97 protein-coding genes, 4 tRNA genes and 2 pseudogenes (2 of these 103 cut by a window edge) are annotated in these 115,343 nt (G+C 64.6%); 59 read left to right on the forward strand and 44 right to left on the reverse strand.

Going from position 1 to position 115,343, the window contains the following annotated elements; all coding sequences use genetic code 11:
• Both CHB96_RS10450 and CHB96_RS10455 read right to left on the reverse strand, forming a co-directional pair.
• Positions 1-867 carry the 5' portion of an LLM class flavin-dependent oxidoreductase gene (locus CHB96_RS10450; RefSeq protein WP_089245792.1) on the reverse strand. It extends 153 nt beyond the left edge of the window, so 867 of the gene's 1,020 nt are visible here — the first part of the coding sequence; the start codon lies at positions 865-867; the stop codon falls past the left edge of the window.
• Between the two features lie 79 nt (positions 868-946).
• On the reverse strand, positions 947-1,147 hold the full coding sequence (locus tag CHB96_RS10455; RefSeq protein ID WP_141136471.1) for a hypothetical protein: 201 nt from the start codon (positions 1,145-1,147) through the stop codon (positions 947-949).
• A 338-nt stretch (positions 1,148-1,485) separates the two neighbouring features.
• On the opposite strand from CHB96_RS10455, the gene CHB96_RS10460 reads away from it, so the two are divergent.
• Complete coding sequence (locus CHB96_RS10460; protein WP_089245796.1) at positions 1,486-2,286, forward strand: alpha/beta fold hydrolase; 801 nt, start codon at positions 1,486-1,488, stop codon at positions 2,284-2,286.
• Complete coding sequence (locus CHB96_RS10465; protein ID WP_089245798.1) at positions 2,283-3,470, forward strand: SpoIIE family protein phosphatase; 1,188 nt, start codon at positions 2,283-2,285, stop codon at positions 3,468-3,470. The genes CHB96_RS10460 and CHB96_RS10465 overlap by 4 nt, the downstream gene beginning before the upstream one ends.
• Here CHB96_RS10465 and CHB96_RS10470 read toward each other — a convergent pair.
• The 10 genes from CHB96_RS10470 to CHB96_RS10520 all read right to left on the reverse strand — a co-directional run bounded on the left by CHB96_RS10470 (position 3,460) and on the right by CHB96_RS10520 (position 15,937).
• On the reverse strand, positions 3,460-4,545 hold the full coding sequence (locus CHB96_RS10470) for a glycosyltransferase family 4 protein (RefSeq protein ID WP_089245800.1): 1,086 nt from the start codon (positions 4,543-4,545) through the stop codon (positions 3,460-3,462). The genes CHB96_RS10465 and CHB96_RS10470 overlap by 11 nt on opposite strands.
• Before the next feature lie 36 nt (positions 4,546-4,581).
• A complete protein-coding gene (locus tag CHB96_RS10475; RefSeq protein ID WP_089245802.1) occupies positions 4,582-5,802 on the reverse strand; it encodes a lipase family protein in 1,221 nt (406 codons plus the stop codon).
• Positions 5,789-7,078, reverse strand: coding sequence for a hypothetical protein (locus CHB96_RS10480; RefSeq protein ID WP_245865439.1), 1,290 nt, complete (start codon positions 7,076-7,078; stop codon positions 5,789-5,791). The genes CHB96_RS10475 and CHB96_RS10480 overlap by 14 nt, the downstream gene beginning before the upstream one ends.
• On the reverse strand, positions 7,065-8,174 hold the full coding sequence (locus tag CHB96_RS10485; RefSeq protein ID WP_089245804.1) for a glycosyltransferase: 1,110 nt from the start codon (positions 8,172-8,174) through the stop codon (positions 7,065-7,067). Before CHB96_RS10485 ends, CHB96_RS10480 begins: the two co-directional genes overlap by 14 nt.
• On the reverse strand, positions 8,164-9,432 hold the full coding sequence (locus tag CHB96_RS10490) for a YveK family protein (RefSeq protein WP_141136472.1): 1,269 nt from the start codon (positions 9,430-9,432) through the stop codon (positions 8,164-8,166). Before CHB96_RS10490 ends, CHB96_RS10485 begins: the two co-directional genes overlap by 11 nt.
• A gap of 261 nt (positions 9,433-9,693) precedes the next feature.
• The gene (locus CHB96_RS10500; protein ID WP_089245810.1) at positions 9,694-11,211 is read right to left on the reverse strand and encodes a flippase; all 1,518 of its coding nucleotides are present in this window, start codon (positions 11,209-11,211) and stop codon (positions 9,694-9,696) included.
• On the reverse strand, positions 11,211-12,263 hold the full coding sequence (locus tag CHB96_RS10505; protein ID WP_089245812.1) for a glycosyltransferase family 4 protein: 1,053 nt from the start codon (positions 12,261-12,263) through the stop codon (positions 11,211-11,213). The genes CHB96_RS10500 and CHB96_RS10505 overlap by 1 nt, the downstream gene beginning before the upstream one ends.
• Positions 12,173-13,549, reverse strand: a complete 1,377-nt coding sequence (locus tag CHB96_RS10510; protein WP_089245814.1) for an O-antigen ligase family protein — start codon at positions 13,547-13,549, stop codon at positions 12,173-12,175. The genes CHB96_RS10505 and CHB96_RS10510 overlap by 91 nt, the downstream gene beginning before the upstream one ends.
• Positions 13,550-13,581: 32 nt before the next feature.
• Positions 13,582-14,943 carry a sugar transferase gene (locus CHB96_RS10515; RefSeq protein ID WP_245865441.1) on the reverse strand — a complete coding sequence of 454 codons (1,362 nt, stop codon included), beginning with the start codon at positions 14,941-14,943 and terminating at the stop codon, positions 13,582-13,584.
• A gap of 286 nt (positions 14,944-15,229) precedes the next feature.
• Positions 15,230-15,937, reverse strand: coding sequence for a GAF domain-containing protein (locus CHB96_RS10520; protein ID WP_089246171.1), 708 nt, complete (start codon positions 15,935-15,937; stop codon positions 15,230-15,232).
• 100 nt (positions 15,938-16,037) lie between these two features.
• On the opposite strand from CHB96_RS10520, the gene CHB96_RS10525 reads away from it, so the two are divergent.
• Positions 16,038-17,153, forward strand: coding sequence for a glycoside hydrolase 5 family protein (locus CHB96_RS10525; RefSeq protein WP_245865443.1), 1,116 nt, complete (start codon positions 16,038-16,040; stop codon positions 17,151-17,153).
• Positions 17,154-17,216: 63 nt separating this feature from the next.
• On the opposite strand, the gene CHB96_RS10530 is transcribed toward CHB96_RS10525, so the two are convergent.
• Positions 17,217-18,677, reverse strand: a complete 1,461-nt coding sequence (locus CHB96_RS10530) for an MFS transporter (protein ID WP_089245818.1) — start codon at positions 18,675-18,677, stop codon at positions 17,217-17,219.
• Between the two features lie 170 nt (positions 18,678-18,847).
• On the opposite strand from CHB96_RS10530, the gene CHB96_RS10535 reads away from it, so the two are divergent.
• Positions 18,848-19,495, forward strand: a complete 648-nt coding sequence (locus CHB96_RS10535; protein WP_089245819.1) for a TetR/AcrR family transcriptional regulator — start codon at positions 18,848-18,850, stop codon at positions 19,493-19,495.
• A gap of 3 nt (positions 19,496-19,498) precedes the next feature.
• Here the strand turns inward: CHB96_RS10535 and CHB96_RS10540 are convergent, their stop codons facing one another.
• Positions 19,499-20,227: an SDR family NAD(P)-dependent oxidoreductase gene (locus CHB96_RS10540; protein WP_089245821.1), complete on the reverse strand. Its 729-nt coding sequence runs from the start codon at positions 20,225-20,227 to the stop codon at positions 19,499-19,501.
• Between the two features lie 60 nt (positions 20,228-20,287).
• Here CHB96_RS10540 and CHB96_RS10545 point away from each other — a divergent pair, with 60 nt between their 5' ends.
• From CHB96_RS10545 to CHB96_RS10555, 3 genes are all read left to right on the forward strand, one after another.
• Positions 20,288-20,941: a pyridoxamine 5'-phosphate oxidase family protein gene (locus CHB96_RS10545; protein ID WP_089245823.1), complete on the forward strand. Its 654-nt coding sequence runs from the start codon at positions 20,288-20,290 to the stop codon at positions 20,939-20,941.
• A gap of 63 nt (positions 20,942-21,004) precedes the next feature.
• Entirely contained in the window at positions 21,005-21,592 is a 588-nt protein-coding gene (locus tag CHB96_RS10550; protein WP_089245825.1) for a hypothetical protein, read from the forward strand.
• A gap of 33 nt (positions 21,593-21,625) precedes the next feature.
• Positions 21,626-24,502, forward strand: a complete 2,877-nt coding sequence (locus tag CHB96_RS10555; protein ID WP_089245827.1) for an AfsR/SARP family transcriptional regulator — start codon at positions 21,626-21,628, stop codon at positions 24,500-24,502.
• Here CHB96_RS10555 and CHB96_RS10560 read toward each other — a convergent pair.
• Together CHB96_RS10560 and CHB96_RS10565 are read right to left on the reverse strand one after the other, a co-directional pair.
• Positions 24,463-24,828, reverse strand: coding sequence for a hypothetical protein (locus CHB96_RS10560; RefSeq protein ID WP_089245829.1), 366 nt, complete (start codon positions 24,826-24,828; stop codon positions 24,463-24,465). The two genes, CHB96_RS10555 and CHB96_RS10560, sit on opposite strands and share 40 nt — an antisense overlap.
• Before the next feature lie 70 nt (positions 24,829-24,898).
• On the reverse strand, positions 24,899-25,546 hold the full coding sequence (locus tag CHB96_RS10565; protein WP_089245831.1) for a TetR/AcrR family transcriptional regulator: 648 nt from the start codon (positions 25,544-25,546) through the stop codon (positions 24,899-24,901).
• A 91-nt stretch (positions 25,547-25,637) separates the two neighbouring features.
• Here CHB96_RS10565 and CHB96_RS10570 point away from each other — a divergent pair, with 91 nt between their 5' ends.
• The 3 genes from CHB96_RS10570 to CHB96_RS10580 all read left to right on the forward strand — a co-directional run bounded on the left by CHB96_RS10570 (position 25,638) and on the right by CHB96_RS10580 (position 29,377).
• Entirely contained in the window at positions 25,638-26,507 is an 870-nt protein-coding gene (locus CHB96_RS10570) for an SDR family oxidoreductase (RefSeq protein WP_089245833.1), read from the forward strand.
• A 29-nt stretch (positions 26,508-26,536) separates the two neighbouring features.
• A complete protein-coding gene (locus CHB96_RS10575; protein WP_089245835.1) occupies positions 26,537-28,021 on the forward strand; it encodes a flavin-containing monooxygenase in 1,485 nt (494 codons plus the stop codon).
• Positions 28,022-28,183: 162 nt separating this feature from the next.
• The gene (locus CHB96_RS10580; protein WP_089246175.1) at positions 28,184-29,377 is read left to right on the forward strand and encodes a L,D-transpeptidase; all 1,194 of its coding nucleotides are present in this window, start codon (positions 28,184-28,186) and stop codon (positions 29,375-29,377) included.
• On the opposite strand, the gene CHB96_RS10585 is transcribed toward CHB96_RS10580, so the two are convergent.
• The 3 genes from CHB96_RS10585 to orn form a co-directional block, all read right to left on the reverse strand.
• Complete coding sequence (locus tag CHB96_RS10585; RefSeq protein WP_089245837.1) at positions 29,374-30,132, reverse strand: M23 family metallopeptidase; 759 nt, start codon at positions 30,130-30,132, stop codon at positions 29,374-29,376. The two genes, CHB96_RS10580 and CHB96_RS10585, sit on opposite strands and share 4 nt — an antisense overlap.
• Positions 30,133-30,432: 300 nt before the next feature.
• Positions 30,433-30,508 (reverse strand) — tRNA-His (locus tag CHB96_RS10590).
• Positions 30,509-30,596: 88 nt separating this feature from the next.
• Entirely contained in the window at positions 30,597-31,199 is a 603-nt protein-coding gene (gene orn / locus CHB96_RS10595; protein WP_089245839.1) for an oligoribonuclease, read from the reverse strand.
• A gap of 83 nt (positions 31,200-31,282) precedes the next feature.
• Between orn and CHB96_RS10600 the strand changes: the two genes are divergently transcribed.
• Positions 31,283-33,004 carry a helicase HerA-like domain-containing protein gene (locus tag CHB96_RS10600; RefSeq protein ID WP_089245841.1) on the forward strand — a complete coding sequence of 574 codons (1,722 nt, stop codon included), beginning with the start codon at positions 31,283-31,285 and terminating at the stop codon, positions 33,002-33,004.
• 51 nt (positions 33,005-33,055) lie between these two features.
• Here the strand turns inward: CHB96_RS10600 and CHB96_RS10605 are convergent, their stop codons facing one another.
• Positions 33,056-33,559, reverse strand: a complete 504-nt coding sequence (locus CHB96_RS10605) for a DUF3558 domain-containing protein (protein ID WP_089245843.1) — start codon at positions 33,557-33,559, stop codon at positions 33,056-33,058.
• A gap of 114 nt (positions 33,560-33,673) precedes the next feature.
• Here CHB96_RS10605 and CHB96_RS10610 point away from each other — a divergent pair, with 114 nt between their 5' ends.
• Entirely contained in the window at positions 33,674-34,249 is a 576-nt protein-coding gene (locus CHB96_RS10610; RefSeq protein ID WP_089246177.1) for a hypothetical protein, read from the forward strand.
• Between the two features lie 56 nt (positions 34,250-34,305).
• On the opposite strand, the gene cmrA is transcribed toward CHB96_RS10610, so the two are convergent.
• The 3 genes from cmrA to CHB96_RS10625 are packed head-to-tail and all read right to left on the reverse strand — an operon-like array spanning position 34,306 to position 37,694.
• Entirely contained in the window at positions 34,306-35,109 is an 804-nt protein-coding gene (gene cmrA, locus CHB96_RS10615) for a mycolate reductase (RefSeq protein WP_089245845.1), read from the reverse strand.
• Positions 35,110-35,133: 24 nt separating this feature from the next.
• Positions 35,134-37,170 carry an NADPH-dependent 2,4-dienoyl-CoA reductase gene (locus tag CHB96_RS10620; RefSeq protein ID WP_245865445.1) on the reverse strand — a complete coding sequence of 679 codons (2,037 nt, stop codon included), beginning with the start codon at positions 37,168-37,170 and terminating at the stop codon, positions 35,134-35,136.
• Positions 37,167-37,694 (reverse strand): PadR family transcriptional regulator, encoded by a 528-nt coding sequence (locus CHB96_RS10625; protein WP_089245849.1) that lies wholly within the window; start codon positions 37,692-37,694, stop codon positions 37,167-37,169. The genes CHB96_RS10620 and CHB96_RS10625 overlap by 4 nt, the downstream gene beginning before the upstream one ends.
• A 117-nt stretch (positions 37,695-37,811) precedes the next feature.
• On the opposite strand from CHB96_RS10625, the gene CHB96_RS10630 reads away from it, so the two are divergent.
• The gene (locus CHB96_RS10630) at positions 37,812-39,131 is read left to right on the forward strand and encodes an MFS transporter (protein WP_089245851.1); all 1,320 of its coding nucleotides are present in this window, start codon (positions 37,812-37,814) and stop codon (positions 39,129-39,131) included.
• On the opposite strand, the pseudogene CHB96_RS10635 reads toward CHB96_RS10630, so the two are convergent.
• Both CHB96_RS10635 and CHB96_RS10640 read right to left on the reverse strand, forming a co-directional pair.
• Positions 39,128-39,957: pseudogene (locus tag CHB96_RS10635) on the reverse strand (alpha/beta fold hydrolase). The gene CHB96_RS10630 and the pseudogene CHB96_RS10635 sit on opposite strands and share 4 nt — an antisense overlap.
• On the reverse strand, positions 39,954-40,595 hold the full coding sequence (locus CHB96_RS10640; protein ID WP_089246178.1) for a TetR family transcriptional regulator: 642 nt from the start codon (positions 40,593-40,595) through the stop codon (positions 39,954-39,956). Before CHB96_RS10640 ends, CHB96_RS10635 begins: the two are co-directional and overlap by 4 nt.
• 210 nt (positions 40,596-40,805) lie before the next feature.
• Between CHB96_RS10640 and CHB96_RS10645 the strand changes: the two genes are divergently transcribed.
• The 4 genes from CHB96_RS10645 (at position 40,806) to CHB96_RS10660 (ending at position 44,720) form a co-directional block, all read left to right on the forward strand.
• Complete coding sequence (locus tag CHB96_RS10645; protein ID WP_089245853.1) at positions 40,806-41,918, forward strand: ferredoxin reductase; 1,113 nt, start codon at positions 40,806-40,808, stop codon at positions 41,916-41,918.
• A gap of 40 nt (positions 41,919-41,958) precedes the next feature.
• Positions 41,959-43,143, forward strand: a complete 1,185-nt coding sequence (locus CHB96_RS10650) for a fatty acid desaturase family protein (RefSeq protein ID WP_089245855.1) — start codon at positions 41,959-41,961, stop codon at positions 43,141-43,143.
• Positions 43,144-43,190: 47 nt separating this feature from the next.
• On the forward strand, positions 43,191-43,436 hold the full coding sequence (locus tag CHB96_RS10655) for a hypothetical protein (protein WP_089245857.1): 246 nt from the start codon (positions 43,191-43,193) through the stop codon (positions 43,434-43,436).
• Positions 43,437-43,598: 162 nt separating this feature from the next.
• A complete protein-coding gene (locus CHB96_RS10660; protein ID WP_176444241.1) occupies positions 43,599-44,720 on the forward strand; it encodes a PucR family transcriptional regulator in 1,122 nt (373 codons plus the stop codon).
• A gap of 13 nt (positions 44,721-44,733) precedes the next feature.
• On the opposite strand, the gene CHB96_RS10665 is transcribed toward CHB96_RS10660, so the two are convergent.
• Entirely contained in the window at positions 44,734-45,375 is a 642-nt protein-coding gene (locus CHB96_RS10665) for a YdcF family protein (RefSeq protein WP_089245861.1), read from the reverse strand.
• A 272-nt stretch (positions 45,376-45,647) separates the two neighbouring features.
• Between CHB96_RS10665 and CHB96_RS10670 the strand changes: the two genes are divergently transcribed.
• The 3 genes from CHB96_RS10670 (at position 45,648) to CHB96_RS10680 (ending at position 49,043) form a co-directional block, all read left to right on the forward strand.
• A tRNA-Arg gene (locus CHB96_RS10670) sits at positions 45,648-45,723 on the forward strand.
• 81 nt (positions 45,724-45,804) lie between these two features.
• Complete coding sequence (locus CHB96_RS10675; RefSeq protein WP_089245863.1) at positions 45,805-46,941, forward strand: XdhC family protein; 1,137 nt, start codon at positions 45,805-45,807, stop codon at positions 46,939-46,941.
• A gap of 71 nt (positions 46,942-47,012) precedes the next feature.
• Positions 47,013-49,043 carry a bifunctional copper resistance protein CopD/cytochrome c oxidase assembly protein gene (locus CHB96_RS10680; RefSeq protein WP_089245865.1) on the forward strand — a complete coding sequence of 677 codons (2,031 nt, stop codon included), beginning with the start codon at positions 47,013-47,015 and terminating at the stop codon, positions 49,041-49,043.
• 2 nt (positions 49,044-49,045) lie between these two features.
• Here the strand turns inward: CHB96_RS10680 and CHB96_RS10685 are convergent, their stop codons facing one another.
• Complete coding sequence (locus tag CHB96_RS10685; RefSeq protein ID WP_089246180.1) at positions 49,046-49,471, reverse strand: MarR family winged helix-turn-helix transcriptional regulator; 426 nt, start codon at positions 49,469-49,471, stop codon at positions 49,046-49,048.
• Between the two features lie 178 nt (positions 49,472-49,649).
• Between CHB96_RS10685 and CHB96_RS10690 the strand changes: the two genes are divergently transcribed.
• From CHB96_RS10690 to CHB96_RS10720, 7 genes are all read left to right on the forward strand, one after another.
• The gene (locus tag CHB96_RS10690; RefSeq protein WP_281254417.1) at positions 49,650-51,374 is read left to right on the forward strand and encodes an ABC transporter ATP-binding protein; all 1,725 of its coding nucleotides are present in this window, start codon (positions 49,650-49,652) and stop codon (positions 51,372-51,374) included.
• A 40-nt stretch (positions 51,375-51,414) separates the two neighbouring features.
• Entirely contained in the window at positions 51,415-52,035 is a 621-nt protein-coding gene (locus tag CHB96_RS10695) for an IMPACT family protein (protein WP_089245867.1), read from the forward strand.
• A gap of 199 nt (positions 52,036-52,234) precedes the next feature.
• Positions 52,235-52,723 (forward strand): single-stranded DNA-binding protein, encoded by a 489-nt coding sequence (gene ssb, locus CHB96_RS10700; protein ID WP_089245869.1) that lies wholly within the window; start codon positions 52,235-52,237, stop codon positions 52,721-52,723.
• A 122-nt stretch (positions 52,724-52,845) separates the two neighbouring features.
• Positions 52,846-54,525: an energy-dependent translational throttle protein EttA gene (gene ettA, locus CHB96_RS10705; protein WP_089246183.1), complete on the forward strand. Its 1,680-nt coding sequence runs from the start codon at positions 52,846-52,848 to the stop codon at positions 54,523-54,525.
• Between the two features lie 172 nt (positions 54,526-54,697).
• Complete coding sequence (locus tag CHB96_RS10710; RefSeq protein ID WP_089245871.1) at positions 54,698-59,506, forward strand: NAD-glutamate dehydrogenase; 4,809 nt, start codon at positions 54,698-54,700, stop codon at positions 59,504-59,506.
• 39 nt (positions 59,507-59,545) lie between these two features.
• Entirely contained in the window at positions 59,546-60,010 is a 465-nt protein-coding gene (locus CHB96_RS10715) for an acyl-CoA thioesterase (protein WP_089245873.1), read from the forward strand.
• Complete coding sequence (locus CHB96_RS10720; protein WP_089245875.1) at positions 60,003-60,689, forward strand: DUF8010 domain-containing protein; 687 nt, start codon at positions 60,003-60,005, stop codon at positions 60,687-60,689. The genes CHB96_RS10715 and CHB96_RS10720 overlap by 8 nt, the downstream gene beginning before the upstream one ends.
• On the opposite strand, the gene CHB96_RS10725 is transcribed toward CHB96_RS10720, so the two are convergent.
• The 4 genes from CHB96_RS10725 to CHB96_RS10740 are packed head-to-tail and all read right to left on the reverse strand — an operon-like array spanning position 60,662 to position 64,655.
• Positions 60,662-61,588: a DMT family transporter gene (locus CHB96_RS10725; RefSeq protein ID WP_089245876.1), complete on the reverse strand. Its 927-nt coding sequence runs from the start codon at positions 61,586-61,588 to the stop codon at positions 60,662-60,664. The two genes, CHB96_RS10720 and CHB96_RS10725, sit on opposite strands and share 28 nt — an antisense overlap.
• Positions 61,576-63,189, reverse strand: coding sequence for a glycoside hydrolase family 13 protein (locus CHB96_RS10730; protein ID WP_089245878.1), 1,614 nt, complete (start codon positions 63,187-63,189; stop codon positions 61,576-61,578). Before CHB96_RS10730 ends, CHB96_RS10725 begins: the two co-directional genes overlap by 13 nt.
• Before the next feature lie 44 nt (positions 63,190-63,233).
• Positions 63,234-63,629, reverse strand: a complete 396-nt coding sequence (locus CHB96_RS10735; RefSeq protein WP_089245880.1) for a globin — start codon at positions 63,627-63,629, stop codon at positions 63,234-63,236.
• 51 nt (positions 63,630-63,680) lie between these two features.
• Positions 63,681-64,655: a mechanosensitive ion channel family protein gene (locus CHB96_RS10740; protein ID WP_245865449.1), complete on the reverse strand. Its 975-nt coding sequence runs from the start codon at positions 64,653-64,655 to the stop codon at positions 63,681-63,683.
• 192 nt (positions 64,656-64,847) lie between these two features.
• Here CHB96_RS10740 and CHB96_RS10745 point away from each other — a divergent pair, with 192 nt between their 5' ends.
• From CHB96_RS10745 to CHB96_RS10755, 3 genes are read left to right on the forward strand one after another with little or no spacing between them, the layout of a single operon-like run.
• Positions 64,848-65,546 carry an HNH endonuclease gene (locus CHB96_RS10745; protein ID WP_245865451.1) on the forward strand — a complete coding sequence of 233 codons (699 nt, stop codon included), beginning with the start codon at positions 64,848-64,850 and terminating at the stop codon, positions 65,544-65,546.
• 50 nt (positions 65,547-65,596) lie between these two features.
• Positions 65,597-65,848: an aa3-type cytochrome oxidase subunit CtaJ gene (ctaJ, locus tag CHB96_RS10750; RefSeq protein WP_089245882.1), complete on the forward strand. Its 252-nt coding sequence runs from the start codon at positions 65,597-65,599 to the stop codon at positions 65,846-65,848.
• On the forward strand, positions 65,835-66,311 hold the full coding sequence (locus tag CHB96_RS10755) for a DUF5130 family protein (RefSeq protein WP_089245884.1): 477 nt from the start codon (positions 65,835-65,837) through the stop codon (positions 66,309-66,311). Before ctaJ ends, CHB96_RS10755 begins: the two co-directional genes overlap by 14 nt.
• A 60-nt stretch (positions 66,312-66,371) precedes the next feature.
• Here CHB96_RS10755 and pepN read toward each other — a convergent pair whose 3' ends face one another.
• Complete coding sequence (pepN, locus tag CHB96_RS10760; protein ID WP_089245886.1) at positions 66,372-68,945, reverse strand: aminopeptidase N; 2,574 nt, start codon at positions 68,943-68,945, stop codon at positions 66,372-66,374.
• A 152-nt stretch (positions 68,946-69,097) separates the two neighbouring features.
• Between pepN and CHB96_RS10765 the strand changes: the two genes are divergently transcribed.
• Positions 69,098-69,721: a mycothiol-dependent nitroreductase Rv2466c family protein gene (locus CHB96_RS10765; RefSeq protein ID WP_089245888.1), complete on the forward strand. Its 624-nt coding sequence runs from the start codon at positions 69,098-69,100 to the stop codon at positions 69,719-69,721.
• A 61-nt stretch (positions 69,722-69,782) separates the two neighbouring features.
• Here CHB96_RS10765 and CHB96_RS10770 read toward each other — a convergent pair whose 3' ends face one another.
• On the reverse strand, positions 69,783-70,460 hold the full coding sequence (locus CHB96_RS10770; protein WP_245865452.1) for a DUF429 domain-containing protein: 678 nt from the start codon (positions 70,458-70,460) through the stop codon (positions 69,783-69,785).
• Positions 70,461-70,476: 16 nt separating this feature from the next.
• On the opposite strand from CHB96_RS10770, the gene CHB96_RS10775 reads away from it, so the two are divergent.
• A complete protein-coding gene (locus CHB96_RS10775; RefSeq protein WP_089245892.1) occupies positions 70,477-70,956 on the forward strand; it encodes a ribose-5-phosphate isomerase in 480 nt (159 codons plus the stop codon).
• Between the two features lie 3 nt (positions 70,957-70,959).
• A complete protein-coding gene (locus CHB96_RS10780) occupies positions 70,960-71,757 on the forward strand; it encodes an Fpg/Nei family DNA glycosylase (RefSeq protein ID WP_089245894.1) in 798 nt (265 codons plus the stop codon).
• On the opposite strand, the gene CHB96_RS10785 is transcribed toward CHB96_RS10780, so the two are convergent.
• Entirely contained in the window at positions 71,754-72,545 is a 792-nt protein-coding gene (locus CHB96_RS10785; RefSeq protein ID WP_089245896.1) for a hypothetical protein, read from the reverse strand. The genes CHB96_RS10780 and CHB96_RS10785 overlap by 4 nt on opposite strands.
• Before the next feature lie 131 nt (positions 72,546-72,676).
• Between CHB96_RS10785 and CHB96_RS10790 the strand changes: the two genes are divergently transcribed.
• Entirely contained in the window at positions 72,677-73,429 is a 753-nt protein-coding gene (locus CHB96_RS10790; protein ID WP_089245898.1) for a maleylpyruvate isomerase N-terminal domain-containing protein, read from the forward strand.
• A 64-nt stretch (positions 73,430-73,493) separates the two neighbouring features.
• On the opposite strand, the gene CHB96_RS10795 is transcribed toward CHB96_RS10790, so the two are convergent.
• Positions 73,494-73,564: transfer RNA gene (locus CHB96_RS10795), tRNA-Gly, on the reverse strand.
• Positions 73,565-73,767: 203 nt separating this feature from the next.
• On the opposite strand from CHB96_RS10795, the gene CHB96_RS10800 reads away from it, so the two are divergent.
• The 5 genes from CHB96_RS10800 to clpX all read left to right on the forward strand — a co-directional run bounded on the left by CHB96_RS10800 (position 73,768) and on the right by clpX (position 78,417).
• Positions 73,768-73,841: transfer RNA gene (locus tag CHB96_RS10800), tRNA-Pro, on the forward strand.
• A gap of 113 nt (positions 73,842-73,954) precedes the next feature.
• On the forward strand, positions 73,955-75,331 hold the full coding sequence (gene tig, locus CHB96_RS10805) for a trigger factor (RefSeq protein WP_089245900.1): 1,377 nt from the start codon (positions 73,955-73,957) through the stop codon (positions 75,329-75,331).
• Positions 75,332-75,412: 81 nt separating this feature from the next.
• Complete coding sequence (locus CHB96_RS10810) at positions 75,413-76,063, forward strand: ATP-dependent Clp protease proteolytic subunit (protein ID WP_089245902.1); 651 nt, start codon at positions 75,413-75,415, stop codon at positions 76,061-76,063.
• 45 nt (positions 76,064-76,108) lie between these two features.
• Positions 76,109-76,750 carry an ATP-dependent Clp protease proteolytic subunit gene (locus CHB96_RS10815; protein ID WP_068423770.1) on the forward strand — a complete coding sequence of 214 codons (642 nt, stop codon included), beginning with the start codon at positions 76,109-76,111 and terminating at the stop codon, positions 76,748-76,750.
• A gap of 389 nt (positions 76,751-77,139) precedes the next feature.
• On the forward strand, positions 77,140-78,417 hold the full coding sequence (clpX, locus tag CHB96_RS10825; protein WP_089245906.1) for an ATP-dependent Clp protease ATP-binding subunit ClpX: 1,278 nt from the start codon (positions 77,140-77,142) through the stop codon (positions 78,415-78,417).
• Positions 78,418-78,489: 72 nt separating this feature from the next.
• Here the strand turns inward: clpX and fdhD are convergent, their stop codons facing one another.
• Entirely contained in the window at positions 78,490-79,314 is an 825-nt protein-coding gene (gene fdhD, locus CHB96_RS10830) for a formate dehydrogenase accessory sulfurtransferase FdhD (protein WP_089245908.1), read from the reverse strand.
• Between the two features lie 51 nt (positions 79,315-79,365).
• The gene (gene malQ, locus CHB96_RS10835; protein WP_089245910.1) at positions 79,366-81,498 is read right to left on the reverse strand and encodes a 4-alpha-glucanotransferase; all 2,133 of its coding nucleotides are present in this window, start codon (positions 81,496-81,498) and stop codon (positions 79,366-79,368) included.
• 344 nt (positions 81,499-81,842) lie between these two features.
• On the opposite strand from malQ, the gene CHB96_RS10840 reads away from it, so the two are divergent.
• The 13 genes from CHB96_RS10840 to CHB96_RS10900 all read left to right on the forward strand — a co-directional run bounded on the left by CHB96_RS10840 (position 81,843) and on the right by CHB96_RS10900 (position 99,577).
• Complete coding sequence (locus CHB96_RS10840) at positions 81,843-82,265, forward strand: ATP-binding protein (RefSeq protein WP_089245912.1); 423 nt, start codon at positions 81,843-81,845, stop codon at positions 82,263-82,265.
• Complete coding sequence (locus CHB96_RS10845; RefSeq protein ID WP_089245914.1) at positions 82,265-83,050, forward strand: SigB/SigF/SigG family RNA polymerase sigma factor; 786 nt, start codon at positions 82,265-82,267, stop codon at positions 83,048-83,050. The genes CHB96_RS10840 and CHB96_RS10845 overlap by 1 nt, the downstream gene beginning before the upstream one ends.
• A 66-nt stretch (positions 83,051-83,116) precedes the next feature.
• Entirely contained in the window at positions 83,117-85,117 is a 2,001-nt protein-coding gene (locus CHB96_RS10850; RefSeq protein WP_089245916.1) for a S9 family peptidase, read from the forward strand.
• A gap of 41 nt (positions 85,118-85,158) precedes the next feature.
• The gene (locus tag CHB96_RS10855) at positions 85,159-87,828 is read left to right on the forward strand and encodes a valine--tRNA ligase (RefSeq protein ID WP_089245918.1); all 2,670 of its coding nucleotides are present in this window, start codon (positions 85,159-85,161) and stop codon (positions 87,826-87,828) included.
• Positions 87,828-89,267 carry a bifunctional tetrahydrofolate synthase/dihydrofolate synthase gene (gene folC / locus CHB96_RS10860; RefSeq protein ID WP_089245920.1) on the forward strand — a complete coding sequence of 480 codons (1,440 nt, stop codon included), beginning with the start codon at positions 87,828-87,830 and terminating at the stop codon, positions 89,265-89,267. The genes CHB96_RS10855 and folC overlap by 1 nt, the downstream gene beginning before the upstream one ends.
• Positions 89,264-89,671 carry a DUF4233 domain-containing protein gene (locus CHB96_RS10865; RefSeq protein ID WP_089245922.1) on the forward strand — a complete coding sequence of 136 codons (408 nt, stop codon included), beginning with the start codon at positions 89,264-89,266 and terminating at the stop codon, positions 89,669-89,671. The genes folC and CHB96_RS10865 overlap by 4 nt, the downstream gene beginning before the upstream one ends.
• Before the next feature lie 39 nt (positions 89,672-89,710).
• Entirely contained in the window at positions 89,711-90,124 is a 414-nt protein-coding gene (ndk, locus tag CHB96_RS10870) for a nucleoside-diphosphate kinase (RefSeq protein ID WP_089245924.1), read from the forward strand.
• A 508-nt stretch (positions 90,125-90,632) separates the two neighbouring features.
• On the forward strand, positions 90,633-94,124 hold the full coding sequence (locus tag CHB96_RS10875) for a translation initiation factor IF-2 N-terminal domain-containing protein (RefSeq protein WP_089245926.1): 3,492 nt from the start codon (positions 90,633-90,635) through the stop codon (positions 94,122-94,124).
• Between the two features lie 235 nt (positions 94,125-94,359).
• Complete coding sequence (gene rplU / locus CHB96_RS10880; RefSeq protein ID WP_075839359.1) at positions 94,360-94,671, forward strand: 50S ribosomal protein L21; 312 nt, start codon at positions 94,360-94,362, stop codon at positions 94,669-94,671.
• A 67-nt stretch (positions 94,672-94,738) separates the two neighbouring features.
• Positions 94,739-95,002, forward strand: a complete 264-nt coding sequence (gene rpmA / locus CHB96_RS10885; protein ID WP_072802495.1) for a 50S ribosomal protein L27 — start codon at positions 94,739-94,741, stop codon at positions 95,000-95,002.
• A gap of 165 nt (positions 95,003-95,167) precedes the next feature.
• Complete coding sequence (gene obgE, locus CHB96_RS10890) at positions 95,168-96,616, forward strand: GTPase ObgE (protein ID WP_089245928.1); 1,449 nt, start codon at positions 95,168-95,170, stop codon at positions 96,614-96,616.
• Positions 96,617-96,622: 6 nt separating this feature from the next.
• Positions 96,623-97,753 (forward strand): glutamate 5-kinase, encoded by a 1,131-nt coding sequence (proB, locus tag CHB96_RS10895; protein WP_089245930.1) that lies wholly within the window; start codon positions 96,623-96,625, stop codon positions 97,751-97,753.
• A 105-nt stretch (positions 97,754-97,858) separates the two neighbouring features.
• Entirely contained in the window at positions 97,859-99,577 is a 1,719-nt protein-coding gene (locus tag CHB96_RS10900) for an MFS transporter (protein ID WP_176444242.1), read from the forward strand.
• Between the two features lie 3 nt (positions 99,578-99,580).
• Here the strand turns inward: CHB96_RS10900 and CHB96_RS10905 are convergent, their stop codons facing one another.
• The 5 genes and pseudogenes from CHB96_RS10905 to CHB96_RS10920 form a co-directional block, all read right to left on the reverse strand.
• Positions 99,581-100,414: a Sir2 family NAD-dependent protein deacetylase gene (locus tag CHB96_RS10905; protein ID WP_089246189.1), complete on the reverse strand. Its 834-nt coding sequence runs from the start codon at positions 100,412-100,414 to the stop codon at positions 99,581-99,583.
• A 148-nt stretch (positions 100,415-100,562) separates the two neighbouring features.
• Complete coding sequence (locus CHB96_RS10910) at positions 100,563-100,961, reverse strand: ectoine synthase (protein WP_089245934.1); 399 nt, start codon at positions 100,959-100,961, stop codon at positions 100,563-100,565.
• A gap of 48 nt (positions 100,962-101,009) precedes the next feature.
• Positions 101,010-102,284: a diaminobutyrate--2-oxoglutarate transaminase gene (ectB, locus tag CHB96_RS10915; protein WP_245865483.1), complete on the reverse strand. Its 1,275-nt coding sequence runs from the start codon at positions 102,282-102,284 to the stop codon at positions 101,010-101,012.
• Positions 102,285-102,332: 48 nt separating this feature from the next.
• Positions 102,333-102,833, reverse strand: a pseudogene (gene ectA, locus CHB96_RS30100) (diaminobutyrate acetyltransferase); the annotation flags it as partial.
• Positions 102,834-103,050: 217 nt separating this feature from the next.
• Entirely contained in the window at positions 103,051-105,156 is a 2,106-nt protein-coding gene (locus CHB96_RS10920; RefSeq protein ID WP_089245938.1) for a RecQ family ATP-dependent DNA helicase, read from the reverse strand.
• 66 nt (positions 105,157-105,222) lie between these two features.
• Between CHB96_RS10920 and crcB (CHB96_RS10925) the strand changes: the two genes are divergently transcribed.
• Together crcB (CHB96_RS10925) and crcB (CHB96_RS10930) are read left to right on the forward strand one after the other, a co-directional pair.
• A complete protein-coding gene (gene crcB / locus CHB96_RS10925; protein WP_245865456.1) occupies positions 105,223-105,654 on the forward strand; it encodes a fluoride efflux transporter CrcB in 432 nt (143 codons plus the stop codon).
• Positions 105,651-106,013, forward strand: coding sequence for a fluoride efflux transporter CrcB (gene crcB / locus CHB96_RS10930; RefSeq protein ID WP_089245940.1), 363 nt, complete (start codon positions 105,651-105,653; stop codon positions 106,011-106,013). Before crcB (CHB96_RS10925) ends, crcB (CHB96_RS10930) begins: the two co-directional genes overlap by 4 nt.
• Positions 106,014-106,017: 4 nt before the next feature.
• Here crcB (CHB96_RS10930) and CHB96_RS10935 read toward each other — a convergent pair whose 3' ends face one another.
• Together CHB96_RS10935 and CHB96_RS10940 are read right to left on the reverse strand one after the other, a co-directional pair.
• Entirely contained in the window at positions 106,018-106,902 is an 885-nt protein-coding gene (locus CHB96_RS10935; RefSeq protein ID WP_089245942.1) for a LysR family transcriptional regulator, read from the reverse strand.
• Positions 106,899-107,759: a ribokinase gene (locus CHB96_RS10940; protein ID WP_089245944.1), complete on the reverse strand. Its 861-nt coding sequence runs from the start codon at positions 107,757-107,759 to the stop codon at positions 106,899-106,901. Before CHB96_RS10940 ends, CHB96_RS10935 begins: the two co-directional genes overlap by 4 nt.
• A 449-nt stretch (positions 107,760-108,208) precedes the next feature.
• On the opposite strand from CHB96_RS10940, the gene CHB96_RS10945 reads away from it, so the two are divergent.
• The 5 genes from CHB96_RS10945 to CHB96_RS10965 all read left to right on the forward strand — a co-directional run.
• Positions 108,209-109,471 carry an aspartate aminotransferase family protein gene (locus CHB96_RS10945; protein ID WP_089245946.1) on the forward strand — a complete coding sequence of 421 codons (1,263 nt, stop codon included), beginning with the start codon at positions 108,209-108,211 and terminating at the stop codon, positions 109,469-109,471.
• Entirely contained in the window at positions 109,468-112,377 is a 2,910-nt protein-coding gene (locus CHB96_RS10950; RefSeq protein ID WP_089245948.1) for an FAD-binding and (Fe-S)-binding domain-containing protein, read from the forward strand. Before CHB96_RS10945 ends, CHB96_RS10950 begins: the two co-directional genes overlap by 4 nt.
• Positions 112,374-113,837, forward strand: a complete 1,464-nt coding sequence (locus CHB96_RS10955) for an NAD-dependent succinate-semialdehyde dehydrogenase (protein ID WP_089245950.1) — start codon at positions 112,374-112,376, stop codon at positions 113,835-113,837. The genes CHB96_RS10950 and CHB96_RS10955 overlap by 4 nt, the downstream gene beginning before the upstream one ends.
• A gap of 14 nt (positions 113,838-113,851) precedes the next feature.
• Positions 113,852-114,547, forward strand: a complete 696-nt coding sequence (locus CHB96_RS10960; protein ID WP_245865458.1) for a GntR family transcriptional regulator — start codon at positions 113,852-113,854, stop codon at positions 114,545-114,547.
• A gap of 272 nt (positions 114,548-114,819) precedes the next feature.
• A protein-coding gene (locus tag CHB96_RS10965) for a M24 family metallopeptidase (protein WP_281254418.1) crosses the window boundary here: on the forward strand, positions 114,820-115,343 show its beginning. It continues 673 nt past the right edge of the window; only the first 524 of its 1,197 coding nucleotides appear in the window; its start codon is at positions 114,820-114,822; its stop codon lies beyond the right edge, outside the window.

Consider the following 115,343-nt stretch of genomic DNA (forward strand, 5'->3'; position numbering starts at 1 on the left):
CGGCTCACCTGCGTACGTCTTGCCGAAGCGTGCCTTGCCGCCGTCGAGGTAGCCGACCTGGTCACCTCCGCCGCCTTCGCGACCGAAGTAGGCGCGGTCGACGTCGTTCACGATCGGGAAGATGCTCCGGCTGACCGATACGCGTGGTTCGAACGTGTGCTGTGCGTCGGCCCACCGCTTACGGAAGCGCTCGATCTGTTCTGCCTGCAGTTGGTGGAACGGCACACCGGTGTCTTCGCTCAGCAGCGTCGAACTCATCAGGTTCATGCCCTGGTCGGCGGCCCATTCCGCAGTCTGCCGCGTACCTGCGCCCCACCAGATGCGTTCACGCAGGCCTGGGGAGTGTGGTTCGAGACGTAGCAGGCCAGGCGGGTTGGGAAACATCGGCCGCGGGTTCGGGGTCGCGAAACCTTCCCCGCCCAGTAGATCGAGGAACGTGCGTGTGTGCTCACGGGCCATCTCGGCGTGGTCCGAACCCTCGGCCGGGATCTGTCCGAAGTAGCGGTACCCGTCGATGACCTGCTCGGGCGATCCTCGGCTGATGCCGAGCTGCAGCCTCGAGCCGGAGATGAGGTCCGCGGATCCCGCGTCTTCCACCATGTACTGCGGATTCTCGTAACGCATGTCGATGACGCCGGTGCCGATCTCGATGGTGCTCGTCCTGGCCCCGACTGCACCCAGTAGCGGGAACGGCGACGACAGCTGGTTGGCGAAGTGGTGCACCCGGAAGTAGGCGCCATCGGCTCCGACCTCCTCGGCGGCGACCGCCAGATCGATCGATTGCAGCAGTACGTCCGATGCCGATCGAGTCCGAGACCCCGGGGACGCCGACCAATGTCCGAACGACAGGAATCCGATGTTCTTCATGGCACGGTTCAACCTTCAACCGTAGTCGGCTATTCCCCCTTCTCCTCCCACGCATATGCATGTGCGTGGGAGGTGGAGCTCAAGTGGGGAGAACGAGCAGGAGGAAGCCTGCACCTGCCACCATGCCTGCCGACCCGATGGCGATCGCGATCGCGACGTCGGCGCGCTCGGGTGCGTCGTCGGCGCGGGTCGGTGCCCGTGAGGACCAGACCGCTCCGGCGACTGCGGCTGCGCCGAGAACGATCCCGAGCCCGAATGCCCAGAACGTCACGATCGACATCGCGCCGACCATGACCGACCAGTCGACTGCTTCTCTGCGTGATCTGGATCTGCGATTTCTCCTGTGGCGAAACATCTTTCGTCATTCCTCATGTGAGAACACAGGAACTACTTCTCGCTATCGGATGCTGATCCCCATGGCCACCCCCGTCGCCTCCGCGAGCGTGGTGTGTGGTCGGTCCTGCCGATACGACGCTCGACTGGTTCCTTCATTGTCGTACTCGGGCCGACACGTGTCAGTGGCTTCGACATACCGACAGGAACTTTTTCGCCTCGGGTGACTGCGCGAACGGGCAGGTGATGGTCACCCGGTCTTCTGTGAGGTGAGAGACTTTGCAGATGAACGTGCGAGTCAAGAACAACGTGACGACAGTCGGGGTCGACGGTGGCCCGACGGTCATGCTCGCACACGGGTTCGGTTGTGATCAGAATCTGTGGCGTTCGGTCACCGATCTGCTCGCACCCCACTGCAGAGTCGTACTGTTCGACCACGTCGGAGCTGGAAAGTCGGACTTCTCGCAGTGGACGGAGGAGCGATATTCGTCGCTCGAGTCGTTCGCCGACGACGTGGTGGACATCGTCCGTGAACTCGATCTGCGCAATGTCGTGTACGTCGGTCACTCGGTCGCGTCGATGATCGGTGTGCTCGCCGCCGTCGGTCGTCCGGATCTGTTCGACAAGCTTGTCCTCGTGACTCCTTCTCCGCGCTACATCGACGACGGCGACTATCGAGGCGGATTCACCGAAGCCGACATCGATGAGCTGCTCGAATCCATGGACAGCAACTACCTCGGGTGGTCCCGCGCGATGGCGCCGACGATCATGGGCAACCCCGAGCGTCCTGAACTCGGCGAAGAACTGTCGGACAGCTTCTGTCGTACCGATCCGGCATGTGCGCGGGCGTTCGCACGGGCGACTTTTCTGTCCGACAACCGGGCCGACCTCGGACGCGTCACCACGCCTACGCTGATCATCGAATGTGCATACGACTCTCTCGCTCCCCGTGAGGTCGGTCGCTTCGTGAACGACAGCATCCGCGGGAGCGCTCTGGTGACGCTCGATGCCCATGGTCACTGCCCTCACGTCAGTGACCCGGAGGCGACGGCAGCGGCCATTCTCTCCTTCGTCGGTGATGCATGAAGCAACTCGACCCTGCGCTCCAGGACACCGTCGAAGACCTGTACGACAACGCTCCGTGTGGGTACCTCGCCACCTGGCCCGACGGAAAGATCGCAGGCGTCAACGCGACACTTCTCGCGTGGCTCGAGTGCACACGGGAACAGCTGGTCGGCAAGCAGTTCACCGACCTGCTGACCGCAGGCGGGCGGATTCATTACGAAACACACTTCGCGCCCTTGCTGTTCTCCACGGGCGAAATGGACAGTGTCGCATTGGACTTCGTCGCTCCGGGCGGCAGCAGGTTGCCCGTGTTCGTCACTGCCAACGTCAGGCGTGATCCCGACGGCACAGCGACACTCGTTCGAATCACCGCTATCGATGCGCGAGAGCGACGGGCCTACGAGCGTGAACTGGTGGACGAGCGCCGTCGCGCCGAGCGCGAACACACTCGCGCCCAACTGCTCGTGAGTACGTTGCAACGTTCGTTGCTACCGCCGAAACTGTTGCCGCCGCCCGGTCTCGACGCCGACGCCTACTATCACACGGCATCCTCGGACGACGTCGGTGGCGACTTCTACGACATGTTTCCGCTGTCGGACGACCGGTGGGGATTCTTCCTCGGCGACGTGTGCGGAAAGGGCTCCGAAGCCGCCGTCGTGACATCGTTGACGCGATACACGCTGCGCGCCGCAGCGGTCTACGACCAGAACCCGATTGCAGTGCTGCACAACCTGGATGCCGTTCTCAATCAGGAATTCGATCCACAGGACGCCCGGTTCTGCACCGTGGTGTTCGGTATTCTGTCGCGACGCGACGGCGGTTTCGACGTCGAATTGGCCAGCGGTGGGCACCCTCCGGCCCTGTTGTCGAAAGCGGATGGCACGGCTCGGTACGTGGAGACGCCGGGCGGTCAGCTCGTCGGGATTCTGCCCAACGCCCGGTTCGTGTCCACCGAGCTTCGGCTCGAACCCGGCGACACGTTCGTGCTCTACACGGACGGACTCACCGAGGCCAGGACCGGACAAGGACGGCAACGGTTCGACGACCACGGGGAGCTGCTCGAGTTCGCGAGTCGCCGTTCACCGACCACGCCCACCGACATCGTGGGAGCCCTGCGTGAGCTGATGGAGGGTTTCGAGGCCGGACTCGAGGACGACGCAGCGGTGATGGCGTTCGGCATGCCGGCCGAGTCCTCTACTCCGTAAGGCGTTTGAGCAACTGCGGCAACGTGACGCCGATGTCGTGTTCGGCTTCGACGCGACGACGCGCGGTCTCACCGAGTTGCCGACGCGCATCCGAGTCGGCCAGCACGGCCTCGATCGCCGACGCCAGTGCTGCCGCGTCGCCGGGCTCGACGAGAACGCCTGCGCCGCCGGTCAGGAACTCGGTGGTGCCGCCGTGATCGGTTCCGATGACCGGCAGACCATGCGACATGGCCTCCAGCACCGACAACGGACCGGCCTCGGGAGACGTACTCGCCGAGATCGAGACATCCCAACGCCGCAGCGCAGCGTCGATGTCGGTGTGGCCCAAGAAGTCGACACGTCCGGCCAGATCCGGTTGTGCCGCACGATCTTTCAACTGCTGGACGTAGTCGGCGTCCCCGGGGAAGCTGCCGCCTGCCAGCTCGACTCGAATTCCGGGCAACGACGCGACTGCGTCGAGCAGCACGGTGTGCCCCTTCCACGGCGTGAGAAGTGCGACCATGCCGAGGACGGGTGGATCGTGGAGTTCGCCGCCGAACTGCTCGACCGGCCATCGAACTCCGTTGTGTGACACGACGGTCGGTACTCCGGCGGCTCGCAACGGCACGGCGGTCGCTTCGGACACCGAGACGGCGACGCGAATCGCGGGCCGACTGAGCGCGACGACCGCCTTCTGTTTCGTGCTCGTCATCGTGTCGTGGACGAGCCATGACACGCCTCGTTCGGGTCGCGCCACCCGTGCAACCGGAAGGGCGAACAGCGAATTCACGACGGTCGAAGTTCCGGGCGCGGTCGCGATCGACCGCAGCTTTCGGCCTGTGGAAAGCCATCGCCCGATGAGACGAGCCGCAGCGACCCCGCGCGAGAGCCCGCGTTCACCGCCGAGACCGAGCTCCGGAATCGGTACGTGTCGAACACTGTCGGGCAGCGACTCGGACAGGCGCCCGCACGGGCAGGCGACGACCGTTCGATATCCGGCTCGTTCGGCTTCGTCGACGAGGTTCAACAAGACCTTCTCGGCCCCGGAGACCTGGCCGGTGTGTGCGATGAACAGGATCGTCCCAGCATCGGTCATGTTCTCAATCCATTTCGTGTCGTAGTGTCCGACTGCCTAGGAACCGCACGTGTTCGGTGGGGGAGTACCGGCGAATCGTCCGTCGACCCAGGACGATGTCGCAGGCCCGATGTTCAGGATTCCGTGACCTTGACCGGGTGCGACGACGAGATCGATGACATCGCCTGCGGCACAGCCCTGTCGGACGGCGTCCTGAGTCCACGCCGGTGCGATGAGTTCGTCCTGATCTCCGTAGGCAATCAGCATCGGTTGCTGCGCACGGGTTCTCGGAACACTGTAGCCCGACAACCATTCGCGTAGCTTGTCCGCGGCCTCGGGGCTCGACGGTTCGTAGTCCGACGCCGGCGTGCTCTCGGCTATGTCGGCCTGCAACTGCGCTTTTTCGCCGATGCACGTCGTGAAGGTATCCACGCGTGCGGCGAGTGTCCCGTGCAAGTAGTCGTCGAGATCGAGTTCGGGGTGCGCGACCTGTACGCCCCGAAGCAGGGAAGGTAACGCGGTGATCTGCGATGGGGTCAGAGTGCCGCCCACCATGGCATCCACGAACGGCTCCAGATCGGTTGCAGGCGAGACGCTGATGGAACCGAGCAGGTTCAGCCCCTGACCGTAGTCTCCGGACAGTTCGTTGGCGGACCAGACCGCTTGGCCTCCCTGAGACACGCCGTATCCGAGCCACGTGTCGGACGTGTTCGGTTCTACCTCGCGGGCCGCCCGGACTGCGTCGATCACGTTGAACCCTGCGGTGACGGGTTCCAGATACGGATGAGGCCCTTGTGTTCCCAGACCTTGGTAGTCGGTCATCGCCACGACGTAGCCGTTGGCGAGGAACGGAATGACCGTCGGAAGGTTGCCGAGAAGTCCGATGTGTGTGGACGGTGCACACCGGCTGGACGACCCGGTCGTGGCATGGCCGATCGACACGATCGGCCAACCACCCGCGGGCGGATCCCCTCGAGGAACGAACACCAGGCCGGTGACCTCGGTGGCGGAATTGTCGATGCCGGACGTGGACTGATACCGCACAGCGACGGTCCGCTGTGTCACGGACTCCAGTGCCGGATAGCCGTGGAACTCCGTCGGGTCTGCAAGGAGGGTGCCAGGAGGTTGCGTCGTAACGGGCGTCGTGTCGGCTGAATCTCTATCAGCGCCGGACGAGCACGCCGCCGCGATCAGCAGCAGGACGAGCACCGGTGCCAGCCGGCGCAGAGGTGCGCGGCTGGTGACCGGGGCCGCAGCCCCGGTCTCAGGCCCGGACATCTCGCAGAAGGGACAGAGGGTCCGCGCACAGGTTCTCGAGCGCGGATTCGACGACCTTCGAATCGATCATCCTGTCGCAGAACGACGCTGTGTAGGTTCGTCCACCCGCGACCTCGGCGATCAACATCGTCATTCCGTCGGGGCCGTCCGGCTCGAGCGATGCCGCGATCTGTGGCGGCCTGCCGTCGTCGGCCCACTGCAGGTGATCGAACATCCGTAGCTTCCCGAGATCGCTCACCGCCAGTCGCACACGGTCGGGAACGTCGATCACGGCGTTGCCGGCGGGCGCGTCGCCACGCGATCGCCAGGACAACAGCTTGTCCTTGATCTCGGACATTCCGAGAATGGCTACCGGCCAACCGGAGTCGATCACTTGCTTCATCGTGGCCGCGATGGCGACGGGAGTGGAATTCCTCGGCAGGTGCAACGGAATTCCGACGGCGAAATTGCCGTGCGACGCGAGATGTTCCGGACCGAGATAGCGGCGTGAGTTGAACAGAATCATCACCTGCTCGGACAACGGTACGTTCTGGGCCTCCAGGGCGGCACGCCACAACGCCACCGAGATCGACGCCGACGTTGCACCGACGGCGTTCGTGGAAGCCCACTCGCGGAGTTCCGATACTCGGCCCGGATCCATGTATGCGGACCGGCTCACCTTGGCCGATTCCCAGTTCTCGATCGTGCGTGTGGACACCCCGTCGGTGGACGGCGAACTCTTGTGTTCCTTGCGCAGGCGCCAGAAGTCCCGCAGCGCAGCAGGCTTGGCCGAATAATGACGACGAAGTGCGGTCCACGTCGATCCGTCGGGAAGACCTGTGGCGAGACCACGGGCGCGCGCGTCGTCCACGTCGCTCGAGAACGCGGCCATCAACATCAAGCCCATTTGGCCGTCGCCGATGCCGTGCGACAGATCCACCGCGAGATAGTCGCCGCAGACGACGACCTCGAGAGCCTTCTTGGGGCCCGGTCGGTTTCTGATGTCGGTGAGCAGCGCGCCCAGGTCGGTGGTGTCGAGGTCGGGGAGCGCGATGACAGTGCTTTCGTCCTCGCCGGTTCGATAGTCCCAGTCGCGACTGTCTTCGTGGGGTTCGAGCGCCAAACGTGGTGTGTCCGAGGACCTCTCCGCTGCATTCATCACGTCGCGAGCGATCCGGGGATCGAGTCCGGTGGTCGGCCCGGTCAAAGCGATGATCCGCGCGTCGGCAAAGACACGGTCCATCGCGGTGGAACGGTAGCGAGCGCGAGCGCCGCCCGATGCGTCAGCGGGCGGCATCGACGACCTCCTGCATCCGGTCGCGGAAATTGGCACGCGAGAAGCCTTCCGCCCACGTGCGGATCTCGGTTCGGTCGAACTCGCCGGGAGAGAACGAGCGCATCGCCTCGGCGAATCCAGCGACGATGGCGTCGTCGGAGCCGGGCGCCACATGGATGCCGGTCTTGCCGGGCAGCACGGTGTCGATGGCGCCGCCCTCACCCAGCGCTATGACCGGCGTGCCGGTAGCCATCGATTCGACGGGGACGATGCCGAAGTCCTCGATGCCGGGCATGAGTAGAGCTCGTGTCTTGCGGTGCAACTCCAGAAGTTTCTCGTGCGAGACGCGCCCGAGGAACGTCGTTTTCGGTCCGGCCAGTTCGCGGCACTGGCTCATGGCCCGGCCGTCACCGGCGACGACGAGGGGCACGTTCGCTTCCGCTGCGGCGCGGACGGCGATGTCGGGCCGCTTGTACGGAACGAGCCTGCCCGCGAGCAGAAAGAAGTCCTCGCGCTCGACGGAGGTGTCGGGAGTGAATCCCTCGGTGTCGACCGGAGGGTGGACGACCAGCGCATCGTCTCGGCCCCACCAATTCGAGATACGTTCTGCGACCGCAGTGGAATTCGCGACGACAGTGTTCAGCCGCGGGGCAGCAGACGTCTCGCACTTTCGGGCGACGGCGGACAGGGCGGTCAGAATCGCAGCGCCTGCCTTGCCTCCGCCCTCACCTGCGCGGAGCTCCGGATCCCATGCCCACCGTGCGGGGCTGTGGACATATGCCACGACAGGCGCCTGGGTAGCGAACACCGTCTGCGTTGCGAACGCGTGATGGCTGACCACCACGGCGGAATAGTCGTCGAGCTTCAGGCGCCGAAATGCGACCGGCATGAGCGGCAGCACCGGAGCGTACGAGCGTTGGCCGAGCGCGTTGTAGATGTTGTTGAGAAAGGTGGTGTGCGGGGGAGACGTCAGGCCCGGGGGAATGCCCTCGGCGCGGGCGATCGGGGCGAACACATCTGCATTCGGCCAGTGGATCGCCATTTGCCCCATGACGTGCTCCGACCCGGCGATCTCGGTGAATCGCTCGTGTACGAGTGCGATCTTGTCAGTTGGCACCGGATTCCACCTCCGCGTTCTGTTTCGGTGTCGTCTTGTCGGGCTTGGTCTTTCGATTCTTGGGCTGAAGCACCAGGAACGACGAGATCCCGAATTCGTGAATCTGTTTCAGCGTGCGGCCCGCCGCCTTACGGTCTCGTCCTGCCTTGGACAGCAGAACCGCGACCGTATCGATGTCGGCGACGTCCACTGCACGCCACCATTCGTCGGTGAGGCCCATGGTGATCACCACCGGACGCCCCTGGGCGGCCTCGGCCGCATATCCGTGCGTCGGCCGGTAGACTGCCTCGTCGCCGACCAGGACCACCACCACCGAGTCTCGCTTGCTGGCGGCGTGACGCGCATTACTTGCAGGCGCGGAACTCTCGCGGTGCAGGGCGTCGATTCTCGCGGCGAGAACGGGCGGTAGATCGCCCGTCACCGCGGCGTCGAAGGCAGCCCCGTTCTTCTTGGCCACGCGCCGTGCCCACGACCGGTTGGGTGCCGAACCGAATCGGCCACGCAACAGAACGATCAGTTCGGCAGCGATGATCCAGGCGGCCAAAGCGGCGACGAGAGCCTCGGACATCGGCTTGGGGGACACCGGCGCAGTGTTCTGTTCAGGACTCGACAGTACGACGAGTTGATCGCCGCCACCGCTCTGAAGCTGCGAAAGCTGTTGCTGCAGTTCGGTCAATTCCGACTGTGCGGTGCTCCGATTCGGGTCGTCGGCTGCGAGGGCGTCGACCCGCGCCTCGGCTGCAGCGATCGATGCCTGAGCCTGCTCGACACTTCCTTGCGTGTCACGCGCGTAGTTGGCGTTTGCTGCCTGCGCCACCGTCGTCACCATCGATTGGGCGAGGGCCAACGCGGTGTCCGCGGAATCGGCTGTCACCGTGTACGTCAGCAGCGCAGGTGACGTGCCGGGCACGAGTTCGACGTTCGCGCTCAACTGGGCTGCGTCCATGTCCGTGTCCACCTCGGACAGAACACGATTCAACACATCGGTGTCGGTCGACAGTTCGGTGAACGGCGCTCGCATCTGCTCGATGAACGCATCACCCGGGATCAGCGTCTGTGCGGGTTTGATCTCCGTCACGATCGACGCCGAGTATTGCTTCTCGGTCAATTCGCTACGGACATAGAACACTGCCGCCCCGACGATCAACGCGATGACGAATGCGGGCAGCAGTGCGCGCCCGAGTTCTCGCATGTGCCCGGCCAAATCGATAGGCGGGGGAACGTCACCGCGATGCACGGCATCGTCTACGGGCGCCAAGAGAAGCTCCTAAGGTCGCAGATACGAGCGTTGGCGAGCGTTACCCGCTCGGGGACACTGTCAATCCCGATGATAACCGAGGTGCCCGTTCGATCACCGATCTCGGCGTCGACCGCACCGTCCTTCGAGTGTCCCCGCGAAACATCAAGCGGTCCAGTAATACTGGTCCGAACATGCCGAGAACTTGTTTCGAGAACGGCGACGGTCGATCCGGCCGTTTCGGGCGTCGTGGCGATCATGCCATTTCCCTTTCCGTTGGGCTCATCGGCGAGCATGTCGGCCCTTGTTTGCGGAAGGAAGGGGAGACTCGATCGCGCCGACGGCGACGAGGGCGAACACGATGGCCCCGACAAGGGCAGCGGAGAGGACGGAGATGGGCAACCAGATTGCGGAGAATTGCTGGACGGCAACGTAAGCGACACCTGACACCGCCGCACAGGCAATCGCAACCGCGGCGACGGAACGGACCGGCAGCACCGACGACATCGGCATGCTGCGCTCGATGACGATCCACAGCAACACCAGCGTCACCCCGATCGTGACTACCGTGGAAATAGCTGCCCCGTTGTACGACATTCGCGGAATCAGAACCAGATTGAGACCTACGTTGATAGCGAGTCCCAGAAGCGCGACCACCGGATAGTGACGCTGCATTCCCGCCGAAGCAAGCACGAAGATTCCGAGCATCACCAGGGACATGAGTGCTGCTCCCAGCACCAGCAACCGTGCCGCATGCGCGCCCTCGACGAATCGGTCACCGTAGAGCAGTTGGATCAACGGCTCGGCCGACGGCCAGAAGCCCGCAACCGCCATCGCGCCGAACACGATGAACAGCGTTGCCGCCGAGCGAGATCTCTCCCGAAACGTCGTGAGGTCGTCCGGCCACGATGCGATCAACAACGTGCTGACGGGTGCGACCGCAGCGAGTGTGAAGGTGTCGATCATGTCCGAGAACTTGTAGCCGATCGAGTAAAGGCCGACCGCGTCGAAGTTGTCGAGCAAACTCAACATCAAGACGTCGATCTTCAACATCGCGATGGTGAGCGCGAAACCGATGGCGAGTGGCACTGCCTCCTTGAGATACGGTCCCCACCGCCGTATTTCGATGTGCCTGGACGGTCTGAGTCCGACGGACCGACTCCGGATTCCGAAGCCCTTCGTCACGAGCTTGAAGATCTCGTTGGCGACGGCAGGCAGCACGAACCACAGCAATGTCGGTGCGAACACGGCTGCCAGCACCGTCAACGCGAGTTGCAGTACCTGGCCCACGCTTTCGGCGACTGCGACGAGCAACAATCGGTGTCGTGCTTGGAACAGCACGGACAGCGCGTGACTCGGAGTCGCGAAGACGACGACGAGTCCACCTACGGCAGTGGCGAGTACGACCTCCGACGGATAGCCGAGTACCAGCACGTACGCGATCGCGAGTAGGTACCCGACAAGGCCCAACACGAAGCGCAGTGCGAGGAACGACGACGCAGTACGGGCGATCTCCTCGACGTCGTCGTCGATGAGCCTGGCCAGCACGACGCGCCCGACGCCCAGGTCGGTGACGACCGACATCAGGCCGAGAAGTGCGAAGACGAAGCTGAATTGGCCCCACTCGTCCGGACTCAGAGTGCGCGCGATGACCACGCTGCCGATCCACCCGAGTGCAGCGACGACGACTCGGCTCATGAGCACAGCAGCAGTGGCGCGAGCCGCTGCTTTGGGGTCCGCCGCGATCGCGCGGTAGTCCGGCGGCGTCTCCATGCCGTCCGGGGTCGTACTCTCGGTCATCAGGTCACCCCGGCGTCCCGGTACGCCCGAGCGGTCTTCTCGGCGGTCCGCCGCCAGCTCATCTCCTGTGCGGCAGTAGTCGCGGCCGCGGTCAATTCGTCGCGGGCCGCGTCGTCGAACACCAGAGGTCGAAGTGCGTCGGCCCAGTCGGACTCGTCCTCGGACTTCAGCAGAACAGCACCGTTTCCGACGACGTCGGGCAGCGCACCGACAGCGCTGGCGACGACGGCGCCACCGCAGGCCATGGCCTCGACGGGCGGCAAGCCGTATCCCTCGTAGCGCGACGCGTACGCGGTGACCGTCGCAGCAGCGTACAGCCCGGGCAAGTCCTCGGCGTCGACGTACCCGAGACCGATCGCCGACGTCGGCTTGTCGGGGCCGGTGGAGCCCGCGCCCGCGAGAAGGCATGGGACGCCGACTTTCTCCGCGGCGTCGGCGACGAGCTGGACATTCTTGCGAGGCTCTACAGTCCCGACCTGCAGGACGAACTTGTCGGGGAGCGAGTACTTCGCTCGCACCTTGTCGACCACATCGTCCTGCGGAGGGCGAGCCCACGCTGCAGGTGCCAGTTCGGTCACCACGGCGTCGCGTCCACTGACGGCCTTGATTCGATCTGCGGTGAACTGGGACACCGCGAGCAGCAGGTCGGCTCGGCGAAGAGTGTGGCGCACGAGCCGTTGCTCACCGAGCGCCCGGAACCGGCTGGACGCGGACGGCATGTCGATCACCGAAAGGTCGTGGACCGTTGCAACGGTGAACGCGCGAGTCACCAGGGGCAGATCGACGTCGAGGCCGTGGACGACGTCGGCAGACCCGACGGGCAACGCACCGAGAAGCGCGCGGACGGCTCCGTCGGCCACGCGTCGGGGAATGGGTGACACCTCGGAAGGGAGCTCGCCGACGGCGTCCTTCTGCACCACGGCGGCCAGATCGCCGCCCGAGAGCTGCGACGGCAGTTCGTTCAGGAGCTCGCGGATGTAGGTCTGTACTCCGCTTCCGCCGGGTCGAAGCGCGAGCGCCCCGTAGACGTATCGTGTTGCGCGGCTGCGCATCCCACCACCCCTAACAGTAGCCAGAAATAAACGTCGATCGGAAAGATCTCGAAATACGTGGAAACCAGGCTTGCGAACATCGCGGCGACGACGGAGGCGCCGACGCCCAGTGCGAGCGCGCCGTCGCGTCCCGGCATGGACCGCGACAATCGGGTGCACCACATCAGGACGGTCACCAGGAGCGCGACGACGATCCACAGTCCGATGGGCCCCAATTCGAGGACGGACTTCACGTAATAGTTGTCGGGCTGATAGTTGGTGGACAGCCCGTCTTCGGTCGTGAAGGCGGCACCCGAGGCCGTCGAAATGCGGTCCGCGGCAGATCCGCTCGATCCGAGGCCGGTTCCGAGAGGATGGACGAGGATGCTCGCGATGATGTTGTTCCACCCGTCGCCGCGTTGTCCGAGACTCCGGGAGGAGAAGAAGACCTCGGTGATCTTCGGGACGAACGGTACGACCGCGGCCACGGCGGCCGCGGCGAGAGCGAGAGGCGCTGCGAGGAAACGGAACCGGATGGCGATGAGGTAGATCACGCCGACGACCAGGCCGAGAATGGCGCCGCGGACGATCGAGCTCGACATCGCAACGACCATCATCGGAGAGGCGCAGAGGAACAACAGGTTTCGACGTCGTCGGGGCTCGGCCAACGCGACGGCACCGCCGACGAGCAGCGCCAGCATGACGTACAGGCCGAACGGGAACGGGAGATTGAACGTGCTGAACGTGCGCAACAGTCCGCCCGACGTACGCACCTGGGTGCCGTACTCGTATCCCAGAGAGACGAGAGCGGCCGGGCCTGCGATCAATTGCGCGATACCGACGACCGACGTGAAGATGCCCATGCCCATCAGGACGCTCACGAGATTGTCTCGATCCTCGGCGTCGAACGGCGCAAGCCACATGATGCCGATCAGAGTGATGTAGAAGAACGTCACCTTGATCGCGAAGATTCCGACGACACCGAAGGTCGCGAACGCCGACACCACTCCCATTCCGACGAACAACGCGACTGCGGGCCACCACGGCATGAACAGGGCAGGTCGTCGTGAGATCCGGGAGTCGCCGCGCCGCAGCCACGCGCAGCCGAGCGTGAACAGGACGAGACCTTCCTTCCAGCCCGACACGAACCCCGAAACAGGAAGCAACACCAGCAGGCCGTTCAGCGGGACTCCCGCTGCCAGCAGAAGTACTCCTCGCTGGGGCCGGTAGAAGATCGCCCTGGCCACCGCGAAGCCCACCGCCACGACGATCACGGCGGCGAATGCCACACCGACGAAGGTGATCACGAAGTACCCGGTGAATCTGGGCTACCCATGAATCAGTCCTCGGCCCGCTTCAGAACTGCGAGCACGGTGAGGAACAGAATCTTGAGATCGAGCCAGACGGACCAGTTCTCGATGTAGTAGTTGTCCCATTCGGCGCGATCGGCGATCGATGTCTGTCCGCGAAGGCCGTGCACCTGCGCCCACCCGGTGACGCCTGCCTTGACGCGGTGACGCTCGCCGTAGCGGCGAATCTGCATCTCGAACAGGTCCACGTAGACCGGGCGTTCGGGGCGAGGCCCGACGAGGCTCATGTCGCCCTTCAGGACGTTCAGCAGCTGTGGCAGCTCGTCGAGAGACGTCTGACGCATGATCTTGCCGATCTTGGTCCGTCGATCCACACCCTCCACACCGCCGGGAGCAGCACCCTCGGTGCGGACGAATTCCGCGTCGGACGCCCGGGGAGGACGCATCGAACGAAACTTGAGGCAGTCGAACGGAATTCCGTCGCGGCCGATGCGCTCCTGCGCGAAGAAGATCGGACCGGGAGAGCTCAACCGTACGAGCAGCATCAGCAGCAGGAAGACGGGGGAGAGGAGTAGCAGCCCGAACGCGGTCAGGGTTCGATCCAGTGCGCCTTTGAGAAGGAATTGCCATCCCTTGGGGTCGACGTGCGGCATGACCATCAGCGGAAGGCCGCCGATGTGTTCGACGCGTGTCTTGTTGCCGACCGTGTCGAACAGGCGAGGAACGACCCACACCCGCATACCCAACTTGTGGGCGGTCCGCGTGGCTGCCACGAGCTGTTCGTGTTGCACGGCCGAGAAGGCGATGATGACCTCTTCGGCTCCCGTGCTACGCGCGATCTTCTCGAACTCGCTCGGTGTTCCGAGGTACGGGACGTCGATGAAATCGGATGCTGTGGGGTCGACAGGAGCCACAGGAGGAACGTCGACCAGGCCGACGGGCTCGAGACCGTATTCGGGGAACTGACGCATCCGTGCGACCAGCTGATGCCCGATGGGGCCTCCGCCGATGATCAGAGTCGGTGCAGCGGAGTGGTACTTGCTTCTGAGGCGACGCTGGATCAGAACACGGACCAGACGGCCCGCCGCGATGAACACGGCCGCGCAGATCCAGATTCGGACCATGACGGGGCTCGGTCGATATTCGGTGCCCGCGACCAACATGATCGTCAGCACGCCCAGAACGGCGAAGGCCACCGACGTCTCGACCGGCCCGACCTCGTCGAGGAAATTGCGACGGAGGCTTCGGCGGTACAACGACCTCGCGCCCAGGATCGCTATGACGATCGGGACGAAAAGCCATGGAATCCAACCGAGTTCGGTGAGGCTGCCGGCGCGCCACAGCACCCCGACGCCGACCGCGAGGACTGCCGTCAGTACGTCGACCGCCACCGTGACGATCGTATGTAGCGGATCGACTCGGAGGCGATCGGCCAGACCACGTTGTTTGATCTGCGGGTCGCGACGAGCGGTTTCGGAGGTAGGCGCTGGTGATGCAAGCGTATTCGACACTGGTCAAACTCCCGTTCGGGACCGAAAGCGAGTTCCAAGCACAGCTGAAGACTATCCCAGCCAGGCTTTACGAAAACGTCTTTGCCTTATCGATCTTGTTACGGAAAAACGGCTGTTTTCCGGTTTTACCACCGAATTACGGGGCGATAGTTTCAATTGCAAAGGTTCAGCCGAAGATTCGCTCACGAACGATCCAGGCGAGATCCTGAAGTATTTGTTGGTGGCCGACGGTCCATTCCCGGGGTTGCTCGTCCCAGACGCACAACGTGCCGACAGCGTGGCCCTGGTCGTCTTTCAGCGGGACGCCCATGTACGAGACGGCGAGCTTGTTCAACACTGCCGGGTGATCTTTCAGCAACTCGTGGACTCGTGCGTCCTCGACGACGAGAAGTTGGCCCCCGTCGATCGTGTACTGGCAGATGGAGTCGTTCACCGGGAGTTCGCGCGCTTCTTCGAGTTCGACGGGAAGGCCGACTGCGCTCTTGTAGAACTGACGCCTGTTGTCGATGAGCGACACTGCAGCAGACGGTACCTGGAGTGCGTCGACCACCATAGCGACGAGCCGGTCGTAGCTGTCTTCCTTCGGGGAGTCCAACAATCCGGTCCGTTCGACGGCTGCGAGACGGTCGGGGTCGTCCAGTGCCCGCTCGATCGACGACGACTCCTCGGCCGCGGCAGTCGGTTCGATCTGAGCGGCCTTGAGATGCCGCAGCAACTGCCCGAGTTCCGAGTCGTCCCGGTCCGTCAGCTCTTGCACGAGGCGGGTGACGACTGCGCGTCGTACATAACCGTCGACGGACTCTCCTGCTTTTTCGGCTTGCTGTCCGAGTATCGCGTCGAGCCGATCGTCGAACTCTGGAACTCCGATAGTCATTTCGCCGATGTTAGTGCAGACCGGTGAATACTCCGCTTTCATTCGACGTGTAAGTTCGAAAGATTGTTTTTTCGCGCGATATTGCTGCTAGCATCTTCCGGTGCTTCAGCGTGTACAGCTGAGCGGAACTCCCAAGCTGTTCACGCTCACCACTCTCGTCCTGTTAATTCTCTCGATGTTCGTGTCGCCGTCGGTGGCGCAGGCCGCACCGATGTCCGGCGGGAAGTGTTCCGGCATGTCGAGCGCACCTCGCATAGGAGTGTCTCCCGGTGCGTCGATCGGTGCTGCCTCCGACACGGACCTCGACCGTGAGCTCACCGCGATGAGCAACGCGGGGGTATTCGGAGTCCGCGTCGACATCGATTGGTCCGCAATCGAATCGGTTCGAGGACGGTTCAACTGGTCGAATACCGACCGGATTCTTTCTGCCGTCGTCGCACATGGTTTGTGCCCGCTCGGCATCATCGCCTACACACCGCAATGGGCGAGGGTCGCCGGAGCATTGACCGACTCGCATTCGCGTCCGGCGAATCCGGATGCGTTCGCAGCATTCGCGTCGACCGTCGTGCAGCGGTACCGCGACTACATGAATCTGTGGGAAGTCTGGAACGAGCCGAACATCGTGGGCTTCTTCAAACCGAAGCCGGACCCCACGGCGTATTCGATTCTGTTGCGCGCGACCTATCGAGCGATCAAGGCGGCCCAGCCGGAATCGACCGTACTGTCGGGTGGACTCGCGCCTGCCGAGAGCAACGGCACCAACATCGGACCCAAGGCGTTTCTACAGGCGATGTACGACGTCGGCGGAAATCAGTACTTCGACGCGTTCAACATCCACCCGTACACGTACCCGTATCTGCCGAACGATCCCAGCACTGCGAGTTGGAGTACCGCACAGGCGATGTGGCCGATGCGCGACATCATGGTCGCGGGCGGCGACAGTGCCAAGCAGATCTGGCTGACCGAGTTCGGGGCGCCGACAGGCACGGCGGCGAACGCCGTGACCGAGCAGGTTCAATCGGACACGATCGGAATCGTCATGGATGCGGTGCTCGGCAACTCGTGGATGGGGCCGGCGTTCGTGTACAGCTCGCGTGACGCCGGAACCAACACCGCCGATCCGGAGCAGAACTTCGGCCTGCTGCGTCGTGACTTCACGCCGAAGCTCGCTTACAACAGAGTCGCGGGATTCACGGCCGCACATCCGGCCGCGTAACGCACCCGGCCACGCACATGCATATGCATGTGCGTGGCCGGTGGGGTGGGATGGGGCGGGGTGCTAGTGACGCACGGGCACTTCGGATTCGACCTGAGCGACGACTGCAGACCGAGTCTTCTCGAAGCGCGGCAGGAACGCGGCGACGACGAGCGCGATGATCGCCGCTGCGGCTGCGACGCCCATCGTGACGCGGAAACCGCCCTGTGACGGAACTTCTGTCGATCCGAGCGTGACCGTCATCTGCGCCAGGATCACACCGGCGACGGCGCTGGCACTCGAGGTTCCGAGGGAGCGCATCAACGTGTTCAGGCTGTTCGCGGCTGCGGTCTCCGATGCGGGCACGGCGCCCATGATGAGGGCAGGCATTGCGCCGTACGCCAATCCGATTCCCGCGCCGATGATGCACGAAATCAACACGAGCTCCCAGATCGCGCTCATCGTCACGACGCCGAACAAGTAGCCGATCGCGACGACGATCGCGCCGATCATGAGTGTCACCTTCGGCCCCTTCGTCGTCGTGATGCGGGACGACAGCGGTGCCACGAGCATCATGACGATGCCGGACGGTGCCATGACAAGACCCGTGACGAGCATCGACTTGCCGAGCCCGAATCCCGTTGCCGCGGGAAGCTGCAGAACCTGCGGGAAGACGAGCGTCATCGCGAACATCGCGAATCCGAAGACCACCGACGCGACGTTCGTCAGCAGTACCTGACGGCGCGCCGACACTCGGAGATCGACGAGGGGCTGGGACGAACGCAGTTCCCACCAACCCCAGAAGGCAAGCGAGACAGCCGACACGGCGAACAGGACGATCGTGGTCGTGCTCGTCCAACCCCAGCTCGATCCCTTCGAGATCGCGAGCAGCAGTGCGACGAGTGTGATGGACAACGTCGCGGCACCGACACCGTCGAACGAGCCTCCGGTGCGGACGGTGGATTCCGGAACTGCCCAGACGACGAGCCCGGTCACGACGACACCCAAGGCGGCCGACACCCAGAACAGAAAGTGCCAGTCGGCGTACTCGGCGATCAACGCCGCGGCCGGCAGGCCGAGCGCGCCGCCCACTCCGAGGGATGCGCCCATGGTTGCCGTCGCGCCTGCGAGGCGTTCCCTGGGCAGGACGTCGCGCATGATGCTGATGCCGAGCGGGATCACACCCGCCGCGAGTCCCTGCAGTGCACGCCCGATGATGAGCGGAACGAGCGATTCACTCAGTGCGCCGATGATCGAGCCGGCGATCATGAGGCCGAGGCTGACGAGCAGCAGCAGTCTCTTGCCGAACATGTCGCCCAGGCGTCCCATGACCGGAACGGCCACCGCGCCTGCAAGCAGCGTCGCCGTGATCGCCCATGCGGTGTCTGCGGACGATGCATCGAGTAGTGCGGGGAGCTGGGGGATCAGCGGAATGATCAGTGTCTGCATGAGCGAGACGACGATTCCGGTGAAGGCCAGAACCGCGACCACGGCGCCGGTACGCGTCGGCTCGACGCGTGCGGATTCGGGCACGGATACGGACATAGGGAGGAGCCTTTCAGGGCGCTGTCGATCGAAGTAAAGCAGTTGACTGAAATAATCTAAGTCAAGTGATTGACTTCGTCAAAGCGATTCTGTTCACTGTGGCTGTTATGTCCGATTCGGCCCCTTGGGTTGTGCAGGGACGCGAAACGAGTTGTGAAAGGCTGGATGTCATGACGAGCGGTGGAGCGAGGTCGACGCGCACTGCCGAGACCCGAGACGCGATCCTGACGGTCGCCGAACGGCTCTACGCCGAAAGAGGTCTCCATGCCGTGTCGAATCGGCAGGTGAGTGAAGCGGCAGGGCAAGGCAACAACGCCGCCGTCGGCTACCACTTCGGAACCAAGGCCGACCTCGTGCGCGCCATCGTCGTGAAGCACTCCGCCGAGATCGAAGAGGCCAGGATTCGGATGGTCGGTCTCGTGGGGGAGGCCGACGACCTCCGCGATTGGGTGACGTGTCTCATCAGGCCGTACACCGATCACCTGGACGAACTCGGTTCGCCCAGTTGGTACGGCCGCTTCACGGTTCAGGTCGTCGCCGATCCGGCTCTGCGTTCGGTTGCGTACGAGCACGCCGGGGGATCGGACTCGCTGCGTACGACACTCGCCGGTCTCAGCCGCTGTCTGCCGGACCTGCCACTGGACGTCCGTCGGGCGCGCGGCGCCATGGCGCGCAATCTGCTGATGAACGTGTGTGCCGAGAGGGAAGCGGACTTCGCGGAGCAGCACCCCGAGCGGCCGGCGAGTTGGCAGGACTGCGGCACGGATCTGATCGACGCGACGGTCGGGCTGTGGCAGGCGCCGGTCACGCGCCGATAGTGCCTACTGCCCGCCTGCGATCCTCACGGTTGTGCCCGACGCGTACGACGCGTCGTCGGACAGCAGCCACGACACCGCGCCCGCGATTTCCTCGGGCCGTCCCGCGCGTTTCATCGGCACGATCTCGGCTACCTTCGCCGGCCTCTGCGGATCCCGGTGGAAGTCGGTCCAGATGGTGCCGGGTGCAACCGCGTTGACACGAATGTTCCTCTCCGCCAACTCTTTCGCGAGTCCGACGGTGAGCGCTTCGACTCCGGCCTTGGATGCCGCATAGTGCACGTACATGTTCGGACTGCCGAGAGTTGCTGCGGCCGAAGAGATGTTGACGATAGACCCGTGTCTCGAGTCCGTCATCGGCTCGATCGCGTATTTGATGGACGCCAGCACTCCGACGAGATTCAGATCGATGTCCGCCCGGATGGAATCGAGATCGTTGTCGACGAGGCTGCCGACGGCCGACGCCGCACCCGCATTCGTGACGAGCCCTGTCAGAGAACCGAATTCACGCACCTGTCGATACATCTCGACGACCGAAAACTCGTCCGTCGTGTCCGTTCTCACGACGAGTGCGCGACGGCCGAGGCGGGCAACGTCGTCGGCGACCTCCTGCGCAGCGTCGCGTGCATTCAGATAGGTGACGACGACGTCGTGGCCGTCGGCGGCAAGTCTCCTGCAGATCGCGGCGCCGATTCCTCGACTGCCTCCGGTGACGACTGTGAGCGGGGTGGCCATACGGGTGACTCTGCCAGAAACTCCGGTGACGATGTCCGGCACGGTTGTTAGAGTCGACTGGTGGCATGGGACGAGATTCGAGACGCAGACGAACTGACCCGGATGTTCGGCACCCCTAGCTACCGGGCGGCCAACAAGGATCGATCGGCCTTGCATCCCTTGGATATTCGATGGCTCTCCGAGTCGCCGTTCTGTCTCATCGGCACCGCAGATGCCGACGGTCGATGCGACGTCTCCCCCAAAGGCGACCCGGCGGGGCAGCTCGCGCGGGTGTTGGATTCGACCACCATCGCCATCGCGGAGCGCCCAGGCAACAAGCGTATGGACGGCTATCGGAACGTGCTGGCCAACCCGTTCGTGGGGATCAACTTCTTCATTCCCGGGCGTGGGGACACGTTGCGCGTCAACGGCCGCGCACGGCTGATCAAGGATGCACCGTTCTTCGAGGACATGACCGTCAAGGGGCATCGTCCTATCCTGTGCCTGGTCGTCGACGTCGAGCAGATCTTCTTCCACTGCGCCAAGGCCTTCATGCGATCGAAGCTGTGGGAGCCGGATACGTGGGATCCGGCAGTCATGCCTACCGTCTCGGAGATCACCAAGGCCGTCATGCCGGATTCGCCCGAGTCGTTGGCCGAGCTCGAGAAGTACTACGGCGCCTCCTACGAGAAGCAGCTCTACCAGCCGCAGGAGGTTCCAGCGGACTCCCAGTGAGTTCCCAGTAGCAGCGCCCATCGTGTGAGCAGAAACCTTCCACTCACACGAGGAGTCAAAACCATGGCACTGATCGAGAACTCATCGCCCACCGCAGGCACTGTCGTTCCGACGGCGGCCCGATCCACCGGAATCCTGCTGGCGACTGCGACGACGGCGTGGGCCGTCGGGATGGCGCTCATCGGAGGCCACGAGGGATTCGGCTGGCAATCGGTCGTCGGGGGCGCCACCGCCGTCGCGTTCCAGATCGCGATCATCCGGTTGCTTCTGTTGCAGTTCCGCACGCACGCGATGGGCGACGGCCGCGTGGCCAGGGGCTTCTACATCGCGCAGTTCGTGTTCATGGCAGGCGCGCTCGTCTCGTCGACGCTGGACGCCTTCTGGCTATTGCACGGCACTGCGGTGTGGATGGCGTTCGACCTGTTCTGGCCCCTGTCGATGCTGGGCATGGTGGGTATCGGAATCCGGATCGCGATCGCGGGCCGGTGGACCGGGATCGTTCGGTGGTGGACGCTGTGGGCTCAGTCCTGGTTCGTCGCGACCATCCCGCTCGTGCTGATCGTGCGTGACGCCGGACAGATCGTCGGGTCCGCGCACCTGATCCTGGGCTACGCGATCCTCGGCGTCCTGTTGGCGATTCGCCAACGGTAAGACGAAACGTCGGCGGCACTTTATGATCCATCGGTGTCGACCGATCAGCCCACACCGAGCGCTCGCGTCGAGCTGCGGGTTCTCGGCCCGATCGAGGCTTTTCTGGACGGCCGGCCCATCGCTCTCGGTGGGCCGGTTCCTCGTGCGATCGTCGCCCGGCTCGCGATCGCGAACGGCCGCATGGTCACCGACGACGCACTGATCGACGACCTGTGGGGCGATGCGCCACCTCGGACCGCGTCGCTGACGTTGCAGGGCTACATCTCGACGCTACGCAAAGCGTTCGAACCGAATCGAGGAACGAGCAAGCCGACCGTGCTCGTCCGACGCGGACCCGGTTATGCCCTCGTCCTTCCCGCCGACGGGCTCGATTCGACGCGGTTCCTCCAGCTCGCGGAGGCCGGCAGGCACGCACTCGTCGCGCAGGACTATCCCGCCGCCGACCACGTTCTCGGCGACGCTCTCGATCTGTGGCGCGGGCCAGCCCACGCGGACTGCGCAGACAGGCCGTTCGCCGAGGCTGAGATCAGGCATCTCGAAGACCGTCGCATCGGTGTGTTCGAGGATCGGATGGACGCGGCAATCACGTTGGGAGAGAACGTGTCCTCCGCAGCCGCCCTGGAGGCGCACACCCGTGAGCACCCGCTGCGGGAGCGGGCCTGGGAATTGCTGGCGCTCGCGTTGTACCGCGCAGGTCGACAGGGCGATGCGCTGACGGCGCTGAGGACCGCGCGCGAGAATCTGGCCGATCAGCTCGGTGCGGATCCGAGGCCGAGTCTGAGCGCGCTGCACGAGAAGATCCTGCGTCAGGACCCCTCGCTCGACGCCCACACCGCGCAGGTGCAGGACGCGCGCCCCCCGGCGCGGCACAGCCTGGTTCCGATTCCGCTGACGCCGCTCGTGGGCAGGCAGGACCAGTTGCACGCCGTCGAACAGGCGGGTGCGACCAACAGGCTCGTCACCCTCACCGGGCCGGGAGGGATGGGCAAGACGCGGCTCGCCCTCGAGGTGGCGCGTCGTCGTCAGGATTCCGATGGGCCGTGGTTCGTCGAATTGGCGGACGTTCGCGACGGCGGATTGCTGGTCGACGCGATCGCCACGGCACTCGGGGTGACGGTGTCCGGCGGTGCCGCATCACTCGTCGCGATTCTGCGCGACCGGCAGACACTTCTCGTTCTCGACAACTGCGAACAGGTGCTGGGTCCGGTCGCCGACTTCGTGTCGTCGGTGCTGGCATCCTGCCCTGGAGTGTCGATCCTGGCAACGTCGCGAGAAGCTCTCGGCGCGCACGGTGAATACGTCTACGACACCCCGTCCATGTCCTCGGGCGCGACGGGGGAGGCGGTCCGCCTGTTCGTCGATCGAGCGTCGCCGCAGTTGGGTGGCTGGGACCCGGGTGCAGAGGACTTGGAACTACTCGAGAAGCTGTGCCGAGCACTCGACGGAATGCCGCTCGCCATCGAACTTGCTGCGGCGCAATGTCGTACGCTCTCGGTCCGGCAGTTGGTCGACAACCTCGACGATCGATTCTCCGTGCTGCGGGGTGGGCCGAGGACCAATCTGCGGCATTCGACCATGCTGGCCGCAGTGGAATGGTCGTATTCCAGTCTTCAGCCGTCGGAAAGCGCGTTGTTCCTGGATCTGGCCGTCTTCGACGGCGGATTCGACCTCGACGCCGCGCGCGAGGTCACCGGCCACCGCGGGATCATCGGCGACCTCGGTGCGCTGATCGACAAATCGCTGGTGAAGTCGTCGGGTGGTGATCCGCGGCGATACCGGATGCTCGAAACTCTCCGGAGTTACGCTGCGCTGCACCGTGATCCGGCTCGATCGGCGGAGCTGCGAGCTCGCCACACCGAGTGGGTCGTCGCCATGGCAGAGGACGCCTACTTCGGATTGCGCGGTCCGGACTGTCCGCGCTGGATGGAGCGCCTCGATCACGACATGCCGAACGTGCGTTCGGCGCTCGAATATCTGGACAACACATCCGAAACGTATCTACGCATCGTGGGCAGCCTGTACTGGTACTGGTATCGCCGCGGCCACGTGGCAGAAGGGCTTCGGTACCTCGAGCCGGCCATGAAGGCCAAGGACATAGGCATCGGGGTGCTCGTGCGCGCAGTGGCGGGCTTGACCATCACCCGGTATCTGGCCGGCGACATCTCGGGTCTGCTCGAATCCTTCGGCAGGCTGGCCGAATTGGAACCTCGGACGCACTCGGACGAGCTCGCGCGGTCCGACGCCTTGGTGTCGCTCGCGTTCTTCGAGGCAGGATCCGGATTGACGGACCAAGCCGTCGCGCATGCCGACGAAGCGCTCGCACTGTCGGACGTCATCGATGCCCCGTACACGAAGGCAGAGGCCCTGATGTCCGCAGGCACAGCGTTTCTGCGCAGCGGTGATCTGAGTCGGGCCGAGCAGCTTCTGGCCTCGTCCGCAGCCGTGGCCGAGGAGTGCGGATATCAGTGGTGCCTGGCGTCCGCGCTGTGGATTCACGCCAAAGTGGATCTCGCGCAGCAGCGTTGGGGTGGACCGGCCGAACGCAAGCTGGCTCGCATGATCGATGCATGCGACGACGTGTCCGATACGTCGTCGTGGATGGTCGGTCTCGCGACGCTGGCGTACGCATTGTTCCGCAGGAACGAGATCGATTCGGCGACACAGCTGTTGGGTGTGGTGGACCGTCAGGTCGAGATGATCGGGTACGTGCCGTCGGCGATGGATCCCATCGACATCGGGCGGTACGACCGGGAGATCCGCGCAGCCGTCGACGACGAGACTCTTCGACGGAACATCGATATCGGTCGGCGATTGACGCGCGGTGAGGTGCGGGAACTCGTGCATGTCGCAGTCCCGCCGTCGTCGAACGGTCACCTCAGAGACGACACGAACATGACCTCCCAGCCCTGATCGCTGTCGAAGGGCCCGAACACGGCAGGCAACGATGTCCGACGGACGGACGCGGACACGGCGTCGGGAAGATCGGTCAGATCCGAGTCGCCGAACACCGCGCATGTGAGCGCGGACGACAGGCTGTAGGCGTCGGCGGCGGTGCAGACGAACACTGGAAAAGTGATGTCGGCGCCTGCGCCGTCGCGAGCAGCCGACTCGGCACGCACGTGCAGCCATTCGAGAAACATCTCGGCGTCGTCGCGGTCGCAGAACTGGACTCGTGCCGACCTGATGCGGGTGCCGGTCAGCGGGGCCGAGTACTCGGAGAGGGTCGGAGCGCTCATGAGGGGTACGTCCTTCGTCGATGGGAACTGGACGAAAGAGTGCACCCAGCCACTTGGAAACGACTTGGAACTACTCGAGCCGACCGAACGCGACCGCACCCAGAATCGTGTGTGCTCCGGCGATGACACCGTCGAGTGACTCGGTGTCGGGTGCGAGCACCCACTGCTGCGTCATCATCAGGACCGCCCCGACCAACCCGACAGCCAATGTTCGACGGTTCGGCCCGGACAAGCCGTGCGCCGTGCCGACCGACGCCGCAAGTGCGAGAACCGCGTCGACGAACAACGACGTCGTCTCCCGGTACAGAGCGTCGACCTCCGCCGACACGCCCAGGACTTCGAGGAGCACGATTCGCGCGGATCGTGGATCGGCTGCCACGCTGCGGAAGAAGTTCGACAAGGCAGCCTGGAGCACTTCTTCCGCCGTCGGATCATGTTCTGCTGCAGGGACTTCGATGCTGTTCAGCATCGTCGCCGTCGCGCGTCGGTAGACGGCGACGAGCAGGTCCTCGCTGCTGTCGAACGACTCGTAGAAGTAACGCTTGGTCAACCCGGCGCTTGCGCAGACACGGTCGATCGATGCCGAGCGGTAACCACTCGTGCCGAAGATGTCCACGGCAGCGTCGAGAAGCTTCTCGCGTCGGTCCTCACGGCGCTGGTCGGACGACGACCCACGGTACGGACGGCCGGGAACAGGTCGGGTGTCGGAAGTGCTCACCCCCCGATCTTGACACCCATCCGTATCAGATGGAAAGTGACACGTAGCAGTTCCCAAAATGGGGGGAACGGAACATGGAGGTGGACTTCTCATGGCCGCACTCTCGAACAAGGTCGTGTTCATCACCGGCGCAGCGCGAGGAATCGGGGCCGAGACCGCCCGATCGCTCGCCGCGCGGGGCAGCAAACTGGTCCTCACCGATGTCGACGAAGAACCACTCCGCGAACTGGCAGCCGAGCTCGGTGACAGCGTGGCACTTGCCGTCGTCGCCGACGTTCGCGATCTGGGGGCCATGCAGGCGGCCGTCGACGCAGGCGTCGAGAAGTTCGGGGGACTGGACCTGGTTCTCGCGAACGCGGGGATCGCGAGCTACGGATCCGTACTTCAGGTCGACCCCGAAATCTTCGACCGCGTCCTCGACATCAACTTGCGGGGCGTGTTCAACACCGCACGTGCCACACTGCCGTCGCTGATCGAACGCAAGGGCTACATCCTCATCGTCTCCTCGCTGGCCGCATACGCCGCGTGCCCGGGTCTGGCCGCGTACAACGCCAGCAAGGCGGGGGTCGAACAATTCGCCAACGCGTTGCGTCTCGAGGTCACCTATCGCGGTGTCGGCGTCGGATCGGCGCACATGGCGTGGATCGACACCCCGCTCGTGCGAGACGCGAAAGCGGACCTCGGTGCGTTCGGTGAGATGCTCGGTCTCATGCCCGGTCCCTTCGGGCACACCATGACCGTCGACAAGTGCGTCGACGCGTTCGTCGACGGCCTCGAGAAGCGGAAGCGCAAGGTCTACGTGCCGCGCTGGGTCGGGGCTGCCGGATTGTTCAGGGGAGTACTGCAATCGGCCGTCGGCGACCGCGCTCTGCTGAAGCACGTGCCGAGGCTTCTACCGAAAATGGACGCAGAAGTCGCGGCGCTCGGGCGGTCGACCAGCAAGCGCAACGTCACGCGATAATTCATTCCCCCTCACGCGAAAGTGCCTCGATGACAACCACTTCTCCTTCCGAATCCTCGCAGGACGTGGCCGCCGAGACGGTCGACGTACTGATCGTCGGCGCCGGGCTGTCCGGTATCGGAGCCGCGCACCATCTGCAGTCGAAGGTGCCGGGAAAGACGTACACCATTCTCGAGAGTCGTGGCGCGATCGGCGGCACGTGGGATCTGTTCCGCTACCCGGGAATTCGGTCGGACTCGGACATGTACACCCTCGGGTACAACTTCCGCCCGTGGACCGGGGACAAGTCGATCGCCGACGGCAAGGACATCCGCGAATACATCGAGAACACTGCCCGCGACGGCGGCATCGACGAGAACATCAGATTCCACCACCGAGTGGTGAAGGCATCGTGGTCGACGAAAGACTCGCGGTGGACGATCGTCGCACTCCGATCCGACACCGGAGAAACCGTCACGTTCCACGCGTCGTTCCTGATGTGCTGCAGCGGATATTACGACTACACGAAGGGATTCACACCGGAGTTCGACGGCATCGACGACTTCGGCGGTACCGTCGTGCATCCGCAGTTGTGGCCGGAGGATCTCGACTACGCAGGCAAGAAGGTCGTCGTCATCGGAAGCGGTGCCACCGCGATCACGTTGGCGCCCAACCTCGCTCGTGAGGCCGACCATGTCACGCTGTTGCAGCGGTCGCCCAGCTACATCATGTCGTTGCCGTCGAAGGATCCGATCGCGCTCGCGCTGCGGAAGTACCTGCCGGCGAAAGCTGCCTACGGGGTCACTCGTCTGAAGAACGCAGTGACCGCCATCGGTCTGTACGTGCTGTGCCAGCGCTACCCGAAGTTCATGAAGAAGCAGATTCGCAAGCTGCAGGAGAAGTGGCTTCCCGAGGGGTACGACCTCGACACCCACTTCACGCCCAAGTACAACCCGTGGGATCAGCGACTGTGCCTCGTTCCCGACAACGATCTCTTCCGGTGCATCCGCAAGGGCGAGGTCGAACTCGTGACCGATCACATCGACAGGTTCGATGCCGACGGTATCCGGTTGCAGTCCGGAGGCCACCTCGACGCGGACATCGTCATCACTGCGACCGGGCTGAATCTCGTCGCGTTCGGCCACGTCGATCTCGAAGTCGACGGCCGAACCGTCGACCTCACCGAGACCATGGCGTACAAGGGCATGATGCTGACCGACGTCCCGAACTTCGCGTTCGTCGTCGGCTACACGAATGCGTCGTGGACGTTGAAAGCGGACCTGGTCTGCGACTACGTGTGCAGGTTGCTCCAGCACATGGACGCCGGCGGACATCGCGAGGTGCGCCTGACGCGGGACCCGTCGATCGGGGAAGAACCGTTCCTCGACTTCGCCGCCGGCTATGTGCTGCGGTCCGTCGACTCGTTCCCGAAGCAGGGATCCAAGGCGCCGTGGCGACTGCGCATGAACTACTTCAGAGATCTGCCGGTGTTGCGGTACGGATCCGTCGTCGACGACAACATGAGCTTTCGCTAGCTTTGTGACGTAACACGAACCGCGAACATGCCGATTGGTATTCGAACGTTACGAACGCGAACGGCATTTCGGGTGGAGACCCACGGATTCGCCTGGCAATATGCTCCCGGAATGTCCGATTCGGTACGTGCGTAATCGGTTGGTGCGGAAGTGGAGCAGTTCATGAAGGTCTGGCGCGGAACGGTACTGGGCGCTGTCGCGGCGCTCGCTGGGGTGGTCGTCCTGTCGGCATGTGGAACGACGACGACGTCGACCGAGGCGGTTGCCCCGATCGATTCGAATCCCATCGCGGAGCTCATGAAGCCCAAGGTGACCTCGACGGTCGCCGACGGTGCCGTCGGGTTCTCGCCGGCGGATCCGGTGACCGTCACCGTCAGCGACGGCAAACTTGCGAACGTCACGATGCTCAATCCCGAGGGGAAGGCCGTCTCGGGCGCGATGGCGCCGGACGGACTGTCCTGGACCAACACCGAGCCGCTCGGATACAACCGCGAATACCGCGTACAGGCCGACGCGTACGGACTCGGGGGAGCGTCGAGCACCGTCACGAGCTTCACCACCAGCCAGCCCGGCAACTTCACCAAGCCCTACCTGCTGCCGTCGGAGGGTGCCGTCGTCGGAATCGGTCAGCCGGTCGCGGTGCAGTTCGACGAGACGATCACCGACAAGATCGCCGCACAGAACGCCATCCAGGTGACGACGACGCCACCCGTCGAAGGTGCCTTCTATTGGGTCAACGACCGTGAGGTCCGCTGGCGGCCGCAGAACTACTGGGCGTCGGGCACGCGCGTCGACGTCGCGGTCAACGTGTACGGCCGCGATCTCGGTGACGGCATCTACGGCCAGGAGAACGCCACGGCGTCGTTCACCATCGGTGACGCCGTGGTCGCGACGGCGGACGACAACACCAAGCAGGTCACGTTCAACGTCAACGGCCAGGACGTCATCACGATGCCGACGTCGATGGGCAAGGACAGCACGCCGACCGACAACGGGGTCTACATCATCGGTGATCGGTTCGACCACCTGGTTATGGACTCGTCGACGTACGGCGTGCCGGTGAACTCCGCTGCCGGGTATCGCACCCCGGTCGACTGGGCGGTGCGCATGTCCTACAGCGGCATCTTCTTCCACTCCGCGCCGTGGTCGGTCGGGCAGCAGGGATACTCGAACGCGAGCCACGGCTGCTTGAACCTGAGCCCCAGCAACGCGAAGTGGGTCTACGACAACACCAAGCGCGGTGACATCGTCGTCGTCAAGAACACCCTCGGTGGAACGCTGTCCGGCGTCGACGGCCTCGGCGACTGGAACATCCCGTGGGATCAGTGGAAGGCCGGCAACGCCACCAGCGTCTAGTCGGAGTCGCCCTTCTGATACCTGGCGGGATCGATGCCGAGCGTCTTCAAGTACGCGACGGGTTCGATGCTCGACCCGTTGTTGCGGACCTCGAAGTGCAGGTGCGGTCCCGTCGAGTTGCCGGTGCTGCCGACGCTGCCGATCTGGTCACCGGGTTCGACGGTGTCACCGACGCTGACGTTCACCTTCGACTGATGCCCGTAGTACGTGACCGTGTTGCCGCTCTTGATGCGCACGAGGTTGCCGTAGCCGTCGCCTGCGTCTCCGGCTTGCTCGACGGTCCCGCCCGTCACCGCGTAGATCGGTGTGCCCGACGGCGCTGCCAGATCGACTCCCTGGTGATACTGGGCTCCGTTGCCGGTCGGGTTGTTACGGCCGCCGTAACCCGAACTGATCTCGTAGCTGCGCGCCGGGAGCGGCAGGATGGATCCACCCAGTCCGACGGACGGGGGAGCGGCTTTCACCTCGGGTTCGGATTCCAACTCGTCGGCGCTGGTGTCGCCCTCGGGGGCAGGTCCGAAGTCCGAATCGAGAATGACGGCGGCGACCTCGTTGATGAGAACACCCGTCGCGTCCAGGACCGCCGAGAGAATCGCTGCACGCTGTTGGGCGTCGGGCTGCGGGATCGGTATCTCGGGTAGTTCGATGGTCGGCTGCGCTGCCGCGACGGTCGGATTGATCAGACCCGTCGTACCGAGGCACAGCGCTGCCGACAACACCGAACCTGCAATCACCTTGTGAACTCGTCGAGCCACGTGTCGTACCTCCTGGTCTCTGCCCGACTGCTTCGATGGGCTTCGAACTGCTGGTGACGCGTTTTGGGGCACGACAAATCAGAACTGCGTGATCACAGCTTCAACATTGGTACTTTTCTTCCCCAAAAGTGCCATCAGTAACCGTACGTCACATGAACCACATAGGAAACTCGAAAGTTGAATTACAGCAACGTAATTCACGTATTCGCTCGTGTGTGCGAACGAGTAGCCGCCGAGGCGGGGCGTACTCGGGACACAAAAAAACCGGCCTCCGTGTGGAGACCGGCTTTCCTGTAACGATGGGGTGAGTGACGGGACTCGAACCCGCGACACCCAGGATCACAACCTGGTGCTCTACCAGCTGAACTACACCCACCATAGCTACGTCGAACAGCACCCTCGCGGGCTCTGCATCAGCAGCGGAGACAATACTAGCGGGTCGATTCGCAGGTTCCTAATCGCCCCTACGACTGTGTGTCGAGACCCTCGACGATAGCTGCGATTTCGCTGGTGGACGGGCCTGGCTGGGGTACGAAAACCGTCTGGCGGTAGTACTTCAGCTCCTTGATCGACTCCTTGATGTCGGCCAGAGCCCGGTGAGCGAGCCCCTTCGTCGGCTGACCGAAGTAGATCCGGGGATACCACCGACGCGACAGCTCCTTGATGGAACTGACGTCGATCATCCGGTAGTGCAGGTAGGTGTCGAGTTCGACCATGTCGCGCGCGATGAAACCGCGATCGGTCGCGATGGAGTTGCCGGCGAGCGGCACCGTCGCAGCCACCGGTACGTGCTCGCGGATGTACTCCAGTACCTGCTTCTGTGCCTCCTCGATCGTTACCGTCGAGGCGCGTACCTCTTCGGTGAGACCCGATTTGGCATGCATCTTCTTGACGACGTCGGGCATACCCGCCAGCGCCTCGTCGTCGGCATGGATGACGATGTCCACACCCTCACCGAGAATTTCCAGCTCGCTGTCGGTGACGAGCGCCGCGATCTCGATGAGTTTGTCCTTCGACAGATCCAGGCCGGTCATTTCGCAATCGATCCACACAAGTTTGTCCTGCACTCCAGACACACTAGTGCGAGAAGAACTCGCACTATGGTTTGCGGTGGTGATCAACAGTGGCCACGGGTAGGAGGAGCGCGAACATGTCGGTGGATCCGAATCAGCCGAGCAGTGCCGAGACGTCGACGCCGGCGGAGCGGGCCAAGGCCGCAAAGGCTGCGGCGGTCGAGGCCGCGAGGATTGCCCAGGAGGCTGCAGCCGCGGCAGAGGCAGCCGAGAAGGAGGCGCTGGCAGCCGAACAGGAGGGCTCCACCTCGCAGAACGACGTCGCATCGTCCATCGCCGCTGGCTATGCCACATCCGGCGCTGCACTCGAACTCGGAACGGTCATGGTCGACGGGGTCGTGGACCCGTCGTCGCGCATCCGTATTCCGTTGGCCACGCTGAACCGCCACGGTCTCGTCGCCGGGGCGACGGGTACCGGTAAGACGAAAACGTTGCAAGGCATCGCCGAGCAGTTGTCGGCGGCGGGCGTTCCCGTCGTCATGGCCGACATCAAGGGTGACCTGTCGGGGCTGTCGGCGGCCGGGGCGGACAACGACAAGATCCGCGCGCGAGCCGTCGAGTGCGGTGAGCCCGAATGGCAACCCAGCAGCTACCCGGTCGAGTTCCTGTCGCTCGGCACCGACGGGATCGGTGTGCCTGTTCGGGCGACCATCACCGCCTTCGGCCCAATTCTGCTGAGTAAGGTGTTGCAGCTCAACAAGACTCAAGAATCGACACTTGGCCTGATTTTCCACTGGGCGGACAAGCAGGGCCTGGCGTTGCTGGATCTCAAGGATCTGCGTTCCGTCATCACCCACCTGACGTCCGACGAGGGCAAGGCCGATCTCAAGGGAATCGGGGGAGTTTCGGCAGCCACGGCAGGGGTGATCCTTCGGGCGCTGGTGAACCTCGAAGCCGACGGTGGCGACACGTTCTTCGGTGAACCCGAGCTCGAAACCGAGGACCTCCTGCGCGTCGGAACGGACGGCAAAGGCGTCGTCACCTTGTTCGAGCTCGGCACGCAGGCTGCGCGGCCGGTGATGTTCTCGACGTTCCTGATGTGGGTGTTGGCGGACCTGTTCCAGACGCTTCCCGAAGTGGGAGACATCGACAAGCCGAAGCTCGTTTTCATCTTCGACGAGGCGCATCTACTGTTCGCCGACGCGTCGAAGGCATTCCTCGAGCAGGTCGAGCAGACGGTCAAACTGATCCGATCGAAGGGCGTCGGCGTCATCTTCTGCACGCAGTTGCCCGCCGACGTTCCCAACGAGGTGCTGTCGCAACTCGGCGCACGCGTTCAGCATGCGCTGCGCGCATTCACGCCCGACGACCAGAAGGCGTTGAACAAGACGGTGCGTACGTATCCCAAGACCGACGCGTACGACCTGGAGAAGGCTCTGACGTCACTGGGGACGGGCGAAGCGATCGTCACGGTTCTGTCCGAGAAGGGTGCCCCGACGCCGGTGGCGTGGACCAGGATTCGGCCACCGCGCTCGCTGATGGACACCATCGGCGGCGACGCGATCACCGCGGCCGCGTCGTCGAGCGCGTTGAATGCTAAGTACCGCGAGACGATCGACCGCGAGTCGGCTTACGAGAAGCTCACGGCTCGGGTCGTGGACGTTCCAGCGCCTACGGAGACGTTCGATCTGCCACCACTTCCCGCGGATCTCCCGCCACTTCCTCCCGAGGGACCTTCGGCCGCGGAGCGGATCATGGACAACCCGGCCGTCAAGAGTTTCCTGCGATCGGCGGCTTCCGCTGCGGGACGGGAGATCTCGCGCAGCATCTTCGGGACGGGGCGTCGGCGGAGGCGGTGAACCACGTGCACGAAAATACATAGCCCGCTATGTATTTTCGTGCACATGCGGTCATGAGCGGGAGTAGCCCGCCAGAACATCGGTCATCGCGAGACGCAGAGCTTCCTCTGTGCCGATGGCGGCTTGCCCGGTCTTGTAGTTCAACGACAGGGTCAGATCGTCGAAGTAGGCGATCAACCGACCCGAGGTTCCGGCGATCGAGTAGACGTTGACCGGCACGCCGGCGACATCGACCATCTCGTCGTGTGGGTCGGCTTCCGTCTGTCCGCTGACCCACAGCGTCAGATTCGGTTTCGTGTACGTATTGCCGCCGTCCCACTCGCATCCACCGTTCGGCTGCGGCAGTTCGAAGGGCTCGACGTCGGCGAGTTCCAATTGCTGCAGGACTGAATCCGAGACGACGGAACACGGATCCACGTCCGCTGCATCTCCGCTCGGCGTGTTCGGCTCGACTTCCTCGCCGTTCACTGTGTAGGTGACCTCCTGCTGGCTGCAGCTGCCGACGAGCAGGGCAGCGGTTGCGAGAGCAGGAAGGGCGAACTGGCGAAGACGCATGTAGGCGATCCTTTCGGGCGAAATGTCCGTTCAGCGTAGAGCTGCGGTTCGTCCGTCCGGAACCGGTAGAACTACTCATATCGGGCAACCACCGGGAGATGAAGGATGGTCTGCATGAAAACGAAACCATGGCTCACAGTGCCTGTGGCAGTTGCGTTCCTCATCGGATGCAGTTCGGGCTCGGCGACGGCGGAGAGGTCGTTCGGATTCCCGGACTCGGCAGGGGGCCTGCTCACGAGGCAGGCGCAGACCGAGCGATTCGGTCGAGAGGACGACACCGTCGAACAGCGTGAACTGACGGTAGCGCAGTTGAGTGCCGCTTATGACGGTGCTGTTGCTGCGTCGCAGGCCTACGCCGACGATTCGTTGAGGGTGTTGGTGACCGCCTACGCGGTCAACGCATCCAGTCCCAAGCTGTGGAGTCCCCAGGCGAACGAGAAGATCGCCGAGCGACTGAGGCTTGCTGCCCCACCCGAACGCGTCGAGCGCTCGGGGGACGCGGAATGCGTCGTCGAGTCGCGCTCGTTCGTGCCCGACAGCACCGGCCCGACGCGCCCCGACGAGCGGGTGCTTCGGTGCCAGGGTGTGCGCGACGGTGTGACCGTCCTGATTCCCGAGATTGCGCCCAGCGTCGACGCCGACACGGCGTTACGCGTCGTCGCCGATTCGTTGGATCATTTCCGCCCGTAGGGGCTACGCCCATGTGCACGAAAATACATAGCCCGCTATGTATTTTCGTGCACATGTCAGTTGCCGAGCTTCTTGTAGAAACTCCCGATGATCGGCGCAGAAATCGCCCGCGGACTGTACTGACCCGCGACGGACATCCCCTTGCTGATCAAACCCGGTACGACGCGCATCTTGTTCTTCGCCAGCGAATTCAGCGACAGTTTCGCGGTGTAGGCGCTGTCGATCCACAGGAAGTCGGGCACGAGCTTGTCGACGATCGACGCGTCGGCGGGATCGGGAGTCTCGGTGCGGACCGGGCCGGGTGCGAGAAGCGTGACGTTGACGCCGCTGCCCTTCAATTCGTCACGCAGCGACTCGGAGAACGTGTTGGCGAACGCCTTGGTCGCGGCGTACGTGGCGTTGTTCGGGATCGCCATGTTGCCGGCCGCCGAACCGACGATCAGGATTCCGCCGCTGCCGCGCTCGACCATGCCGGGCAGTACTGCGAGCGTCAGGTCGTGGACCGTGACGGCATTGAGTTCCACCTGGTCACGCTCGTACGACGGATCGAGATCGGCGACCGGCCCGAACGTCGCGATACCCGCGTTGTTGCACAGGATGCTGATCTCACGGGTCGCGAGTTCGTCGGTGAACGGTTTCCGCGCGTCCCTGTCGGACAGATCCACGACCCGCACCTCGACGGTCACGCCGTGATCCGTCCGCAGTGTCGCGGCCAGCTTCTCGAGGAGGTCGCCGCGTCGAGCAACGATGATCAACGAGTGGCCACGGGCAGCCAGTTCGGTCGCCAACGCCTCTCCGATTCCGGAGGAGGCGCCGGTCACGACGGCGCGGGCTTCGGGTGCAGGGCTCGGCAGACTCACGGTCAGTCAGGGTAATGGATGAGCTCAGATACGTGCCGCGAGGCGCGTGCCCTGCTCGATCGCGCGTTTGGCGTCGAGCTCCGCCGCCAGATCGGCACCACCGATGACGTGCGTCGTCACGCCTGCGATCTCGAGTTCGTCGGCGATGTCGCGCACCGACTCCTGGCCTGCGCAGACCACGATCGTGTCGACCGCGAGTACGCGCGGCCGTTCGTGCTTCTCGCCGAACGAGATGTGCAGGCCGTCGTCGTCGATGCGTTCGTAGTTCACTCCGGAGAGTTCGTGAACGCCCTTCGCCTTCAACGCTGCGCGATGCACCCAGCCGGTGGTCTTCGCGAGGCCGGACCCGATGCGGCCCTTCTTGCGCTGCAACAGATAGACCTCGCGCGGCGACGCCGCAGGCACAGGCGTCGTCAACGCGCCTGGGGCAGCTTCCGGTTCGGTAACACCCCACTCCTGCTTCCATTCCTTCAGATCCAGTGTGGGAGAGCTGTCCGTCGTCAGGAACTCGGAGATGTCGACGCCGATACCGCCTGCGCCGATGACAGCGACAGAATCGCCGACGGGTTTGCCGTCCTCGACCACCTCGGCATACGACAGCACCGACGGATGGTCGATCCCGGGAATCGACGGAATGCGCGGCACGACGCCGGTTGCGACGATGATCTCGTCGAACTCGCCTGCGAGTAGTTCCGCAGCCTCGACGCGGCGACCGAGATGGACCGTGACGTCGGCGTCGTGCAGCGCGGTGGTGAAGTACCGGATGGTCTCGGAGAACTCCTCCTTGCCTGGAATGCGTTGTGCGATACCGAATTGCCCGCCGAGGCTCGGCCGTGCCTCGAACAGGCTGACGGCGTGCCCGCGTCGCGCACACTCGAGAGCAGCCGACAGACCTGCCGGGCCACCACCGACCACGGCTACCTTCTTCGTGATCCTCGCGGGAGTCAACTTCAGTTCGATCTCGCGTCCCGCCCTCGGGTTCACGAGGCAGGACACCGTCTTGTGCACGAACGCGTGATCGAGACACGCCTGGTTGCACGCGATGCAGGTGTTGATCGCGTCGGCGTCGTCCGCTTCGGCTTTACGGACCCAGAACGGGTCGGCCAGCATCGGTCGGGCCATCGAAATCAGCTGTGCGTCACCGCGAGCGAGGATGTTCTCTGCGATGTCGGGCATGTTGATGCGGTTCGAGGCTGCGACGGGGATGTCGACGTGTTTGTCGAGCTTGCCGGTGATGTCGGCGAACGCGCCACGTGGCACCGACGTCACGATCGTCGGGACTCGCGATTCGTGCCATCCGATGTCGGTGTTGATGACGTCGACGCCGACCTTCTCCAATTCCTGTGCCAGAGTAACTATCTCGCTCCAGCTCTGGCCGCCTTCGACGAGGTCTGCCATCGACAAGCGAAAGATCACGAGAAAGTTCGGGCCCACGGCTGCGCGGATCTCGCGGGAGATCTCGACGGCGATGCGTCGGCGATTCTCGGGGCTGCCGCCCCATTCGTCACGTCGACGGTTGGTGCGCTCCGAGAGGAACTGATTGATGAAATAGCCCTCACCGCCCATGATTTCGACACCGTCGTACCCGGCGGACTGGGCAAGCGACGCGCACCGCACGAAATTCCTTATCTGCCAACGAACCCCGCGTGACGTCAGCCTGCGCGGGCGAAACGGGTTGATAGGAGCCTTGATCGACGACGCCGAGACGCTGAACGGCTGGTACGAATACCGTCCAGCATGCAGAATCTGGAGAGCGATCTTGCCGCCTTCGCGGTGGACGGCGTCGGTGACTCGACGATGCCGACGTGCCTCGAATCGATTGGTGAGCTTGGCGCCGAACGGGAGCAACCATCCGGTCCGATTCGGTGCATACCCGCCTGTCACGATGAGGGAGACCCCGCCGCGCGCACGCTCGGCGAAATACTCTGCCAAGCGGCCGATGTCGCGCGCGCGATCCTCCAATCCGGTGTGAATCGAACCCATGATCACTCGGTTCTTCAACGTCGTCGTGCCGACATTCAACGGAGACAACAGATTCGGGTACCGCGTTGCCCCGTTCACAGCTTCTCCAGCACCTCGTCGCACCATCCTGTGAACCCCTCCTCGACTCGTATGCCACCCCGCAGCACCAGGTACTGATGTAGTGCGGGCCCCTTCACGTTCTCCGGCGACGGGAAGTCGCGCTTCTCGATCAGTCGATACGTCTCCAGGCGCTCGGCATGCACCGCGCGGTGGCGTCGTACCTCGGTTTTCAGTGCTTCGACGTCGCCCAGTGCAGCGCCTCGGATCTTCACGGCGAGCTCGTCTCGGAGTCGGTTCGGGTCGGTCGGCTGGGCGATCCACCGATTCAGCTCCGCGCGGCCTGCGTCGGCGACGGCGTAGACCTTCTTGTCGGGTCGTCCGTCCTGGGGGACCGTGGTGCCGACGACCCAGCCGGCCGCATCCATACGCGTCAACACCCGATAGATCTGCTGGTGAGTTGCGCTCCAGAAGAAGCCGATGGACTTGTCGAATCTGTGCGCAAGCTCGTACCCCGAGCCGGACTGCTCGGAGAGGGACACCAGAATCGCATGCTCGAGGGCCACGGGATCGACTATGTCTGCAACGAGGTGAGTATGCAACCAGGTGCACAGCAGTGAAATCCACCCACGTGATACCTGAGTGCGACGACGGGGGAGACGCACTGGCCTAGGCTTCGGGGCATGAGTGCACAGGCGGACGCCGTCGTCGGCGTCGCGACCACCCGCAAACAGGTATTCGCCTGGGGGATATGGGATTGGGGATCGGCGGCATTCAACGCGGTGATCCTGACGTTCGTGTTCTCCGTCTACCTGACCGATGCCGTCGGGGACGACCTTCCCGGTTCTATTTCGGCGACGTCCTGGTTCAGCTGGGCGATCGGACTGGCAGGCGTCGTGATCGCCGTTCTCGCACCGATTTCTGGGCAACGATTCGATGCGCGTGGCAAGCGCAAGCGGTCGCTGGGAATTCTCACGGGCCTGACCGTCGTGAGCATGGCGGGTCTGTTCTTCGTCCAGGACGACTACCACTACCTGTGGCTCGGTCTCGTGCTGCTCGCTGCTGGCTCGATTCTCTTCGAACTCGCCAGCGTTCCGTACAACTCGATGCTTCGGCAGGTCTCCACGCCGGAGAACATCGGCCGCGTCTCCGGATTCGGCTGGTCGATGGGCTATTTCGGCGGCATCGTTCTGTTGCTCGTCTGCTACTTCGGGTTCATCACCGGCGACGGTGACACCCGTGGACTGTTCGGACTGACCACCGACGGCGGCCTCAACATTCGACTCGTCGCTCTCCTCGCTGCGGTGTGGTTCGCGGTATCGGCGATTCCGTTGTTTCTCGCCGTGCCGGAGATGCCCGCCACCGGTGCCGATCCGGGTGCCGCCAAAGCCGGAATGATCGAGTCGTACAAGGTGCTCTTCCGCGACCTGCGAGACCTGTGGACGGCGGACCGTCGCAGCGTCTATTTCCTGGCAGCGAGTGCCCTGTTTCGCGACGGTTTGGCCGGCGTCTTCACGTTCGGCGCCGTCCTCGCGGTCAGTGTGTACGGCATCGGCACGGCCGACGTGCTGCTGTTCGGTGTTGCTGCCAACGTCGTCGCCGGACTGGGTGCGGTCACCGCGGGCCGGTTCGACGACAGGACCGGGCCGAAGGCAGTGATCGCGTTCTCGCTCGCATCGATGATCGTCGCGGGCGTCGTGTTGCTGTTCGTGTCCGGGCCCGTCCTGTTCTGGATCTTCGGTCTGATCCTGTGCCTGTTCGTCGGGCCGGCGCAGTCGTCGTCGCGCACGTTCCTGGCACGCCTGGCTCCGCCGGGACGCGAGGGCCAATTCTTCGGTCTGTACGCGACGACCGGTCGTGCCGTGTCGTTCCTCGCACCCACGATGTTCGGGTTGTTCGTCTGGATGTTCGACGCGGACCGCGCAGGCATCGGCGGCCTTCTCGTCGTGCTCGTCGTCGGCTTGGCCGCCCTGATGGCCGTGAAGTCGCCGGACCGGGTCTAGACGGGGCGGACGCGGGCGAGTATTTCGTCGGCGAGGCGCGCCGACGCCTCCTCCGGGATCCAATGAGACACGCCGTCGAGCTCGACGAAGGAGTAAGGGGCGTCGACGAATTCGTGGCATCGCTCGGCCGCGGCGCGTCCGATGGCCGAGTCCTGATTGCTCCAGACGAACGTCGTCGGCACACGGACCGGCTCGAGCTTGCCGCTCGCACTCGTCATCGCTCGATACCAGTTGAGGGCCGCCGTCAACGCGCCAGGCTGCTGGAGATGTTCCACGTAGCGGTCGTCGGGACTGCTGTCGGAGAACATCGCCCTCAATCGCGCGGCGTCGTTCTCGAGCAGTACGTGCTCGGCTTTCCCTTCCTCACGAAGCAGACCGATGTAGCTGGACCGCTCCTGCTGGTCGGCGTCCTCGCGTAGTGCCCATCCGAATGCCGCAGTATGTGGCACCGACACGGCGGTCAAGGTGCGCACACGATCCGGGTGCTGCGCCGCCAGCTGCCACGCGACGGCCGCGCCCCAGTCGTGGCCGACGACGTGCGCCGACGTGAGGTCGAACGCGTCGAGCACCCGAGGACGTCTCCGACGAGCTCGTCCGACGCGTAGGCATCGACCCCGTCTGGACGGGCGCCGGGTGAATACCCGCGCTGGTCCGGCGCGATGGTCCGCAGTCTCGCGGCGGTGAGGTGGGGTACGACGGCGTCCCAGCATGCGGAAGTCTGTGGAAATCCGTGCAACAGGACGGTCGGAATCCCGTCGGACGGGCCCGCGACGAGCACATCGAACTCGAGCTCGCCGAGGGTCACGGTCGTAGCGGTCGACGTCATGAACGATCCTCTCGGCTGGGTCCTGGCTTCCAGGCTCCCATGCCGAGCACGATGAGGCGTACCTGCTGCTCGGTTCTGAGGAGAAGATCTTGTTCGTTCCTGCTACCGGGTCTGTCGATCTCCAGTAGACCTTCGGCGGCGGTCAGCATCGTCGAGACGATCAGGTCTGCCGCCATCTCCAGGTCGTCGACATTCCATGTCTCGAGACCCGGCATACGGGACAGGTCGATCGTCAGTTCGCTGACGAACATGCGAAGTTCGGTCGCGAAAGCTCTGCGTACCTCGGTGACGCCGCCGTAGCGCTCGCGGGCCAGGAACCGGAACTGCTCCTCGTGACTGCGAACCTGCCGGACGAGGATGCGCAGCGACTCCGACGCGTTCTTGACGGTGGGGTCTTTCCGTGCGTCACGCAACATCTGTCGGAGCATGTGCATCGAGTCCTCGACCAGCGCGACACCGAGGTCTTCCATCGACGCGAAATGCCGATAGAAGGCGGTCGGCACGAGGCCCGCGGATCGGCTGACTTCGCGGAGGCTCACGCTCGCGAAGGACCGATCTCGAAGCAGGTCGAGTGTGCCGTCGATCAGCGCTTGGCGCGTGCGTTCCTTCCGCTCGGCTCTCGTCCCCGGTTCCGTCACGGAAGTGAGTTTATGACTGTCCACCCCTCGGGCACCTCGTTCCTCGTCGAGCCGTTGGATTCGAATGTGACCCAGGGCACCTGCAGGGCCCTCTGTTGCCGACGCCACTCGACCGTTGACAGTGCCCGGTGACTGTCTGGCACACTCGACTCCAGTGCACAGACGTACACTGAAAAAGTTGCTCGGTGTCGACCGAGATCGGGAGGCGAGATGACGCTCCAGCAGAAGTCGCGACGGTCCAGGTTCTTCGGAAAGTTCTCGGCGTTGTCGCTGTTCGAAGCCATGGCGACCCCGCACGAGCTCGACCGATACCTCGAACTCGTCGACCCGATGACGACCGTGCGTGATCTACGTGCCGAGGTCGTCGACGTACACCGATCCACCGACGACACCGTCACTCTGACGCTGCGCCCGACGTGGCAGTGGAAGGGTTTCGAGGCGGGGCAGTTCGTTCAGGTCGGGGTCGTCGTCGACGGTGTGCGACACACCCGGTGCTACTCGCCCGCATGTTCGCAGTATCGATCCGACGGGCACATCGAGATCACCGTCAAGGCGCATCCCGACGGCGTCGTCTCGGGATATCTACATCGTGAAGCCCGTCCCGGCCTGGTCGTCGGTCTGTCGCAGGCGGAGGGCGCTTTCCGTGTCCCGACGCCTCGGCCCGAACGCCTTCTGCTTCTCAGTGGCGGCAGTGGCATCACGCCCGTTCTGTCGATGCTGAGGTCGCTGCTGGACGAGGGGTGCGGCAGCGACATCACGTTCGTTCACTACGCTCGTACCGAGCGCGATGTCCCGTATCGGCGCGAACTCGACGACATAGCAAGAACTTTCGACACAGTTCGAAAAGTCTATGTCTACACCGAACAGGACTCCGGCGGTGATCTGCACGGACACTTCGGTCGCGAGCACCTGGACGCCGTCGCGCCGTGGTTCGCCGACGCGCAGACGTTCCTGTGCGGTCCGCCCGGGTTGACGAAGGCGGTGACGGACACGTACGACGGCCTCGGCCTTGCCGACCGCGTCCACGTCGAGGAATTCGCAGCGCCGGCGGTGGCGGTCACCGACGATGCGGACGGGCAGCTGACGTTCTCGGAAAGTAAAGTGGTGGCGGAGAATTCGGGCCGCACTCTGCTGGAGCAGGCCGAGGATGCGGGGCTGTCCCCGGCCTATGGATGCCGAATGGGCATCTGCTTCACCTGCACGTCGGTGAAGACGTCCGGATGCACGAAGAACGTCAAGACGGGCGAGGTCGACGTGGAGCCGGACAAGGAGATTCAACTCTGTGTGTCGGTACCCGTCGGCGATGTCGCTCTCGACATCTGAAAAGCCGAGTCATACAAGATCCGGAACGGAGAACGAAAGAATGTTCGGAATATCTTTTCCCACACTGTCTTTCCCACTGTTCGGCGGTACTCGCGCCGAGACGCCCGAGGAGCTTGCCCCGACGGTGCTGTCGTACGAGAAGGTCCAGGAGCTCGGCCGAGAACTGGACGAGCTTCGCGCGCGTACCGTGGCCAAACTGGGCGACGAGGACCGAGAGTACATCTACAACATCGTCAAGACGCAGCGCGGATTCGAGATCGCCGGTCGCGCAATGATGTACGTGCCGTTCATTCCACCTGTTTGGCTCGCGGGCGTCGGCGCACTCGGTGTTTCGAAGATCCTCGACAACATGGAAATCGGCCACAACGTGATGCACGGTCAATACGACTGGATGCGTGAGCCCGGCTTCAATTCGCGTGTGTTCGAATGGGATACGGTGTGCCCGGCCGATCAGTGGAAGCATTCGCACAACTACATGCACCACACCTTCACCAATATCGTCGGCAAGGATCGCGATATCGGATACGGCATTCTGCGGATGGACGAAGGTCAGAAGTGGAATCCGTACTACCTCGGAAACCCGGCATACGCATTCCTGCTGATGGTGTTCTTCGAGTGGGGCGTCATGCTGCACGACCTGGAAGCGGAGAACGTTATCCAGGGCAAACGAAAGTGGCACGACGTCAAGCCGCTACTGAAGGGCATGTGGCGCAAGGCAGGACGGCAGGTATTGAAAGACTACGTCGTATTTCCTGCGCTGTCCGGGCCGTTCTTCGTGACGACCTTGGTCGGAAACGTCGGCGCCAACCTGATTCGTAATCTGTGGACTTACTCGATCATCTTCTGCGGTCATTTCCCGACGGGGGTGCAGACGTTCACCGAGGAGGAGACGGAGAACGAGTCGAGCGGCGAATGGTACGTCCGTCAGATGCTGGGATCGGCGAACATCGAGGGAAGCCCGCTGTTCCACATCATGTCCGGCAACCTGTCGCACCAGATCGAGCACCATTTGTTCCCCGACCTGCCGGCGCACCGCTATCCGGAGATCGCGCCCGAGGTGCGCGCGCTGTGTGAGAAGTACGATCTGCCGTACAACACCGGCGGCTTCTGGCGGCAGATCGGGACGGTGTGGGGCAAGATCTTCAAGCTTGCGCTACCTGACTCGCTGACCGGTTCCAAGCCGCACGTCGGTGTTATCGTCGAGCGCAAGAAAGTTGCGGCCTAGCCAGGCCGACGCCGGCATCGACAGACCTATGTAGGGGAGACGAATCGGTGGTAGGCAAATTCGAACGCAACAAGGACACGGTTCAAGAATTGACGGAATCGGCCGCCAATCACGTCGGGAAGATCGCCGTCATCATCGCGGGAGCGGTGCGTGACGTGACCCGCGAGATCGGCGATTGGATCTCCGACGGCATCGAGATGCGCGAGGCCGCCCGCAAAGCGCGCGACGACGCCTCGCTCGGCACCGTGATCAACGGTGAATTCGAGAATCGTGGAGACGCCGAGAATCGCTGAGCGCTCGATTCGGTGAGCCACCCGGCAGACGTCGGGTGGTTTGCCATGTGCTGGAAACAAACCTAGAGAATGTTTGAATGCGCAATCGCATACTCGGAGACCGAATTGTGCGATACGGTGTTCCCGACGCTGAGGTGCACCGTCGAGAAAGGGTGGTCCGACATGCTGGTGAACGTTCAACCGCGAACTTCCGACAACACCGTTCGACCCGAGGACGAATTCCGGGCCCGATGCCGGGCGCTTGCCCTGACTGCGTCGGCCTCCGGTCGCATTCCGAACCAGGCCGACCTCGACGAGCTCACCCGTGCCTCGCGCGCTCTTGCCCGCAGGGGTGTTCCGCTCCGTTCTCTGCTGCACACGATGCATGTCGCGGCAGCGCAGGTGCTACGAGAGAAGGCGTCGAGCGGCGACGCAGGAGTCGTCGACGGCGCCGTGCTCATGGTCAGCGTCCTCGAGGCCGTCGGAACGGCAGTGTCGAGCGTCTATCTCGACAGCTACGGCCCGGGCGCAGGCGATCGTGAGCGAGCTCGGGAATTGACCGAGTCCATGCTGACAGGTGACGGCGAGTGCCGTCGTTTGGCGGATCGGGCGGGCGTCGTGATCGCAGCCGAATACGACGTCGTGTCCCTGTCTTTCGATGTACCGGCCTTCGACGAAGGTTCGGGCGGGCAGGGTGTGATCGACCGAATCGAGGACGAAGTCGTGCGCTCGGACATCGAGGGCATGTTGATATCGCTGAACGGGCGCGGGGGCGTGGTTCTGCGCCCCGTCGGCGCGCTCGGATCCGTCGAATCTCTCGTCGGCCGCATCGAGCACCTGCTCGGACGTGATGTGCTCGCGACCACGGCATCGGCTGCGGTGGACGACATTCCGAATGCTGCGACGCACTGCCGAGAACTCGTCGCTTTGGCCCGCGGCTTGAATTTTCGGCCAGGCGTATATCGCACCGCCGACATGGCACTCGAATTCCAACTCACCAGGCCGGGCCCGGGTCGAGCGAGGCTACGCTCCCTGATCGAACCCCTTGGCGGATCACCCGAACTCGTCCACACGCTGCAGACGTTCATCTCCACCGAAGCCAATCGGCGCGTCAGCGCGAAAGCTCTTTTCGTGCACCCCAATACGGTCGACTATCGCCTCAAGCGCATCGAGACGCTCACCGGTGTCGATCCGCTGAGCCCGGTCGGCCTGATGGCGTTGCACGCTGCACTCGTCGTCGATGCGTTGTCCCGCACAGAGGGCGACGCCCCGCCTCCAGGCGACGAAGTGGCCGAAGCGTCCTGACCCGCCTGCCCTGTCAGCCGGCGGAGATCACGCCGCTGACAGGCAGTCTGCCGCCGACGGCATTGCGGAAGTCCACCAACGCGCGCTCCACATGGTTCGGGCTGGAGACGACGACGATTCCCGACGTCCGACGACCGGCCAGCAGCGCCACCGTGTTGGCCGCATTCTCGACGGTCGACCGCGAACGGCCTTCCTCGGTGATGCGCTCTGCGGGAACCCCGTTGTCCACCAACCAGTTACGCATCGCACGTGCTTCGGTGACGCCGGACCGTGGGACCCCTCCGCTCGTCACGATGGGCGCGAACGGATAGCGGTTCGCCAGTGTGAGTGCGGCATTGAGCCGATCGACGAGAAGTGGGCGCATCGAACCGTCGTCGTACAGCCCTGCCCCGAGGACCACGATCGTCGTACCCCTCTGATCGATGTCCAGCATCAACGGCGCCTGCCGGGTCAAGAACTCGAACTGGGTACACCGGACGATCGCCTGTAGATCCAGCGACCTGCATCCGCCGACCGTCGAGACGACACTGTTCACCACGGTGATCGGAGTGATGTCGGCGGATGCCGTCGAGGGCACCGATGCGAGAGCGACTGCAACTGCTGCCGCCGCGAGAACTGAAGTCGCGCGCCCGCGTCCCCGCCCACGCAAATGCATAAGCGTTTGCGTGGATCGTGATGACTCCGCCGTTTTCGGACGTGATTTCCCCGCCATTCAACGCACCCCCCGGCATCGATGAATCGATTCCGAACCACTGTGGCAGCAGGGGTCGACCCGTAGCGGCAGAAACGGATTGTGACTGCTTACAAGATCGAATCGCCGAGCTGTGACGACGTCCAATGGCAGCGCGCCCCGGGGCTGCGAGTCGCGTCGAACCGAACGGGTACACTCATCAACCGTTGTTCGGGCGAGAGGAATACCCGAACTCCGCCTCCGTAGCTCAGGGGATAGAGCAAGGGCCTTCTAATCCCTTGGTCGCAGGTTCGAATCCTGCCGGGGGCACCACATTCTGTTTCGACCCCGCTCGCGTCGGGCATCAATACCGGGATTCGATGCTTCGACATGATTCCTCCGAAAGGGTGGCCGATGCGGGACGTCCTCGACGAGTTGGTCGCAATCTGGCGCAGTGGCGGCACCGCGGGCCTCGGCACCGTGGTGCGGACGTTCGACAGCGCGCCACGTCCCGCCGGGGCGTCGATGGTCGTCGCCCCCGACGGTTCCGTGGCCGGATCGGTGTCCGGAGGATGCGTCGAGGGTGCCGTGTACGAGTCGGCGACAACGGCGAGCGACACCGGTGTCTCGACACTCGAGCGCTACGGAGTGAGCGACGACGACGCGTTCGCAGTGGGTCTGACGTGTGGGGGAGTGCTCGACATCTTCGTCGAACCCGTCTCTCGCGCAACGTTTCCCGAGCTCGAATCCGTGGCCGACGCGATAGCGGAAGATCGCCCGATTGCCGTCGCCACCGTCGTTCGGCATGCGGACCCGTCGAGAGTCGGTCGGCACGTCGTCGTCGGCGAACTCGCCGCCGAAGGCTCGCTCGGATCCGATCGCACCGACAGCGCCGTCGTCGACGACGCACGGGGGTTGCTCGCGTCGGGCAGATCGGCCGTGCTGACCTACGGCCTGGACGGTGAACGACTCGGAGACGGCATGGACGTCTTCGTCGCAAGTTACGCACCCCGGCCTCGCATGCTGGTCTTCGGGGCGATCGACTTCGCCGCGGCCGTGGCCGAACAGGGCGCGTTCCTCGGCTACCGCGTCACCGTGTGCGACGCCCGCGAGGTGTTCGCGACGACGGCTCGGTTCCCGTCGGCCGAGGACGTCGTCGTCGACTGGCCGCACCGATACCTCGGCGAACAGATATCGAAGGGGACGGTCGACCAACGAACTGTCGTGTGTGTGCTGACCCACGACCCGAAGTTCGACATTCCACTCCTCGCGCTCGCATTGCGGCATCCGGGATTCGCGTTCGTCGGGGCCATGGGATCGCGTCGAACGCACGAGGATCGGGTGTCTCGGCTGAAGGGAGAAGGATTGACCGACGGCGAACTGTCGCGTCTGTCCAGCCCCATCGGTCTGGATCTCGGAGCCCGCACCCCGCAGGAGACCGCAGTGTCGATCGCTGCGGAGATCGTCGCGCGCCGCTGGGGCGGGTCGGGCGAGCCCCTCGCCGCGGGGCGAGGACGTATCCACCACGATTCCGTGGCGCACGACACATGAACTACGACGGCGTGTAGCAGTTCCGGGCGCTGGCTATCGGCGCACTTCAGAGACGTCCTACTCTGGACGGCATGGCAGCACCCGAAGTAGCCCCGATCGAACCGTCACCGACGGCGAAACACTCGTCGTCGACGTCCGTGTTCGCCACGGCCGGGGCCATTGCTGCAGTCGTCGCCGCACTCGTCGTCACGTTGTCCGCGTCCGACGCGCTCGTCCTCCTCGGCATCCCGGATCCGGGGCCCGCCACGATCTACGGGCTTCCCGCAGTGCGTGCCGCAGGCGAGATCGCCGCCTCGATCGCCATCGGTTCGTTCCTTCTCGCGGCGTTTCTCGTACCTCCGCAGAAGAACGGCGTGCTCGACGTCGGGGGATACAGGGCAGTGAGGACCGGATCGGTCGCCGCGATCGTGTGGGCAGCGTGTGCACTCGTGCTCGTTCCGTTGACTCTGTCGGACACATCCGGCCAGCCGTTCCTGGTCGCGCTGCAGCCCAGCAACCTCTGCGTCGCGCTCGATCAGGTGGAAATCGCCAGCGCGTGGCGATGGACAGCAATCCTCGCCGTCGTGCTCGCGATCGTCTCGAGGGCGGTGCTGCGGTGGTCGTGGACACCGCTGCTGCTCGTATTCGCGCTCGGCACGCTGATGCCGATCGCCGTGACCGGGCATTCCTCGTCGGGCGGGTCGCACGACGTCGCGACGAACAGCTTGATCCTTCACCTGATCGCGGCGACGCTGTGGGCCGGTGGCCTGTTTGCGCTGCTCGCGCATGCCCGTCGCGCGGGTGCCTACACCGACGTCGCTGCACGTCGGTTCTCTGCTGTGGCGACTGTGTGCTTCGTCGTCATGGGCGTCAGCGGTGTCATCAACGCGCTCGTCAGGGTGTCCGCCTCGGACCTCTTCACGACGACGTACGGCAGACTCGTGCTCGGCAAGATCGTCGCGCTCGTCGTGCTCGGAGTCTTCGGGTGGATTCAACGTCGTCGATCGTTGCCCGCGCTCGTCGCCGACCATCGGTCGCGCGGTGCACTGGTTCGGTTCGCGGGTGGGGAAGTGCTGATCTTCGCTGCGACGATCGGACTCGCCGTCGGGTTGGGACGGACACCACCGCCGTCGGACGTCGACCCGAACCTGTCGCTGACGGAAGCGGCGCTCGGTTACGACCTGAACGGTCCGCCCACGTTCGCGCGGCTCGCACTCGACTGGCGTTTCGATCTGATCTTCGGCACGGCATCCATCGTGCTCGCCGCGGTCTACCTCCTCGGAGTGCGCAGGCTTCGGCGACGCGGTGACACGTGGCCGATGGGCCGCACGGTCGCGTTCCTGCTCGGGTGTCTGACGATGCTGATCGGCACGTCGTCGGGCGTCGGCAAGTATTCGCCCGCTGTGTTCAGTGTGCACATGGGCGGCCACATGGCGTTGTCGATGCTCGCTCCTGTGCTGCTCGCTCTCGGCGGCGGGTTGACGCTGGCACTTCGAGCGCTTCCCGCTGCAGGAAAAGACGGTGTCCCCGGACCTCGCGAGTGGATTCTGCAGGCGCTGCACAGCCCCGTGTCGCGATTTCTGACGCACCCGATCGTCGCTGCTGTGCTCTTCGTCGGTGGTTTCTACGCGTTGTACCTCGGCGGGATCTTCGGCGCCATCCTCGACAACCACTCCGCGCATCTGCTGATGAACGCGCACTTCATTCTCAGCGGCTATCTCTTCTACTGGGTCGTGATCGGCGTCGATCCGTCGCCGCGCCGCGTCGAACCCATCACGAAGCTGGCGATGGTATTCGGATCGCTGCCGTTCCACGCATTCTTCGGCGTCGCGTTGATGAGCATGAACACCGTCATGGGCGGGTGGTACTACCGAACGCTCGGCCTGGACTGGAACGCCGATCTGCTCGGCGATCAGAAGCTGGGCGGCGGTATCGCCTGGGCGACGGGCGAGATCCCACTCGTTCTCGTCATGCTCGCGCTGCTGATCCAGTGGTCACGCAGTGACGACCGAAACGCCAAGCGGTCCGACCGCGCCGCAGAACGCGATCACGACGCCGACCTCGCCGCGCACAATGCGATGTTCGCCGAGTTGGCCAGGCGGGACCGCGAAGCAGGTCGCTGACGTCACCAGGATGCGGTGACCTTCGCCAGGATCCGGGTGAGTTCGGTGCGCTCGGCGGAGTCCAGGTCGTCGAACACCTCGGTCGCGACGCTGCGACGTGCGTCGTCGATCGCTTCGAGCCGCGTTCGCCCGGTGTCGGTGAGCGCAACGAGGATTGCGCGTCGATCAGCTGGATCCGCCTCGCGCACGACCAGATGCGCTGCTTCCAGTGAATCGACGATGTCGGTCGCCGAACGCGCGACGATGCGCAGACGGTCCGCGAGTGCACGTAGGCGTACGGGCTCGCCCTCCCGCGCCAGCACGTGCAGGGCTCGGCTCTGCGACGGGTTCAGGCCGAACGGCTCCAGTGCACTCATGTGTGTGTGGCGAATACGCCGCGCGACGGCCATGAACGAGTCTGCGAGGTTCGGTGTGTCCTCCGTGTGCATGGCGCACAGCATACCCATCCATTGCTTGTAACCTCATAATGAGGTAACCTCTGCAATATGTCGTTCTACCATCCTGGAGGTCTACTTGGTAAGCCCACGAATACAGTCGAAAACCGCCGCGCCTGACGCAGCCCCCGTCGGCCGAGTTCTCTCCCTGTTCCATCCCTACCGTTTTCGTATCGCGGTCGTGTCCGCGATCATCGTCTTCAGCGCGATCGTCGCGCTTGCCTCGCCGCTTCTACTTCGCGAACTGCTCGATCACGCAATCCCCGATCGCGACGTCACACTCGTCACGCTGATCGCTGCGGGCATGATCGCAGTCGCGGTCGTCACCAATGTGCTGGGCGTCGTGCAGACCTGGATGTCCAACGGCGTCGGGCAGAAGCTCATGCACGACCTGCGCGTCGCGGTCTACGGCCACCTGCAGAAGCAATCACTCGGATTCTTCGCGAGGACCCGGACCGGCGAGGTGCAGTCGCGAATCGCCAACGACATCGGTGGCATGCAGTCCGTCGTCACGAACACCGCCACGTCGATCGCGCAGAATGTCACGACGGTCGTTGCCACGGTCGTCGCATTGTTCCTGCTGGACTGGCGTCTCGCCCTGTTCTCGCTCATGATCCTTCCGGTCTTCGTGCGCATCGCGCGCCGAATCGGGCAGGAACGCCGAAAGATCTCGGGTCGACGCCAGAAGCTGTTGAGCGAGTTGACCGTTCAAATCGAGGAATCGCTCTCGGTCAGCGGGATCCTGCTCGGCAAGACCACCGGGTCCGGCACTGCTCTGACCGAACAATTCGCGGCCAAGTCCGACAAGGTCGCCGAGGTCGAATTGTCCGCGATGATGGCGGGCAAGTGGCGGATGGCCAGCATGCAGATCAGCTTCGCGGTCATGCCGGCACTGGTGTACTGGTTCGCCGGCGTCACCATCGGCCACGGCAGCACCCTGACCGTCGGCACACTCGTCGCGTTCACGACGCTGCAGACTCAGCTGTTCCGGCCGACGATGCAGCTGCTGAGCACAGGCGTCGACGTCCAGAGCTCGCTCGCTCTGTTCGGACGTGTCTTCGAGTACCTCGATCTGCCGATCGACATCGAGGAGCCTCGGGTGCCGAAATCGTTGGATCGGAACGCAGTTCATGGTGACGTGAGGTTCGATCACGTCGGTTTCACCTACGCCGGATCGAGCGCCGCGACGCTCGTCGACATCGATCTCGACGTGCCTGCCGGTTCCACGCTCGCATTGGTGGGGGCCACGGGATCGGGCAAGACGACGCTCGGCTATCTCGCTGCGCGCCTGCACGATCCGACGTCGGGAACCATCACGGTCGACGGCGTGGATCTCCGCGACCTGAGCACGAACACCGTCGCGGATCTGGTCGGCGTCGTGTCGCAGGAAACCTACCTGTTCCACGCCACGATCCGCGAGAATCTTCGCTTCGCCAAACCCGATGCGACGGACGAGGACATCGAACAGGCGGCGAAGATCGCTCAGATCCACGAGTTCATCGTCGGACTGGACGACGGGTACGACACGCTCGTCGGCGAACGCGGCTACCGATTCTCCGGAGGAGAGAAGCAACGCCTGTCGATTGCACGCACCGTCCTGCGGAACCCGCAGATCCTGATTCTCGACGAGGCGACGAGTGCGCTGGACAACTCGACGGAGCGCGCCCTGCAAGACGCACTCGAGCGATTGATGAAGGGCCGCACGACGATTCTGATTGCACATCGACTGTCGACGGTCCGCGCAGCAGACCGAATCGCGGTACTCGATCACGGGCGGGTGCTCGAGTCGGGAACGCATTCCGAATTGGTGGCAGCCCGCGGGCGGTATTTCGAACTCGCACGATCGTCGGATTCCGTATCCGTTGCCGACGAATTCGAGGACGAGAAGGCCGCGTAGAGTTTTCGAGAGTTCGGGCCCCGACGTGAACGGAGTTGCTGTGGTGCGCACGGTGGCGTCGACGGTGCGTGCCGAGTTGGAGATCAAGAAGTCGCGCTTCATCGCAGTGGTCGCCCGGGCCGCTTCCGAAGACGAAGCCCGCGCCGTGATCGCGTCGGAGAAGAGCGCGGAACCTGCTGCGCGCCATCATTGTTCCGCGTTCGTCTACGGCGACATCCAGAGAGTCGAACGGTCGAGCGACGACGGCGAACCGAGCGGAACCGCGGGCACACCGATGCTCGACGTTCTGCGAGGGCACGATCTGACCAACGTGGTAGCCGTCGTGACGCGGTATTTCGGCGGGACCAAGCTCGGCACGGGCGGACTGACGCGCGCCTACGGGGGCGCCGTCGCGCAGGCATTGCAGGGGAGTCCGCTTCTGTATCGACATCGCCGGACACTCGTGCGCGTCGAGCTACCCCACCCCGACGCCGGCCGAATCGAGTCCGAACTGCGACGACGGGACATCGGAGTCGTCTCGATCGACTACGGCGAGGCCGTCGTTCTGACTCTGTCGGTCGCTCGTCCCGATGACCTCGACACGACCCTTGCGGACCTCACCGCGGGCGCGATCGGTGCGGAACGACTCGGCGACACGTACGTCGAGTCCGCTGCCCCATAACATCGGCGACCGACGTCGCGGTTCGGACACGAGCGTCGGCAGACTCCTTCATCCACAGCGAACGCCCCATCCACAGGTTCGTTCATCGGCCCAGTTCGGCTGCCGTGTACCGCCGCCTTCCTGAGGCACAGTCCTCCTATCGGCCCGGCACCGCCGACCGAGACGACAAGAATCCGATATCCGATGGGGGACGAGAAAGATGTACGAGGCACAGTGCGCGGTGGTGGGGACCGTCATCACCAATCCGATCAAGAGACAGACACCGAGTGGTGAACCGGTGCTCAGCTTCCGTATGGCCAGCAATGCCAGGCGGCAGGACCGCAACACCGGGGAGTGGACCGACGGCGGCACCTTGTTCCTGACCGTGACGTGCTGGCGGCGACTGGTCACCGGGGTGGGAGCGTCGCTCATGAAAGGCGACCCGGTGGTTGCCTATGGACAGCTACGAACCAACGAGTACACGACGCGCGAGGGTGTCGAACGAGCCGATCTGGAGATGACGGCCAGCGCCGTCGGACCGGATCTCGCGCGCTGTGTCCTCGATATCGACCGCCGCCGATCGGCACCGGCCAAGCAGACCGAGCCCGAGGACGAGATCGTCGGGGACCAGTCCGACGACTACGACGAACAGCAGGAGACGGACGCCGAGTACGAGGACACAGACGCCGTGGTCGCCGCGGCGGTCTGACGGCCTGACCGGGCATGCGTGCAGTCCGTTGTCGACACGCATGCCCGGGACGACCGACCGGCCCGGTGAACGGAAATCGGTCGATGGTGTTCGACGGCGCTCGCACCGATAAGCTGGCGCACATGGCGGAATTCATCTACACCATGAAGAAGGTGCGCAAGGCGCACGGCGACAAGGTCATCCTCGACGACGTCACGATGAGCTTCTACCCGGGAGCCAAGATCGGTGTCGTCGGACCGAACGGCGCCGGTAAGTCCAGCATCCTCAAGATCATGGCCGGTATCGATCAGCCCGGTAACGGCGAGGCCTTCCTCGCGCCCGGTGCTTCGGTCGGCATCCTCATGCAGGAACCGGAACTCGACGACGCCAAGACTGTCCGCGAGAACGTCGAAGACGGTCTCGGCGAGACGATGGTGCAGCTCAAGCGCTACAACGAAATCGCCGAGCTCATGGCCACCGACTACTCCGACGAGCTCATGCAAGAGATGGGCGAGCTGCAGGAGAAGCTCGACCACGCCGATGCGTGGGAGATCGATTCCCAGCTCGAACAGGCGATGGACGCGCTGCGCTGCCCGCCGCCGGAGTCGCCCGTCACCAATCTTTCCGGTGGTGAGAAGCGACGTGTCGCGTTGTGTCGGCTGCTTCTGAGCAAGCCCGACCTGCTGCTGCTCGACGAGCCCACCAACCACCTCGACGCCGAATCCGTGCTGTGGCTCGAACAGCACCTGGCCGCGTACCCCGGTGCGATCCTCGCCGTCACCCACGACCGGTACTTCCTCGATCACGTCGCGCAGTGGATCGCCGAGGTCGACCGCGGACACCTGTACCCGTACGAGGGCAACTACTCCACGTACCTGGAGAAGAAGGCAGAACGCCTCGAGGTCGCGGGCAAGAAGGATCAGAAGCTGCAGAAGCGCCTCAAGGACGAGCTCGCTTGGGTCCGCTCCGGCGCCAAGGCTCGTCAGGCGAAGAGCAAGTCGCGTCTGGCCCGCTACGACGAGATGGTCGCCGAGGCGGAGAAGACCAGGAAGCTCGACTTCGACGAGATCCAGATCCCCAACCCGCCGCGTCTCGGTGACGTCGTTGTCGAGGTCAAGAACCTCGACAAGGGCTTCGACGGCCGCGTGTTGATCAAGGATCTGTCGTTCACGTTGCCGCGTAACGGCATCGTCGGTGTCATCGGCCCCAACGGTGTGGGTAAGACGACGTTGTTCAAGACGATCGTCGGTCTGGAGGAACCGGACGGCGGCGAGGTCAAGATCGGTCAGACGGTCCAGCTGAGCTACGTCGACCAGAACCGGTCCGGCATCGATCCGAAGAAGACGGTGTGGGAGACGGTGTCCGACGGCCTCGACTTCATCACCGTCGGAACCTCCGAGTTCCCGTCGCGCGCGTACATCAGCTCGTTCGGGTTCAAGGGCCACGATCAGCAGAAGCCGTCGGGCGTGCTGTCCGGTGGTGAGCGCAACCGACTGAACCTCGCGATGACGCTCAAGCAGGGCGGAAACCTGATCCTGCTCGACGAGCCGACCAACGACCTCGACGTCGAAACTCTCGGTTCTCTCGAGAACGCACTCGAAGAGTTCCCCGGTTGCGCCGTGGTCATCTCCCACGACCGCTGGTTCCTCGACCGGACCTGCACGCACATCCTGGCCTGGGAAGGCGGCTTCGGCGACAACGAAGCGGCCTGGTACTGGTACGAGGGCAACTTCGAGGGCTACGAGGCGAACAAGATCGAGCGCCTTGGTCCCGACGCGGCTCGCCCGCACCGCGTCACGCACCGCAAGCTGACCAGGGACTGACGTCTCCCCACTCCACGCACGTGCATATGCATGTGCGTGGAGTGGAGTGTTGTGCGTCGACGCCGCCTGGGAGTGTGCGCGTACCCCATGAGCGAGGTCGATCCCCGATAGGGTCGTGTGCGAGGCGACAACGAGGTCGCTGGGGATTCCTGTCGAGGGAGTGGTTCAACACATGCCGAATTCGGCTGGCACGAAGGACACCGACCGAGCGATCGACCTGCCCGAGAAGTTGGTGACCACGCTGCCTGATGTGCAGGCGGCGTACTTCGCACACGTCGACACCGACGACCTGGCAACGGCGGTCGTCCAGCCCGCGCACTCGATGCTCGGGAGCCATCTCCGACTGGCGGCGCGCCGAGCCGTCGGGACTGCCAACGTCGAGGTGCATCGCCCCGAAGGCGGGGAGGTCGGCCTGGCCCTTCGTATCGTCACCGACGACATGCCGCTGCTGGTGGAATCGGTGATGTCCCAGTTGTCGCGGCTGGGTGTCGACGTCGTCGAGATCGTGCATCCGATTCTGTCGGTGACCCGCGACGACGACGGAAATCTGCTGACGGTTGCGCCCGGTAACGGCACCGTCGTCGAGGGAACGCTGCGTGAGTCCTGGATGCACGTGCAGTTGAACCCGTCGACCGACGACGACACACTCGACGGTCTCGACACAGCGATCGCCGGGGTGCTGTCCGATGTTCGCGAGGTCGTCGAGGACACCGGCGAGATGCGCGACGCGCAGAGTTCCGTGGCGAACGCACTCGACACCGTTGCCGACGGCACGAACCGATCCGACGCCGACGAGTTGCGCGATGCCGCCGATCTGCTTCGATGGCTCGCCGACGGCCACTACACGTTGCTCGGCTATCGCAACTACAGCGCGGAGCAGACGCGTGGACTCGGAGTGCTCCGCCGCGACAACGCGCTCGGGTCGGACTCGACATCCGCGTCAGGACGCGGCGAATTGTTGACTCTCGCACAGGGTTCGAGGCCCGCGACCGTTCATCGTGCGGTGTACCCGTACTTCGTGACGGTGTTCGATCGCGCGACACCCGAGCTGGGCGAGCATCGATTCGTCGGTGTGTTCACCGTGACGGCGTTGCACGAGAACGTGCTCGACATCCCGGTGATCGAGCGCCGCGTGCGGTCGGTGATCGACCGGGCCGGGTACGACCTCGGGTCGTTCTCCGGGCAGGCCATGCTCGAAGTGCTGCAGTCCATGCCCCGGTCGGAGTTGTTCGCGAACAGCGAGGATGCGCTGTTCGACACGGCGACTGCCGTCATGGCGATCGGCAGGCGTCGTCGGGTGAAGGTGTTCCTGCGCGAGGACGCGGACGGTGCGTTCGTGTCCGCGCTGGTCTATCTCCCACGCGACCGATACACGACGCGTGTGCGCCTGGCAGTGCAGGACTGCCTGTTGCGCGAGCTCGGTGGCTCGAGTATCGACTACACCGCCCGCGTCACCGAGTCGGATCTCGCGCTTCTGCATGTGACGGTGCGTCGTACGTCCGGTGATTCGACGCGAGCCGACCTGTCCGCGCACAACGTCGCCCACATCGAATCGCTGCTGACGAAGACCATACGGACCTGGGAAGATGCGCTCGCGGAAGCAGTGTCCCGCAACAAGTCTGCCGACCCGCTGATGGCGGCGAAGTACGCCGAAGCGCTGCCCGAGGCGTACAAGCAGGACTTCGGCCCCGACCGAGCAGTGTCGGACATCGCTCGGCTGGGCGCGCTGGCCGACGGGGCAATCGACATGCAGTTGTATCGGGACGAGGATTCCGAGGTGGGCAGCTGGCGGTTCAGCCTGTACATCGGTGGCCGCGGCGTCTCGTTGAGCCAGGTGTTGCCGATCCTGCAGAGCCTCGGCGTCGAGGTCGACGACGAGCGTCCGTACCCGGTCGTTCGTCCGGATGGAATGCAGTGCTGGATATACGATTTCGGCGTCTCCGCGTCGCGTGAGATGTTGTCCGCCGCGATCGACGGTGATCTGGATTCGGAACTGCACGGTGCGGGGGACGCGGATCGCGAGAGCCGTGTGCAGATTCGGTTCACCGATGCCTTCAGCGCGGTGTGGGCCGGCCGCGCCGAGGCCGATCGGTTCAACGAACTGGTCATGCGGGCCGGATTGACGTGGCGTCAGGCAGTGATCCTGCGGGCGTACGCAAAGTACCTGCGGCAGGCCAACTTTCCGTACAGCCAGTTCAACATCGAAGGCGTCCTGCTCTCGCATCCGAGAACGGCCCGCCTGTTGGTGGCGCTGTTCGAGTCGCAGTTCGACCCGGACGCCGACGAGCGCCGCACCGACGAACTCGAAGCCGAGCTGCGCGCACTGATCGATCAGGTCATCAGTCTGGACGCGGACCGTATCCTCCGCTCGATCTTCGAGCTGATACGCGCCACGCTGCGGACCAACTTCTACGTCGTCGACGCATCCGGGCGATCGCGCGAGTTCTTGTCGCTCAAGTTCGATCCGCAGGACATCGTCGAATTGCCCAAGCCGCGACCGAAATTCGAGATCTTCGTCTACGCTCCTCGGGTCGAGGGAGTGCACCTGCGGTTCGGTGCAGTGGCCCGTGGTGGGCTGCGGTGGTCGGATCGGCGCGAGGACTTCCGAACCGAGATTCTCGGTCTGGCCAAGGCCCAGATGGTCAAGAACGCCGTCATCGTGCCGGTCGGTGCCAAGGGCGGATTCGTCGTCAAGCGCCCACCGGCACCGTCCGGCGATGCTGCCACCGACCGCAAGGCAACCGCCGAGGAAGGCCAGGCGTGCTACCGCCTGTTCATCGCCGGATTGCTCGATGTGACCGACAATCTCGATCGCGCAACCGGATCCGTCGTTCCGCCGGAGCGTGTCGTTCGCCGTGACGGTGACGACACCTACCTCGTCGTCGCCGCCGACAAGGGCACCGCGACGTTCTCCGATCTCGCCAACGGTGTCGCGGCCGAGTACGATTTCTGGCTCGGCGACGCGTTCGCCTCGGGTGGCTCCGCGGGGTACGACCACAAGGCCATGGGTATTACCGCCAAGGGTGCGTGGGAGAGCGTCAAGCGACACTTCCGTGAGATCGGAATCGACACTCAGTCACAGGATTTCACCGTGGTCGGTGTCGGTGACATGAGCGGCGACGTGTTCGGCAACGGCATGCGCCTCAGTCGGCACATCGGACTGGTCGCTGCCTTCGACCACCGCCATGTCTTCCTCGATCCGAATCCCGACCGGGCGGCGTCGTTCGCCGAGCGGGAGCGACTGTTCGCACTGCCCAGATCGTCGTGGGCGGACTACGACACGTCGTCGATCTCCGACGGCGGAGGTGTGTACGAGCGGACGGTCAAGTCGATCCCGATCAGCGGGCCGGTCCGAGAGGCACTCGGACTCGACGACGAAGTGACTGCGCTGTCGCCGCCTGAATTGATGCGGGCGATCCTGACCGCACCGGCAGACCTGTTGTGGAACGGTGGAATCGGGACGTACATCAAGGCGTCGACCGAGTCGAATGCCGACGTCGGAGACAAGTCGAACGACGCAATCCGCGTGAACGGCAACGAGTTACGCGTCACCGTCGTCGGTGAAGGCGGAAACCTCGGTGCCACCGCGCTCGGACGCATCGAATACGACCAGGCAGGCGGCCGAATCAACACCGACGCGGTGGACAACTCGGCCGGTGTCGATTGCTCCGACCACGAAGTCAACATCAAGATTCTGCTCGAATCGGCCATTGCCGAGGACAGACTGGCCCGCGAGGATCGTGACGACCTTCTGGCCTCGATGACCGACGAGGTGGGCCGACTCGTCCTGTGGGACAACATCATGCAGAACGAGTTGCTGGGAACCTCGCGTGCCGACGCGCCTGCGCTGCTGTCGGTGCATCGACGTGTCATCGAGGACCTGGAAGCACGCCGTGGGCTGGACCGCGAGCTCGAAGCGTTGCCGTCCGAGGCCGACATTCGCCGTCGAAAGCAGGACGGCAGGGGACTGACGTCGCCCGAGCTCGCGACGCTCATGGCTCACGTCAAGCTGGGGTTGGAAAACGATCTGCTGACAAGCGAACTCGTCGACAGTGACGTGTTCGCGTCGAAGCTTCCGAAGTACTTTCCCGCACCTCTCCGCGAACCGTACGCCGGCGAGATCACGTCGCACCCGCTCCGTCGCCAACTGGTGGCGACGATGCTGACCAACGAGACGGTCGACCGCGGCGGAATCACGTTCGTGTATCGCCTCGCCGAGGACGCGGGCGCGTCGGGAACCGATGCGGTGCGTGCGTTCGCCGCTGCCACAGCGATTTTCGATCTCGAGAAGCTGTGGCAGGAGATTCGCACCGCGCCGATCGATACCGCGTGCTCGGATCAGCTGTTGCTCGAATCGCGGCGTGTGCTCGACCGGGTGGGTCGATGGTTGCTGTCCAACCGGCCGCAACCTCTCGCCGTCGGCGCGGAGATCAGCCGATACGCAGGCACGGTCGCGAAGCTCGGTGATTCGGTCGGCCGGTGGATCGACGGGCATCGGGCCCGCGAGTTGGCAGGCAGGGTCGACGAGGCCGTGCAGGGTGGTGCTCCGAAAGATCTGGCGGTCAAGGTGTATCGACTGCTGGACGTCTACTGCCTGCTCGACATCGCCGACGTCGCAGACATCACCGAACACGAACCAGAGGATGTCGCCGAGCTCTATTTCGCGCTCGATGCGCACATCGGAATCAACTGGTTGCTGACGTCGGTTTCCGGGCTGGCGCGCGGGAATCGCTGGCATTCGTTGGCGCGCTTGGCCCTTCGCGACGATCTGTATTCCTCGCTGCGCGCGATCACCAAGGAGGTTCTGCTCGGCGGCGAACCGCACGAGAGCGCGGCGGAGAAGATCGCGGAATGGGAATCGACCAACTCGTCGCGGCTGACCAGGGCACGCACCGCTCTCGGTGAGATCGCCGACGCGGGCACGCTCGATCTGGCGACGCTGTCGGTGGCGGCGCGTCAGGTCCGCAGTATGGTGCCCTGATCAAGTGTCGACCGGAACTACAGCGAAGGACGTTCTCGAGTGAGTGTGCCCGACGGCCATCTGTCCGAGGAACTGCAGCCGAGTGAGCGAATCGGCTTCCACACCACCGTCGAAGTGCGGTGGTCGGACATGGATGTCTACCAACACATCAACCATGCGCGCATGGTGACGTTGCTCGAGGAGGCACGCATTCCGTGGCTGCTGGTCGACGGCAAACCGACCGCGAATCTGCGGCACGGTGCGGTGATCGCAGATCTGCACGTGAAGTATCGCGGGCAGCTCCGTCACGAGGACGGCCCGCTCGACGTGTTCATGTGGGTCGACAAGGTCAGGGCAGTCGACTTCGTCGTCGGGTACGAGGTGCGGGCGAGGGGCGCCTCGCTCGACACCCCGGCGGCGATCGTCGCGTCGACCCAGATCGCGGCGTTCGACATCGATTCGCAGCGGCTACGGCGGTTGACCGGACCGGAGCGCGAATACCTGGAGAGCTGGCGACGTGTTTGAGCGGACCCTGACCGTGCCCGACGCGGTCGAACGCGAGAATCTGACGGCGTTTCTCGCGAAGGCCGTGCGGCTCGACGAGGCGGCGGTGGTACGGCTCCGTATGCGCGGTGACGGGCGGCTGTCGGTGTGGGCGACAACAGGTTTCGATGCGCTCGCCGTTCGGGTCGTCGACGGGGCGATCGTGCCCGACGACACATCCGCTGCCGCCGATCAACTGCTCCAGGCGCTGGAGTCGGCGACGTCGGGGCACGTGGACCCGGGCTTCTCGATGGATTCGGCGTGGCGGGGTGCGCTGCCGCCGGATCACGGCTTCGAGCACGTCGACGACGTGCCCGCACGTGTGCTGATCGATCTCGCCCAGCGGGGTGCCGCGTTGGCGAAGGAACACGGGAGCAGTCACGGCCCGCCGGTGTCGTTGCTGGATCAAGAGGTGCTGCACGTCGACGGCCCGGCCGGTGACGTGTCCATTGCCATGCGCACCGTATTCGCGCTCACCGCAATGGGTTTCGTCCCCGCCACCGGGCAGGACTCGATGACCGCCGACATCGACCTCGCACGAATCGCCTCGGACGAACGGGTGCGTGTGCGTGCGACGGCGGTGTGGTTACGCCTCGACGCGAGATTCGGATCGGTGTTCTGTCGACGCGGAAATCAGTTGTCGCTCAGCGTCGAACGCTGAGACCGTCGACGCACGTCGAGCGCGAGCAGAACGAGAGCGGAAGCCACGACGGCCATGCCGACCCCAGCGAGAACCGTCGGAGATTCTCCGAGCACGACGATGCCGAGCAGCGCGGCGACGACGGGTTCCGCCAGGGTCAGCGTGGCCACGGTCGCGGGCGGCAAGGCACTCAATCCGATGCCGAACAGCAGGTAGGCGACGACGGTCGGAATTAGTGCGAGATACAGGATCACGAGAAGTCCCGACGCCGAGTCCAACCCGCCGGGCCAGCGCACGATCAGCACGGGCAGCAGAACGACGGCGCCGACGGCGAACATCTGGGCCATCGCGGCCTCCGGGCGGGTGCCACTGTTGATGATTCTGGACCCGGCGACGGTGTACAGGGCATAGCCGAAGCCTGCGCACAGTGCTGCCGCGGCGCCGAGCGAGACGTCCGAGGCGGTCTCGGAATCCGATCCCGAGACCAACAGCAGCATGCCGAGAACTGCCAGGCCCGTCGACGCGAACCAGATCGGTCCTGGGCGTGCGCGATCGACGCTCCACTGCAGCATGCCCGTGAACGCAGGACCCGATCCGAGCGCGATCATCGTGCCGGCAGCGACGCCCGCCATTTGAACGCCGGAGAAGAATCCGACCTGATAGACGGCGACGCCGAATCCGCCCAGCAGGAGGCGTCGTACCCCGGCGGCCGAGGAGGATCCGAGACCGCCGCGTAGCCACGCCAGCGGAACCAGGACGAGACTGGCGAGCGCGACGCGTGCGCTTCCGACGGCCAACGGGTCGAGATCGACACCGGCCCAGGACGAGCCGAGGGCCTGAGCGGTTCCGGTGGTACCGAAGAGCGCAGCTGCAGCGAGGACCGCGGCCAGGCCCGCGGCCGCGGCGCTCAGACGAGCCACGCCGCCGCGTCGGCAGGCAGTTGCCCGTCGACAAGGGGCGCACTGGCCATCAGCAGCTCGCCCGGCGGCAACGGAATGGGTACGTCGGTCGCGTTGAGAGCGCAGATCAGGCCGCCGCGTCGTCGGAAGGCAAGGCATCCGGGAGGGCTTCCGTACCAATCGACTTCGGTTCCGGAGAACTCCGGGCGCAGCGCACGCAATTCGATCGCAGCGCGGTACAGGCTCAGCATCGAGTCGACGTCCTCGAGTTGCGCTTCGACGGTCCGCGACGCCCACTCCGGTGGCATCGGGAGCCACGTTCGCGTCGAGCTGCTGAAGCCGAACGGCGGTTCGGTGCCTTCCCACGGAACCGGGACGCGGCAGCCGTCGCGTCCGCGTTCGGCGTGTCCGGATCGCTCCCAGACGGGGTCCTGCAGAACGTCGTCGGGCAGATCGACGTTCGGTAGGCCGAGTTCGGCGCCGTTGTACACGAACACCGTTCCGGGAAGCGCCAATTCGAGCAGGATCATCGCGCGGGCACGCTGAGTACCGCGGTCACCGCCTCCGTACCGGGTGACCTCACGAGCGATGTCGTGGTTCGACAGAGCCCACGTGGGAGTGCCGTCGACCCTCTCGACCGCGTCGAGCGAGTTCGTCACGGCGTCGCGGATCGCGGCGGCATCGAAATCGGCCTCGGCCAGACGGAAATTGAAGCCGAGGTGCAGTTCGTCGGGGCGGATGTAGTCGCCGAACCGGGCGTTGTCCTGTACCCAGATCTCACCGATCGTGGTCGTGCCCGGGTACTCGTCCATGACCTTGCGGATGCCGCGATGGATCTCGTGCACCGCATCGTTGTCGAACCGGGGATCGTCGTCGTCGTTCTTCATCAGCGCGTTGCCCTCGAGGTTCATGTCGAGCAACTCGGCGGGCTTGGCCATGCCGTGGGCTACATCGATGCGGAACCCGTCGATGCCGCGATCGAGCCAGAACCGCAACGTCGTCGTCAGATCCTCGACGACCTCCGCATTGTCCCAATTCAGATCCGGCTGTTCCTGGGCGAAGATGTGCAAGTACCACTGGCCCGGCGAACCGTCGGCGGAATCGACGCGTGTCCATGCGGGCCCGCCGAAGATGGACGGCCAGTTGTTCGGGGGCTGCGAGCCGTCGGGACCGGACCCGTCGCGGAAGATGTAGCGCGCCCGTTCCGGACTGCCGGGCGCCGACGCGAGTGCCGCGGCGAACCACGGGTGCTGATCGCTGGTGTGGTTGGGCACGAGGTCCATCGTGACTTTGATGTCACGGCCGTGGGCCTCCTCGATCAGCGCGTCCATGACGTCGAGATCGCCGAACAGCGGGTCGATCGCACGTGGATCGGATACGTCGTATCCGTGATCGGCCATCGGGGATTTCATGACCGGGCTGAGCCAGATCGCGTCGACGCCGAGCAGTTCCAGGTAGCCCAATCGGTCGCGTACGCCGCCGAGATCGCCGACCCCGTCACCGTTCGAATCGGAGAAGGATCGCGGATAGATCTGGTAGAAGATCGCGTCCTTCCACCAGGTGGTGTCCAGCGCTTGTTCCTTCGGGTCGGTCACGACTGCCAAGTCTGCCAAATACGACATTCACCCTCGACGCAGGGACCGGCCGAGGCGACGCGTCGTCTCATTCAGAATGCCGAGTTGACCATCGAATTCGCGGCCATCTCCATGTAGTCGACCAACTGGGCACGGTGCGCGTCGTCCAACACCGAGTCGTCGATCGATGCGATCGCGGTGTGCATGCACCGCAGCCATGCATCGCGCTCGATCGGTCCGATTCGGAACGGCGAATGTCTCATCCGCAGACGCGGGTGTCCACGCTCGTCCGAGTACGTGCGCGGACCACCCCAATACTGCTCGAGGAACATGCGCATGCGACGTTCGGCTGGGCCGAGGTCCTCTTCGGGGTACAGCGGACGGACGACCTCGTCCTTCGCCACTTCCTCGTAGAACTTCGCGGTCAGCTTGTGGAAGGTGTCGCCGCCGCCGACCGCGTCGTAGAACGTCTGCTGCGGTTCGGTCATGGCGTGATGCTCTCCGTCTTCGGTTGGACTGTGTGCGAGATTCAAGTATCCCTACTTGGACAGGTCCGGGACGAATCCGCCCGCTCGACCTTCGGGGTAGGGGGCTCTGATACCGGCGTTCTCGAATGCCTGCAGTATCTCGCGGTGCATGCGGCGCTGCACCGCCCACTGGCGACCGGGCCTCGTCTCGACGGTAATGCGAATGGTCACGGTGTCAGCGCTCACCGCGTTGACACCCAGCATCTCGGGCGAGCCGAGCAGGTCACCTTCGAAGTCACCCGACTGGACGACATCGAGGGCAGCCTTCTCGGCGACCTCGCACGCCTCGTCGATGTTCGCGGTGTGCGCGACAGGCAGGTCGAGCACGGCGACCGCGAAGCCCTGACTCATGTTGCCCACTCGGAGAACCTCTCCGTTGCGGCAGTACCACACGGTGCCGTTGACGTCGCGGACCGTCGTCACGCGGAGGCCGACACTCTCGACGGTGCCGATGGCCTCGCCCAGGTCGACGACGTCGCCGACGCCGTACTGGTCCTCGAGGAGCATGAATATGCCGGACAGGAAGTCACGGACGAGATTCTGCGCACCGAAACCGAGGGCTACTCCGACGATGCCCGCGGACGCGATGAACGGGGCAACGTTGACTCCGACGACATCGAGCACGGACAGAACGAACCAGGTCAGGATCACGACGGACACGCCGGACTTCATGACCGACCCGATGGTCTTGGCACGTTGTTTGCGTCGCTCGGACAGGATCGATCCCTGTAGCGACGTCGGGGCTCGTTCGCGCAGTGGTCGAAGCAGAAGTGGTGGTTTGGTCGAATCGCTCGAGTTACGTCGGGTGAAGCGATCGATGAGCTTGTGCAGCACCAGACGCAGAACGATCGCGAGCGCCAGATATCCGGCGACTTGCAAAGGCCTGTCCACCAGCCAGTCTCGACCGGTTTCCGTCAATTCGAATGCTCGCGAGTCCAGGGACGATGCGATGGCGTGCAGGCGTGGATTCGGATCGATAACAGACACCTGGAGAGTCTACGGACGTCGACAGATCTCGCCACCGAGGTCTGCAGCCGCCCACTCGTTCGCCCGAAGTTCACCGATCCGCAACGGACTCAGAAGCAAAAAGGGGTGTGCGCGCAGGTCGGATTCGTGTTCCACTGTTCCTCGTGTTCCGCGCAAGCCATGCGCGGGCGCCGACGTCCTGGGAGAACGCCCATGAAGAAGAAGCAACATCACCGACAACTTCTGCCCACTGATGCCCACGAAACCGCAGACCAGCGGCTACGGACATCAGGGGCGAATGCACTGCACGTAGTCCATCCCGACGGCTCTGCCGGACATTCCTCAGCAGCGAAGCCTGCAGGAGCGATCAGTTCGGCGGAGGACGTCGTACCCGCCTGGGTCAAACGGCGGGTCCTTCTTCTCAACGCCACGTTCGAACCCCTCACCGCTCTGCCGATGCGCCGAGCCGTGGTGCTCCTGGTGTGCAACAAGGCCGACGTCATCCACGACGATCCCGGCGGCCCGTTCATCCGCTCGGCGGACTTCTCCGTGCAGGTTCCGTCCGTCATTCGCTTGAGAACGTTCGTTCGGGTCCCGTATCGCGCCCGCGTCCCGATGACCCGCGCGGCTCTCATGCATCGCGATCGCTTCCGGTGCGCATACTGCGGATCGAAAGCGGAGACGGTCGACCACGTGATTCCGCGCAGTCGTGGGGGAGAGCACTCGTGGGAGAACTGCGTCGCATGCTGCGCTCCGTGCAACCATCGCAAAGCGGACAAAATGCTCAGTGAGCTGGGGTGGACCCTACGGGCGCAACTCGTCCCGCCCAAGGGACCGCACTGGCGTCTGCTCGCGAGCACCAAGGAACTGGACCCGTCCTGGCTCGCGTATCTGGGCGAAGGCGCAGCCTGACGGCTACCCGGCGTCGCTCCGCCACGAAAAATGGACTAACGTCACACCCTGTGAGCATTCTCGAGACCTTGCTGATATTCGGCGTGATCCCGATCGCGATCGTCGGGATCATCGGTGCGTTGTCCTACGTTGCCGACAGGCAGCCGGGATTGGACGTCACGCCGTACCGACTGACCGACAAGTGGACGCGTGGCCCTGTGCTGTGGAGCGCGACGGACGAGGTGACGCCGCACGGTGGCGGCCATTCCTCGCACGCGTCGGCAGCCGATTCGATCGGAGGATCTGCAAGTGGCAAGTGGTGAACTGACGAAGACCCACGTCGACGAGAGCGAGCTGCCGTACGGCGCTGCGTTGACCGCGAGCGGTCGCGTGTCTGCTGTCCACGAGTTCGGCAAGCCGAGCCCGGATCATCTGCCGTTCGCGACGCAGGACCTCGTCGCGCTCGACGACGCTCTCGCCGAGGCGACGCGCGCGACGCAGATCCGGTTCAACGTCTACGTCGGTGACCTCGGAGCCGACACGGCCGCAGGCGCGGATGCGGTGTTCCCTGGTACACCCGACGCCGTCCGTTCCGTGCTCGTCGCGGTTGACCCCGACAACAAGGCCATCGAGATCCGGACGGGTCGGCGCGTGTCCAACCGTGCGACGGATCGCGTCGCGCAGCTCGGTGTCACGGCAGCGGTCGGACCGTTCCGTGACGGCAACCTGATCGACGGACTGGTCAGCTCGGTCCGCGTCATGGCTGCTGCCATCGTCAGCCCGTAACAGCATCGCTCCAACGACAGCGCCCCCGGAACTTTCCGGGGCGCTGTCGTCGTATCGGGGTCAGCTCGCGTCGAACTGACGTGCCTTCAGCGAGCGGACGATTCCTGCGCGTCCCTCGACCACCAGACGCCGCAGCGCGGGCGGCAGATCTCCGTCCAGGAATCGGTCCGCTGCTGCCACGGACTCGTCGCTGATCGACCACGACGGATACAGCCCGACGACGACCGTTTGCGCAACCTCGCTCGACCGACGCGCCCACACGCCCGAAATCGCCTCGAAGTAACGGTCGACGAACGGCTCGAGCAGTGCGGACTGGCCCGGTCCGGCGAATCCGCCGATGATCGAGCGTGCCGTGATGTTGGGGACCGAGTCGTCGTCGACGACCGTCGCCCATGCCTGGTTCTTCACGTCCGCATCCGGCCGGGCTGCCCGCGCCGCGGCAGCAGAGCGCGCACCCGCAGCGGTGTTGTCGCGATCGGCCTCCGCGTCGATGATCGGCGACGCCGAACCGTCGGAGTCGATCGCTCCCGCGCCTGCCAGTGCACCGACGATCCGCCAGCGCAGATCGGTGTCGACGTCCAAGCCGCCCAGGTCCTGGCCGGCGACGTCGCCGTCGAGCAGTCCCTTCAGAACGCCGACGTGACGCTCGGACAGCACCGAACCGGTCAGTGAGTTGACGAACGCCAACTGATGATCGGATCCGGCGTCTGCGCCCCGCGCCAGGTCCAGCAGCGTATCCGCGAACTCCGGCTGCCCTGTGCTCGTCGCCCACTGCGGCTCTGCGTAACTGTTGATCGCCGTCTGCGCCTGCAGCAGCAACCGCTGTACGACGCCCACCTCGGTCTCCGATGCGATGCCCCGCTGCACGAGCGCGACGAAGTCGCGGGCCTTCATCTCGGCCTGCCGAGTCATCTCCCACGCTGCCGACCACGCCAGAGTGCGGGGGAGCGGGTCGACGATGTCGCCGATGCGGGCGATCAGCGTGTCGAGCGACTCCGGATCGAGACGCACCGAGCAGTACGTCAGATCGTCGTCGTTGACGAGAACCAGCTTGCCGCGCGCGACGCCGACCAGCTCGGCGACGTCCGTGCTCTCGGCAGCGTCGAGGTCGAGTTCGACACGCTTCGTGCGGACGAGCCTGCCGCCTTCGTCGTCGTAGATTCCGACGGCGATGCGGTGCACGCGTCGCTCACCGGCACCCGGAGCTGCGCCGCTCTGCTTCACCGCGAACCGCGTGAAGTTGCCACTGGAGTCCACGTCGAAATCGGGGCTCAGAGTGTTGAGGCCGGTGGTGCGGAGCCATTGATCACCCCAGTCGGAGAGGTCGCGGCCGGACGACTTCTCCAATGCGGAGAGTAGATCCGAGAAGGTTGCGTTGCCGAAGGCGTGGTCGACGAAGTAACTGCGTAGGCCGGCGAGGAAGTCGTCCTTGCCGACGTAGGCGACGAGCTGCTTGAGGACGCTCGCGCCCTTCGCGTACGTGATGCCGTCGAAGTTGACCTCGACGGCCGCGAGATCGGGGATGTCCGCGGCGATCGGGTGCGTCGACGGCAGTTGATCCTGGCGGTACGCCCACGACTTCTCGACGTTCGCGAACGTCGTCCATGCATTGGTGTATTCGGTGGCCTCGGCCTGGCAGAGCACCGACGCGAACGTCGCGAAGGACTCGTTGAGCCACAGGTCGTCCCACCACGTCATCGTGACGAGGTCGCCGAACCACATGTGCGCCATTTCGTGCAGCACCGTCTCGGCGCGGCGCTCGTAGGAGTATCGCGTCACCTTGGACCGGAAGACGTAGTCCTCGAGGAACGTGACCGCTCCCGCGTTCTCCATGGCGCCCGCGTTGAACTCCGGAACGAACAGCTGGTCGTACTTGCCGAAGGCGTACGGGGTGCCGAAGTTGGCGTGGTAGAAGCCGAAGCCCTGCTTCGTCTCGGTGAACAGCCGCTCGGCGTCCATGTGTTCCGCCAGTGACGCGCGGCAATAGATGCCCAGCGGGATCGTGCCGTGGTCGTCGGTGTACGAGTCGGTCCACTCGGCGTACGGGCCCGCGATCAGCGCAACGAGGTACGTGCTCATCAGCGGAGTCGTGTCGAAGACGTGCTCACCCGCGGCAGGCTCGGCGGCGTGCGCCGAGTTGGAGATGATCTTCCAGCTCTCGGGAGCGGTGACCTTCAGGTCGAACGTCGCCTTCAGATCCGGCTGATCGAAGCACGCGAACATCCGCTTGGCATCGGCGGTTTCGAACTGCGTGTACAGGTACACCGAACCGTCCGACGGATCGACGAACCGATGGAGACCTTCACCGGTGTGTGAATACGCACACTCGGCGACGACGACCACTTCGTTCTGCTCGGCCAGATCGTTGAGCGCGATGCCGGTTTCCTCGTCGTACGACGAGATGTCGAGATCCGATCCGTTGAGAGTGGCGGATCGGACGCTGTCGGCGACGATGTCGACGACGCTCGATGCGCCGGGCGTCGCGCTGAAGGCGATGGTCGTCGTCGACAGGAACGTCTTTTCGCTGGGGTTGCCGGAACCGTCGGTGAGATCCAGAACTATCGAATAGGTGGGATTGCCGAGCACGGTCGATCGTGTCGCGGCTTGATCGCGAGTCAGATTGGGAGCAACCACTTAAGTCATGCACCTTCTCGAGTAGGGAAACGATGGATGCCACCATCCCATCACGTTCGGGTTCCGGCATGCTGGTCAAGGGAGGGCATGGAATGGTTCGGCGCCATCCGGAGTTGGCTTGTCCGGAAGGCTACGAACCTTGGACGAAGGAGATGGACGTGACCGACAGTGCACAGAAGGACACCGCAGATTTCTGGTTCGACCCGCTGTGCCCCTGGTGCTGGATCACCTCGCGCTGGATTCTCGAGGTCGAGAAGGTGCGCGACATCGACGTGAACTTCCACGTCATGTCGCTCGCAGTGTTGAACGAGGGCCGGGATCTGCCCGAGCAGTACTCGGAGCTGATGACGAAGGCATGGGGACCGGTGCGCGTCGCGATCGCTGCGTCGAAGGCCAAGGGCGACGAGATTCTCTCTCCGCTCTACACCGCGCTGGGCACCCGGATCCACAACGAAGGCAACAAGAATTTCCCCGAGGTCATCGAGCAGTCGCTCGCCGAGCTCGGACTTCCGGCGGAACTCGCGAAGGCAGCCGAGAGCACCGAGTACGACGAGGCGCTCCGCACGAGCCACCACGCGGGCATGGACAAGGTCGGCGACGACGTCGGCACACCCACCATCCACGTCAACGGTGTCGCGTTCTTCGGGCCGGTTCTCTCTCGCATCCCGCGCGGCGAAGAGGCAGGAAAGCTGTGGGACGCGTCGGTGATCTTCGCGTCGTACCCGCACTTCTTCGAGCTGAAGCGCACGCGTCACGAGGATCCTGAGTTCGACTAGGCGCCTTCGGCGCACGTGCACGAAAATACATAGCCCGCTATGTATTTTCGTGCACATGGGGCTATACGACGATGCGATCTGCCGCGTCCGTGGTTCCGAACATCCGGTGCTCGCCCCTGCTGAATCGCCACGCCGACCATGCGGCCGCCGCCGCATCCAACGCGTCGTCGACGACGGGTCCGACCGGTAACTCCGCGAGCCCGGCCGCCAGATCGCGTGGATCCAACCACGAACCGAGCGCCGCGAGCCTCTGCCCGGCCCCTCGGGCCGTCTTCTTCGATGCGAACTCCGTCGAGGGCGCCATCATCCGGAACGCGCATTCGGGATGTACTTCGACGACGCGCTCGGGATCGAAGCGCACCGACTGCCACGACCGCACCCCGGCCATCAGATACCACGTCTGTTTGCTGATCGCCTTGCCGGTGACCGACCGCGAGATCGCGCACGCGTCCTCGTACGAGTCGGCGTCCAGAACTGCTCGCACCGGGGTGTGGAAGATCGACGAGCGCGCCGGTCCGAGAAACGACTTCGCTTCGGATTCACTTGTGCGATAGCCGTGTTCGGGCATCGACAATGGCATGTCGACGCCGACGGCCGAACAGTCCTCGGTGCTGCGCACCACCTCGTCGACGTCGTGGGCGACGCTCCATCGGATGTGCGAGCCGTCGTACCTCGCCACCACCCATTCGCCCTTCGCGCCGTCGACGCCGGCGACCGCATTTCCAGCGCTCACATCCACCTGTCAGACTCTAGGCATGCGCGTATACCTGGGTGCAGACCACGCTGGTCTCGAGTTCAAGAATCAGATCATCGAACACCTCACGAAGTCCGGGCACGAGCCCGTCGACTGCGGTGCATTCGACTACGACCCCGTCGACGACTACCCGGCCTTCTGCATCGACGCGGCACGTCGCGTCGTGGCGGACCCGGGCAGCCGTGGCCTGGTGCTCGGTGGTTCCGGCAACGGCGAGCAGATCGCCGCGAACAAGGTGCCCGGTGCTCGCTGCGCGCTGGCGTGGAGCGTCGAGACCGCGAAGCTCGCGCGTGAGCACAACGATGCTCAGCTGATCGGCATCGGCGGACGTATGCACACGCTGCCCGAGGCGCTCGCGATCGTCGACGCATTCCTCGGTACCCCGTTCTCCGGTGAAGAGCGCCACCAGCGCCGCATCGACATCCTGTCGGAGTACGAGCGTTCGGGCGAGGCGCCCGAGGTACCGGGAAAGCCTGCCTGATCAGTGCCGGAAGGCCATACCCTGCACCGCCTCGCGCGGTTGCATCAACGACGGTTCGGCGGGGCACCGGTCGAGGTGAGCAGCCCTCAGGGGCGCTTCACCTCCGGTGCCGCGCTGGTCGACGGGCTCGTACTCGAGAAGGCCGAAGCCTGGGGCAAGCACCTGCTGCACCGCTACGAGTCGGATCTGATCGTCCACATCCATCTCGGTCTGTACGGCAAGTTCACCGAACAGGCTGTGCCGCTGGATGATCCGGTCGGCGCGGTTCGCCTGCGGATGGTGGGCGACGAGTACGGCACCGACCTGCGCGGGCCGACGGCGTGCGAAATCTATACGGAGCAACAGGTCGACGCGCTGAAAGCGCGGCTCGGGCCGGACCCGATCAGGAAAGACGCCGACCCGGAGCGGGCCTGGGCTCGAATCACGAAGTCCCGCACGCCCATCGGAACGCTACTGATGGATCAGCAGGTCTTGGCAGGAGTCGGAAACGTCTATCGGGCCGAGGTCCTCTTTCGTCACGAGATCAATCCGATGCGGCCGGGAAAGGACGTCGACCGCGCCGAGTGGGACGCGCTGTGGTTCGACCTCGTCGAGCTGATGAACATCGGTGTGCGACGCGGAAGGATCATCACCATCCGTCCCGAGGACGATCACGGTGAAGCAGGCTACGCACCGAAACGGCCCCGCACCTACGTCTATCGCAGGGCGGGGCGTCCGTGTCGAATCTGTGGCACCGAGATCCTGCATTCGGTGATGCAGGCGCGAAACCTGTTCTGGTGTCCTGTGTGTCAGGCGACCTAGAAGCCGAAATCACCGCCACCGAAGTCTCCGCCGCCTCCGAAGTCGCCACCGCCGAAGTCTCCGCCGCTGTCTCCGAAGTCGCCGCCGCCGTCGCCGTAGTCGCCACCTGCGTCGCCGAAGTCTCCGCCGCCTTCCGAGCCGTCACCGGCTCCGCTTGCGAATTCCTGTTCGCCGTATCCGACGCCCGCCATCCCGGAGAACATCGCCGAGAACAGGAACATCGAGCCGACGCCCCACGCGCCTGCGACGAGCGCGGGCTTCCACCACGGCTCGGAGTACCAACCCGCGGGGACCGGCCGGCCTGCGACCTTGCCGCCGGGGTAGTAGTTGGGGGTGCGCTCGGACGGGTTGGGTGACGCCTCGACTTGCCTGCCCTCGAAGTCCACCTTGCGGTCCTCGGTGACCTGGCCCGCGGACTTCTGTCCGTCGATGCCCTGGATTTCGGGACCGGGGTCCATGCCCATGGCGAGCCGGGCAGCGCGGATGTAGTACAGCCCTTCGAGTGCGGTCTGCTTCGCGAGCCGAGCCTGTTCGACGGTCTTCGCCTGATCGATCTGCGAGCCGGCGGCGATGTTGCGTTCCGACGCGTCGGCCAGCGCTTGCTTCGACGCGGTGTCGGTGCCGACGAGATTGTAGATCTGACCGCCGAGACGTTCGATCGACTGCCGTGCGTCCGCCTTCGCGTCGTCCAGCGTGCTCGCCGTCCTGGCTGCGGAGTTCTTCTGGCTGCGTACGACCAGAAAGACGACAGCAGCGACGACGATGACGACGAGTAACAATGCTTCCACGTGTATGACCCCTTCCGGGGATTCTTCCGGGGGCGGGTGACGACGCGGCCCCGTCGGACAAATCGGACACTTTCCACGATACGCGGCGCATCCGGGCGCGAACCCGATGCGGCAAGGGCAGGATCGTAGCCATGACACCCGATCAGCAAGTGGAACTTCTGGCGGTCGAATGCGGCCGCATGGGATCGCTCTCGTTGGACGAAGCCAGCACTCCCGTGCCGTCCATGCCGGACTGGACCATCGAGAAACTGGTCAGGCACGTGACCTTCGTCCACCGAATGGCTCGCGCGGCACTCGATGTACCGGCAGTCGACGGTATGGCGAAAGTCATTGCAGCAGTGGAGAAGCCGGAACGTGGGCCTGCCGTCCTCGACGACTATGCCGAGTCGGCCGCCGCGATGCTCGACGCATATCGTCGCGTGGATCTGCAGACTCCGGTGGCCACGTGGGCGGGGGAGGGGACGGCCGACTACTGGATCCGTCGTCAGTTGCACGAGGTGACCGTCCATCGTTTCGACGCACAGGATGCGGTTCACGCACGCGGCGGATCGGAGTCCGACGACGCCGACCCGGCCGGTGCCGCCGACGGCGTCGCGGAGTGGGCCGAGGCGTTCCTGACGCGTGTGCCCCTGGATCGACTGCCCGACTTGAAGGGTCGGACCGTGCATCTGCACACCGACGACGGAACCGACATGGAACTGTTCCTCGATTTCACCGGTGAGGCTGTCGTCGTGACGCGTGAGCACCGCAAAGGGGACGTCGCGCTTCGAGGATCGGCGCAGGATCTGTTGCTGACCGTGTGGCGGCGACGGCCGTTCGACACCCTCGTCGTCGTCGGCGACGCGGCGGTCGGGCGGGCGCTGTACGACGGTGTGCGGATCTGACGGTGAGAAGAGGGACATGAAAAAGGCCCGGCCCCCGCAGTGCGGGGGCCGGGCCTTTTCGGTGAGCCGATGACGAGAATCGAACTCGCGTAGCCTGTTTGGAAGACAGGGGCTCTACCATTGAGCTACATCGGCGTGCGAGCGACTCGATGGGATCGCCATCTCCGTCGCTTGCGATTCGAAACTCTACATAATCCTGCTTCGAGATTACAAACCGCCTGCATGTAGAGTCTGCGGAGACGGAAGCGGTGGCCCTGTGTCGGGCACCGGTGGTGTCTGCTGTTGAATGGTGCCTGTAGGTTGAACGATGTCGGCACGAGTTCGGTGTTGCAGTACGACGGGGTGTGGCGCAGCTTGGTAGCGCATCCGCTTTGGGAGCGGAGGGTCGCAGGTTCAATTCCTGTCACCCCGACAAGATGAGGTCGGACCCGATCAGGGTCCGACCGGTATCCACGGACACGGCTCGTCGAGTATGGGCGGGCCCAGGCCGACCGCAAGGCAAGACCACCAGAAGGAGCATGTCCCGTGAAGAGCACCGTCGAGCAGCTCAGCCCGACGCGAGTCCGTATCAACGTTGAGGTGCCCTTCGAGGAGCTCAAGCCTGATTTCGACCGCGCTTACAAGGCACTCGCGCAGCAGATCCGCCTGCCGGGATTCCGTCCGGGCAAGGCCCCGGCGAAGCTTCTCGAGGCGCGTGTCGGCCGTGGCGCCGTGTTGGAGCAGGTCGTCAACGACGCTCTCCCGGCTCGTTACTCGGAGGCCGTGAGCTCGGAGCAGATCAAGGTCATCGGCCAGCCCGAGATCGAGATCACAAAGATCGAGGACGGCGAGGAGCTCACGTTCACCGCCGAGGTCGACGTTCGCCCTGAGATCGCGCTGCCGGACTACTCGACCATCAGCGTCACGGTCGATCCCCTCGAGATCACCGACGAAGCAGTCGACGAGCAGCTGCAGTCGCTGCGTCAGCGTTTCGGCACCCTGACCGGTGTCGAGCGTCCCGTCCAGAGCGGCGACTTCGTGTCGATCGACCTGTCGGCCACCGTCGACGGTGAGGCCGTCGAAGAGGCAACCGCCAACGGTCTGTCGCACGAGGTCGGATCGGGCCAGCTGATCGAGGGCCTCGACGACGCCATCGTCGGCGTCTCGGTCGACGAGTCCAAGGACTTCACCTCGACACTCGTCGCAGGCGACTACGCAGGCAAGGAAGCAGTCGTCACCGTCAAGGTCGTCTCGGTCAAGGAGCGCGAGCTTCCCGAGGCCGACGACGAGTTCGCACAGCTCGCCAGCGAGTTCGACACCCTCGACGAGCTCCTCGCCGACCTGAAGACGCGCGTCGAGCGTGTGAAGAAGGTCGAGCAGGCAGGCCAGATCCGCGACAAGGTGCTCGAGACGCTTCTCGAGACCGTCGAGATCCCCGCGCCCGAGGCTGTCGTCAAGGCCGAGGTCGATTCGCAGCTCCACGAGGCCATCCACGGTCTCGACCACGACGAGGCGAAGCTCGCCGAGCTGCTGGAGTCGCAGGGCTCGAGCCGTGAGGAATTCGACAAGGACGTCAAGGAGACCGCCGAGAAGTCGGTGCGTACCCAGCTCCTGCTCGACGCCATCGCCGAGGCCGAGAAGACCGAGGTCGGTCAGGACGAGCTCACCGAGCGGATCATCTTCCAGGCGCAGCGCTACGGCATCTCGCCGGAGGAGTTCATCCAGCAGGTGCAGCAGGCCAACCAGCTCGGTGCAGTCTTCGCCGACGTGCGTCGTGGCAAGGCGCTCGCGACCATCGTCGATCGCGTCAAGGTGACCGACACTGCCGGCGCAGACGTCGACACTTCCGAGCTCTTCGGTAGCCCGGCCGAAGCAGAAGAGCCTGCAGCAGGCGATTCTGCCGAGGGTGAACAAGAGAAGTAACGCTCACAGCGAACGACGGCGGTTCCGGGACTCCGGGGCCGCCGTCTTTCGTTAGTGTCTGTATCAGGAACCAACGATCGTATGGAAAAGGCAGGTACCGTGACTGTTCAGAATCCGGCGGCTTCGCACCAGCAGAGTCCCGTCATGACTTCGGCCGCCTCCGGCTTGAATCTCAGCGACTCCGTGTACGAGCGTCTGCTTCGCGAGCGCATCATCTTCCTCGGTACTCAGGTCGACGATGACATCGCCAACAAGCTGTGCGCACAGATTCTCCTTCTTTCCGCCGAGGATCCCACTCGCGACATCTCGCTCTACATCAACTCGCCCGGTGGTTCGGTCACCGCGGGCATGGCCATCTTCGACACGATGGAATTCGCCGAGTGCGACGTCGCGACCTACGGTATGGGTCTCGCCGCGTCGATGGGGCAGTTCCTGTTGTCGGCAGGCGCGAAGGGCAAGCGCTACGCACTCCCGCACGCGCGCATCATGATGCACCAGCCGTCGGCGGGTATCGGCGGTAGCGCCAGCGACATCGCCATCATGGCCGAGCAGTTCGCGCACACCAAGCGTGAGATGGCCGAGCTCATCGCTCAGCACACGGGTCAGACCGTCGAGCAGATCACCGAGGACTCCGATCGTGACCGGTGGTTCACGGCCGCAGCGGCGAAGGAATACGGCTTCGTGGACCACGTCGTCTCGCGCGCACGTCAGGCAGGCGGCATCGGCGAGTAGATCGCCCTCGCTCCGTCCCTCGAAACCCCACTTCTTGGAGAAACGATGACAAACTTGTTCGACCCCAATCAGATGCCGTCCTCGCGGTACATCCTGCCGTCCTTCGTCGAGCACTCCAGCTACGGCGTCAAGGAGTCCAACCCGTACAACAAGCTGTTCGAGGAGCGCATCATCTTCCTCGGTGTCCAGGTCGACGACGCGTCGGCCAACGACATCATGGCGCAGCTGCTCGTGCTCGAGGGTCTCGATCCCGACCGCGACATCACGATGTACATCAATTCACCGGGTGGATCGTTCACGTCGCTGATGGCGATCTACGACACGATGCAGTACGTCCGCGCGGACGTCGCAACGGTCTGCCTCGGCCAGGCAGCGTCGGCAGCGGCTGTTCTGCTGGCGGCAGGAACGCCCGGCAAGCGTGCGGCATTGCCGAACGCTCGTGTGCTGATCCACCAGCCCGCCAGCGGCGGAATCCAGGGTCAGGTCTCCGACCTCGAGATCCAGGCAGCCGAGATCGAGCGCATGCGTCGCTTGATGGAGACGACGCTCGGACGCCACACCGGCAAGGATCCCGACGTCATCCGCAAGGACACCGATCGCGACAAGATTCTGACCGCCGAGCAGGCGAAAGAGTACGGAATCATCGACACCGTGTTCGACTACCGCAAATTGTCGGCACAGAAGTAGTACCGAGCAGGTATCTTCGCAGGACCGTTGCCGGTGCCGGGTGGACCAGCTTTCGATTCACCCGGCACCGCGACATCGTAGGAACGCGCCGGCCTGCTGTCGCGCGAGGCTCCGACGTAACACTCGGGGGGCGCTCGATCGATGGTCGGGGTGGCAGTGCAGAGGTATGTCGGTCGATCCGAGGACTCGAGAAGAATCGGTCGGCGAATCACCGGAAACAACTCGCCCATGTTCGACGAACACGGGTACGGTCGCATCAGGGCTCGAAAGCTATGGCTGGTCATGTCATCGCTCGAACGCTGTGGATCGAGAAGTTGCTCACGGCCTGACGAGGCATCCGTAGTGGTGCTCGTCGGCCGAACGCGGACAAGGAAGTAGGAACCTCGACAATGGCACGCATCGGTGACGGTGGCGATCTGCTGAAATGCTCTTTCTGCGGCAAGAGCCAGAAGCAGGTGAAGAAACTCATTGCAGGACCAGGTGTGTACATCTGCGATGAGTGCATCGACCTGTGCAACGAGATCATCGAGGAGGAGCTCGCGGAGTCGAGCGAGGTCAAGCTCGACGACCTGCCGAAGCCCTCCGAGATCCGTGATTTCCTCGAGAACTACGTGATCGGACAGGACACCGCCAAGCGCACGCTGGCCGTGGCCGTCTACAACCACTACAAGCGCATCCAGGCCGGCGACAAGGCACGGGATACCCGTGGCGAAAGCGTCGAACTGGCCAAGTCCAACATTCTGATGCTCGGCCCGACCGGGTGCGGTAAGACGTATCTCGCGCAGACGCTGGCCAAGATGCTCAACGTCCCGTTCGCGATCGCCGACGCCACTGCGCTCACCGAGGCGGGGTACGTGGGTGAGGACGTCGAGAACATTCTGTTGAAGCTGATCCAGGCAGCGGATTACGACGTCAAGCGCGCCGAGACCGGCATCATCTACATCGACGAGGTCGACAAGATCGCCCGCAAGAGCGAGAACCCGTCGATCACGCGTGACGTGTCCGGTGAGGGAGTCCAGCAGGCGCTGCTGAAGATTCTCGAGGGGACGCAGGCGAGTGTTCCACCGCAGGGCGGCCGTAAGCACCCGCACCAGGAGTTCATCCAGATCGACACGACCAACGTGCTGTTCATCGTCGCGGGTGCGTTCGCGGGCCTCGAGAAGATCGTGTCCGATCGTGTCGGCAAGCGCGGACTCGGTTTCGGTGCAGAGGTGCGGTCCAAGGCGGAGATCGACACGCAGGACCACTTCGCCGAGGTCATGCCCGAGGACCTGATCAAGTTCGGTCTGATTCCGGAGTTCATCGGGCGCCTTCCCGTCGTCGCTTCGGTGACCAACCTGGACAAGGAATCGTTGGTCACCATCCTGTCCGAGCCGAAGAATGCTCTGGTCAAGCAGTACAGCCGCTTGTTCGAGATGGACAACGTCGAGCTCGAATTCACCAAGGACGCGTTGGAAGCGATCGCCGATCAGGCCATCCTGCGCGGCACGGGCGCGCGTGGTCTGCGTGCCATCCTCGAAGAGGTCCTCAATCCGGTGATGTTCGACATCCCGAGTCGCGACGACGTCGCCAAGGTCGTCGTCACGTCGGAGACCGTCAACGACAACGTCCTCCCGACGATCGTTCCGCGCAAGCCGGAACGTGAGCGTCGAGACAAGTCGGCGTAGCACCTCCAGCAACACAACGAGACCCGGTCGTCGAACGTCGACGGCCGGGTCTGCTTGTCTGTGACAGGCGAATCAGCGTTCGATGCGGTCGACGTGCGAGTACAGATTCATGTTGTCGCCGCGCAGGAATCCGACGACGGTCAGTCCCGACTCCTCGGCCAGATCCACCGCGAGCGACGACGGCGCAGACACCGCCGCGAGTATGGGAATGCCTGCCATCACGGCTTTCTGCGCGAGTTCGAACGACGCGCGCCCACTGACCATCAGCACGGTTCCTTGCAGCGGCACGTGGCCTTCGCCGACTGCCCAGCCGATGACCTTGTCGACGGCATTGTGGCGACCCACGTCCTCGCGGAGGACGCGCATGCGGCCGTCACGATCGAACAGCGCAGCGGCGTGCAAGCCACCCGTCGAATCGAAGACCTTCTGTGATTCACGCAGCGTGTCCGGCATCGTCGACAGCACGGACGCCTTGACACGTACGTCGTCCGAGGCGGGGGAGTGGACGGACTTCAGCTTCACCGCGTCGAGCGAGGCTTTTCCGCACACCCCGCACGACGACGTCGTGTAGAAGTTTCGTTCGACGCCCGGCTGCGGAGGCGCCACCCCGTCGGCGAGAGTGATGTCGAGGACGTTGTAGGTGTTCTGGCCCTCGTCGTCCACTCCGTCGCAGTAGCGGGCGATCGCGACGTCGTCGCGCCCGGTCACGACACCTTCCGTCAGCAGGAATCCGTGTGCCAGTTCGACATCGTGGCCCGGAGTGCGCATGGTGACGGCCAGCGCGGTACCGCCGACCCGTATCTCCAAGGGCTCTTCGACGACGAGGGTGTCGGGACGGCTGGTCTCGTGCATCCCGCGAATGCGCACTACCGGCCGTCGCGTCGTGATTCGTCCCATGGTTCGAGTATGCCGCTCCGCGGTGAGTGCGTGCGTAGTCGGTGCCGACGCCTACTGGCTGCGCAGTGCCTTCACGAGCGACACCAACCGCGGATGGTCGACGAGATCGTCGACCCAGACCGCCTTCTTATTGTCGTCGGCAAGCGGGACTTTCCAGTTCTCGTACTGGGTTTCGTCGGTTCCCGGCTGATTCTGGATGCGGTTCTCACCGACCGCGTCGACGAGCGCGATACCCAGCAGCACCGACGGGCTGCGTTGGATCAAGCGGTGCAATGCCTCGACGGTCTCTTGCTCCGACGCGTCGTCGGGCAACAGATCCCGCGCGCGGGCCAGATCGAGGACGGCTTCGCGAGCGGCGGTGTCCTTGGCGATCTCCTCGTCGAGGTCACGTTCGAGCAGTCCGAGCCTCGACCGGAGCGCGATGTGTTCACCGCGGAGGTACCCCGCCGTCGGGGGAAGGTCGTGCGTCGTCACCGATGTCAGGCACAGGCGTCGGTAGTTCTCCGGTGGGATCGGTGTCTCGCCGTCGTTCTCGAACCACAGGATCGACGTGCCGAACAGCCCACGTCCGCCGAGATACTCCTGGACAACTGGTTCGAAGACGCCCAGATCCTCGCCGACGACGACCGCACCGGCGCGTTCCGCCTCGAGGACGAGAATTCCGATGAGTGCCTCGTGGTCGTACGTGACGTACGCGCCGTCCGCTGCCGACGTCGATCCTTCGGGAATCCACCAGAGTCGAAACAGACCAAGGATGTGGTCGACGCGCACGCCACCCGCATGCCGCAGCACGGTGCGCAGCATGTCTCGGTACGGTGTGTACCCCAGCTCACGTAGCCGATCGGGATTCCACGGGGGCTGGTTCCAGTTCTGTCCCTGCTGGTTGAAGTTGTCCGGAGGCGCGCCGACGGTGACGCCCGAGACCAGCGCATCGCCGAGAGTCCATGCGTCGGCGCCGTGACGATGCACACCGACGGCCAGATCGTGGACGACCCCGATGTCCATGCCCGAATCGAGTGCGACGCGTTGCGCACGGGCGAGTTGGTCGTCGCATATCCATTGCAGCCACTTGTGGAAGTGGATGCGCTCGGCGAGCTGCTCGCGCTGGGCCGTCGCATAGTCGGTTCGTGGGTGCGCGGCGTGATCACGCCAGACGGCACTGTCGGGTCCGTGCTTCTCGGCGATCGCACACCACAGCGCGAAGTCGTCGAGCCCGGAACCCTCACGGGTGCAGAACGCGTCGAACTCTGCCTGCCGCGCCGCGGACCGCTCCACTCTGTGAATGCGTTTCAGTGCGCTCAGTTTGGCGCGGAACGTCGGGTCCCGATCGATACGGCGAGTTCCCTTGTCTGCCTTGATGAATCCCGCGGCGGATCGTCGGATCTTGGCGAACTTGTCAGGCGGCAGATACGAGGTCTCCTCGATGTCCTCGACGCGAATGTACATGGGATCGAAGAATCTTCGCGTCGTCGGCAGGTACGGCGACGCCTCCACCGGCGGGTTCGGTCGGCCCGCGTGCAACGGATTGACGAGCACGTAGTCGAAGCCGTGGACTCGGCCGGCGATCGATGTGAGGTCCGTCAGGTCGGCATAGTCGCCGACTCCCCACGACCGGTTCGATCGGAGTGAATACAGCTGTGTCAGAAGGCCGTTCCGCTGGCGGTCGGTGACCGAGTCGTTCGCCGTCGAACGCTGTGGCGTCACGGCGACCGGGCACTGCGACGTCGTGACCTCTCCGCGTCCGTGATCGCTCGACGCAGTCAGTGTGTGCCAGCCGATCGGAGCATGGGCGGGAATCTCGAATGTCGCTCGGCCGACGAGCGTCCCGTCGACCTCTCGTGGATCGATCCACACGTCGAGTTGCTCCAGGTCGAGTCGGACGCCGGATTCGGTGACGAGATGCACCGATAGCGGATCGCCATGGGGCACATGGACTTCGACGGTAGATGCGGTTCCTGCGACGGTCACGATCACCGGCGGCAACATCCTGCGCCACGGTGCGGTGTCGAGATCGGCAAGCGACTGCTCGACGGCGTCGCCGTCGTCGGCTGCGATACCGCGCGCCTCGAGAATCCTTCGAAGAGTGGCGTCGGACACGGAGTGTTCGACCTTGTCCCATCCTTGATACGACGCCCCGACGCCGCATCGACGGGCCAGTTCGCGCAGCTGCTCGGTGTAGTCCACACAGCGATCGTGCCAGCACCGGCGCCTGCCGTCACCTCGTACATCGGGGACGCGCCGGGGCCCTCGAATTCGTTACCGAATCGGGTCGGTCCGCCGGTTTCGGCGGGACTACGCTGGGGAACCAGCGTCCGCGTACCTGCCCCGGGTAACGGTCGCGGATGTCCCCGTCCAAGCCTCCCCCCGGTTCGGACGGGGACGTTTTTCTCCAACCCCCAGCCGCGGGTCCGCGGTTCCTCCATCCGCGCGGGATTGAACTGCGATCGCCTGGGTATCCTGGGTCCGGCCGCAACAGGGATGTTCGGCCATATGCACTTATGTGACACGCGAGACGATAGGGAGTGCGGATGACTGGCGTCGGCAGGATCGAAGAGCTGGAACGAAATTCCGGCGCGCCGGTCGAATTGCGGGTGATCGCCGACGCCGCTCAGCTTCCCGTCGTTCGCGCCGTTGCCGAAACGTTGGCCGTGCTGGCCGATTTCACACTCGACGACATCGCCGACATCAAGCTCGTCGTCGACGAGGTGTGTTCCGAACTGATCGCCGGTGCTGTGAACGGGGCAGAGTTGTCTTGTTCGTTCGTGGTGAGCGACGGTGGTATACGAATCGCGACGACATCGACGGTCGAACGCGACAAGTTGCCGAAGCAGGACAGCTTCGGGTGGCACGTTCTGCAGACGCTCACCGATTCCATTGCGCTGACCGGGCAGGACGTCGACGCCGGTCACGTCGTCGCCGTCGACGTCGTCAAGCGGAGGAGCACCCTCTAGTGCCTGCGCCGTACGAGAAGACTGCGCGGCGACAGTCGGACGATTACAAGGAAGTCGTACCCCTCATCCAGGAAATGCAGGCGCTCGACGAAGGCTCGCCGCAGCGTCAGGTCCTGAGGGATCGCATCATCACTCGGTGCTTGCCGCTGGCCGAGCACATCGCCCGACGCTTCGGTGGTCGCGGCGAGGCGCACGAGGATCTGCTGCAGGTGGCTCGTCTCGGGTTGGTCAACGCCGTCGACCGTTTCGACATCGAACGAGGTTCGGACTTCGTGTCGTTCGCGGTGCCGACCATCATGGGCGAAGCGCGACGGTACTTCCGCGATGCCGGGTGGTCGGTGCGTGTGCCGCGTCGTATGAAAGAACTCAACTCGATGATCTCCGGCGCGGTCGGCACGCTGTCGCAGAAGCTCGGCCGTGCTCCGACTGCGAGTGAGATCGCTGCGGAGTTGGGCATCGACGTGAAGGAAGCGTCCCAGGCTCTGTTGGCGCGCAGCGCGTATCAAACGGTGTCGGTCGATTCGGTCGTCAGCGACGATCGTCTTCCGTTGATGGACACTCTCGGCGACAACGACCCGGAACTGGAGAAGATGGAGAGTTACCTCACCGTCCGCCCGGCTCTGGAGAAGTTGCCCGAACGCGAGCGTCAGATCGTGATTCTGCGCTTCTTCGGGTCGATGACTCAGACGCAGATCGCGGAACGCATGGGTATCTCCCAGATGCATGTGTCTCGAATTCTGGCTCGAACACTGACGCAACTGCGTGAGGAGCTGGGTCCCAGCTGATGTCGGTGTGGCGTCGTAGGATCGATTCGGCCGAACACCGTCGAGATCCTTCAGGAGCGCCCACCAGTGTCAGGACCGGAATCAGCTCGACCCGGCGGAATTTTCGACGACCTGTCCCGGTACATCGGTGCGCCACGAGCGACCGATCTTGCGGTGGCCGATGACGGCGGACGCGTCGTAGTCGCGATCTCCGAACTCGACTCGGACAAGGCGTCCTATGTGGGTGCACTGTGGGAGGTCGATCCGTCCGGTCGGAGCGAGGCCCGTCGGCTGACGTTCGGTGAGACCGGGGCGAGTGGCCCGGTCTTCGACCCGTCGGGAGATCTGTATTTTCTGCGGCACGTGTCCAAGGACGAGAAGTCGTCGGCGATCTGGTCGCTGCCTGCGCTCGGCGGTGAGGCGCGGATCGTTGCCCGACGCGCCGCAGGATTCGCGGGCGTCCGTACCGCTGCGGGGCGCATCGTGGCGTCGTCGCACGTGTTTCCGTCGGCTACCACCGACGACGAGGACGAGCGGTTGCGCACCCTCCGCAAGGACGGCAAGGTCGACGCGATCCTGCATTCCGGCTATCCCGTCAGGTACTGGGATCACGACCTGGGACCTGCGACCCCGCATCTGTTCGCCGGTACGGCCGACGGCGACATGCGGCGCGTCACCGTGAACGCGGGAGGAGCGCTGCAGGAGGCGTCGTACGACGTCAGCCCGGACGGCACCTTCGTCGTCTCGACGTGGACCGTCCCCGGCGCGTTGGCCGTGTCGCGCACCGTTCTCGTCCGCATCGACGTGGAGTCGGGGGAGCGCACCGTGATCGTCGACGACGTCGACGCGGACTTCGGTTCGCCCGCGATCTCTCCTGACGGATCGAGCGTCGCGTTCGTTCGCGAGTCGGTGACGACCCCCGAAGAAGCGCCGCGAATGACGTTGCAGCAGTACATGTTCGATGACGCGGTGGTGTCGGACCTCGCGCCGGGATGGGATCGGTGGCCGAGAGAACCCGTATGGCTTCGCGACGGCAGCGGCGTCGTCGTCGTTGCCGACGACGACGGGCGCGCACCGATCTTCGTCGTGCGTGACGGGTCGGCCACGAAGCTCACCGCAACCGACTCGGCTTACACCCATGTGCAGACAGCGTCGGACGGGTCGGTGTTCGCGCTGGAGGCCTCGTACGATCGGCCGCCACATCCGGTACGCATCGACCTGTCGAGCGGCGACATTCGCCGGCTGCACCTCGCCGAGCCCCTGCCGGAGTTGCCGGGAAGGCTGACCGAGATCGAGACCCGCACCGAGGACGGCACCCGAGTGCGCGCGTGGCTCGCGCTGCCCGAGGATGCGTCGGACACCAACCGGGCGCCTCTGTTGCTATGGGTACACGGTGGACCGCTCGGATCGTGGAACACCTGGTCATGGCGATGGAACCCGTGGCTCATGGTCGCCAGGGGATACGCGGTGTTGCTGCCCGACCCGGCGCTGTCCACCGGCTACGGGCAGGACTTCGTTCAGCGCGGGTGGGGCCGATGGGGCAAGGAACCGTTCACCGACCTGATGGCCGTGACCGACGCCGCAGAACGACGACCCGACATCGATGCGTCGAGAACTGCCGCGATGGGCGGCTCGTTCGGCGGCTACATGGCCAACTGGATAGCCGGCCACACCGATCGATTCCGCGCGATCGTCACCCACGCGAGCCTGTGGGCTCTCGATCAGTTCGGGCCCACGACCGACGCGTCGTACTACTGGCAACGCGAAATGTCGCCCGAGATGGCCTTCGAGAATTCTCCGCATCTGTTCGTCGCCGACATCTCGACTCCGATGCTCGTCGTTCACGGCGACAAGGACTACCGAGTCCCCATCGGCGAGGGTCTGCGGCTCTGGTACGAGCTGCTCAGCGAATCGGGGCTGCCCGCCGACGACGAGGGCAGGACCGATCACCGGCTGCTGTACTTCCCGTCGGAGAACCACTGGGTTCTCTCGCCCCAGCACGCCAAGATCTGGTACGAGGTGGTGTTCGCGTTCCTGGCCGAGCACGTGCTGGGAGAGACCGTGGAGTTACCGGAGACCCTGGGCTAGGGGCTGTCGGTCCGGAATGGGCGGACCACTAGAATCGACCGGTGACCAGTTCAGCCTCAGAGCGCCCCGAGACCTCCGCCGACCAGCTGCCTAAAAGTTGGGACCCGAGTGAGGTGGAGGCGGAGCTGTATCAGGGCTGGGTCGATGCCGGTTACTTCGCCGCCGATCCGTCCAGCGGGAAGCCGCCGTACTCGATAGTGCTGCCGCCGCCGAACGTCACCGGCAGTCTGCACATGGGCCACGCCCTCGACCACACCCTGATGGACGCGCTGAGTCGCCGCAAGCGCATGCTCGGCTTCGAGGTGCTGTGGCTGCCGGGCATGGACCACGCAGGTATTGCGACGCAAACCGTCGTCGAGAAGCAGCTCGCTGCGGACGGGAAGACGAAGGAAGACTTCGGCCGCGAGCTCTTCATCGACAAGGTGTGGGACTGGAAGCGCGAATCCGGCGGCACGATCGGTGGCCAGATGCGCCGCATCGGCGACGGCGTCGACTGGAGTCGCGAGCGATTCACGATGGACGACGGGCTGTCCCGTGCCGTCCAGACGATCTTCAAGCGCATGTACGACGACGGTCTCATCTACCGTGCCGAGCGTCTCGTCAACTGGTCCCCGGTGCTGCAGACGGCGATCTCGGACATCGAGGTCAAGTTCGAGGACGTCGAGGGTGAGCTCGTCTCGCTTCGCTACGGTTCGCTGAACGACGACGAACCGCACGTGATCGTCGCGACGACGCGTGTCGAGACGATGCTCGGTGACACCGCCGTCGCCGTCCACCCGGACGACGAGCGCTACAAGGCCCTGATCGGAACGACGCTGGAGCATCCGTTCACCGGTCGGCAGATCCCGATCATCGCCGACGACTACGTCGACCCCGAGTTCGGTACCGGCGCAGTGAAGATCACGCCTGCCCACGACCCCAACGACTTCGAGATGGGCCTGCGTCACGATCTGCCGATGCCGACCATCATGGACAAGGCCGGCCGAATCGCCGACACCGGAACGGAATTCGACGGTCTCGACCGCTTCGAGGCCCGGGTCAAGGTGCGCGAGGCTCTGGCAGCACAGGGACGCGTCGTCGCCGAGAAGCGTCCGTACCTGCACAGCGTCGGGCACTCGGAGCGCAGTGGTGAGTCCATCGAGCCGCGTCTGTCGCTGCAATGGTGGGTCAAGGTCGACGGCCTCGCGAAAGCGGCCGGTGACGCAGTGCGTAACGGCGACACCGTGATTCACCCGGCCAGCCAGGAACCTCGCTGGTTCGCTTGGATCGACAACATGCACGACTGGTGCATCTCGCGTCAGCTGTGGTGGGGGCACCGCATCCCGATCTGGTACGGCCCCGACGGCGAGACCGTGTGCCTCGGTCCCGACGAGACGGCGCCCGAAGGCTGGGAGCAGGACCCCGACGTCCTCGACACGTGGTTCTCGTCCGGCCTGTGGCCGTTCTCGACGATGGGCTGGCCCGACGCGACCGAGGATCTCGCGAAGTTCTACCCAACATCCGTGCTGGTCACGGGCTACGACATCCTGTTCTTCTGGGTTGCCCGCATGATGATGTTCGGCACCTACGTCTCGGCCGACGAATCGGTGACAGCAGGTGAGAGCGGCGGCAAGGTCCCGTTCGAGGACATCTTCCTGCACGGTCTCGTGCGAGATCAGTTCGGCAAGAAGATGTCCAAGTCGCGCGGCAACGGCATCGACCCACTCGACTGGGTCGACCGTTTCGGCGCGGATGCGTTGCGGTTCACGCTCGCACGCGGTGCCAACCCGGGCGCGGACCTGTCCGTCGGCGAGGATCATGCGCAGTCGTCGCGGAACTTCGCCAACAAGCTGTTCAACGCAACGAAGTTCGCACTGATGAACGGCGCTGCGCCCGCGGCACTTCCGGATCGGGCCGAACTGACCGACGCGGACCGTTGGATTCTCGACCGGCTCGATCAGGTTCGCGCAGAGGTGGATACGGCCTTCGAGCGCTACGAGTTCAGCAAGGCATGCGAGGCGCTGTACCACTTCGCGTGGGACGAGGTGTGCGACTGGTACCTCGAGATCGCGAAGGTGCAATTCTCGGACGACGGCCACGCCGAATCGACCCGCGGCGTTCTCGGCAACGTTCTCGATGCTCTTCTGCGACTGCTGCATCCGGTCATCCCGTTCGTCACCGATACCTTGTGGAAGGTGCTGACGGGCGGCGAGTCCGTCGTCGTCGCATCGTGGCCAGAGGCTTCGAACGTCGAGTTGGATGTGCTTGCTGCACAACGTGTCTCCGACATGCAGAAGCTCATCACCGAGGTGCGACGATTCCGTAGCGACCAGGGGCTCAAGCCGTCGCAGAAGGTGGCCGCGAAGCTCGTCGGCATCGACGAAGCCGATCTCGTGGCTCAGGTCGCCGCGACGCGTGCGCTGGCCAAGCTCACCGAACCCGAGTCCGATTTCACTGCGACCGCCTCGGTCGAGGTGCGCCTGTCGAAGGCAACGGTCACGGTCGAACTCGACACGTCGGGAACCGTCGACCTCGTCGCCGAACGCGCGCGGCTGGTCAAGGATCTCGCCGCGGCCGAGAAGGAACTGGCCCAGACCACGGGCAAACTCGGCAACGAGGCTTTCCTGGCCAAGGCGCCCGACGCCGTCGTCGACAAGATTCGCAGTCGTCAGCAGATCGCCACCGAGGAGATCACGCGCATACAAGCACGTCTCGAAGCGATGGGTCAGTAGTGAACGAATTCGATTCGCCCACAAGCGCGTCCAAGCCTGGAGAGCCGAGCCCGGTCGACCTGGCCGAGTTGGCGCTCGTCGAAGCCGAACTCGACAAGCGTTGGCCCGAAACGAAGATCGAGCCGAGCACGGCCAGGATCGCCGCGCTGATGGACCTGCTCGGATCGCCGCAGAAGGCGTACCCGTCGATTCACGTTGCCGGGACCAACGGCAAGACGTCGGTGACGCGCATGATCGACGCGTTGCTCACCCACTTCCACCGTCGCACGGGACGGACGACGAGCCCCCATCTACAACTCGCGACCGAGCGAATCAGCATCGACGGCAAGCCGATCTCGCCGCGTCTGTACGTCGACACGTACAACGAGATCGCTCCGTTCGTGGAGATGATCGACGCGCAGTCGGAGGCCGCGGGCGGGCCTCGAATGAGCAAGTTCGAGGTGACGACGGCCATGGCCTTCGCCGCGTTCGCCGAGGCTCCCGTCGAGGTCGGAGTGATCGAGGTCGGTCTCGGCGGCAAATGGGACGCGACCAATGTCGTCGACGGCGAAGTCGCCGTGATCACGCCGATCGACATCGACCACGTCGAGTACCTCGGTAGCGATCTCGCCGGGATCGCCCGCGAGAAAGCTGGAATCATCAAGAAGGCGCCGGAACGGCTCGTGCCGCGCGACACCGTCGTGGTCGTCGCGGAGCAGAAGCCGGAAGTGGCCGACGTGCTTCTCCGTGCCGCCGTCGAGGCGGATGCAGCAGTTGCTCGGCAGGGCAGCGAATTTCGCGTTCTCGGTCGACGCGTCGCCGTGGGCGGACAGCAGCTGGAACTGCAAGGGCTGGGCGGTGTCTACACAGACATCTTCCTGCCGTTGCACGGAGAACATCAGGCGCACAACGCATCTCTCGCGCTTGCCGCCGTCGAGGCGTTCTTCGGCGCAGGTGCGGATCGGCAGCTCGACGAAGAGATCGTGCGTGCGGCATTTGCGTCGATCGTCAATCCCGGTCGGCTCGAACGAGTTCGCAATGCGCCGACGGTGTTTCTCGATGCCGCGCACAACCCGCACGGAGCTCGGGCGCTCGTCGCTGCCCTGTCCGCAGAGTTCGACTTCCGCAAGTTGGTCGGTGTCGTCAGTGTGATGGGGGACAAGGACGTCGATCAGATGCTGACCGTCCTCGAGCCTGTGTTCGACGAAATCGTCGTGACGCACAACGGTTCACCGAGGGCTATGGACGTCGAGGATCTGGCCAACATCGCCGTTGCGAAGTTCGGTGACGAACGCGTCGTCGTCGCACCGACGTTGCCTGACGCCCTGGAAACCGCGATCGGGCTGGCCGAAGAGGTGGCCGATCCGGGTGAAAGTGTCTCCGGTGCAGGTGTCGTCGTGACCGGCTCGGTCGTGACCGCTGGCGCGGCCAGGACATTGTTCGGAAAGGAACCGATATGAGCGACGACGGCAGCACCGAGCGATCCGGGTTCAAACCGCCGGCCAACGACCCGTGGAAAGGATTCCGCGGCGTCTGTTCGGGAACGTTGATCCTCGAAGCCATCGTGGTCCTGTTGGCGTTGCCCGTCGTCTCGACGGTCGGCGGTGGGCTCACCGTGTTCTCGACGCTGTACATCGTCGTACTGGCGATCCTGTTGATCCTCGCCCCTGGGGTGCAGGGGCGTCCTCAGGCGATGCAGATCAACCTCGTTCTCCAAGCTCTGGTGTTGGCCGGGGTGTTCATTCACCTGTCCATCGGCATCGTCGGCCTCATCTTCGGTGCCGTCTGGGTGTACCTGATCTATCTCCGTCGGGACATCACCCGTCGGATCGAGCGGGGCATGCTCTACGGACAGCGGGACTGACCGACCAGGTCGCGGTCGCGTCCACTACTGTCAACTGTCGTGACCGATCGCACCCTTGTACTGATCAAGCCCGACGGAGTTGCCCGCCGCTATGTGGGGGAGATTCTCGGCCGCGTGGAGAAGAAGGGACTGAGCATCGCAGCACTGGAGCTCAAGTCCGTTTCGCTCGAACTGGCGACCGCCCACTACGCCGAACACGAAGGCAAGCCGTTCTTCCCGGGACTGCTCGACTTCATCACGTCCGGTCCCGTGGTTGCCGCGGTGCTCGAAGGCCCGCGTGCCATCGCAGCATTCCGGCAGATCGCCGGCGGTACCGACCCGGTCGAGAAGGCGGTTCCTGGCACCATTCGTGGTGACCTCGCGCTGGACGGACAGCAGAACCTCGTGCACGGTTCGGACTCGGTCGAGTCGGCCGAACGCGAGATCAAGCTGTGGTTTCCCGAGCTGTCCTGACCGTCTCCGACGCCCGATCGAATCTCCGAGTCTCGTCCCGCCCGCCACGCCGCCGATGCAGTGATGATCGGTGGCGTGGCGGGTTCACTTAATACGGTGTGGGATACTCGTGATGGTTGCTTTCACAACACAGGCTTCATGAAGAATCGATCTACACCGCACGACAAGCTTTTCGCTCGACCCGGGGGCGGCGCACCAGTGGCGTTCTCGCGACAGCAACCGAATGACACCTGGGGTTCGATGCCCGTCATCGCTGCAGGACGCGTGAGCTTTCTTCTCACGTCGACTGCATGCTTGATGATCCGGCGCTCGGGCTCACAGGCGCCAGAGCCAGCCAGGCCCCGCGCCCGGCGCACCGATCACCACCGGTGACAGCGCACCAGACGCGGAGCGAGACCAATATCCGACGCCACGCCCGGCGCCGGTACACAAGGATTGCCCCCGCGTGGCCGCGTCACACCCACCAGAACGTCGAGGTGGACGCGCCCGGGGGCCCGAGGAGATTCAAGTGGCCGATCAAGCCCCGCCCGAAGATGTACAGGATTCGAACTCGGGAAGTGCAGCAGGTGACGATCCGTCGTCGGCCACTGAAACCCCGACCTTCCCCGACCGGCTGCGCGTTCACGCGCTGGCCAAGATCATCGGTGTCACCAGCAAGCAGGTGCTCGCCAAGCTCGGTGAACTCGGTATAGAGGCCAGGAGCGCGCAGTCGAGTCTCGGACGCGACGTCGCGACGACGGTGCATGCCGCCTTCACCGCTCCCGAGTCGGCACCCGAGCAGCCTTCCGCCGCCGATCCCATCGTCGCGGGACCGAACGTCACCGAACCGCTCGTCGACGGCCCCGCCGAGCCCGCGCAGCCCGAGGCTCCTGCCCCGGAGACGCAGTCCGCAGACGAGCCCAAGCCCGTAGATGTCGAGCCTGTAGTCGCCGAGCCTGTCGACGTCGAGCCTGTTGTCGCCGAGCCGACCCCGGCAGTCGAGCCGCCTGCCGAGGAATCCGCAGTCGACGAGTCTGCCGACGTGGTGTACGGCGCTGCAACCAAGCCTGAATCGACACCTGCGCGCCCGCAGTTCGGAACGCCGCTGTTCCTGCAGCCCGAGGTCGCCGCCGAGACGCCGCCCAAGCGTCGTCGAAGCCGTAAGGCAGCGGGCCCTGCCGAGGAGTCCGCACCGGTTGCGGACGCAGAAACCACCGCCCCGGAGACCAAGCCCGGCGCCTCGACCACCGAGGTCGAGACCGAACCCGCCGACGTCACTGCCGGCGTCGACACAGCTAGCGTCGACACAGCCGGCGCCGACACCGCGAGCGCGGATACTGCAGAGTCCGACACCAGCGACCAGAGCGACGACGGCGACGAGCAGTCGCAGCCGCGTCGTCGGCGTCGTGGACGTCGCGGTCGCGGTCGCGGTCGTGGCGAGCAGGGTGGTGACAACACCGGAGACGATTCCGACGACGAGTCGTCCAGTGAGGACGACAAGGCCGAGTCCGGCAAGTCGTCGGAAGACAAGGACACTTCGGACAAGACCGACGACGCGCAGACCACCGAGTCGGACGAGGCAGACAGCGAGGACAAGCCCTCGGGGGAGCGTCGTACGCGCCGTCGTCGTTCGCGGTCCGGGGACAAGGACGACACCGCCGAACAGGACAACGAGGCCGACTCGGACGGTGACAGTGAAGAGTCCTCTGCCGATGACGCATCGTCCGAGGACGACGACGAATCGGCCGACGGTTCGAGTCGTCGCCGCCGTCGTAGGCGTCGTCGCCGCAGTTCAGGGGAGTCGTCCGAGCCGGCATCCGCCGACGACGACCCGCCGAACACCGTCGTCCACGAACGCGAGCCTCGAAACAAGTCGCGCAGCAAGGACGAGGTCCAGGGCATCACCGGTTCGACCCGGCTCGAGGCCAAGCGCCAGCGCCGCCGTGACGGCCGTGACGCAGGCCGTCGCAGGCCCCCGATTCTGACGGAGTCGGAGTTCCTGGCCCGCCGTGAGTCGGTCGATCGTGTCATGGTCGTGCGGGAAAAGTCGTTCCCCGACCACGGCATCACCACTCAGGTCGCCGTCCTCGAAGACGGTGTCCTGGTGGAGCACTTCGTGACCAGCAGCGCCTCGGCGTCGATGGTCGGCAACGTCTACCTCGGCCGCGTTCAGAACGTGCTGCCGAGCATGGAGGCCGCCTTCATCGACATCGGTCGCGGCCGTAACGGTGTTCTGTATGCAGGTGAGGTCAACTGGGATGCAGCAGGTCTCGGCGGAAACTCGCGAAAGATCGAGCAGGCCCTCAAGCCGGGCGATCAGGTGCTCGTCCAGGTCAGCAAGGACCCGGTCGGCCACAAGGGCGCACGCCTGACGACACAGTTGTCGTTGGCGGGGCGCTACCTGGTCTATGTGCCGGGTGGTAGCTCCACCGGCATCAGCCGCAAGCTCCCCGACACCGAACGTAAGCGGCTCAAGGAAATCCTCCGCGAGATCGTGCCCGCCGAGGCCGGAGTCATCATTCGCACGGCCGCCGAAGGCGTCAGCGAAGAAGAGTTGGCGCGTGACGTCGCACGCCTGCAGGCGCAGTGGGCCAGCATCGAAGAGGCATCGGCAAAGGCGGAGTCCAGCAAGGGGAGCCAGCCGCAGACTCTGTACGAAGAGCCTGATCTGCTGGTCAAGGTCATTCGCGATCTCTTCAACGAGGACTTCGTCAAGCTCGTGATCGAGGGCGACAAGGCGTGGCAGACCACGTCGTCGTACATCGAGACGGTCGCAGCCGACATGCTGCCGAAGCTTCACAGGCATGTCGCCGAGCCCGGCCAGCCCGACGTCTTCGAAGCTCATCGGATCGACGAACAACTCGCCAAGGCGCTCGACCGCAAGGTGTGGCTGCCGTCCGGCGGCACGCTCGTGATCGACCGCACCGAGGCGATGACCGTCGTCGACGTCAACACCGGGAAGTTCACCGGTGCAGGCGGCAATCTCGAGGAGACGGTGACCAGGAACAACCTGGAGGCCGCCGAAGAAGTCGTCCGCCAGATGCGTCTGCGCGACATCGGCGGCATGATCGTCGTCGACTTCATCGACATGGTGCTCGAATCGAACCGCGACCTGGTGCTTCGTCGACTCACCGAGGCGCTCGGACGTGACCGAACGCGTCACCAGGTGTCCGAGGTGACGTCACTCGGCCTCGTGCAGATGACACGCAAGAAGCTCGGCACCGGGCTGGTCGAGGCATTCTCGACGACGTGTGAACACTGCCAGGGCCGTGGCATCGTCGTGCATCCCTTCCCGGTCGAAGCCAAGGTCGAGAACGACTCGCGATCGAACTCCTCACGCGGCGAGTCCGGTTCGCAACGTAAGCGTCGTGGCCGGGACAAGTCCGACAACCAGAACCAGAACGCGCCCGAACCGCAGCCCGAGCAGCACGCCGTCGATCCGTCGGTGAAGCGGGCGCACCCGGTCGCCCTGGCGATGGCGGCTCATCACGACGAGGTCGTCGCCGACGTGACGCCTGCGGATGTCGTCGACAAGTCCGAGGATGCGTCGGGCACCACGACCGAAGTGATCGATGCGACCGACGTGGCCGCGGCACAGGGCGAATCGGTGGAGGTGGTCTCGAAGGCGTCCCACGACGCCCCGTCCGAGCCGGACGTCGCCGCGGCACCTGTCGTCGAAGACCAGGCAGCCGAGGAAGAACCGAAGCGTGAAGTTCCGGTCGCCGACGCTGTAGCGGCTGTGGACGAACCGGCTGCAGAGCCGGTGGTGAAGGCGCGACGGGGTAGGAGAGTGGCCCGCAAGGCTGCGGCTCCGACGACGGAAGCGCCCGATGCCGGAACGGTATTCGTGATTCCGGCCACGCACGTGGAACCGGATGCGTCGGCTTCGCAGCCCGTCGAGACGCCGCAGTCGGTACCGGATACAGCGTCGATCGCCGATTCGGCAGCCGATCTGCCCGTTCGGAAGCCTCGTCGTCGCAGGGCTGCGGCTCGGCCCGCGGGTCCTCCCGTCGACGCATAGCACGATGGCAGACGGGCGGTTTGACCATGACCGCCCGTCTGCCGTAACCTTGATAAGTCGCTCCTGGTGACACTGTTCTGCTGTGCCTTGGTTCGAGTTCTTCGGAGCCGACGAGGCCGTGCGGACGTCATCCTGGGGAGCAGAAACAAGCTAGACCAGTCAAAGCAAGATCAGACCAGTCGTGTTGCCCTGCGGTAGCGCGAGCAAGTTCGAAGAAGCAAGGGGTAGCCCTCCGATGGCAACGTACGCGATCGTCAAGACCGGCGGAAAGCAGTACAAGGTCGCTGTTGGTGACCTCGTCAAGGTCGAGAAGATCGAGGGAGCGCCCGGCACTGCTGTCTCGCTTGCTCCGGTCCTCGTCGTAGACGGATCCGACCTGACCACCGACGCCGACAAGCTGGCGAAAATCTCGGTCACCGGTGAGGTCGTCGAGCACACCAAGGGCCCGAAGATCCGCATCCACAAGTTCAAGAACAAGACCGGCTACCACAAGCGTCAGGGACACAGGCAGAAGCTGACCGTCCTCAAGGTCACCGGTATCAAGTAACCAGTTCTTTCACAGCCGGTTTCGCGTTCGGAGCTGGCGGCTTTCTTACCCGAGGAGGGTTTGCAACATGGCACATAAGAAGGGTGCATCCAGCTCCCGTAACGGTCGCGATTCGAATGCACAGCGCCTCGGCGTGAAGCGTTTCGGCGGCCAGACGGTCAGCGCAGGCGAGATCCTGGTTCGTCAGCGCGGCACGCACTTCCACCCCGGCGTCAACGTCGGCCGTGGCGGCGACGACACGCTGTTCGCTCTGTCCGCAGGCGCAGTGGAGTTCGGCGCCAAGCGTGGACGCAAGACCGTGAACATCGTTCCGGTCGCAGTCGAGGCCTAAGTCTCCGCTGCATCATCTGCGTCGGTCGTTCTCGAAGAGAGAAGTTCCGACGCGCCCAGCTCGACGACAAGGGCGGACCAGGGTCTTGACACCCGGTCCGCCCTTATCGTGTTTGTGGAGGGCGAATAATTCGGTCCGAGGACCGAGGAAGGATCGAGGGCAGCTATGTCGCGATTCATCGACCGCGTGGTGTTGCACGTCACTGCGGGTAAAGGCGGCAACGGCTGCGCTTCCGTCCATCGAGAGAAGTTCAAGCCGTTGGGTGGTCCCGACGGCGGCAACGGTGGTCGCGGTGGCGACGTCGTCTTCGTCGTCGACCGGAGCGTGCACACGTTGCTCGACTTCCACTTCCATTCGCATGCCAAGGCCACCAACGGAACTCAGGGCATGGGCGCCAACCGGCAGGGGTCGGACGGCGAAGACCTGATTCTGAAGGTTCCCGATGGCACCGTCGTGCTCGACAAAGACGGTCGCATTCTCGCCGACATGGTCGGTGAGGGAACGCGTTTCGACGCAGCAAGCGGTGGCCGCGGCGGTCTCGGCAATGCAGCTCTGTCCTCGAAGGCCCGCAAGGCCCCGGGTTTTGCGCTCCTCGGCGAGGAAGGTATCGAACGCGACCTCGTCCTCGAACTGAAGTCGGTCGCCGACGTCGGACTGGTCGGATTCCCGTCGGCGGGCAAGTCGTCGCTCGTGTCGGTGCTGTCCGCAGCCAAGCCGAAGATCGCCGACTACCCTTTCACGACCCTCGTGCCGAACCTCGGTGTCGTGTCCAGCGGTGAGACGACCTACACCGTTGCCGATGTTCCCGGGCTGATTCCGGGTGCGAGCGACGGCAGGGGTCTCGGCCTGGAATTCCTGCGGCACCTCGAGCGGTGTGCTGTGCTCGCGCACGTCGTCGACTGCGCCACCCTCGATCCCGGTCGCGACCCGATCTCCGACGTCGACGCGCTCGAGGCGGAACTCGCCGCGTACAAGCCGGCTCTGTCCGGTGACGCGAGTCTGGGAGATCTCGCGGATCGCCCACGCATCGTCGTGCTGAACAAGGCTGACGTTCCGGAAGCCGCCGAACTCGCCGAGATGGTCACACCGGAGTTCGAGGCTCGGGGTTGGCCCGTGTTCACCATCTCGGCGGTCAGCCGAGAAGGGTTGAAGCCGTTGATGTTCGCCCTCGGAAAGATGGTCGAGGACTACCGCGTCGCGCATCCGCCCGCGGAGCCGCGTCGTCCCGTCATTCGGCCGGTCGCCCGTAACGAGGAGGGCTTCCAGGTCGTCAAGGATCCCGATGTGCCCGGTGGCTTCATCGTTCTGGGCACGCGCCCCGAGCGGTGGGTCGCGCAGACGCAGTTCAGCAACGACGAAGCCGTCGGCTACCTCGCCGACCGCCTGGCCCGCCTCGGCGTCGAAGATGCACTCATCAAGATGGGCGCCGAGCCCGGTGCTTCGGTCACGATCGCCGATGTCTCGTTCGACTGGGAGCCGCAGACTCCGGCAGGCGTCGAGGTCACCCGCACGGGCCGCGGCACCGATGCACGACTGGACCAGGTCGAGCGCATCGGCGCCGACGAGCGCAAGCATGCACGTCGAGTCCGACGCGGACTCGACACCGAAGAGTGAGGAAACGTGGCGGCTGAATTCGAGTCCGATGTGGTCGTCTCCGAAACCAGGACGAGCGTCGCCGACGCCAAGCGAATCGTCGTCAAGATCGGTTCCTCGGCGCTGACGTCGCTCGTCGGCGGTCTCGACACGGACCGTCTCGACCGACTTGCCGACGCCGTCGAGGCGCGGATGCGCGGTGGCACGGACGTCGTCGTGGTGTCGTCGGGAGCGATCGGCGCGGGTATCGCACCGCTCGGATTGACCAAGCGCCCACAGGATCTCGCGACGAAGCAGGCTGCCGCGAGCGTCGGGCAGCTGGCGCTCGCTCACGCGTGGGGCACGTCGTTCGCGCGGTACGGGCGAACCGTCGGGCAGGTGTTGCTGACGGCCGAGGACATCGCGCGGCGCACCAATCACCGCAACGCGCAACGGACGCTCGATCGTCTTCGCTCGTTGGGGGCTGTGGCCATCGTCAACGAGAACGACACGGTCGCGACGGCCGAGATCCGGTTCGGCGACAACGACCGACTGGCTGCTCTCGTCGCGCACCTCGTCGGTGCGGACGCGCTGGTTCTGCTGTCCGACGTCCCAGGTCTGTACGACGGTGATCCGCGCAAAGGCCACGCGACGCTCATCCCCGAGGTCGCGAGTCCGGAGGATCTCGACGGTGTCGTCGCAGGGTCCGGAGGTGCGCTCGGTACGGGCGGTATGGCCTCCAAGCTGTCCGCTGCGCGCCTGGCCGCCGACGCCGGTGTTCCCGTGTTGCTCGCGGCTGCGAGCGATGCGGACGCAGCACTCACGACGGCGCGCGTCGGAACGGCGTTCGCGGCGCGTCCGACGCGATTGTCCGCGCGGAGGTTCTGGGTGCGGCATGCGGCCGACGTCGCGGGCGACCTACACCTCGACACAGGTGCGGTGCGTGCCGTCGTCGACAAGCGTCGTTCGTTGCTGTCGGCGGGCATCACCGGACTGTCGGGCCAGTTCTACGGAGGCGACGTCGTCTCGCTGCGTGGCCCGGACGGGCAGCTCGTCGCCCGTGGAGTAGTCGCGTACGACGCGTCCGAGCTGACCGGAATGCTCGGCAAGTCCAGCGGTGAGTTGACGCCGGAGCTGCAGCGTCCCGTCGTTCACGCCGACGACCTGGTACCCGCCTGAGCCCGTCATAACGGACAAAGCGGTCCGTTGTTGCTCACGGTGTTGCGGCCGCTCGGCTTTCGCAGTTCGATGGACATCTGTGCATCGAGGGCGGGAGCGGACGACATGGCTCGTACGGGAACGGATCGAGACGTACCGAACACCGAGACGCGCGACGACGCGGTGTTCCGACGTCGGTGGCTGATTCTCGCGGTGATGGTCATCTGCCTGTTGGTCGTCATTCTCGACAACACGATCCTGAACGTGGCGCTCAAGACCATCCAGGCCGATCTCGACGCGTCGCAGAGCGCAATGCAATGGGCGGTGGACAGCTACGCCGTCGTGTTCGCCGGGTTGCTGATCCTGTGGGGTGTCACCGGTGACCGGATCGGGCGCAAACGAACCCTGATCATCGGAATGGTGGCGTTCGGCGTCACGTCGGCGTTGTGCTCCACGGCGGATTCGTCGACCGAACTGATCGTCTATCGCGCCCTCATGGGTATCGGAGCGGCGGCCGTTCAGCCGCAGACGCTGTCGATCATCCAGAACGTCTTCGAACCGGACGAGCGACCCAAGGCGATCGGGATCTGGGCGGCCGCGTCGGGCATCGCAATTGCGTTGGGGCCCATCACCGGTGGTGCGCTGCTCGAATTCTTCTGGTGGGGATCGGTGTTCTTGGTCAACGTTCCGATCGTCATCGTCGGCGTCGCGCTGATCTTCCTGCTCGTGCCGGAATCCAAGGATCCGAATCCCGGCAAGATCGACCCGTTCGGTGTCGTGCTGTCCATCGTTGCGCTCGTGGTGTTGGTGTTCGGAATCATCGAGGGCGGCAACACGAACGACTGGCTGCAGTGGCGATCGCTCGGTGCGATAGTGCTCGGTCTGCTGCTGCTCACGCTGTTCGTCGTGTTGGAAAAGCGCAGTGCGCACCCGACGATCGACGTCACGCTGTTCAAGAACCGGCAGTTCTCGGCGGGCACCATTTCGATTGCGCTGGTGTTCTTTTCGCTGATGGGTGCGACGTTCTATCTCGCGTACTATCTGCAGGCAGTCCGCGGCTACACTCCGCTCGCGGCCGGTGTCGCGCTCATCGCCGTGGCAGCGGGCGTCATGATCTCGGCGAGCCAGGCGGCGAGGTTGTCCGAACGCTTCGGTGCGCGGTACGTCGCCGGCAGTGGGCTGACTCTGTTCGCGCTCGCGATGCTGTCCTACGCGTTGGTGGGGGAGACGACACCGCAATGGATCGTCGAGGCTCAGATGTTCGTGCTCGGTTCGGGTATGGGCTTGACCATGACGCCCGCGACGAACGCGATCATGGGCGCGGTTCCGCGAGAGAAGGCGGGTGCAGGCTCGGCCGTCAACAACACCGTCCGTCAGGTGGCCGGTGCGCTCGGTGTGGCGATCCTGGGATCGCTGTTGGCCGTTGCATTCCGTGGTGACCTCGGCCCGGACACTCCGGCCACGCTCGCGGCGACTCTCGATCAGCCCGCTGCGGTCGTCTCGCAGCTACCTGCCGACGCCCAGGTGACTCCGCTCGTCACATCCGATGCAAGCGAATCCATCGGCGGTGCACTGGAATTCGCGGGGAGCGCTGCGTCTGCGCTACAGACGCGAGGCATGCTACCGCAGGCGGCGCAGGTGCCCGAGAACGTGCGCGCGGAACAGAAGCAGACGGCGGAAGCAGAGATCACCACCTTCGTGGCGGAGTCGAAATCGGCGTTCGTTCACGGCATGCACGTCGCGTCGATCGCTGCGGCTGCCAGTGCGTTCCTCGGAGCCGTCGCGGCCTTCACGTTGCTTCCCGGTCGAATCGAGATCGACGACGACACCGCGCCTGCGGTCTGATCGTCAGGTCGGGAGTGCGTCGACCAGCGCTGCCAGCGTCTCCGAGCATCCGGCGTGTGAGGTGACGTGTGCGAACTCGTCACCTCGGGTGGCCCCACGATTGACGATGACGATGGGAATGCCCGCCTTGGCGGCGCGTCGAACGAACCGCAGCCCGGACATGACTGTCAGTGACGAACCGAGCACGAGGAGAGCCTCGCTGTGGTCTACCAGGTCGAACGCCTCGGCCACCCGCGGCTTGGGCACGCTCTCGCCGAAGTACACGATGTCGGGCTTCAGAACGCCACCGCAGTACGCGCAGTCGACCATCCGGAAGTGTGCGGTGCTGGTGATGACGGCGTCCGCGTCGGGGGCGATCTCGACGCCCTCCGCCGGTGCGACACTCTCCAGAAAGCCTGGATTGAGCTCGTCGAGACGCTTCGCCAGCGTGAACCGAGACTCGAGACGCTCGCAGGCCAGGCATCGGACCCGGGCGTAGACCCCGTGCAGATCCACGACGCGGCGGCTGCCTGCCTTGGTGTGCAGCATGTCGACGTTCTGTGTGATGACGCCGGACACGATGCCTCGACGCTCCAGTTCCGCCAGACTGCGATGGCCGGCATTCGGGCGCGCCGCGTCCATGTGGCGCCACCCCACGTGGTTACGGGCCCAGTAATGGCGTCGGAACTCGTCGTCGCCGACGAACTGCTGATAGGTCATCGGATTGCGCGGAGGGGAGTCCGGTCCGCGGTAGTCGGGGATGCCCGAGTCGGTCGACATTCCGGCGCCGGTGACAACGGCGACCGATTTACCGGAGAGCGCCTCGACGACCTGATCGAGCCGCGCGTCGGAGACGATGCCCGATGTTCCAGAAGTCGACACGACATCCAGGGTAGCGCTCACGCCCGACACCGTGATCCGACCTGCACACAGACCTGCGCCCCGCTCGACCGATGCCTTGTCAGGCGTTGGACGGTCGAGCGGGGCGCAGGTGTGGTGGAACTGATCAGGCAGGTACCTCGACGAGGGGGTACACACCGTTCTCGTCGTGAGTCTCGTTGCCGACTACAGGGGGATTGAACACACACAACATGCGCATCTGAGTGCGTGGCTCGACCGTGTGACGCTCGTTGCCGTTGAGGAGGTACATCGAACCCGGTCCGAGTTCGTACGTCTCACCGGTCTCGCGGTCGGTCAACGTGCCTTCACCCTCGATGAGCCATACGGCCTCGACGTGGTTGGCGTAGTGGAAGTTGTTCACCGTGCCGGCCTTGATGGTGGTCTCGTGGAACGAGAATCCGACCCGATCGCCGCCGAGGATGATTCGCTTGCTGCGCCACTGCCCGTCTTCGCTCTGGATGTCGCGATCGGTGCCGGTGATTTCTTCGGTGGAACGAACGATCATGAGTGATCTCCCTTCAGCTGATGAGGTCTACGACGTACGAAAAGTGGCTCAGGAGCACACTTTTGCGGTCGCACCTTCGATGATGTCGAGTCCGCGGTCCAGCTCTTCGATGGTGGTGGTCAGCGGCGGAAGCAGCTTGACGACCTCGTCGGACGGTCCGGCGGTCTCGACGAGCAAGCCCTCGTCGTAGCAGAGCTGCGCGACCTTGCCTGCCATCTCCGGCTCGTCGAACGCCAGAGCCTGGACCATTCCTCGGCCTCGCGTGGACACGCCGTCGAACTTGGCGCACAGTTTGATGAACCGGTCCTGGATGTGCTCACCCTTGGCGAGAACTTCCTTTTCGAACGTGTCGTCGGACCAGTAGGTGTCGATAGCAGCCTTGGACGTGACGAACGACGGGTTGAATCCGCGGAACGTTCCGTTGTGCTCACCGGGTGCCCACACGTCGAGTTCGGGCTTGAACAGAGTCAGAGCCATCGGCATTCCGTATCCGCCGATCGACTTCGACAGCGTCACGATGTCCGGCGTGATTCCAGCCTCCTCGAAGGAGAAGAACTGGCCGGTGCGTCCGCAGCCCATCTGCACGTCGTCGACGATCAGCAGGATGTCGCGGCGCGAGCACAGGTCGGCCAAGGCGCGCAACCACTCCGGGCGTGCGACATTGATGCCGCCCTCACCCTGGATGGTCTCGACGATGACGGCCGCCGGACGATTGAAACCACTGCCCGAGTCGTCGAGCACGCGCTCGAACCACTGGAAGTCCTCGGTGACACCGCCGAAGTAGTTGTCGTACGGCATAGGGGTGGTGTGTACCAACGGGATTCCGGCGCCAGCTCGCTTCATCGAGTTGCCGGTGACCGACAACGCGCCGAGTGTCATGCCGTGGAAAGCATTGGTGAAGTTGATGATCGACTCGCGGCCCGTCACCTTACGAGCAAGCTTGAGAGCCGCCTCGACGGTGTTGGCGCCTGTGGGGCCGGGGAACTGAACCTTGTAGTCCAGGCCGCGCGGATCGAGGATGTTCTTCTTGAACGACTCGAGGAACTCACGCTTCGCGACGGTCGACATGTCGAGTCCGTGGGTGATTCCGTCGTTCTGGATGTAGTCGACCAAGGCACCCTTGAGGATGTCGTTGTTGTGGCCGTAGTTCAATGCGCCTGCGCCACCGAAGAAGTCGAGGTACTCACGGCCGTTCTCGTCCACGAGGGTCGAGTTCTTCGCGGTCGCGAACACGGCCGGCCACTGGCGGCTGTAGCTGCGGACTGCGGACTCGACGGTCTCGAAGACGTCGGGCTTCTCTGTGGTGGTCTGCTTCTCGGTCATGTTCTGCTTGTTCCTTTCGTTTGTGCGCACTGCGGCAGGGCCTACTGTGTAGAGCTCTTCTGCCTCGTGGCTATCAGGGAAATCGTTGGGCGCGAACAAATCTGATTTTTCGATATCGGTCCCACGCGTACGAGCGAGGGCTGTGAACAGCGCGATCGACGCTTCGTTGTCGGGGCTGATCGTGGTTTCCAGATGCGTGATGCCCTGCGGCGTCAGGCGATCCAGCAATTCGTTCAGCATTCGACCTGCCAGGCCCTTGCCCCGCTGATCGGCATCGACTGCCACCTGCCACACGAAAAACGTTGTGGGGGAGTCCTGCCGGATGTAGCCGGTGACGAAACCTACTGCGCGACCGTCGACATCGGATACCACCGAGGTGGCTGCAAAGTCTCTGCACCACAGGACGTATGCGTAGCTCGAGTTGAGGTCGAGCACCCTTGAATCTCTTGCGATCTCCCAGAGCCGGACTCCGTCGGAAACCTTTGGACTACGAAACTTCACTGCGTCCGGCGCAGTGACTGGGGTTGTTCTCAGCTGTGCGGGCTTCATAGGAAATACAAACGTAACAAGGTGCCCTTGGCTTTTCACGTACCTGCCGAAATTGCTGCTCGAAACACCTGCCTTCGCGCAGGTGAAGCAGCAATTGTGATGCTGGTCACAATCATTGTTTGTGGGGTAACGGCGACGGGATTCGAAAACGATGTTTGAAATTCGATTTTTCGGTTTCGACAGTGTGGTCTTACTTTTTCTCGACGAATTGCCGCGATCACTTCGGGGTGGCGAGAGCGAACGGAAGAACTGCGTCAGCGCCCGCGCGTCGGAGGGCCACCGAGGCGCAGGTGAACGTCCATCCCGTGTCGGTGCGTAGATCCATCAGCAGAACAGGGCCGTCGGTACCGCCGAGGTCCGGCACATCCCACGAGTCGACCAGGCCCGCCACCCTGAACGCGGAGTTGGCGGCCGAGACCGGTGGATGATCCGGGCGAGGCGCCACGATGCCCAGGTCGTCGAGCCGGCCGATACGGGCGAGTTCGCCGGACACCGAGCGAATCAGCTGAGGGTGGGTCTCGGACTCCAGTGCGATGATCGACGTGGGCCTCGTCTTCCAGTCCCATGATGCGAGCACGCTGATACAGCCGTCGAGCAGGGCCTTCGGGGCCGGTCCGTCGGGCCCGTCGAGCAGTTGACGCAACCGGCTGCCCCAGCCGAGATCGGTCAGTCGCCCCAGTACACGGCCGGTCTCGGGGCCGTCGGTGATCTTTCCCGACAGCGACACGCCGAGCTTCTTCATCCCGCTCGGCCACTGTTTACGTGCAGGCAGGTCGAGGCCGGGCCGGTCCAGGCGCGTTCGCGCGGACTCGACGGCCGCATCGTCGACCTGTGTGGAGTAAGACTGGCCTGTGCAATTGTCGCAGCGGCCACACGGCTGAGGGCCGTCCGCGAGCCCGGGATCGTCGAGTTGACGGCGGAGGAACTCCATCCTGCAGCCGTCGGTGCGCTGATAGTCGAGCATGGCCTGCTGCTCGGAGTCCCTGGCTTGTTCGAGACGCTCGTAACGCGACGCGTCGTAGACCCAGGGCTGCCCAGTGGAAATCCATCCGCCTCGGACGCGCTGAACGGCGCCGTCGACGTCGAGCACCTTGAGCACCATCTCGAGGCGGCTGCGATTGAGGTCCACCAACGGTTCCAGGGCGGGCGTCGACTGCGGCTTCACCTCGTCGAGAACCTCGATGACCTGCCTGACCACATGCTCACGAGGAAACGCCACGGATGCGAAATAGCTCCAGATCTGTCGGTCCTCGTGGCCTGGGAGAAGGATGACCTCGGCGCGCTCGGTGGCGCGACCGGCACGGCCCACCTGCTGGTAGTACGAGATAGGTGACGACGGGGCACCCATGTGGACCACGAACCCCAGGTCGGGCTTGTCGAAGCCCATGCCGAGCGCTGACGTTGCCACGAGAGCCTTGACCTGGTTGTTCAACAGGTCGGCCTCGAGGCTCTCACGTTCGGTCGGGTCGGTCTGGCCGGTGTAGGCGGCGACGGTGAGGCCCTGATCGGACAGCAGGCTTGCAAGGTCGTTCGCCGCGGACACGGTGAGTGCGTAGACGATGCCGGAGCCGGGAAGCTCCGCAAGGCGGGATGCGAGCCACGCGGCGCGCTGGGTGGTGTTCTCGATGTGCACCACGGACATGTGCAGTGACTCGCGTTCGAGGCCTCCCCGCAGCACGACGGTATCGGCGCCGCCGACGCCGAGCTGGGACGCAACGTCCGCGACGACGCGATCGTTCGCGGTGGCGGTCGTCGCGAGCACCGGAATGCCTTCGCGCAGTTCGGAAATCAATGTTCGGATGCGCCGATAGTCGGGGCGGAAGTCGTGACCCCAGTCGGATACGCAGTGCGCCTCGTCGACGACGACGAGTCCTGCATCGGCTGCGAGCGACGGAAGGACCTGGTCGCGGAAGTCGGGATTGTTCAGCCGTTCGGGGCTGACGAGCAGTACGTCGAGGCGCCCCGCGGCGACGTCGGCGTGCACGTCCTCCCACTCGGTCATGTTGCCCGAATTGATGGTGGCGGCGCGCACCCCGGCGCGCTCGGCCGAGGAAACCTGGTTACGCATCAGGGCCAGGAGCGGAGACACGATGACGGTAGGTCCCAGTCCCTGTTCTCTGAGTAGTTTGGCCGCGATGAAGTAGACGGCCGACTTGCCCCAACCGGTGCGTTGCACCACGAGGGCCCGTCGACGGCCGACGACCAACGCCTCGATCGCAGTCCACTGGTCCTCTCGGAGGCGGGCCTCCGGTCCGGCGAGTTCGCGGAGCAGGCGCTCGGCGTCGGCGCGCAGATCGGTCGTGGGTGCTTCCGATGTGGTCATGGTTCCATCGTGCCGTACACGTCCGACATGTCCGCCGCGGCTACGCTCCCTTCGAGAGGAGAGTGCATGCCGATACTGGAGAACGAGCCGCGGCCATTGCATCTGCAACCCGTCGCGCTGATTCTGGTGTTCGTCGGGGGTGTCGTCGGCACGCTGGCCCGCTACGCGATCGAAACCGCGATCCCGCATCGGAGCCCGGACTGGCCGATCGCGACGTTCGCGATCAACATCGTCGGCGCGTTCGTGTTGGGGCTCCTGTTGGAGGCACTCGCGCGGCGTGGTCCCGATGTCGGTGCACGACAACGACTTCGACTCCTCGCCGGTACCGGTTTCTGCGGCGCATTCACCACCTACAGCACGCTGGCACTCGAAGCCGTCCTGCTGACGCGTGACGGGCACTCGGTCACGGCACTGGCGTACGGCGCGTCGAGTGTGATCGTCGGTGTGCTCGCGGCCTGGGCGGGGATAGTGGTCGCGGCGCGGCGGAGAGCGTCGTGATCGTTCTCGCACTCGCTGTCGCCGGTGCGCTCGGCGCGGTGGCTCGGTTCGTGTTGGATTCGTTCGTCAAGGCCAAGGTCGGTGGCACGTTCCCGTGGGCAACCGTCGCAATCAACATTTCCGGCTCGCTGCTTCTCGGCTTCCTCGCGGGCCTCGTCGTGTTCGACGGCGCATCGACCGACCTGCAGACCGTCGTCGGGACCGGGTTCTGCGGCGGATACACGACATTCAGTACGGCGAGTGTCGAGACCGTGCGGTTGATCCAGTCGGGAAAGCGGCTGTCGGCCCTGGCCAACGCGGTAGGGACTCTCGTGTTGTCGGTCGGCGCATGTGCACTGGGATTCGCTCTCGCCGCCTGACGTCCTACGTCGCCAGATCGAGGAAGTCGCGTCGTGGCCCCCGCAGCGGCTCCTGCTGATTCCAGATCGCGCGGAGCTGGCGGGGCATGGTCAGACCGTCGACGACGATGCGTACCAGCCGGCCGTCTCGAATGTCCGACGCGACCGCGAGGGACGACAGAACACCCGGCGCACCGGCGGACGTCACCGCGGATTTGATCGCGGTCACCGAATTGAGTTCGAGCAACGGTGGGGCCGACGGGTGCACGGTGTTCTCGAAGGTCGTGCGCGTGCCGGACCCCGGTTCTCGCTGGACGAGCGCAGTGGCAGCCAGTTCGTCGATCGACACGGACCCTCGACGCGCCCAGGGATGATCCGTTCCGGTGACCACGAGCAATTCGTCGACAGCCACCACACGCTGTCCGAGACCTGCCGGGACGTCCGGTCCTTCGACGAAACCGAGATCGGCGCGACCATCCAGTACCTGCTGCGCGACCTCGGTCGAATTCATCAGCCGCACACTGGTGTTGACGTCGGGGAATCGTGAACGCATCATGACGACCCAGCCGGGCACGAGGTGCTCCGCGACGGTCATGCTGGCGGCGACCGTGAGATGTGCCCGCTCCTCCCTGAGCAGCGACCGAACTCCGGTAGCGAACGTGTCGGCCGCGGTCAGCACGTTCTCGGCCCATCCGAGCACGGCGACACCTTCCGGAGTCAACTCGACGCCGGAAGTCGTGCGATGGAATACGCGAAGTCCGATGTCCTTCTCCGCCGCTCGAATCCGCGCGCTGACGGCTTGTTGGCTCAGGCCGTGCTCGCGCCCTGCCGCGCTCATGCTGCCGAGCCGTGCGACCGACACCATCACGTCGAGCGCAGCCAGGTCGGGTACTCGAGGGGAGAGCGTCATGCGAGCACGGACTCGATCTGCTCGCGCGTGCCCGACGACGCGCCGGCGCCGCGTCGGGAAGCTGCGAATGCGCCTGCTGCACAAGCCCATCGGACGGCAGCCTCAGGACCCTCGGCCCACCTGGCGGCAAGAGCCCCGGTGAACGCGTCTCCTGCGCCGGTGGTGTCTGTCGCGTCGACGACGGGTGCAGGAACGTCGAACGAACCTGCCGGGCCGACGTACCGGGCGCCCGCCGCACCGCGCGTCGTCACCACATGTGCGATGCGGCCCAGCACGTCGGAGCCGAGCGCGGAGGCTTCCGCCTCGTTGACGACGAGGACGTCGAGTGCCTCCAGCAGTGCGTCGGGCACGGCCTGAACCGGTGACGGATTGAGGACGACGAGTGTGCCGTGAGCTCGCGCATGCTGCGCCGCCGCCGTGACCGCCGGGATCGGAATCTCGAACTGGCACAGCAGGATATCGGCGCCCGCGATGATCTCGAGTTCCTCGGTGGTCGGTTCCGCGACGGTGGCGTTGGCGCCTCCGATGACGACGATGGAATTCTCTCCCGCGGAATCGACTGTGATGACTGCGATTCCGCTGGGGCCGTCGACGGTGCGAAGGTGGGTCGTGTCGACCGACGCCTCGTTCAGGCCGATGGTGAGCTCCGACGCGAACGCGTCGTCGCCGACGGCTCCGAGAAACGTCGTGGCCGAACCCGAACGGGCAGCGGCGATCGCCTGGTTCGCGCCCTTTCCGCCCTGCGCGGTGGTGAAGGTGTCTCCGAGCACCGTCTCACCCGGCGCGGGCAGACGATCGGTCACCGCGGTCAGGTCCATGTTGATGCTGCCGAGTACGGCCACACGCGTCGGATGCATGATCCCGAGAATATGCGGACCGTCGGGTGTCGGTGGTGAGCGAGGGCGTCATTTGGTCACTTGGGGGGTGGCCGGGGGTGAGCGAGGGCGGCATTCGGTCACTTCAAGTGACCAAGTGTCACATTCGGTCAGGAAGGGGGCGGGGGTGAGCGAGGGCGTCATTCGGTCACTTGGGGGTGGCCGGTGGTGAGCGAGGGCGGCATTCGGTCACTTCAAGTGACCAAATGTCACATTCGGTCTGTCAGGGGGCGGGGGGTGAGCGAGGGCGTCATTCGGTCACTTGGGGGGTGTCGGGGGTGAGCGAGGGTGTCATTCGGTCACTTGAAGTGACCAAATGTCACATTCGGTCTGTCAGGGGGTGGGGCGGAGCCGGGGGCTCGGGACGGGGGTGAGCGAGGACCCAAGTGCAGATTGTTGACAATCTGCACTTCGGCCCTCACGATGAACGCATGACAGCGCCGACCACGCACCTCAGCCCCGCCCTCAAACAGGCCACACCTGTTGTCGTCGACCATGCGCTCGGCAGTTGGATACACGGCACGGACGGCAACCGCTACCTCGACTTCACGACGGGTATCGGCGTCACCAGCACCGGCCATTGCCACCCGCGTGTCGTCGAAGCCGCCCGCGAGCAGGTCGGCAAGATCATCCACGCCCAGTACACGACTGTCATGCACAAGCCTCTGCTCGCGCTGACCGAGAAGCTCGGCGAATTCCTTCCCTCTGGGCTCGACAGTGTCTTCTACGCGAACTCCGGGTCCGAGGCCGTCGAGGCTGCGATCCGGTTGGCGCGCATGGTAACCGGACGACCGAACATCATCGCCTTCCACGGTGGATTCCATGGCCGTACCGTCGCGGCCGCATCGCTCACGACGGCGGGCACCAAGTTCCGCTCGGGCTTCTCGCCGATCATGGGCGGCGTCCACATCGCTCCGTTCCCGTACGCATTCCGGTACGGCTGGGACATCGACACGGCCGTCGCCTTCGCTCTGAAGGAACTCGACTACCTGCTCGCGACGGTGTCGAGCCCGGCCGACACCGCGGCGTTCATCATCGAACCCGTCCTCGGTGACGGCGGATATCTGCAGACGCCGCCGGCGTTCCTCGAAGGACTGCGCCGACGGGCGGATCAGCACGGCATCGTGTTCATCGTCGACGAGGTTCAGGCCGGCGTCGGGCGCACCGGAAAGTTCTGGGGGCACCAGCATTCGGAGGCGACACCGGACATCGTCATCACGGCGAAGGGTCTGGCGTCGGGATTTCCGATCTCGGCGATCGCGGCGTCCACCGAACTCATGTCCAAGGCCTGGCCGGGCTCTCAAGGTGGAACGTACGGCGGCAATGCCGTCGCAGCGGCAGCTGCAGTTGCAACCCTCGACGTCGTGCGCGACGAAGGCCTCGTCGAGAACGCAGCCAAACAGGGGACGGCTCTGCTCGACGGGCTGCAGGCGCTGAAAGGCCAGTACCCAGCAATCGGTGACGCGCGTGGGCTCGGCTTGATGCTCGCTCTCGAGTTCGTCGACGACAACGGCGATCCCGACGCGGCCGCGGCAGCTCGTGTGCAGCAGACCGCGATCTCCGAGGGGTTGCTGCTGCTCACGTGCGGCGGAATGGGCAACGTGGTGCGTGTCATCCCCGCATTGGTGGTGACCGACGACGAGATCGCCGAGGGGCTCGACGCGATTGCTCGGACACTGAAGCGCGCGCTGTGACCGTTCTCGACGCGTTGGCCGACGCAGGCGTGGACGTCGACGCCTCCAGCCGTCGACGCGCCGAATACTCCTACGACGCATCGAATTACCGAGTTTCCCCACTCGGCGTCGTGTTCCCACGCAGTGCGGCGCAGGTGTCCTCTGTCGTTCGCACGTGCGCGAGTCACGGCATTTCCGTCGTCGGGCGAGGTGGCGGAACGTCCATGGCAGGCAACGCAATCGGCGATGGCGTCGTGCTGGACTTCTCGCGGTACATGAACCGCGTCATCGCCGTCGACCACGATGCACGGACGGCTGTCGTCGAGCCCGGCATCGTGATCTCGGATCTGGCCGCAGCGGTGTCCGAGGCGACGGACGGTGCATTGACTTTTGCGCCCGACCCGTCGAGCAAATCGAGGGCCACCGTCGGCGGTGCGGTCGGCAACGATGCGTGCGGTAATCACTCGGTGCGATACGGGCGGACCGCCGACCATACGATCGCACTGGACGTCGTGACCGCCGACGGCTTCCTGCTGCGTGCAACCCGAACTGGCATCCATGCCGTCGATACCGACGACGTGGATGCCGTGTCCGCCGCTGAACGGATCAGGACCGAACTGGAAGCGCTGGTATCGGACAATCTGGCGGGGCTACGTCTCGAACTCGGCCGTATCCCGCGTCAGGTATCGGGATTCCATCTGTCGACGTTGTTGCCCGAGAACGGTTTCGACGTCGCGCGCGCTCTGGTGGGAAGTGAAGGGACGTGTGCGATCACGGTCGCTGTGACCGTCGCACTGGTTCCTGTTCCTTCCGCCGCGCTACTGCTGAGTCTGGGATACGAGGACGTCGTCGAGGCCGCCGAGGACGTGACGACGATCCTCGAATTCTCGCCTGCCGCTGTCGAGGGGATCGACGAGAAGATCGTCGAGACGATGCAGTTCCGTCGGGGTGCGGACTCGGTGCGCGGACTGCCGTCGGGTAATGCATGGTTGTACGTCGACCTCGACGGTGAGGACGCGGCGGAGGTGGAGGACAAGGCGCAACGATTGTTGGCCCGGCTCCGCGAACTCGGCCGAGTGAAGGACGGGCGCGTCGTCGACGATCCGTCGGAGCGGAAGTCGTTGTGGCGCGTCCGTGAGGACGGCGCCGGGTTGTCCGCGAGACTGGTCGAAGGAGCCAGGAGCGGAGCGCCCGTCGAATCCGAATCATGGCCCGGCTGGGAGGATTCGGCCGTCGCGCCGGAGAATCTCGCGGCCTATCTCGCGGACTTCCGAGATCTGCTCGCGTCGCATTCGTTGACCGGTGTGATGTATGGGCATTTCGGCGCAGGGTGCATGCACGTGCGCATCACGTTCGATCAACGAACGGAACACGGACGCGCGATCATGCACCGATTCCTGCGCGAAGCAGCGGAATTGGTTGTCCGGCACGGCGGCTCGTTGTCCGGTGAACACGGCGACGGGCGCGCTCGATCGGAACTGCTACCGATCATGTACAGCACGTCGATGCTCGACGCGTTCGCGCAGTTCAAACGAATCTGGGACCCCGCCGGCCTGTTGAATCCGGGAAGCATCACCGACCCTGCACCGTTGATGAAGGACCTTGCCCTTCAGGGCATCCCGACGCGTGAATGGAAGACGACCTTTGAGTTGCACCAGATCGGTGCGGCGACTGATCTCGATCCCTTCGTCCATGCTGCCCAGGCGTGTGTCGGAGTCGGACGATGCCGCTCGAGTAGCGGCGGCGTCATGTGCCCGAGTTATCGCGCGACCGGCGACGAGAAGGATTCGACGCGTGGACGGGCCCGGGTACTACAGGACATGGTGCGGACTGCGCCCACGGTCCGCGACGGGTGGGCGTCGAAGGACGTCAAGGACTCGCTGGATCTGTGCTTGTCGTGCAAGGCGTGCTCCTCGGATTGCCCCGTCGGGGTCGACATGGCCACGTACAAGGCGGAATTCCTCGATCACTATTACGCCTCCGAACGTCGCCCCCTGGCGCACTATTCGCTCGGATGGCTACCTCGGTGGTTGGCCGTCACGTCACGTATCGCCCCGCTGCTCGACCGGGTCCTGACGCCCAGGACCTCGACATGGGCCGCCACGCTTGCGGGACTGACGACCGAACGCGCATTCCCGCGCTTCGCATCCCGGCGAGCAGTACGTTCTCAGCTTGCCGAATCCGTGCCGGGCGGAGACGTCGTCGTGGTCGTGGACTCGTTCACGAAGGGATTTCGTCCTCACGTCGCCGGCGCAGCACTTCGTGTCCTGGGGGATGCAGGCCGTTCCGCGGAATGTCGCACGGACGTCTGTTGTGGCCTGACCTGGATCTCCACAGGTCAGCTGTCCACGGCCCGAAAGAAGTTGCAGCGCACGGTAGATGCACTCGACGACGGTACCGACCGCCCGATCGTCGTACTCGAACCGAGTTGCGCCGCAGCGCTGCGGAAGGATCTACCGGAACTGGTCGACAGTGGCGCAGCACGTCGCGTCGCATCGCGGGTGCAGAGCTTCGCCGGCGCGGTAATCGACCAGGCTGCGGGAGGCTGGACGCCGTCGGGACCCGTCCCCGCCGAGGTCACCGTGCAGACGCACTGCCACGAGTACGCGGTGTTCGGTGAAGCGACGCAACGCAAGGCGCTCGCTGCCGCCGGTGTCGGTGTCGTCGACGAAGCGACCGGATGTTGCGGTCTAGCAGGGAATTTCGGATTCGAGCCCGACCATTACGACCTCAGCATGAAGGTCGCGGAGCAGGCGTTGGCGCCGGCGATCGAACGTAGCGGCGGCAGACCGGTTTTGACGGACGGGTTCAGCTGCCACATGCAGGTGCGTCAACTGACCGGAGACCACAGCGACGACGCCTCGTCGCACCTCGCCGAAATCCTCGACCCGGCCACCATTCACGACAGAAGGGATCGACACTCGTGACAACGACGACCACTAGGCCGCACATCGACACGCCGACAGGAATTTTCATCGGTGGAACCTGGCGAAGGGCGTCGAACGACACGACGTTCGACGTCGTGAACCCCGCCACCGGTGAGGTGATCGTCGCGGTCTCCGACGGCACCATCGCCGACGCCGAGGCCGCGATGGCGGCAGCGGCTGCAGCGCAACAGAACTGGGCTGCTACGGCGCCGCGTGAGCGCAGTATTATCCTGCGTCGTGCGTTCGAGCTGATCATCGAGCGAACGGAGCACCTGGCCGCGATCATCACCGCCGAGATGGGAAAGCCGCTCGCCGACGCCCGCGGGGAAGTCGCCTACGGGGCCGAGTTCTTCCGGTGGTTCTCCGAAGAAGCGGTACGCATCTCGGGTGATCACACTCTCACCGGCGACGGCAAGAACCGCATCGTGGTCACGCGCGCTCCGGTGGGACCGTGCATTCTGGTGACCCCGTGGAACTTTCCGCTCGCGATGGGAACACGCAAGATCGGTCCTGCCCTTGCCGCAGGATGCACGGTGGTGTTCAAGCCTGCCGAGCAGACACCGTTGACTGCTCTTGCGCTCGCGGACATTCTCGTCGAGGCCGGTGTCCCGGACGGCGTCGTGAATGTCGTTCCGACGACCGATGCCGCAGGTGTCGTCGGGTCGTGGATGGCGAGCGGGCTCGCGCGCAAGATCAGCTTCACCGGCTCGACCGACGTCGGGAAGATTCTGCTGGCGCAGGCGGCGCCGACGGTGATGCGGACGTCGATGGAACTCGGCGGCAACGCTCCGTTCATCGTGGCCGAGGACGCCGATGTCGATCGAGCTGTCGATGGCGCGATGGTGGCCAAGATGCGCAACATGGGCGAGGCGTGCACCGCGGCGAATCGCTTCTTCGTGCACCGCAGTGTCGCGGAGGAGTTCGCCGACAAGCTGGGTGCGCGAATGGGTTCGTTGGTGGTCGGCGCCGGCGCCGAGGACGGCGTCGAGGTGGGCCCACTGATCGACGAGGACGGTCGCGCCAAGGTGCAACGCCTCGTCGACGACGCACTGGCACGCGGTGCGCGAGCGGTCGTCGGCGGTACACAGGACGACGGCCCTGGGTACTTCTATCCGCCGACGGTCCTCGACGACGTGGACTCGGGATCGGACCTGATGTCCACGGAGATCTTCGGTCCGGTTGCTGCTGTCGTACCGTTCGACACCGAAGACGAGGTCATCTCCTTGGCCAACGACACCGAGTGGGGTCTTGTCGGATACGTCTACACGCAGGACATCGATCGCGCACTGCGGATGGGGGAGCGCCTCGAGGTCGGAATGGTCGGGCTCAACACCGGACTCGTGTCCAATCCGGCGGCCCCGTTCGGCGGAGTCAAGCAGTCGGGGTTGGGCCGTGAGGGCGGCAAGGTGGGCATCGACGAATTCCTCGAATACAAATACTTCGCGATTCCCAGGTCCTAGTAAGAGGAGAGACGATGGTTGGTTCCCGAAGACTCACGCCTATCGATGCGCGAAACACCTCGATGGTGATCGCGGATCAGATCCGCGACCGCATCATCGACGGTTCCTATTCGCCGGGCGAACAGATCAACGAGGCGAATGTCGCTGCCGAGCTGCAGATTTCGCGCGGCCCGGTGCGAGAGGCGTTGCAGCGCCTCAACCAGGAAGGCCTGCTCGTCAGCTATCGCAATCGCGGCGTGTTCGTCGTCGAATTGAGTGTCGACGACGTCGCTGAGATATACGGGTCCCGTGCCGCGATCGAGGTGGGTGCGGCGTGGACACTCGTGAACGGCGACCCGACGGTTCTGAAATCGACTGCGGTGCAGTTGTCGGACATCGTCGGTCAGATGCAGCCGTTCATCGATCGCGCGGATTGGCTCGGACTCGCCGAACGTGACCTCGCGTTCCATACGGTCCTGGTGGCGGCGACGTCGAACAGTCGGATGTCGCGGATGTACGCGACGCTCGCGGCAGAAGCTCGCATCTGCATGGCCAATCTCGAAACCGCCTACTACCGGCCGGAGGCTCTTGTCGAGGAGCATCAATTGCTCGTCGACCTGCTGTTGGGTTCCGACTGGGCGGCATTGGAATCGGGCTTGCACGAACACATGGACACGGCGGTACACGACCTGACCCAGGCGATGACGGAGCAGTCGGCCGTGGCCAGGTAATGCATTCGTGTGTGCGTGGTCGGGTCGGACACCGTCCACGCACACACGGCGCGAAACACACGACACGAAGAAGTAACACGAGATCCCTTGCAGCAACCTAGTTCTTGCGTTTAGCCTGATTGTCAACAATCTGCAAAACGCGATTCGGCATTCGTTTGCCCTCCGCGAAGCCTCGAAAGGGGGTACCAGTGAACGACAACGAGAACCACACCGTCTCGCTCACCAGCGCAGTCGGACCGATTCACGCACCGGGTCTCGCCGAGTACGTGGATCTGCCGAACAGCACGCCGATCACGTTCACAGACGACGAGTACTCCCGGCGACTAGCCGAAGTGCGGGCGCGGATGGCGTCGCAGAATCTGACGGCGCTCATCGTGACGGACCCGTCGAATCTGTACTACCTGCTGGGGTACAACGCGCTGTCGTTCTACACGCCGCAGATGTTGTTCGTGCCGTTGGACGGTGAGCTGTACTTCTTCGCGCGACAGATGGACGCAGCAGGCGCATTCCGCACGTCGTGGCTGCCGCAGGATCAGACGTTCGGATACCCCGAGACGTTCGTGCAGCGCAAGGACACGCACCCGTTCGTCTGGGTCGCCCAGAAGCTGCGCGAACTCGGTGTGGTGAACAACTTCTCGCACGGTCAGGTCGGCCTGGAGATGGACTCGTACTACTTCAGCCCCCGCGCATTCGAAGTACTGGTGAAAGCGCTGCCGGAGTACATGTTCACCGATTCGTACGAGCTGATCAACTGGGTTCGCGTGGTCAAGTCGCCCGCCGAGATCGACCTCATGCG

Source organism: Rhodococcoides kyotonense (genome assembly GCF_900188125.1).
GTDB classification, from domain to species: Bacteria; Actinomycetota; Actinomycetes; order Mycobacteriales; family Mycobacteriaceae; genus Rhodococcoides; species Rhodococcoides kyotonense.

Coding starts and splice junctions, on each gene's coding strand:
- CHB96_RS10455 (WP_141136471.1), bottom strand. CDS start 1,147: ATGTCGATCGTGACGTTCTGGGCATTCGGGCTCGGGATCGTTCTCGGC.
- CHB96_RS10460 (WP_089245796.1), top strand. CDS start 1,486: ATGAACGTGCGAGTCAAGAACAACGTGACGACAGTCGGGGTCGACGGT.
- CHB96_RS10465 (WP_089245798.1), top strand. CDS start 2,283: ATGAAGCAACTCGACCCTGCGCTCCAGGACACCGTCGAAGACCTGTAC.
- CHB96_RS10470 (WP_089245800.1), bottom strand. CDS start 4,545: ATGACCGATGCTGGGACGATCCTGTTCATCGCACACACCGGCCAGGTC.
- CHB96_RS10475 (WP_089245802.1), bottom strand. CDS start 5,802: ATGTCCGGGCCTGAGACCGGGGCTGCGGCCCCGGTCACCAGCCGCGCA.
- CHB96_RS10480 (WP_245865439.1), bottom strand. CDS start 7,078: ATGCCGCCCGCTGACGCATCGGGCGGCGCTCGCGCTCGCTACCGTTCC.
- CHB96_RS10500 (WP_089245810.1), bottom strand. CDS start 11,211: ATGACCGAGAGTACGACCCCGGACGGCATGGAGACGCCGCCGGACTAC.
- CHB96_RS10505 (WP_089245812.1), bottom strand. CDS start 12,263: ATGCGCAGCCGCGCAACACGATACGTCTACGGGGCGCTCGCGCTTCGA.
- CHB96_RS10520 (WP_089246171.1), bottom strand. CDS start 15,937: ATGACTATCGGAGTTCCAGAGTTCGACGATCGGCTCGACGCGATACTC.
- CHB96_RS10530 (WP_089245818.1), bottom strand. CDS start 18,677: ATGTCCGTATCCGTGCCCGAATCCGCACGCGTCGAGCCGACGCGTACC.
- CHB96_RS10535 (WP_089245819.1), top strand. CDS start 18,848: ATGACGAGCGGTGGAGCGAGGTCGACGCGCACTGCCGAGACCCGAGAC.
- CHB96_RS10540 (WP_089245821.1), bottom strand. CDS start 20,227: ATGGCCACCCCGCTCACAGTCGTCACCGGAGGCAGTCGAGGAATCGGC.
- CHB96_RS10550 (WP_089245825.1), top strand. CDS start 21,005: ATGGCACTGATCGAGAACTCATCGCCCACCGCAGGCACTGTCGTTCCG.
- CHB96_RS10560 (WP_089245829.1), bottom strand. CDS start 24,828: ATGAGCGCTCCGACCCTCTCCGAGTACTCGGCCCCGCTGACCGGCACC.
- CHB96_RS10570 (WP_089245833.1), top strand. CDS start 25,638: ATGGCCGCACTCTCGAACAAGGTCGTGTTCATCACCGGCGCAGCGCGA.
- CHB96_RS10575 (WP_089245835.1), top strand. CDS start 26,537: ATGACAACCACTTCTCCTTCCGAATCCTCGCAGGACGTGGCCGCCGAG.
- CHB96_RS10580 (WP_089246175.1), top strand. CDS start 28,184: ATGAAGGTCTGGCGCGGAACGGTACTGGGCGCTGTCGCGGCGCTCGCT.
- CHB96_RS10600 (WP_089245841.1), top strand. CDS start 31,283: ATGTCGGTGGATCCGAATCAGCCGAGCAGTGCCGAGACGTCGACGCCG.
- CHB96_RS10605 (WP_089245843.1), bottom strand. CDS start 33,559: ATGCGTCTTCGCCAGTTCGCCCTTCCTGCTCTCGCAACCGCTGCCCTG.
- CHB96_RS10610 (WP_089246177.1), top strand. CDS start 33,674: ATGAAAACGAAACCATGGCTCACAGTGCCTGTGGCAGTTGCGTTCCTC.
- CHB96_RS10630 (WP_089245851.1), top strand. CDS start 37,812: ATGAGTGCACAGGCGGACGCCGTCGTCGGCGTCGCGACCACCCGCAAA.
- CHB96_RS10645 (WP_089245853.1), top strand. CDS start 40,806: ATGACGCTCCAGCAGAAGTCGCGACGGTCCAGGTTCTTCGGAAAGTTC.
- CHB96_RS10650 (WP_089245855.1), top strand. CDS start 41,959: ATGTTCGGAATATCTTTTCCCACACTGTCTTTCCCACTGTTCGGCGGT.
- CHB96_RS10660 (WP_176444241.1), top strand. CDS start 43,599: ATGCTGGTGAACGTTCAACCGCGAACTTCCGACAACACCGTTCGACCC.
- CHB96_RS10665 (WP_089245861.1), bottom strand. CDS start 45,375: ATGCATTTGCGTGGGCGGGGACGCGGGCGCGCGACTTCAGTTCTCGCG.
- CHB96_RS10675 (WP_089245863.1), top strand. CDS start 45,805: ATGCGGGACGTCCTCGACGAGTTGGTCGCAATCTGGCGCAGTGGCGGC.
- CHB96_RS10680 (WP_089245865.1), top strand. CDS start 47,013: ATGGCAGCACCCGAAGTAGCCCCGATCGAACCGTCACCGACGGCGAAA.
- CHB96_RS10685 (WP_089246180.1), bottom strand. CDS start 49,471: ATGCACACGGAGGACACACCGAACCTCGCAGACTCGTTCATGGCCGTC.
- ssb (WP_089245869.1), top strand. CDS start 52,235: ATGTACGAGGCACAGTGCGCGGTGGTGGGGACCGTCATCACCAATCCG.
- ettA (WP_089246183.1), top strand. CDS start 52,846: ATGGCGGAATTCATCTACACCATGAAGAAGGTGCGCAAGGCGCACGGC.
- CHB96_RS10710 (WP_089245871.1), top strand. CDS start 54,698: ATGCCGAATTCGGCTGGCACGAAGGACACCGACCGAGCGATCGACCTG.
- CHB96_RS10730 (WP_089245878.1), bottom strand. CDS start 63,189: ATGTCGTATTTGGCAGACTTGGCAGTCGTGACCGACCCGAAGGAACAA.
- CHB96_RS10735 (WP_089245880.1), bottom strand. CDS start 63,629: ATGACCGAACCGCAGCAGACGTTCTACGACGCGGTCGGCGGCGGCGAC.
- CHB96_RS10745 (WP_245865451.1), top strand. CDS start 64,848: ATGAAGAAGAAGCAACATCACCGACAACTTCTGCCCACTGATGCCCAC.
- CHB96_RS10765 (WP_089245888.1), top strand. CDS start 69,098: ATGGACGTGACCGACAGTGCACAGAAGGACACCGCAGATTTCTGGTTC.
- CHB96_RS10775 (WP_089245892.1), top strand. CDS start 70,477: ATGCGCGTATACCTGGGTGCAGACCACGCTGGTCTCGAGTTCAAGAAT.
- CHB96_RS10790 (WP_089245898.1), top strand. CDS start 72,677: ATGACACCCGATCAGCAAGTGGAACTTCTGGCGGTCGAATGCGGCCGC.
- CHB96_RS10810 (WP_089245902.1), top strand. CDS start 75,413: ATGGAAAAGGCAGGTACCGTGACTGTTCAGAATCCGGCGGCTTCGCAC.
- CHB96_RS10815 (WP_068423770.1), top strand. CDS start 76,109: ATGACAAACTTGTTCGACCCCAATCAGATGCCGTCCTCGCGGTACATC.
- clpX (WP_089245906.1), top strand. CDS start 77,140: ATGGCACGCATCGGTGACGGTGGCGATCTGCTGAAATGCTCTTTCTGC.
- fdhD (WP_089245908.1), bottom strand. CDS start 79,314: ATGGGACGAATCACGACGCGACGGCCGGTAGTGCGCATTCGCGGGATG.
- CHB96_RS10840 (WP_089245912.1), top strand. CDS start 81,843: ATGACTGGCGTCGGCAGGATCGAAGAGCTGGAACGAAATTCCGGCGCG.
- CHB96_RS10865 (WP_089245922.1), top strand. CDS start 89,264: ATGAGCGACGACGGCAGCACCGAGCGATCCGGGTTCAAACCGCCGGCC.
- rplU (WP_075839359.1), top strand. CDS start 94,360: ATGGCAACGTACGCGATCGTCAAGACCGGCGGAAAGCAGTACAAGGTC.
- rpmA (WP_072802495.1), top strand. CDS start 94,739: ATGGCACATAAGAAGGGTGCATCCAGCTCCCGTAACGGTCGCGATTCG.
- obgE (WP_089245928.1), top strand. CDS start 95,168: ATGTCGCGATTCATCGACCGCGTGGTGTTGCACGTCACTGCGGGTAAA.
- CHB96_RS10900 (WP_176444242.1), top strand. CDS start 97,859: ATGGCTCGTACGGGAACGGATCGAGACGTACCGAACACCGAGACGCGC.
- CHB96_RS10910 (WP_089245934.1), bottom strand. CDS start 100,961: ATGATCGTTCGTTCCACCGAAGAAATCACCGGCACCGATCGCGACATC.
- ectB (WP_245865483.1), bottom strand. CDS start 102,284: ATGACCGAGAAGCAGACCACCACAGAGAAGCCCGACGTCTTCGAGACC.
- CHB96_RS10920 (WP_089245938.1), bottom strand. CDS start 105,156: ATGACCACATCGGAAGCACCCACGACCGATCTGCGCGCCGACGCCGAG.
- crcB (WP_245865456.1), top strand. CDS start 105,223: ATGCCGATACTGGAGAACGAGCCGCGGCCATTGCATCTGCAACCCGTC.
- CHB96_RS10935 (WP_089245942.1), bottom strand. CDS start 106,902: ATGACGCTCTCCCCTCGAGTACCCGACCTGGCTGCGCTCGACGTGATG.
- CHB96_RS10940 (WP_089245944.1), bottom strand. CDS start 107,759: ATGCATCCGACGCGTGTGGCCGTACTCGGCAGCATCAACATGGACCTG.
- CHB96_RS10945 (WP_089245946.1), top strand. CDS start 108,209: ATGACAGCGCCGACCACGCACCTCAGCCCCGCCCTCAAACAGGCCACA.
- CHB96_RS10960 (WP_245865458.1), top strand. CDS start 113,852: ATGGTTGGTTCCCGAAGACTCACGCCTATCGATGCGCGAAACACCTCG.